At 69.3% G+C, this 111560-nt stretch carries 118 protein-coding genes, 3 tRNA genes and 1 pseudogene (1 of these 122 running past the window's edge); 57 read left to right on the top strand and 65 right to left on the bottom strand.

The window, feature by feature from the left end; genetic code table 11:
• Window positions 1-602, top strand: partial view of a TetR/AcrR family transcriptional regulator gene (locus tag QSK37_RS32840; RefSeq protein WP_285629094.1) — the 3' portion only. The gene continues 13 nt to the left of window position 1, outside the view; only the last 602 of its 615 coding nucleotides appear in the window; the start codon falls outside the window, past its left edge; its stop codon occupies window positions 600-602.
• Between the two features lie 40 nt (window positions 603-642).
• Here QSK37_RS32840 and QSK37_RS32835 read toward each other — a convergent pair whose 3' ends face one another.
• The 6 genes from QSK37_RS32835 to QSK37_RS32810 form a co-directional block, all read right to left on the bottom strand.
• Window positions 643-1218 carry a TetR/AcrR family transcriptional regulator gene (locus QSK37_RS32835; protein WP_285629092.1) on the bottom strand — a complete coding sequence of 192 codons (576 nt, stop codon included), beginning with the start codon at window positions 1216-1218 and terminating at the stop codon, window positions 643-645.
• Window positions 1211-1690: a MarR family winged helix-turn-helix transcriptional regulator gene (locus tag QSK37_RS32830; RefSeq protein WP_285629090.1), complete on the bottom strand. Its 480-nt coding sequence runs from the start codon at window positions 1688-1690 to the stop codon at window positions 1211-1213. Before QSK37_RS32830 ends, QSK37_RS32835 begins: the two co-directional genes overlap by 8 nt.
• Window positions 1687-1854: a hypothetical protein gene (locus tag QSK37_RS32825; protein WP_285629088.1), complete on the bottom strand. Its 168-nt coding sequence runs from the start codon at window positions 1852-1854 to the stop codon at window positions 1687-1689. The genes QSK37_RS32830 and QSK37_RS32825 overlap by 4 nt, the downstream gene beginning before the upstream one ends.
• Window positions 1855-1933: 79 nt before the next feature.
• Window positions 1934-2722, bottom strand: coding sequence for an alpha/beta fold hydrolase (locus QSK37_RS32820; RefSeq protein WP_285629086.1), 789 nt, complete (start codon window positions 2720-2722; stop codon window positions 1934-1936).
• An 82-nt stretch (window positions 2723-2804) separates the two neighbouring features.
• A complete protein-coding gene (locus QSK37_RS32815) occupies window positions 2805-4244 on the bottom strand; it encodes a dihydrolipoyl dehydrogenase family protein (RefSeq protein WP_285629085.1) in 1440 nt (479 codons plus the stop codon).
• 1 nt (window position 4245) lies between these two features.
• Complete coding sequence (locus QSK37_RS32810; protein ID WP_285629083.1) at window positions 4246-4803, bottom strand: hypothetical protein; 558 nt, start codon at window positions 4801-4803, stop codon at window positions 4246-4248.
• Between the two features lie 308 nt (window positions 4804-5111).
• On the opposite strand from QSK37_RS32810, the gene QSK37_RS32805 reads away from it, so the two are divergent.
• The 6 genes and pseudogenes from QSK37_RS32805 to QSK37_RS32780 all read left to right on the top strand — a co-directional run bounded on the left by QSK37_RS32805 (window position 5112) and on the right by QSK37_RS32780 (window position 9463).
• Window positions 5112-5669, top strand: coding sequence for a hypothetical protein (locus tag QSK37_RS32805; RefSeq protein WP_285629081.1), 558 nt, complete (start codon window positions 5112-5114; stop codon window positions 5667-5669).
• 21 nt (window positions 5670-5690) lie between these two features.
• Window positions 5691-6314: a chorismate mutase gene (locus tag QSK37_RS32800; protein ID WP_349498015.1), complete on the top strand. Its 624-nt coding sequence runs from the start codon at window positions 5691-5693 to the stop codon at window positions 6312-6314.
• 101 nt (window positions 6315-6415) lie between these two features.
• The gene (locus tag QSK37_RS32795) at window positions 6416-7828 is read left to right on the top strand and encodes an FAD-binding oxidoreductase (protein ID WP_285629079.1); all 1413 of its coding nucleotides are present in this window, start codon (window positions 6416-6418) and stop codon (window positions 7826-7828) included.
• Window positions 7829-7938: 110 nt separating this feature from the next.
• The gene (locus tag QSK37_RS32790; protein WP_285629077.1) at window positions 7939-8724 is read left to right on the top strand and encodes an SAM-dependent methyltransferase; all 786 of its coding nucleotides are present in this window, start codon (window positions 7939-7941) and stop codon (window positions 8722-8724) included.
• Between the two features lie 225 nt (window positions 8725-8949).
• A pseudogene (locus QSK37_RS32785) lies at window positions 8950-9066 on the top strand (TetR family transcriptional regulator); the annotation flags it as partial.
• Window positions 9065-9463, top strand: coding sequence for an SbtR family transcriptional regulator (locus tag QSK37_RS32780; RefSeq protein ID WP_349498008.1), 399 nt, complete (start codon window positions 9065-9067; stop codon window positions 9461-9463). The pseudogene QSK37_RS32785 and the gene QSK37_RS32780, both read left to right, overlap by 2 nt.
• 160 nt (window positions 9464-9623) lie before the next feature.
• Here QSK37_RS32780 and QSK37_RS32775 read toward each other — a convergent pair.
• Window positions 9624-9706 (bottom strand) — tRNA-Leu (locus tag QSK37_RS32775).
• Between the two features lie 107 nt (window positions 9707-9813).
• Here QSK37_RS32775 and QSK37_RS32770 point away from each other — a divergent pair.
• From QSK37_RS32770 to pknB, 7 genes are read left to right on the top strand one after another with little or no spacing between them, the layout of a single operon-like run.
• Entirely contained in the window at window positions 9814-10554 is a 741-nt protein-coding gene (locus QSK37_RS32770; protein WP_285629075.1) for an FHA domain-containing protein, read from the top strand.
• Between the two features lie 11 nt (window positions 10555-10565).
• Window positions 10566-11051, top strand: coding sequence for an FHA domain-containing protein FhaB/FipA (locus tag QSK37_RS32765; protein ID WP_432705624.1), 486 nt, complete (start codon window positions 10566-10568; stop codon window positions 11049-11051).
• On the top strand, window positions 11048-12616 hold the full coding sequence (locus QSK37_RS32760; RefSeq protein WP_285629074.1) for a PP2C family protein-serine/threonine phosphatase: 1569 nt from the start codon (window positions 11048-11050) through the stop codon (window positions 12614-12616). Before QSK37_RS32765 ends, QSK37_RS32760 begins: the two co-directional genes overlap by 4 nt.
• A complete protein-coding gene (locus QSK37_RS32755; protein ID WP_285629072.1) occupies window positions 12613-14109 on the top strand; it encodes an FtsW/RodA/SpoVE family cell cycle protein in 1497 nt (498 codons plus the stop codon). Before QSK37_RS32760 ends, QSK37_RS32755 begins: the two co-directional genes overlap by 4 nt.
• Entirely contained in the window at window positions 14106-15548 is a 1443-nt protein-coding gene (locus QSK37_RS32750; RefSeq protein ID WP_285629070.1) for a peptidoglycan D,D-transpeptidase FtsI family protein, read from the top strand. The genes QSK37_RS32755 and QSK37_RS32750 overlap by 4 nt, the downstream gene beginning before the upstream one ends.
• A gap of 2 nt (window positions 15549-15550) precedes the next feature.
• Window positions 15551-16900 carry a serine/threonine-protein kinase gene (locus QSK37_RS32745; RefSeq protein WP_285629068.1) on the top strand — a complete coding sequence of 450 codons (1350 nt, stop codon included), beginning with the start codon at window positions 15551-15553 and terminating at the stop codon, window positions 16898-16900.
• A gap of 22 nt (window positions 16901-16922) precedes the next feature.
• Window positions 16923-18719 carry a Stk1 family PASTA domain-containing Ser/Thr kinase gene (gene pknB / locus QSK37_RS32740; RefSeq protein ID WP_285629066.1) on the top strand — a complete coding sequence of 599 codons (1797 nt, stop codon included), beginning with the start codon at window positions 16923-16925 and terminating at the stop codon, window positions 18717-18719.
• Window positions 18720-18936: 217 nt separating this feature from the next.
• Here the strand turns inward: pknB and QSK37_RS32735 are convergent, their stop codons facing one another.
• The 4 genes from QSK37_RS32735 to QSK37_RS32720 are packed head-to-tail and all read right to left on the bottom strand — an operon-like array spanning window position 18937 to window position 21088.
• A complete protein-coding gene (locus QSK37_RS32735) occupies window positions 18937-19509 on the bottom strand; it encodes an anthranilate synthase component II (RefSeq protein ID WP_285629064.1) in 573 nt (190 codons plus the stop codon).
• Window positions 19509-19697: a hypothetical protein gene (locus QSK37_RS32730; RefSeq protein WP_285629062.1), complete on the bottom strand. Its 189-nt coding sequence runs from the start codon at window positions 19695-19697 to the stop codon at window positions 19509-19511. Before QSK37_RS32730 ends, QSK37_RS32735 begins: the two co-directional genes overlap by 1 nt.
• A gap of 1 nt (window position 19698) precedes the next feature.
• Window positions 19699-20349, bottom strand: coding sequence for a class E sortase (locus QSK37_RS32725; protein ID WP_285577423.1), 651 nt, complete (start codon window positions 20347-20349; stop codon window positions 19699-19701).
• On the bottom strand, window positions 20330-21088 hold the full coding sequence (locus tag QSK37_RS32720; RefSeq protein WP_285629060.1) for a DUF881 domain-containing protein: 759 nt from the start codon (window positions 21086-21088) through the stop codon (window positions 20330-20332). The genes QSK37_RS32725 and QSK37_RS32720 overlap by 20 nt, the downstream gene beginning before the upstream one ends.
• A gap of 133 nt (window positions 21089-21221) precedes the next feature.
• Here QSK37_RS32720 and QSK37_RS32715 point away from each other — a divergent pair, with 133 nt between their 5' ends.
• Window positions 21222-21479, top strand: a complete 258-nt coding sequence (locus QSK37_RS32715) for a cell division protein CrgA (RefSeq protein WP_285577417.1) — start codon at window positions 21222-21224, stop codon at window positions 21477-21479.
• A gap of 420 nt (window positions 21480-21899) precedes the next feature.
• On the opposite strand, the gene QSK37_RS32710 is transcribed toward QSK37_RS32715, so the two are convergent.
• Both QSK37_RS32710 and QSK37_RS32705 read right to left on the bottom strand, forming a co-directional pair.
• Window positions 21900-22793, bottom strand: a complete 894-nt coding sequence (locus QSK37_RS32710; protein WP_285629058.1) for a rhomboid family intramembrane serine protease — start codon at window positions 22791-22793, stop codon at window positions 21900-21902.
• Window positions 22794-22822: 29 nt separating this feature from the next.
• Window positions 22823-23341, bottom strand: a complete 519-nt coding sequence (locus QSK37_RS32705) for a peptidylprolyl isomerase (protein ID WP_285629057.1) — start codon at window positions 23339-23341, stop codon at window positions 22823-22825.
• A 181-nt stretch (window positions 23342-23522) separates the two neighbouring features.
• Between QSK37_RS32705 and QSK37_RS32700 the strand changes: the two genes are divergently transcribed.
• The 3 genes from QSK37_RS32700 (at window position 23523) to QSK37_RS32690 (ending at window position 25048) form a co-directional block, all read left to right on the top strand.
• The gene (locus QSK37_RS32700) at window positions 23523-23948 is read left to right on the top strand and encodes a hypothetical protein (RefSeq protein ID WP_285577410.1); all 426 of its coding nucleotides are present in this window, start codon (window positions 23523-23525) and stop codon (window positions 23946-23948) included.
• A gap of 107 nt (window positions 23949-24055) precedes the next feature.
• Window positions 24056-24802, top strand: coding sequence for an acyltransferase (locus tag QSK37_RS32695; protein ID WP_285629055.1), 747 nt, complete (start codon window positions 24056-24058; stop codon window positions 24800-24802).
• Between the two features lie 75 nt (window positions 24803-24877).
• Window positions 24878-25048 (top strand): hypothetical protein, encoded by a 171-nt coding sequence (locus tag QSK37_RS32690; protein WP_285629053.1) that lies wholly within the window; start codon window positions 24878-24880, stop codon window positions 25046-25048.
• 63 nt (window positions 25049-25111) lie between these two features.
• Here QSK37_RS32690 and QSK37_RS32685 read toward each other — a convergent pair whose 3' ends face one another.
• Both QSK37_RS32685 and QSK37_RS32680 read right to left on the bottom strand, forming a co-directional pair.
• Window positions 25112-25771: a response regulator gene (locus QSK37_RS32685; RefSeq protein WP_285629625.1), complete on the bottom strand. Its 660-nt coding sequence runs from the start codon at window positions 25769-25771 to the stop codon at window positions 25112-25114.
• Window positions 25768-26859 (bottom strand): sensor histidine kinase, encoded by a 1092-nt coding sequence (locus tag QSK37_RS32680; protein ID WP_285629051.1) that lies wholly within the window; start codon window positions 26857-26859, stop codon window positions 25768-25770. Before QSK37_RS32680 ends, QSK37_RS32685 begins: the two co-directional genes overlap by 4 nt.
• A 208-nt stretch (window positions 26860-27067) precedes the next feature.
• Here QSK37_RS32680 and QSK37_RS32675 point away from each other — a divergent pair, with 208 nt between their 5' ends.
• Window positions 27068-28024 carry an ATP-binding cassette domain-containing protein gene (locus tag QSK37_RS32675; RefSeq protein WP_285629049.1) on the top strand — a complete coding sequence of 319 codons (957 nt, stop codon included), beginning with the start codon at window positions 27068-27070 and terminating at the stop codon, window positions 28022-28024.
• A complete protein-coding gene (locus QSK37_RS32670; RefSeq protein ID WP_285629047.1) occupies window positions 28021-28827 on the top strand; it encodes an ABC transporter permease in 807 nt (268 codons plus the stop codon). Before QSK37_RS32675 ends, QSK37_RS32670 begins: the two co-directional genes overlap by 4 nt.
• Here the strand turns inward: QSK37_RS32670 and QSK37_RS32665 are convergent.
• On the bottom strand, window positions 28824-32000 hold the full coding sequence (locus tag QSK37_RS32665; protein WP_285629045.1) for an ATP-binding protein: 3177 nt from the start codon (window positions 31998-32000) through the stop codon (window positions 28824-28826). The two genes, QSK37_RS32670 and QSK37_RS32665, sit on opposite strands and share 4 nt — an antisense overlap.
• A 118-nt stretch (window positions 32001-32118) precedes the next feature.
• On the opposite strand from QSK37_RS32665, the gene QSK37_RS32660 reads away from it, so the two are divergent.
• Complete coding sequence (locus QSK37_RS32660; protein WP_285577402.1) at window positions 32119-32871, top strand: sulfite exporter TauE/SafE family protein; 753 nt, start codon at window positions 32119-32121, stop codon at window positions 32869-32871.
• On the opposite strand, the gene QSK37_RS32655 is transcribed toward QSK37_RS32660, so the two are convergent.
• Complete coding sequence (locus QSK37_RS32655; protein WP_285629043.1) at window positions 32872-33696, bottom strand: inositol monophosphatase family protein; 825 nt, start codon at window positions 33694-33696, stop codon at window positions 32872-32874. It lies immediately after the preceding gene.
• On the bottom strand, window positions 33693-34538 hold the full coding sequence (locus QSK37_RS32650) for a DUF5919 domain-containing protein (RefSeq protein WP_285629041.1): 846 nt from the start codon (window positions 34536-34538) through the stop codon (window positions 33693-33695). Before QSK37_RS32650 ends, QSK37_RS32655 begins: the two co-directional genes overlap by 4 nt.
• 542 nt (window positions 34539-35080) lie before the next feature.
• On the opposite strand from QSK37_RS32650, the gene QSK37_RS32645 reads away from it, so the two are divergent.
• The gene (locus QSK37_RS32645) at window positions 35081-35473 is read left to right on the top strand and encodes a hypothetical protein (protein ID WP_285629039.1); all 393 of its coding nucleotides are present in this window, start codon (window positions 35081-35083) and stop codon (window positions 35471-35473) included.
• Window positions 35474-35516: 43 nt separating this feature from the next.
• On the opposite strand, the gene QSK37_RS32640 is transcribed toward QSK37_RS32645, so the two are convergent.
• The 5 genes from QSK37_RS32640 to QSK37_RS32620 form a co-directional block, all read right to left on the bottom strand.
• Entirely contained in the window at window positions 35517-36416 is a 900-nt protein-coding gene (locus QSK37_RS32640) for a proteasome assembly chaperone family protein (RefSeq protein ID WP_285629037.1), read from the bottom strand.
• 65 nt (window positions 36417-36481) lie between these two features.
• On the bottom strand, window positions 36482-37060 hold the full coding sequence (locus tag QSK37_RS32635; protein ID WP_285629035.1) for a GNAT family N-acetyltransferase: 579 nt from the start codon (window positions 37058-37060) through the stop codon (window positions 36482-36484).
• A 369-nt stretch (window positions 37061-37429) separates the two neighbouring features.
• On the bottom strand, window positions 37430-38437 hold the full coding sequence (locus tag QSK37_RS32630; RefSeq protein ID WP_285629033.1) for a hypothetical protein: 1008 nt from the start codon (window positions 38435-38437) through the stop codon (window positions 37430-37432).
• Window positions 38434-38763 carry a hypothetical protein gene (locus QSK37_RS32625; protein WP_285629031.1) on the bottom strand — a complete coding sequence of 110 codons (330 nt, stop codon included), beginning with the start codon at window positions 38761-38763 and terminating at the stop codon, window positions 38434-38436. The genes QSK37_RS32630 and QSK37_RS32625 overlap by 4 nt, the downstream gene beginning before the upstream one ends.
• Window positions 38764-38788: 25 nt before the next feature.
• The gene (locus tag QSK37_RS32620; RefSeq protein ID WP_285629029.1) at window positions 38789-39202 is read right to left on the bottom strand and encodes a YbaB/EbfC family nucleoid-associated protein; all 414 of its coding nucleotides are present in this window, start codon (window positions 39200-39202) and stop codon (window positions 38789-38791) included.
• A 161-nt stretch (window positions 39203-39363) separates the two neighbouring features.
• Between QSK37_RS32620 and QSK37_RS32615 the strand changes: the two genes are divergently transcribed.
• The 5 genes from QSK37_RS32615 (at window position 39364) to QSK37_RS32595 (ending at window position 41914) form a co-directional block, all read left to right on the top strand.
• Window positions 39364-39864 (top strand): FBP domain-containing protein, encoded by a 501-nt coding sequence (locus QSK37_RS32615; protein WP_285629027.1) that lies wholly within the window; start codon window positions 39364-39366, stop codon window positions 39862-39864.
• A gap of 148 nt (window positions 39865-40012) precedes the next feature.
• On the top strand, window positions 40013-40444 hold the full coding sequence (locus tag QSK37_RS32610) for a YbaB/EbfC family nucleoid-associated protein (protein ID WP_349498007.1): 432 nt from the start codon (window positions 40013-40015) through the stop codon (window positions 40442-40444).
• A 34-nt stretch (window positions 40445-40478) separates the two neighbouring features.
• Window positions 40479-40904 (top strand): hypothetical protein, encoded by a 426-nt coding sequence (locus tag QSK37_RS32605; protein WP_285629024.1) that lies wholly within the window; start codon window positions 40479-40481, stop codon window positions 40902-40904.
• Window positions 40904-41521, top strand: a complete 618-nt coding sequence (locus tag QSK37_RS32600) for a hypothetical protein (protein ID WP_285629022.1) — start codon at window positions 40904-40906, stop codon at window positions 41519-41521. The genes QSK37_RS32605 and QSK37_RS32600 overlap by 1 nt, the downstream gene beginning before the upstream one ends.
• 9 nt (window positions 41522-41530) lie before the next feature.
• Complete coding sequence (locus tag QSK37_RS32595) at window positions 41531-41914, top strand: VOC family protein (RefSeq protein ID WP_285629020.1); 384 nt, start codon at window positions 41531-41533, stop codon at window positions 41912-41914.
• A gap of 39 nt (window positions 41915-41953) precedes the next feature.
• Here QSK37_RS32595 and QSK37_RS32590 read toward each other — a convergent pair whose 3' ends face one another.
• The 3 genes from QSK37_RS32590 to QSK37_RS32580 all read right to left on the bottom strand — a co-directional run bounded on the left by QSK37_RS32590 (window position 41954) and on the right by QSK37_RS32580 (window position 43320).
• On the bottom strand, window positions 41954-42334 hold the full coding sequence (locus tag QSK37_RS32590; protein WP_285629018.1) for a nuclear transport factor 2 family protein: 381 nt from the start codon (window positions 42332-42334) through the stop codon (window positions 41954-41956).
• Window positions 42335-42382: 48 nt separating this feature from the next.
• Window positions 42383-42988 (bottom strand): cadmium resistance transporter, encoded by a 606-nt coding sequence (locus QSK37_RS32585; RefSeq protein WP_285629016.1) that lies wholly within the window; start codon window positions 42986-42988, stop codon window positions 42383-42385.
• Window positions 42989-43077: 89 nt separating this feature from the next.
• Window positions 43078-43320, bottom strand: a complete 243-nt coding sequence (locus tag QSK37_RS32580; protein WP_285629012.1) for a S1 domain-containing protein — start codon at window positions 43318-43320, stop codon at window positions 43078-43080.
• Between the two features lie 79 nt (window positions 43321-43399).
• On the opposite strand from QSK37_RS32580, the gene QSK37_RS32575 reads away from it, so the two are divergent.
• Window positions 43400-43885 (top strand): cell division protein SepF, encoded by a 486-nt coding sequence (locus tag QSK37_RS32575; RefSeq protein ID WP_285629010.1) that lies wholly within the window; start codon window positions 43400-43402, stop codon window positions 43883-43885.
• Window positions 43886-43893: 8 nt separating this feature from the next.
• Here the strand turns inward: QSK37_RS32575 and QSK37_RS32570 are convergent, their stop codons facing one another.
• Genes QSK37_RS32570 through QSK37_RS32555 form a run of 4 tightly spaced genes read right to left on the bottom strand, consistent with a single transcriptional unit; the run spans window position 43894 to window position 46367 of the window.
• Window positions 43894-44034, bottom strand: coding sequence for a hypothetical protein (locus QSK37_RS32570; protein ID WP_285629008.1), 141 nt, complete (start codon window positions 44032-44034; stop codon window positions 43894-43896).
• On the bottom strand, window positions 44021-45070 hold the full coding sequence (locus QSK37_RS32565; protein ID WP_285629006.1) for a serine hydrolase domain-containing protein: 1050 nt from the start codon (window positions 45068-45070) through the stop codon (window positions 44021-44023). The genes QSK37_RS32570 and QSK37_RS32565 overlap by 14 nt, the downstream gene beginning before the upstream one ends.
• Before the next feature lie 38 nt (window positions 45071-45108).
• Entirely contained in the window at window positions 45109-45603 is a 495-nt protein-coding gene (locus QSK37_RS32560) for a hypothetical protein (RefSeq protein WP_285629004.1), read from the bottom strand.
• Complete coding sequence (locus QSK37_RS32555) at window positions 45594-46367, bottom strand: class I SAM-dependent methyltransferase (RefSeq protein ID WP_285629002.1); 774 nt, start codon at window positions 46365-46367, stop codon at window positions 45594-45596. Before QSK37_RS32555 ends, QSK37_RS32560 begins: the two co-directional genes overlap by 10 nt.
• 129 nt (window positions 46368-46496) lie before the next feature.
• Between QSK37_RS32555 and QSK37_RS32550 the strand changes: the two genes are divergently transcribed.
• A complete protein-coding gene (locus QSK37_RS32550; protein WP_285629000.1) occupies window positions 46497-46790 on the top strand; it encodes a DUF2283 domain-containing protein in 294 nt (97 codons plus the stop codon).
• 181 nt (window positions 46791-46971) lie between these two features.
• Here QSK37_RS32550 and QSK37_RS32545 read toward each other — a convergent pair.
• Window positions 46972-47047 (bottom strand) — tRNA-Ala (locus QSK37_RS32545).
• 220 nt (window positions 47048-47267) lie between these two features.
• Window positions 47268-47714 (bottom strand): helix-turn-helix domain-containing protein, encoded by a 447-nt coding sequence (locus QSK37_RS32540; protein WP_285628997.1) that lies wholly within the window; start codon window positions 47712-47714, stop codon window positions 47268-47270.
• Window positions 47715-47870: 156 nt separating this feature from the next.
• Here QSK37_RS32540 and QSK37_RS32535 point away from each other — a divergent pair, with 156 nt between their 5' ends.
• Window positions 47871-48254 (top strand): helix-turn-helix domain-containing protein, encoded by a 384-nt coding sequence (locus tag QSK37_RS32535; protein ID WP_285628995.1) that lies wholly within the window; start codon window positions 47871-47873, stop codon window positions 48252-48254.
• 448 nt (window positions 48255-48702) lie between these two features.
• Here the strand turns inward: QSK37_RS32535 and QSK37_RS32530 are convergent, their stop codons facing one another.
• Both QSK37_RS32530 and QSK37_RS32525 read right to left on the bottom strand, forming a co-directional pair.
• Window positions 48703-49416 carry an HAD family hydrolase gene (locus QSK37_RS32530; RefSeq protein ID WP_285577358.1) on the bottom strand — a complete coding sequence of 238 codons (714 nt, stop codon included), beginning with the start codon at window positions 49414-49416 and terminating at the stop codon, window positions 48703-48705.
• Between the two features lie 40 nt (window positions 49417-49456).
• Entirely contained in the window at window positions 49457-49576 is a 120-nt protein-coding gene (locus QSK37_RS32525) for a DLW-39 family protein (RefSeq protein ID WP_285577356.1), read from the bottom strand.
• Between the two features lie 296 nt (window positions 49577-49872).
• Here QSK37_RS32525 and QSK37_RS32520 point away from each other — a divergent pair, with 296 nt between their 5' ends.
• The 3 genes from QSK37_RS32520 to QSK37_RS32510 all read left to right on the top strand — a co-directional run bounded on the left by QSK37_RS32520 (window position 49873) and on the right by QSK37_RS32510 (window position 51105).
• On the top strand, window positions 49873-50397 hold the full coding sequence (locus QSK37_RS32520) for an XdhC family protein (RefSeq protein WP_285628992.1): 525 nt from the start codon (window positions 49873-49875) through the stop codon (window positions 50395-50397).
• 28 nt (window positions 50398-50425) lie between these two features.
• The gene (locus QSK37_RS32515; RefSeq protein ID WP_285628989.1) at window positions 50426-50836 is read left to right on the top strand and encodes a RidA family protein; all 411 of its coding nucleotides are present in this window, start codon (window positions 50426-50428) and stop codon (window positions 50834-50836) included.
• A 95-nt stretch (window positions 50837-50931) separates the two neighbouring features.
• Window positions 50932-51105 carry a hydrophobic protein gene (locus QSK37_RS32510; protein ID WP_285577350.1) on the top strand — a complete coding sequence of 58 codons (174 nt, stop codon included), beginning with the start codon at window positions 50932-50934 and terminating at the stop codon, window positions 51103-51105.
• Window positions 51106-51262: 157 nt separating this feature from the next.
• Here the strand turns inward: QSK37_RS32510 and QSK37_RS32505 are convergent, their stop codons facing one another.
• On the bottom strand, window positions 51263-51664 hold the full coding sequence (locus QSK37_RS32505) for a hypothetical protein (RefSeq protein WP_285628986.1): 402 nt from the start codon (window positions 51662-51664) through the stop codon (window positions 51263-51265).
• Window positions 51665-52405: 741 nt separating this feature from the next.
• The gene (locus QSK37_RS32500; RefSeq protein ID WP_285628983.1) at window positions 52406-53248 is read right to left on the bottom strand and encodes a hypothetical protein; all 843 of its coding nucleotides are present in this window, start codon (window positions 53246-53248) and stop codon (window positions 52406-52408) included.
• Between the two features lie 695 nt (window positions 53249-53943).
• On the opposite strand from QSK37_RS32500, the gene QSK37_RS51860 reads away from it, so the two are divergent.
• Window positions 53944-54195 carry a tyrosine-type recombinase/integrase gene (locus tag QSK37_RS51860; RefSeq protein WP_432705628.1) on the top strand — a complete coding sequence of 84 codons (252 nt, stop codon included), beginning with the start codon at window positions 53944-53946 and terminating at the stop codon, window positions 54193-54195.
• Here the strand turns inward: QSK37_RS51860 and QSK37_RS32495 are convergent.
• The 9 genes from QSK37_RS32495 to dnaA all read right to left on the bottom strand — a co-directional run bounded on the left by QSK37_RS32495 (window position 54174) and on the right by dnaA (window position 66412).
• Window positions 54174-54250: transfer RNA gene (locus QSK37_RS32495), tRNA-Ile, on the bottom strand. The two genes, QSK37_RS51860 and QSK37_RS32495, sit on opposite strands and share 22 nt — an antisense overlap.
• A gap of 109 nt (window positions 54251-54359) precedes the next feature.
• Window positions 54360-55436, bottom strand: a complete 1077-nt coding sequence (locus QSK37_RS32490; RefSeq protein ID WP_285628981.1) for a DUF3566 domain-containing protein — start codon at window positions 55434-55436, stop codon at window positions 54360-54362.
• A gap of 49 nt (window positions 55437-55485) precedes the next feature.
• On the bottom strand, window positions 55486-58002 hold the full coding sequence (gyrA, locus tag QSK37_RS32485; protein ID WP_285628978.1) for a DNA gyrase subunit A: 2517 nt from the start codon (window positions 58000-58002) through the stop codon (window positions 55486-55488).
• Between the two features lie 54 nt (window positions 58003-58056).
• A complete protein-coding gene (gyrB, locus tag QSK37_RS32480) occupies window positions 58057-59997 on the bottom strand; it encodes a DNA topoisomerase (ATP-hydrolyzing) subunit B (protein WP_285628975.1) in 1941 nt (646 codons plus the stop codon).
• A 349-nt stretch (window positions 59998-60346) separates the two neighbouring features.
• A complete protein-coding gene (locus tag QSK37_RS32475; protein ID WP_285628973.1) occupies window positions 60347-60826 on the bottom strand; it encodes a DciA family protein in 480 nt (159 codons plus the stop codon).
• A gap of 19 nt (window positions 60827-60845) precedes the next feature.
• Window positions 60846-61967, bottom strand: a complete 1122-nt coding sequence (gene recF, locus QSK37_RS32470) for a DNA replication/repair protein RecF (RefSeq protein WP_285577327.1) — start codon at window positions 61965-61967, stop codon at window positions 60846-60848.
• Between the two features lie 150 nt (window positions 61968-62117).
• Entirely contained in the window at window positions 62118-63035 is a 918-nt protein-coding gene (gene gnd / locus QSK37_RS32465; RefSeq protein ID WP_285628970.1) for a phosphogluconate dehydrogenase (NAD(+)-dependent, decarboxylating), read from the bottom strand.
• A gap of 56 nt (window positions 63036-63091) precedes the next feature.
• Window positions 63092-64213, bottom strand: a complete 1122-nt coding sequence (dnaN, locus tag QSK37_RS32460; protein ID WP_285628967.1) for a DNA polymerase III subunit beta — start codon at window positions 64211-64213, stop codon at window positions 63092-63094.
• Window positions 64214-64654: 441 nt separating this feature from the next.
• Entirely contained in the window at window positions 64655-66412 is a 1758-nt protein-coding gene (dnaA, locus tag QSK37_RS32455) for a chromosomal replication initiator protein DnaA (RefSeq protein ID WP_285628964.1), read from the bottom strand.
• Window positions 66413-66725: 313 nt separating this feature from the next.
• Between dnaA and rpmH the strand changes: the two genes are divergently transcribed.
• Genes rpmH through QSK37_RS32430 form a run of 5 tightly spaced genes read left to right on the top strand, consistent with a single transcriptional unit; the run spans window position 66726 to window position 69111 of the window.
• Complete coding sequence (rpmH, locus tag QSK37_RS32450) at window positions 66726-66863, top strand: 50S ribosomal protein L34 (protein WP_285577321.1); 138 nt, start codon at window positions 66726-66728, stop codon at window positions 66861-66863.
• 12 nt (window positions 66864-66875) lie between these two features.
• On the top strand, window positions 66876-67235 hold the full coding sequence (gene rnpA, locus QSK37_RS32445) for a ribonuclease P protein component (protein ID WP_285577320.1): 360 nt from the start codon (window positions 66876-66878) through the stop codon (window positions 67233-67235).
• The gene (gene yidD, locus QSK37_RS32440; protein ID WP_285577318.1) at window positions 67232-67525 is read left to right on the top strand and encodes a membrane protein insertion efficiency factor YidD; all 294 of its coding nucleotides are present in this window, start codon (window positions 67232-67234) and stop codon (window positions 67523-67525) included. The genes rnpA and yidD overlap by 4 nt, the downstream gene beginning before the upstream one ends.
• Window positions 67526-67535: 10 nt before the next feature.
• Entirely contained in the window at window positions 67536-68567 is a 1032-nt protein-coding gene (gene yidC, locus QSK37_RS32435; protein WP_285577317.1) for a membrane protein insertase YidC, read from the top strand.
• A gap of 43 nt (window positions 68568-68610) precedes the next feature.
• Entirely contained in the window at window positions 68611-69111 is a 501-nt protein-coding gene (locus QSK37_RS32430; RefSeq protein ID WP_285577315.1) for a Jag family protein, read from the top strand.
• Between the two features lie 67 nt (window positions 69112-69178).
• Here QSK37_RS32430 and QSK37_RS32425 read toward each other — a convergent pair whose 3' ends face one another.
• Entirely contained in the window at window positions 69179-69511 is a 333-nt protein-coding gene (locus tag QSK37_RS32425; protein ID WP_285628959.1) for a DUF6458 family protein, read from the bottom strand.
• A gap of 224 nt (window positions 69512-69735) precedes the next feature.
• On the opposite strand from QSK37_RS32425, the gene rsmG reads away from it, so the two are divergent.
• The 4 genes from rsmG to QSK37_RS32405 all read left to right on the top strand — a co-directional run bounded on the left by rsmG (window position 69736) and on the right by QSK37_RS32405 (window position 77007).
• Window positions 69736-70443: a 16S rRNA (guanine(527)-N(7))-methyltransferase RsmG gene (gene rsmG / locus QSK37_RS32420; protein WP_285628956.1), complete on the top strand. Its 708-nt coding sequence runs from the start codon at window positions 69736-69738 to the stop codon at window positions 70441-70443.
• A gap of 177 nt (window positions 70444-70620) precedes the next feature.
• Complete coding sequence (locus tag QSK37_RS32415; RefSeq protein WP_285628953.1) at window positions 70621-71529, top strand: ParA family protein; 909 nt, start codon at window positions 70621-70623, stop codon at window positions 71527-71529.
• Window positions 71530-71620: 91 nt separating this feature from the next.
• Entirely contained in the window at window positions 71621-72583 is a 963-nt protein-coding gene (locus QSK37_RS32410) for a ParB/RepB/Spo0J family partition protein (RefSeq protein ID WP_285628950.1), read from the top strand.
• A 3806-nt stretch (window positions 72584-76389) separates the two neighbouring features.
• Window positions 76390-77007: a GNAT family N-acetyltransferase gene (locus tag QSK37_RS32405; RefSeq protein ID WP_285628947.1), complete on the top strand. Its 618-nt coding sequence runs from the start codon at window positions 76390-76392 to the stop codon at window positions 77005-77007.
• A 290-nt stretch (window positions 77008-77297) separates the two neighbouring features.
• Here QSK37_RS32405 and trxA read toward each other — a convergent pair whose 3' ends face one another.
• The 8 genes from trxA to QSK37_RS32365 all read right to left on the bottom strand — a co-directional run bounded on the left by trxA (window position 77298) and on the right by QSK37_RS32365 (window position 86495).
• The gene (trxA, locus tag QSK37_RS32400; protein ID WP_285577306.1) at window positions 77298-77618 is read right to left on the bottom strand and encodes a thioredoxin; all 321 of its coding nucleotides are present in this window, start codon (window positions 77616-77618) and stop codon (window positions 77298-77300) included.
• Window positions 77619-77658: 40 nt separating this feature from the next.
• On the bottom strand, window positions 77659-78663 hold the full coding sequence (gene trxB / locus QSK37_RS32395; RefSeq protein WP_285628945.1) for a thioredoxin-disulfide reductase: 1005 nt from the start codon (window positions 78661-78663) through the stop codon (window positions 77659-77661).
• A gap of 173 nt (window positions 78664-78836) precedes the next feature.
• Window positions 78837-79580, bottom strand: a complete 744-nt coding sequence (locus QSK37_RS32390) for an anti-sigma factor family protein (protein ID WP_285628942.1) — start codon at window positions 79578-79580, stop codon at window positions 78837-78839.
• Window positions 79577-80197 (bottom strand): RNA polymerase sigma factor SigM, encoded by a 621-nt coding sequence (gene sigM / locus QSK37_RS32385; RefSeq protein ID WP_432705623.1) that lies wholly within the window; start codon window positions 80195-80197, stop codon window positions 79577-79579. The genes QSK37_RS32390 and sigM overlap by 4 nt, the downstream gene beginning before the upstream one ends.
• A gap of 183 nt (window positions 80198-80380) precedes the next feature.
• Window positions 80381-81958, bottom strand: a complete 1578-nt coding sequence (locus tag QSK37_RS32380; RefSeq protein ID WP_285628935.1) for a protein kinase family protein — start codon at window positions 81956-81958, stop codon at window positions 80381-80383.
• A 184-nt stretch (window positions 81959-82142) separates the two neighbouring features.
• Window positions 82143-83909 carry a murein biosynthesis integral membrane protein MurJ gene (gene murJ, locus QSK37_RS32375; protein WP_285628932.1) on the bottom strand — a complete coding sequence of 589 codons (1767 nt, stop codon included), beginning with the start codon at window positions 83907-83909 and terminating at the stop codon, window positions 82143-82145.
• Window positions 83902-85986, bottom strand: a complete 2085-nt coding sequence (locus QSK37_RS32370) for a DUF6049 family protein (RefSeq protein ID WP_285628929.1) — start codon at window positions 85984-85986, stop codon at window positions 83902-83904. The genes murJ and QSK37_RS32370 overlap by 8 nt, the downstream gene beginning before the upstream one ends.
• Window positions 85983-86495, bottom strand: a complete 513-nt coding sequence (locus tag QSK37_RS32365) for an NUDIX domain-containing protein (RefSeq protein WP_285628926.1) — start codon at window positions 86493-86495, stop codon at window positions 85983-85985. Before QSK37_RS32365 ends, QSK37_RS32370 begins: the two co-directional genes overlap by 4 nt.
• Before the next feature lie 280 nt (window positions 86496-86775).
• On the opposite strand from QSK37_RS32365, the gene QSK37_RS32360 reads away from it, so the two are divergent.
• Entirely contained in the window at window positions 86776-88200 is a 1425-nt protein-coding gene (locus tag QSK37_RS32360; protein ID WP_432705622.1) for a CCA tRNA nucleotidyltransferase, read from the top strand.
• Window positions 88201-88223: 23 nt separating this feature from the next.
• Complete coding sequence (locus QSK37_RS32355) at window positions 88224-89495, top strand: adenosylmethionine--8-amino-7-oxononanoate transaminase (RefSeq protein WP_285628923.1); 1272 nt, start codon at window positions 88224-88226, stop codon at window positions 89493-89495.
• A 33-nt stretch (window positions 89496-89528) separates the two neighbouring features.
• Here the strand turns inward: QSK37_RS32355 and QSK37_RS32350 are convergent, their stop codons facing one another.
• From QSK37_RS32350 to QSK37_RS32315, 8 genes are all read right to left on the bottom strand, one after another.
• Window positions 89529-90833 carry an MFS transporter gene (locus QSK37_RS32350; RefSeq protein ID WP_285628920.1) on the bottom strand — a complete coding sequence of 435 codons (1305 nt, stop codon included), beginning with the start codon at window positions 90831-90833 and terminating at the stop codon, window positions 89529-89531.
• 82 nt (window positions 90834-90915) lie between these two features.
• Window positions 90916-91860 (bottom strand): ABC transporter permease, encoded by a 945-nt coding sequence (locus tag QSK37_RS32345; protein ID WP_285577291.1) that lies wholly within the window; start codon window positions 91858-91860, stop codon window positions 90916-90918.
• Between the two features lie 12 nt (window positions 91861-91872).
• Window positions 91873-92859, bottom strand: a complete 987-nt coding sequence (locus QSK37_RS32340) for an ABC transporter permease (RefSeq protein WP_285577290.1) — start codon at window positions 92857-92859, stop codon at window positions 91873-91875.
• 9 nt (window positions 92860-92868) lie between these two features.
• Window positions 92869-93939, bottom strand: a complete 1071-nt coding sequence (locus QSK37_RS32335; RefSeq protein ID WP_285628917.1) for an ABC transporter ATP-binding protein — start codon at window positions 93937-93939, stop codon at window positions 92869-92871.
• Window positions 93936-95024, bottom strand: a complete 1089-nt coding sequence (locus QSK37_RS32330; protein ID WP_285628915.1) for an ABC transporter ATP-binding protein — start codon at window positions 95022-95024, stop codon at window positions 93936-93938. Before QSK37_RS32330 ends, QSK37_RS32335 begins: the two co-directional genes overlap by 4 nt.
• A gap of 182 nt (window positions 95025-95206) precedes the next feature.
• Entirely contained in the window at window positions 95207-97015 is a 1809-nt protein-coding gene (locus tag QSK37_RS32325) for an ABC transporter substrate-binding protein (RefSeq protein WP_285628912.1), read from the bottom strand.
• 595 nt (window positions 97016-97610) lie between these two features.
• Entirely contained in the window at window positions 97611-98690 is a 1080-nt protein-coding gene (locus tag QSK37_RS32320) for an inositol-3-phosphate synthase (RefSeq protein WP_285628909.1), read from the bottom strand.
• A 47-nt stretch (window positions 98691-98737) separates the two neighbouring features.
• Window positions 98738-99310: a PadR family transcriptional regulator gene (locus QSK37_RS32315; RefSeq protein WP_285577282.1), complete on the bottom strand. Its 573-nt coding sequence runs from the start codon at window positions 99308-99310 to the stop codon at window positions 98738-98740.
• A gap of 196 nt (window positions 99311-99506) precedes the next feature.
• On the opposite strand from QSK37_RS32315, the gene QSK37_RS32310 reads away from it, so the two are divergent.
• From QSK37_RS32310 to QSK37_RS32290, 5 genes are all read left to right on the top strand, one after another.
• Window positions 99507-99905 carry a DUF5318 family protein gene (locus QSK37_RS32310; RefSeq protein WP_285628907.1) on the top strand — a complete coding sequence of 133 codons (399 nt, stop codon included), beginning with the start codon at window positions 99507-99509 and terminating at the stop codon, window positions 99903-99905.
• Between the two features lie 395 nt (window positions 99906-100300).
• On the top strand, window positions 100301-102577 hold the full coding sequence (locus QSK37_RS32305) for a transglycosylase domain-containing protein (protein WP_285628904.1): 2277 nt from the start codon (window positions 100301-100303) through the stop codon (window positions 102575-102577).
• A gap of 11 nt (window positions 102578-102588) precedes the next feature.
• Window positions 102589-104010 carry a glycosyltransferase family 87 protein gene (locus QSK37_RS32300; RefSeq protein ID WP_285628902.1) on the top strand — a complete coding sequence of 474 codons (1422 nt, stop codon included), beginning with the start codon at window positions 102589-102591 and terminating at the stop codon, window positions 104008-104010.
• Complete coding sequence (locus tag QSK37_RS32295; RefSeq protein WP_285628899.1) at window positions 104011-105120, top strand: mannosyltransferase family protein; 1110 nt, start codon at window positions 104011-104013, stop codon at window positions 105118-105120.
• Window positions 105121-105171: 51 nt separating this feature from the next.
• Window positions 105172-105603: a barstar family protein gene (locus tag QSK37_RS32290; RefSeq protein ID WP_285628897.1), complete on the top strand. Its 432-nt coding sequence runs from the start codon at window positions 105172-105174 to the stop codon at window positions 105601-105603.
• Here the strand turns inward: QSK37_RS32290 and QSK37_RS32285 are convergent.
• Window positions 105600-106355: a deoxyribonuclease IV gene (locus QSK37_RS32285; protein WP_285628895.1), complete on the bottom strand. Its 756-nt coding sequence runs from the start codon at window positions 106353-106355 to the stop codon at window positions 105600-105602. The genes QSK37_RS32290 and QSK37_RS32285 overlap by 4 nt on opposite strands.
• A 69-nt stretch (window positions 106356-106424) precedes the next feature.
• The gene (locus QSK37_RS32280) at window positions 106425-106793 is read right to left on the bottom strand and encodes a hypothetical protein (protein WP_285628893.1); all 369 of its coding nucleotides are present in this window, start codon (window positions 106791-106793) and stop codon (window positions 106425-106427) included.
• A 139-nt stretch (window positions 106794-106932) separates the two neighbouring features.
• On the opposite strand from QSK37_RS32280, the gene QSK37_RS32275 reads away from it, so the two are divergent.
• The 7 genes from QSK37_RS32275 (at window position 106933) to QSK37_RS32245 (ending at window position 111485) form a co-directional block, all read left to right on the top strand.
• Window positions 106933-107067, top strand: a complete 135-nt coding sequence (locus QSK37_RS32275) for a hypothetical protein (RefSeq protein WP_285628891.1) — start codon at window positions 106933-106935, stop codon at window positions 107065-107067.
• A 139-nt stretch (window positions 107068-107206) separates the two neighbouring features.
• Complete coding sequence (rpsF, locus tag QSK37_RS32270) at window positions 107207-107497, top strand: 30S ribosomal protein S6 (protein WP_285577268.1); 291 nt, start codon at window positions 107207-107209, stop codon at window positions 107495-107497.
• Window positions 107498-107544: 47 nt separating this feature from the next.
• Complete coding sequence (locus QSK37_RS32265) at window positions 107545-108114, top strand: single-stranded DNA-binding protein (protein WP_285628889.1); 570 nt, start codon at window positions 107545-107547, stop codon at window positions 108112-108114.
• Window positions 108115-108186: 72 nt separating this feature from the next.
• Window positions 108187-108423 carry a 30S ribosomal protein S18 gene (rpsR, locus tag QSK37_RS32260; protein WP_252781265.1) on the top strand — a complete coding sequence of 79 codons (237 nt, stop codon included), beginning with the start codon at window positions 108187-108189 and terminating at the stop codon, window positions 108421-108423.
• A gap of 17 nt (window positions 108424-108440) precedes the next feature.
• Window positions 108441-108887: a 50S ribosomal protein L9 gene (gene rplI, locus QSK37_RS32255; protein ID WP_285577263.1), complete on the top strand. Its 447-nt coding sequence runs from the start codon at window positions 108441-108443 to the stop codon at window positions 108885-108887.
• A 1421-nt stretch (window positions 108888-110308) separates the two neighbouring features.
• On the top strand, window positions 110309-110953 hold the full coding sequence (locus QSK37_RS32250) for a peptidoglycan recognition protein family protein (RefSeq protein ID WP_285628883.1): 645 nt from the start codon (window positions 110309-110311) through the stop codon (window positions 110951-110953).
• A gap of 67 nt (window positions 110954-111020) precedes the next feature.
• The gene (locus QSK37_RS32245; RefSeq protein WP_285628880.1) at window positions 111021-111485 is read left to right on the top strand and encodes a GNAT family N-acetyltransferase; all 465 of its coding nucleotides are present in this window, start codon (window positions 111021-111023) and stop codon (window positions 111483-111485) included.
• Here the strand turns inward: QSK37_RS32245 and QSK37_RS32240 are convergent.
• The coding region (locus QSK37_RS32240; RefSeq protein WP_285629623.1) for an integrase core domain-containing protein at window positions 111429-111560 on the bottom strand (132 nt) is incomplete at its 5' end. The two genes, QSK37_RS32245 and QSK37_RS32240, sit on opposite strands and share 57 nt — an antisense overlap.

The raw sequence follows: 111560 nt of genomic DNA, 5'->3' as shown, positions 1-111560 counted from the left end.
CTCAAGGTCAGGTTTCCGAAGCACGATCGCGGCTGCTCGAGACCGCCACCCGGCTCTTCTACGCCGAGGGAATCCACTCCGTCGGGATCGATCGGATCGTCGCGGAGGCGAAGGTGACCCGCGCGACGCTGTACCGGCACTTTCCCGGCAAGGAAGAACTCGTCGTCGCGTACCTGCAGGCGGTCCACCAGGCCGATCGCGATCAGGTCGGCCAAGCCCTCGGCAGCGACCAACCGGCCGCCGACATCCTGCGAGCCATCGCCAAGTCGATCGCCAACGGTATCCAGTCAGCCGCCTTCCGTGGATGCGCCTTCCTCAACGCCGTCGCGGAGTATCCGGATCCCGAGCATCCCGTTCACAAGACCGTCCTCGCTCACCGCGAGTGGTTCCTGAACACCGTCACTGATCTGCTCGCGCAAGTCGGCGAGACGCCACCCGAGCTCGCGGCCCGGCATTTCGTCATGTTGCGGGACGGGGCGATGGCCGAGGGCTGCCTCTCCGACCCGGTGGAGGTCTGCGACACGTTCCTCCAGGGTGTCGACGGAATCCTGCAGCACCGCATCGGCTCCACGTCTGGCGGGTCCGGGGCGAAGACCGCCTGAGAGCCAAGGCTCCGACGATCAGACCGCGACCCGCCGCCTGCTAGACGACGCGGGCATCCTGGTACTTCAGCAGACCTTCGACCCCGCGGAGAAGCGTGCGGCAGATCGGCTCCGGGTCGGCGAGGGAGCCCGCCGCCATCGCCCCGTCCCGCAACATGACGAAGTGCCTCGCGGCGGGATCGGGTGCGGTGGCCCCGGCGTGCGTCATCAGATCGGTGATCGTGCGGAGGAACCACTCGCGGTGGACGAGAACGGTTCGGTGCACGGGGTGCGCGGGGTCAGGGTATTCGGCCGCGGCGTTGAGAAAGGCGCAGCCGCGGAACCCGGGAGCCCGGATATCGGCGGCGATCGACTCACCGACGGCTCGTACGACGTCGGCCGAGGACTCTTCCCGGGCGGCGGCCTCGGCCACTTTGGCGCGAATGGCCTTGTCGACCTCTCTCAAATAGGCGACGACAAGGTGGTCCTTGCTCGGGAAGTGCCGGTAGAGAGTCGCGCGAGTCACCTGCGCCTCGGCCACGATGCGGTCGATGCCGACGGAGTGAAGCCCCTCGGTGTAGAACAGGCGGCTCGCCGTGCCGAGCAGCCGCGACCGCGCCGGAGAACGGTCACCCACGGACGTCACCGCCCGTCGTCACGCGGTGCCGAGCCGGCCCGGCGGCACTGCCGTTGAACTTCGCGAGGAGTTCGGCGAAGGTGCGGACATCGCGTTCCGGCCACGACTCGAGAAGCTCACCCAGCCGCCTGCCGCGGACGTCCTGGACCTCGGCAACGCGGTGGCGGCCCTCGTCGGTGAGGCCCACCAGATAAGCCCGGCCGTCGTTCGGCACGGGAAACCGCTCTATGAGACCGAGCGTCTCCAGCAGCTGGAGCCGGCGCGAGACAACGGGAGACGCTATGCCCATGTGCTCGGCGATCTCAGTGGGCCGGCGCCGACCGCGGTCGGCCAGGTGAGCCAGCAGGCCGTAGGTGGCGGCCGTGAGATCCGGGTGCGTCTCACGGCCGAGCCGTCCTGACGCGGCGCCCTCTTGGCGCACGAAAACGGCGACCTCGCGTTCGAGGTTCGCGATCGTTTCGCCGGGGATCATCGCGGCCCGAGCCCGATGCCGAGCAGTCCCATGGCCAGTGCGAGCTGCCCGTACGCCGTGTCCTGCCGGGTGAGACCGAGCAGCGCGAGGCCGGCCTGCCCGATCTGCGCGCGAGTCATCGGCACGGTCCCGGCCTGTGCGGTGGTGTCGACTTCGACGGTCATGGGTCCCCTTGCCCGGTCGCATTCTGGTTCGAGATGTCCCGCGGACGTCCGGCGGGGCGGCGGCCGCCGGACGCAGAGGTCACCGCGCGGCTTGCTCGATGATCTTGGTGACGGCGTCGGGACGGCTGAGCATGACCGCGTGGGAGGCGTCCACCTCAGTGGTGCGCGAGTGGGCCCGGGCGGTCATGAAGCGCTGCACGTCGGGGCTGATGGCGTGGTCCTGGCGGGTGATGAGGGCCCAGGAGGGAATGCTGCGAAAGCCCTCATCGACGCTCGAATCGGTGACGGCTCTGGTGTTGGCGGGCCGCTGGGTGACGGCGAGGTCCGTGGCGGTGGCCTTGTCGAGGTCACCGGCGAAGGCGGTGCGGAACCGCGCCGGGTCGATGGTGACCTCCGTGCCGCCGGGAACCTCAGTGGAGACCAGCGGCAGCGCCGGGGTCGACTTGGCGGCGAGCTCACCGATGGTCTCGCCCTTGGCGGGGATGAACGCGGCGATGTAGACCAGGGACTTGACGTCGGGGACGGAGGTCGCGGCGTTGGTGATGACGGCGCCACCGTAGGAATGGCCGACCAGCACCTTGGGGCCGTCGATCGTGGACAGGTAGCTGCTGACGTAGGCGGTGTCACTGGTCAGGCCCTGCAGCGGATCGGCGATGGCCCGCACGGGATAACCGTCGCGGGTCAGCCGCTCGATGACCGGGTCCCAGCTCGAGGAGTCCGCCCACGCTCCGTGAACGAGTACGACGGTCGGCTTCGGGCCGTCATCCGGCTTGCCGGGAGTCGCCGCCACGGCCGACAAGGTCGCCGTGAGCAGGCCGAGTGCGGTAACGCCGACGATCGCGGCACCGCGGAACAAGCGCAAACGCATGGCAGATCGAACCTTTCGGGAAGTTGTAGTGCTGTCGTCTCGTCCCGCCGTCATCGCGACGGGGCGGATCTCTGCCGAGCGGTCAGCGGCCGTAGGCTTCCAGCAGCCGGAGCCACACCTCGCTGACGGTGGGGAACGCCGGAACCGCATGCCAGAGCCGGTCCAGCGGAACCTCCCCGACGACCGCGATCGTCGCCGCGTGCAGCAGTTCCGCGACGTCGGGACCGGCGAGCGTGAACCCGACGATCACCTTCCGGTCCTCGTCGACGACCATGCGCGCGTGCCCCCGGTACCCGTCGGCGTGCAGGGCGGATCCGGCGACGGCGCCCAGGTCGTGGTCGACGACCCGGATCCGCAGTCCGGCGGCCGCGGCCGCGGCCGCGGTCAGTCCCACCGACGCGATCTCCGGTTCGGTGAAGACCACCTGTGGCACCGCACGTTCGTCGGCCGTTGCCGCGTGCCGGCCCCATCGGCCGTCCTCGACCGCTTCGCCCTTCGCGCGTGCCACGATGACGTCGCCCGCGGCGCGGGCCTGGTACTTGCCCTGGTGCGTCAGCAGCACGCGCCGGTTGACGTCACCGGCGGCATACAGCCAACCGTCACCGATCGGCGCCCCGTCGTCCCCGAGGACGCGCAACGTGTCGTCGACCGTGAGCCAGGCGCCCGGCGTCAGACCGATGTGGTCAAGACCGATGTCCTGGGTGTTCGGCGTACGGCCGATCGCGACGAGGAGTTCGTCGGCTTCGATCTGCTCACCGTCGGTGAGAGCGACGGACACGGTTCCGTCGTCGTCGCGCTTCACGGATCCGGCCTCAGCACCGAGGCGTACCGACACACCGGCGTCCCGCAACGACTCGACGACCCGCTCGCCGGCGAACGGCTCCGCGAGCGGCAGCACACCGTCGCGGGCCAGCATCGTCACCGAAGCCCCGAGACCGGCGAACGCGGTCGCCATCTCCGACGCCACCACGCCACCGCCGATGATGGCGAGCCGGCCGGGGACCGCGCTCGCGGCGGCCGCCTCCCGGCTGGTCCACGGTGCCGCCTCGCGCAGACCGGCGATGTCCGGGACCAGCGCGCCGCTTCCAGTCGCGATCACGACCGCGTGCCGTGCGGTCAGCGAGGTGGTCGCGCCGTCCTCGCCGGTCACCTCGACGACCCGGGTGGAGCTGATCCGCCCCTGCCCGCGGTACAGCGAGATCCCCGCCTGGCTGAGCCAGGACACCTGCCCGTCGTCCTTCCAGTTCGAGGCGAAGGAGTCGCGACGACGGAGCACGGCCGCCGTGTCCAGGTCACCCGTCACCGCCTCACGGGCGCCGGGCACGTGCCGGGCCGCCCGGAGCGCGGCCGCGCTCCGCAGCAGCGCCTTGGTCGGCATGCAGGCCCAGTAGGAGCATTCGCCGCCGACCAGTTCCCGCTCGACGATCGCGGCTCTGAGGCCGCCCTGCGCCACCCGATCGGCGATGTTCTCCCCGACCGGACCCGCGCCGATGACGATGACGTCGTACGTCGTGGTGTCCATGTCAGCGCTCCTTGGCGGCGCGGCCGAGGCGCAGCGCCGAGATGAGGAAGAAGATGCCCCCCAGCACCGCGTAGCCGGCGATGTTGGCCAGCGACGGGTTCGCCGCGGAGGCCGACGTGACGAACGAAGCGCCGGCGAGCACGGAGATGCCACCGCTGAGGATCATCGGCCACTGGCCGCCCATCGTGCGGCGCGCGGCGCCCACGATCAGCTGCACGAGCCCGGAGACGATCGCCCAGGCGCCCCACACGCGCAGGACGGCCGGCACACCGGACGCGCAGGCGACGGCCACCCCGATGGCGGCGAGCAGGCTGATCGCGATGTTCACGTACAGTCCGCGCGCCGGCCCGGTGGTGCGGGACGAACGAGTGTCCACGACTGCCGCGGCCACGTCGAACAGGGGATACACGACGAGCAGGGTGGCGCCGACCGGCCCGAGGTCCGACTTGGTGGCGAACAGCAGGAGGGCCCAGACGATGGCGAACCCGAACCGAACGAGATACAGGCGGCGTAGAGCCGGCGCGATCCCGCGGGGGATGGATGAGGCAACGGCGGTCACGACGATCCTTTCGAACAATCAGCGGACAAGGGCTATGCGGGTCAGCGAACGCCCGCCGCCGGCCTCCTCGACCAGATGCTTGAACCACCGGATCCGAGATTGACGAGACCGAACGTTCTATCGCGGCCAACGATGGCACGGCTCCTCTGAGACGTCAAGACAGAACGTTCTACCTTCTACGTTTATTGGAGTAGAACGTTCTGTCTTGACAGTGCATGGCAGAGTTGCCATGCTCATCCAGACAGAACGTTCGTTCTTTACCCGCTGAACGTGCTTCCCTGCGCCACACCACCGTTGAAAGGGCCACTGTGACCACAATCGCTTCGAGCAGCATCGCCGGGACGGCTTACACCCTGCGGCGGCTGTACTTCGTCCGCTTCGGATTCGCCATCCTCTGGGCCCTCGTGATGTTCACGACCGCCTCGAAACTGGGTCCGCTCGCGGTCACTCTGCTCGTGCTGTACCCGCTGTTCGACGTGGCCGCCGCCATCGTCGACGCCCGCGCGTCGCGTACCACCGGATCGCCCGTGCTGCTGTATGTGAACATCGTGGTCAGCCTGCTCACCGCCGTCGGCGTGGCCATCGCCTGCGCGTCCGGTATTCCGGCGGTCCTGAGAGTGTGGGGCGCCTGGGCGGTCGTCGCCGGGCTGGTCCAACTGATCGTGGGCGTCACCCGTCGCACCATGGGCGGCCAGTGGCCGATGATCATCAGCGGAGCGATCTCCGTGCTCGCCGGTAGCTCGTTCATCATCGGCGCCTCCGCGGAGAACCCGACGCTGACCAACGCGGCCGGCTACGCCATCCCCGGAGGCGTCTTCTTCCTGATCTCGGCCATCCGCCTCAGCCGCGCCGCGAAGGAGGGCTGACAGTTGAAGTCGAGCAGGACCGTGGCACGCGGCCTCGCGGTCACCGCGCTGGTGGTCGGCGTGACCAGAGTGAGCGTTCCCCAAGCCGACGCCGCAGGTGCACCGGCGAACGCCGATTCTTCGACCGACGCCCTCCAGCCGGGCAGGTCGCTCGGCAGGCTCGGCCCATTGACCGACCTCATCATCCAGCGGCTCCGCGTGAGCGATGACGTGGCAGCGTCCAAGTTCGGCACCGGCTCACCGATCGACGACCCCGCGCGCGAGCAGCAGGTTCTGGAGCAGGTGCGAAACCAGGCCGGCGACCTCGGGCTCGATCCGGTTTCGGCAACGGCCTTCTTCCAGGACCAGATCACCGCGAGCAAGGTCGTACAAAAAGGATTGTTCACACGCTGGGCCGCACACCCCGAAGAAGCCCCGACGACCCGTCCCGACCTAGGACAGATCCGCACGCGGCTCGACCAGTTGACCGCGGACCTGCTCCGCGAGTTGAAGGCCACGGTCCGATTGCGCGCCGAGCCGACGGCATGCACGGTGCAACTCGCCGTGGCCGCCGGTTCGGGCGCGGCACTGGAACGGCTGGACGCCCTTCACCGCCAGGCGCTCACGGGGGCGGTGCACTCCGTATGCGCCGCCCACGTGAACTGAGTTATGTGTAGTGAGCGATACATACACGCGAAATATGACACGACGCCTCGCCGCGTTGTCGTTCGTTCGAACAACCCCCTTGACCTGTGACAGGAGTGTCCATGCCGTCTCGTCCCGACGTCGATCGCAGTGATGAAGTGAACGCCGCGCTGTTGGCAGACCTGCGGTCCACGATCAGCTCAAGCCGCGTGCTCACCGGCGGCCCGGAGTATGAGAGGTCCGTGACGCTGTTCAACGGGGCAGCCGACATCCGTCCCGCCGTGGTCGTGCGGTGTGCGACCGCGGCCGACGTGCAGGCCGCTGTACGGGCGGCCGGCGAGCACGGCGTGCCGGTGTCGGTACGCGGTGGCGGACACGATTTCTGGGGGCGGGCGCTTCGCCCCGGGGGACTGGCCATCGATCTGACCGACATGCGCGGAGTCCGTGTCGACGCCGACCGGCGAGTCGCGACGGTGGAAGGTGGCGCGCTCTCGTCCGACGTCGTGGCCGCCGCCGAGCGGGTGGGCCTGACCGCCGTCACCGGGACGGCTGGCGCCGTGGGCATGGTCGGGATCACGCTGGGCGGCGGATACGGCCCGCTGACCGGGCGGTTCGGGCTCGCGGCCGACAATCTGCTCGGCGCCGAGGTCGTCCTCGCCGACGGCTCCCGAGTGGACACTGACGCCGAACACGAGCCTGACCTGTTCTGGGCGTTGCGTGGCGGCGGCGGCAATTTTGGTGTCGTGACGTCGGCGCGGATTCGTCTGCACCCCGTGCCGACCGTCGTGACCGGAACCATCTTCTACCCGATTTCGCAGACTTCTCGCGTTCTTGGCGATCTCAGTGAGATCCTCCAAGGCGGTCCGGACGAGTTGACGGTGGACGTGGGTCTTCTTCCCAGCGCGGACGGAGCCCCTGCGGTCTACGTCGCGCCCACATGGTCGGGAGACCTGGACGAGGGAGCTACCGAGAACGGGCCGGTGCACGCGCTGACCCGGCTGGGCATGCCATTGCTGGTCGACATCGGGCGGACTACTCGTTCCGCCGGGCTGGCTGCGACGGATGCCATGTTCCCGGTCGGGCGGATGGGCGCAATTCGTTCCCGCAACATATCCGGCATTTCTGCCTCCATTACCGATGTTCTGGTGCAGGGCGCCCATGCGTTCACCTCACCGTTCTCCGCGATCCTGCTGCACCAGTTCCATGGGGCCGCCGCCCGGGTACCGCTCGACTCGACGGCCTTCGGCCGACGCGAGCCCCACCAGATGGCGGAGCTGATCTCGTTGTGGGAGAAGGACGACGACAGCGCCGGTGAGGGCGGGGCCCGGCATCTACGCTGGGTCGAGCAGTTGCATGCGGCGCTCGAGCCGTTCTCGCTGCCGGGCGGATACGTGAACTTCCTCGGCCCAGAGACCCCGGATCAGGTCGCCCACTCCTACGGGCCGAACACCGAACGCCTGCTCGCCATCAAGTCCGCGGTGGACCCGGACTCCATGTTCGTCGGCACACCGCTTCCCTGCACGCCTGCCCTATGACCAAGACGGTGAAGGCAACAAGCCGATCCGGTCAACCCGTGCAGGCGATCCTCAGCCACAGTGCACGCGTGGGACTCGCGCCCGAGGTTCCGCGTAGGAAGGAATGTCCAATGACCGCCGGCGTATCCCGCCCCGGCATCGACACCGGCAAGCCCCACCCCGCACGTGTCTACGACTGGTTGCTGGGCGGCAAGGACAACTACCCCGTCGACCAGAAGGTCGGCCAGGCGCTGCCCGAGGAAACGCGCGGCAACGCGACACGGAACCGGGCGTTCATGCACCGCGCCGCCGCCTGGCTGGCGAAGAACGGCGTCGACCAATTCCTCGACATCGGCTCCGGCATCCCCACCGAGCCCAACATGCACCAGATCGTGCAGGCGATCGCGCCCGACGCCCGGATCCTCTACGCGGACAACGACCCGAGCGTCCTGCCTCACGCGGAAGCGCTGCTGACCAGCACCCCGGAGGGTGTCACCGACTTCCTCCACGCGGATGTGCGGCAGCCCGCGGCCATCCTGGAACTCGCCGGTGCACAGCTCGACTTCGAACGCCCCGTCGCCCTGTCCCTGGTCGCCCTCCTGCACTTCCTGACCGACGACGAGGACCCGTACGGCATCGTGCGCACCCTCGTGGAAGCACTTTCTCCGGGCAGCTTCCTGCTCCTCTCGCACGGGACGGCCGACCAGCACCCGGAGTGGAAGGGGAAGATCGAGGCCGCATACGAGAAGGGCGCGATCCCGCTGCGGTTGCGTAGCCGCAGCGAGGTCGAACCCTTCTTCGAGGGACTGGAACTCGTCGCACCGGGGCTGGTGTTCGCCACCGAGTGGTACCGGGAGGACCCGGCGCCGGCACCCGAGCGCAGCGGCTTCCACGTCGGCGTCGCCCGGGTCCCCTGAGCGGTCACGGCCCACCGCGGCCCCCTGGTTCGCTGCGCCAAGCCGCGGCGGCTGCGGGGGACCACGGCGAGGCCGGCGGCTGGCATGCCATACCAACGGCGGCAACGCCTACGACGCGGACCGGATGACAAAGACTCTCACCGCGTACGGCCTGCGGGACGAACGGCGATTCCCCACGGTGCCGGGCGGGCCCGTGCTGGTCGCGGCGCGACGCGTCTGAAGGCGATGCCGCCGGCCGCCGCACGAGAAGCGCTCCTGGCCGAGGATGACGTTCACGTGGACGAGATCGCTCGGCGGGCCGGCGTGGCGATCGGCACCCTCTACCGCCGCTTCGACACCCGTGAAGCCCTGGCAACCTCCCGAGGAGGCACTGCGCACCTTCTTGCTGCTGCTCGTGGAACACGCGGCGGTCGGCAGAGGCATGGGCGAGGCACTGGAGAGCATCATGGCGACCGACTCGCCCGTCTTCGGCGAGGCCCGCGAAAGGATGGCGACGGCACTGGACGAACTTCTCCTCGCAGCCGCCGCAGCAGGCGTCATCCGCACCGATATCACCGGCCGCCTGGTTCTACGCGCCCTCGGCGGAATCTGCGGCATCCGCACCACCGGCTGGAAAGACGACGCGGCAACCATCACCACGATCCTCTACGACGGCCTACGCCATAAAAACAGCGAGCCACCCGTAGCCGCACAAGCCGACACCCAAAAGATCTACGGACGGCCCCGCAACCAGAGGTAGCCAGACCGACCCGCAATCACAGACAACAACCCACGGGGGGCGTGGGGGGCGAAAGCCCCCCACCGCGGGGGGCTCCGGGGGGTCGTCCCCCCGGGAAAAATGACGCGGACCACCGGGGAAGCCCCCAGAAGGGGGGCGACCACGATGGCCCAGTCTCGCGTGGGCGAGGAGGGATTTGAACCCTCACATCCTCTCGGACACACGGACCTGAACCGTGCGCGTCTGCCGTTCCGCCACTCGCCCGTGGCGCCTCAGAGATTAGCACCCTTGCCGGACTGGTCGAAACTTGGTTGCTCCATGCGAACCAAGGCACGGATACGATCGTCTAGCAGTGGAGAAGGGAGGTGCACGTGGGTGTCCTACAGCGCTTCGAGCGCCGGCTCGAAGGCATGGTGGAGGGTGCCTTCGCTCGGGCTTTCAAGTCGGAGCTGCAGCCAGTGGAGGTCGCCAGCGCCATCCAGCGTGAGATGGACGAGCGCGCCGCCATCGTCGCGCAGGGTCGCACGCTGGTGCCGAACGACTTCGTCGTCGAGATCTCGCATCCCGACGGTGAGCGGCTCGCGGTGTACGCCGACAGTCTGAGCCAGGAACTCTCCAATCTCGCTCGTGAGCACGCGAAGGAGCAGGGTTATTCCTTCGTGGGGCCGGTACGGGTGCGGTTCGAGAACGCCGATGATCTACGCACCGGCATGTTCCGCATCCGGTCCGGTGTCATCCGCGGTTCGACGGTGGAGGGTGGTGAGATCCGCCAGCCGATGAGCGACATGCCGCCGCCGGCGCGCGGGTTCTCCGGCGGACGGCCGCGGCTTCTCGTCAGTACCGAGGGGCAGGAAAGCCACACGTACGACCTCACCACACCGGTGACTTTGCTGGGTCGCGGCACCGATTGTGATCTTCGGCTTGTCGACCCGGGAGTTTCCCGGCACCATGCCGAGATCAGAGTCGAGGGTCCGGAGGTGGTCGCGGTCGATCTAGGGTCGACCAACGGCACTTTCGTCAACGGCCAGCCGATCCGGCGCGTGACGCTGCGTGATGGCGCGCGTGTCACCCTGGGCCGTACAACCCTCGTGTTCCGTCGCGACAGGGAGTAGCTCCGACTCCGATGAACCAACTGACTTTGACCCTCATGAAGGTGGCGTTCCTGGCCGTTCTATGGCTGTTCGTCATTGCGGCCGTGGGCGTGATCCGGGCCGACTTGTGGGGGTCCAAGGCCGCCGCGAAGGCGCTGCGGTCCTCCAAGCCGGCCCAGCCCGCCCGGCAGCCGAAGGCCGCGGCGCCGCGTTCGAGGCGCTCGGAGCCGACGAAGCTCGTCATCACTCAGGGCGCTCGCGCGGGTACGACCCTCGATCTCGCCGGTACAGAGATCGTCATGGGTCGTGGTGGCAATGACGTCACGCTGCCTCTCGGGGACGACTACTCTTCGGGACGGCACGCCCGGCTCTTCTCACAGAACGGTCAGTGGTTCGTGGAGGATCTCGGTTCCACCAACGGCACCTTCCTCGGGCGTGCCAAGGTGAGCCGGCCGGAGCCCGTTCCCGTCGGCGTACCGATCCGTATCGGGAAAACCGTCATAGAGCTGCGCAAATGACAATCGGAATACGCTTCGCCGCACGATCGGACGTCGGCCTCCTCCGGGAGGGCAACGAAGACTCCGCGTACGCCGGTACGCGGCTTTTGGCCGTTGCCGACGGGATGGGGGGTCACGTCGGCGGCGAGATCGCGAGTGCCGCGGCGATCGAGACCCTGAAGCCACTCGACGTGGACATCCCGGCGAACGAGATCGTCGGCGTGCTCGAACAGGCCGTCCACCGCGCGAACGAGACGCTGCACAGCATCGTGGAGGGCGACCCGTCCCTGCAGGGCATGGGCACGACGCTCACCGCGATGCTCTGGCACGGCCGGCAGCTGGCCCTCGTCCACATCGGCGACTCGCGGGCGTATCTCCTCCGCAACGGCGAGCTGTTCCAGATCACGCACGACCACACGCTCGTGCAGTCGCTGGTCGACGAGGGCCGGATCAGCCTCGACGAGGCGGCCTCCCACCCTCAGCGCTCCCTCCTGCTGCGCGCGCTCGACGGCCGCGGCGAGGTCGAGCCCGACGTGTCTCTGCGTGAGGCGCAGCTCGGCGACCGCTACCTCCTGTGCTCCGACGGGCTGTGCTCGGTGGTGACCGCCGAGACGATCCACCACGCGCTGAGCTCCGTCGCCGAGCCGGAGCAGGCGGTGCGCCAGCTCATCGACCTGGCCAACCGCGGCGGCGGGCCGGACAACATCACCTGTGTCGTCGCCGACGTCGTGGAGCTGGAGCAGCAGCCTCCCGGGCCACCGCCGAAGCCCATCGTGGCCGGCGCGGCGCACAACTCCACCCGCACCCGCGGCGAGGCCGACAACCCGGGCGGCGGCGCCCCCGGGGGCGCGATGGCCGGCGAGTCCCCGGCCCACCGCGCCGCGGCACTACGGGGGGAGCCGCAGCAGTCCGGCGCGGCGGTGACCGTCGCCGACATGCATGCGGTGCCGCCGCAGGCCGACGACGCCCTCCAGCTGACGCAGATGCGCCCGCGCCGCCGGTGGCCCTGGCTGGTCGGCATCGCGGTCGTGCTGGTCCTGCTGGTGGCGGGCGGATCGTACGTCGCCTGGAGCAGCGTGCAGGGGCAGTACTACGTCGCCGCCGACAACGGCCAAGTGGTGATCTTCCAGGGCATTAACGACAAGGTCCTCGGGCAGAAGCTGTCCCACCTGAAGGAACGTTCGGACCTCAAGGTCGACGACCTGACCCCCGACGCCCAGTCCTCGGTGCGCAGGACCATCGACAACCTCAGCAGCCTGGCGAGCGCCCGCCACACCATCGACAACCTGCGCGGCAGGATCTGCCGCACCTCGGTCGCCGAGGACGGCAAGGGCGTGGTCGCCATCTGGAAGGGCCACGGGCAGCAGAGCGAGGGCTGCGCCAACAAGGTGATCGAGACCTCCGACCCCAAGATCCACACGAACTCCCTGACCTCCAAGTCCAAGCAGGACGTCCACAAGGGGATCACGCTGCCCGACCTGGCGCACGCGCAGGACAAGGTCCAGCAGCTGCGTGTCGAGGCGTCCCAGTGCGCCAGCCACCCCACGACGCTGCAGGGCTGCCCGCAGTCGGGTAAACACTCATGAGCGCCATATCGACCAACGAGGCAGGCATACCGGTCGCGACGCGCCCGCGGCGCAGCGCCCAGCTCGGGATGCTCATCTTCGCGATGATCATCACGGTTGCCGGGTTCGCGCAGGTCGGGCTGGCGCGCGACGGATCGCTGCCGGCCGGCATGTACGGCTACGGCATCGGCCTGGGCATCCTGGCGGCCGGCGCCTACATCGTGGTGGCCCGCTTCGCGCCGTACGCCGACCCGCTGCTGCTGCCGCTCGCGGTGTTCCTCAACGGCATCGGCCTGGCCATGATCTACCGGCTGGACCTCAACACCAGCGCCGACGCCAAGGCCACCATCGCGGCCGGCAAGAGCTACTCCTACATCGGGCCCTCGACCACCAACCAGCTCGAGTGGACCGCGCTCGGCATCATCTTCTTCGCCGTCACGCTGCTGGTGCTGCGCGACATCAAGATCGTGCAGCGCTACATCTACACGATCGGCGCGCTGGGCCTGTTCTTCCTGGCGTTGCCGGGCTTCCTGCCCTCCTCGATCAGTGGCGCGATGGGCGCGAAGATCTGGATCCGGATCGGCTCGATGTCGATCCAGCCGGGTGAGTTCTCCAAGCTCGCGCTGGTCGCGTTCTTCGCCGGCTACCTGGTCAACAAGCGTCAGGCGATGTCGACCGTGGGCAAGGAGTTCGGGCCGATCAAGTTGCCGCGCGCCCGTGACCTCGGCCCGATCCTGGTCATCTGGGCGATCTGTCTCGGTGTGCTGGCGCTGGAGAACGACTTCGGCAGCGCGATCCTGTTCTTCGGCCTGTTCGTGAGCATGCTGTACATCGCCACCGAGCGCTTCGAGTGGGTGGCGATCGGCCTGCTGCTCCTCGCCGGCGCCTGCCTGGTGGCACCGATGATTCCGCACGTGGCCCAGCGGATCGACACCTGGCTGGACCCCAAGCCGTACTTCGACGGCGGCTGCAAGATCAACGGCGTCATCCACAACCAGATGGCCCAGACCTGCTCGGCCCACGGCGGTCAGTACATCGCCGACAGCGGCCAGCTCATGCGGGGCCTGTTCTCGATGGGCCAGGGCGGCGTGCTCGGCACGGGCATGGGCCAGGGCGAGCCGTGGCGCACGCCGCTGTCCTACAGCGACTTCATCTTCACGTCCTTCGGTGAGGAGCTCGGGCTCACCGGCCTCATGGTGATCCTCCTGGCGTACGCGCTGATCGTGCAGCGCGGCATGAAGGCGGCGATCGCCACCAAGGACAACTTCTCCAAGCTGTTCGCCGGCGGTGTGTCGTTCGTGTTCGCCCTGCAGGTCTTCGTGATCGTCGGCGGCGTCACGCGGCTCATCCCGCTGACCGGTCTGACCACGCCGTTCCTCGCCCAGGGAGGGTCGTCGCTCCTCGCCAACTGGATCCTCATCGCCATCTTGATCCGCATCAGTGACGCGGCCCGGCGCCCGGCGCCGCAGCCCATCCAGGACGAGGGAATGACCCAGGTGGTGAACACCGCGTGAACAAGCCTCTTCGCCGGGTGGCGATCGCAGCGCTGACGTTGCTCGTCATCCTGATGATCAACGTGAACTACATCCAGGGCTCGCAGGCGGACAAGCTCAAGACCGACCCGCTGAACGCCCGGCAGTTCACCGCGCAGTGGCAGCACAACCGCGGCCCGATCACGGCGGGCGGCGTGACGCTGGCCTCCTCGAAAAAGATCAACAAGAAGGAGTACCAGCGCCTCTACAAGCAGGGTGAGCTGTACTCCCCGATCACCGGCTTCCTGAGCCCGTTCAACCGCACCGGCCTGGAGGGCGGCTACAACGGCCTGCTCGACGGCACCGACAAGCGGCTGACGGTGCGCAACTGGTTCGACATGCTGGTCGGCAAGAAGGCCGCCGGCGCGACCGTGCAGACCTCGATCAACCCGAAGGCACAGCAGGCGGCCTACGACGGCATCCGGCAGGCCACCCTCAGCGGCAGGCGCGGCGCCGCGGTCGCCGTCGACGTCAAGACCGGGGCCATCCTCGCGATGGCCTCCTTCCCGTCGTACGACACCAACGACCTGGCCACCCACGACAGCGCCAAGGCGGCCAAGGCGTCCACCCGCCTGCAGGGGCAAAAGGGCAACCCGATGCTCAACAAGGCGATGAACGAGGTGTTCCCTCCGGGCTCCTCATTTAAGATCATCGACTCGGCGACCGCCCTGGAGAGCGGCGGGATGACCAAGGACTCCCCGTTCGACGCCAGCGAGCTCCGGCTGCCCGAGTCGGGCACGACGCTGCACAACTCCGACGGCGACGAGGCCAAGTGCAACGGCTCCCCGCCGCTGATCCAGTCCTTCGCGGCGTCCTGCAACTCCACGTTCGGCCGCCTGGCCGGCACGCTCGGCCAGAGCAAGCTCCTGGAGCAGGCCCAGAAGTTCGGCTTCAACAAGCCGTTCCAGGTCGAGCCGGACATGAGCAGCGCGAGCGCGAACTACCCGGCCAAGAAGATCGGCGGTGACGACCTGGCCCGCTCCGGCATCGGCCAGGGCGACGTGACCGCCACGCCGCTGCAGATGGCCATGGTGGCGCAGGCGATCGCCAACAACGGCAAGGAGATGAAGCCGTACCTGGTCAAGCGGGTCACGGCGCCGGACCAGTCCGAGCTGGCCACCGCGCAGGAGCAGGTGCTGGGCCAGCCGATCAGCGCGAACACCGCGAGCCAGTTGCAGGAGATGATGCGGCAGGTGGTTCTGACCGGCACCGCGTCGTCCGTGGTCGGCGGCCAGGACATCGCCGGTAAGACCGGCACCGCCGAAACGGGCAACGGCTACTACGACGACTGGTTCGTCGGCTTCGCTCCGCAGCACAACCCGAAGGTCGCCTTCGCGGTCGTCACCGAAGGCAGCGAGCAGTCCAGCGGTGCGCAGAACTCCGCGCCGACCGCGTTGAGAATCGTCCAGGCGGTGCTCTAGTAATGACCACCCCCCTCGTCCTCAATCACCGGTACCGCCTCGATGAGCGCCTTGCCGCCGGCGGCATGGGCGAGGTCTGGAAGGCCACCGACGAGCTGCTCGGCCGCCCCGTCGCGGTCAAGCTCCTCAAGGAGATGTACTTCTCCGACGAGAGCTTCCGTGACCGGTTCCGCGCCGAGGCGCGCTTCGCCGCGTCGCTGCAGCACAGCGGCATCGCTCAGGTCTACGACTACGGCGAGCAGGACGAGCTGGCCTATCTGGTGATGGAGCTGGTGAACGGCGAGACGCTGTCGCGGATCGTGTCCGTCGAGGGACGGCTCAGCCCGGACACCACGCTCGACATCATCGGCCAGGCGGCCCGCGCGCTGCACGTCGCGCACACCGCCGGCATCATCCACCGCGACATCAAGCCCGCGAACCTCATGGTCACCGGCGACGGCGTCGTGAAGATCACCGACTTCGGCATCGCCCGGGGCGGCGGGTCGGCCACGATGACACAGACCGGCCAGGTGATGGGGACCGCGCAGTACGTCTCGCCCGAGCAGGCGACGGGGCGCCGGATCACGCCGTCCTCCGACCTGTACTCCCTGGGCGTCGTGGCGTACGAGTGCCTGGCGGGCGTGCCGCCGTTCGCCGCCGACACCCCGATCGCGCTGGCCCTCATGCACGTCCGTGAGGACCCGCCGCCGCTGCCCGCCGACGTGCCACCGGCCGTACGCGGCCTGGTCAGCGCGATGCTGGCCAAGGAGCCCGAGGACCGTCCGGCCGGCGCGCACGAGGTGGCCGAGCAGGCGCGCCGGCTGCGGCTGTCGGGTGGCGGCGCCGCCGGTGAGGACGCGGGAGCCGCGACCGAGGTCGTGTCGGCCGGTGACATGCGCACCCGCGTGCAGGACGACGTCGCGTTCGGCGAGACGCGGGCCGTGCCGAGTGCGGCCGCCAGGCGCCGCCGTACGCACCGGATCGTCGCGGCGATCGCGTGCGCGGTGGTCCTCGTGGGCACGGCGGTGTTCGCGACGAGCGCCCTGTGGAAGAGTTCCGGTCACACTAAGCTCGTGGACGGCAACCGGGTCGCGCCGGTCGACTCCCCCTCGCCCACCGGGCGGTTCAGCAGTGAGCCGGACACCGGCGCGCCGTCCCAGCAGCCTCAGCCATCCGAGCCCGCCCCCACGGACTCGTACCCCTTCCCCTCGCCGAGTTCCACGGCCTCGGCACCGTCCACCAACCCGACTCCGACACCTAAGCCCCCAAAGCGGACGCCCACAACGCCAGCGACACCATCGTCGCCGAGTTCTCCGGACCCGACGCCGTCAAGCAGTGCCGACGGCGCGCTAGGTTCTGAGGGCAGGGCGTAGACGACTAGGGAAAGTGCCAGATATGACTCAGCCTCGGCTACTCGGTGGCCGCTACGAACTCGATGGCGTCATCGGGCGTGGCGGCATGGCCGAGGTCTACCGAGCTCGCGACCTTCGCCTCGACCGCGTGGTCGCGATCAAGACACTTCGGTCTGACCTAGCCCGCGACCCGACGTTCCAGGCACGGTTCCGCCGCGAGGCCCAGTCGGCGGCCTCGCTGAACCACCCCTCCGTCATCGCCGTGTACGACACCGGCGAGGACACGCTCGACGGCAATCCGGTGCCGTACATCGTGATGGAGTACGTCGAGGGCCGCACCCTCCGTGACGTTCTCCAGGAGGAGCACCGCATCGCGCCGGAGCGCGCCCTGCAGATGACCGACGGCATCCTGCGCGCCCTCGACTACTCCCACCGCGGCGGCATCGTGCACCGGGACATCAAGCCCGCGAACGTCATGCTGACCGCCAGCGGCGAGGTCAAGGTCATGGACTTCGGCATCGCGCGTGCGCTCGCCGACTCCGCGGCCACGATGACCGCCACCGCGCAGGTCATCGGCACCGCCCAGTACCTCTCGCCCGAGCAGGCCCGCGGTGAGCGGGTCGACGCCCGCAGCGACATCTACTCCACGGGCTGTGTGCTGTACGAGCTGATGACCGGCCGTCCGCCGTTCCAGGGCGACTCGCCGGTGGCCATCGCCTACCAGCACGTACGGGAAGAGCCGATCCCGCCGTCGCAGCTCGACCCGTCGATCCCGCAGTACGCCGAAGCGATCGTCTTGAAGGCGCTCACGAAGGACGCGAACTACCGCTACCAGAGCGCGGCGGAGATGCGGGCCGACATCCAGCGGGCGTCGCAGGGCATGCCCGTCTCCGCGCCGACGATGGCGATGAACGCCGGCACGCAGGTCATGCAGGGCGGCCCGCGCACGCAGGCGATGCGCCCCTCGTCGACGATGGGCTACGACCTGCCGCCGGCGCAGTACGCCGAGCCGGAGCGCGACGCGGGCAACGGCAAGAAGGTCGCGCTGTGGGCCCTCGTGGGCGTGCTCGCCGTCGGCGCGATCGTCGCGCTCGTCATGATCTTCAGTAACAGCGGCGGCTCGGACAACGGCAACCAGGTCACCATGCCGAGTGACATCGTCGGCAGCGACCAGGCGACGGCCAAGCAGGAGCTGGTCAGCCTGGGCTTCGTCGACAGCAACATCCAGATCAAGCACAAGACCGACGACAGCGCCGACAAGGGTCAGGTGCTCGACGTCGACCCGGCGCCGCAGACCAAGATCGACAAGACCAAGCTGGCGACCACGCAGGTCGTCCTCACGGTCTCGACGGGCAAGCCCAAGGTCACGGTGCCCCCGGTGAAGAGCATGAGCGAGGACGACGCCAAGTCCGCGCTTGAGAGCGCCGGGCTCAAGGCCGGTCCGACCCAGACGATCTCCTCCACCACGGTGCCCAAGGGCAGCGTCGTGAAGTCGGACCCGGTGTCCGGCTCCAAGGTGGAGAAGGGCACCGAGGTGACGCTGTACATCTCCAGCGGCCCCGGTAAGACGCTGGTGCCCAACGAGGTCGGCAAGTCGGCCGATGACGCCAAGTCCGATCTGCGCAGCCACGGCTTCCGGGTCTCCATCAACTACGTCGACGTTCCGGCGGGCCAGGCCGACGGCCGGGTCATGCAGCAGACGCCGAGCGAGGGCGAGACGGCCAACCGCGGCAGCACGGTCACGCTGACCGTCAGCCGGGCGCAGCAGGACCAGCCGACGCCTCCGGGGAGCGGGGTGCCGACCCCGCCGTGGGGTGGCGGCGGCAACAACGACAACTAGGTCGACATGACGAGACCCCCACACGCGACGCGTGTGGGGGTCTCGTCATGTCGGGGGATGCCCGGACCGGGCCCGGACATGAAAGGAGGGCCTCCGCCGCTCGGGGGCAACGGCGGAAGCCCTCAATGGTGGAATCAGACTCACCATCCTTGGTGTTACACCCGGGAGAAGCATTCTTTTACCGCTCTTTTCGCTGCGGACCGGCGACCTGCGGTTCTCACAGAGCGTGCACGAGCCAATTCGCAAAAAGATCGTGACCGGCCGCGCTGAGCACCGACTCGGGGTGAAACTGGACCCCCTCGACCGGCGCCCTCCGGTGGCGGATCCCCATGATCACGCCGTCGAGTGTGCGGGCGCTGACGACGAGGTCGGCCGGCACGGTCGCGGGGTCCAGCGCCAGGGAGTGGTAACGCGTCACGGTCAGCGGGTCCGGCAGTCCGCGGAACACGCCGGCGCCGTCGTGGTGGATCTCGCTGGTGTAGCCGTGCACGAGTTCCGGCGCGCGACGCACCGTGCCGCCGAGGACGGTGGCGATCACCTGGTGGCCGAGGCAGACGCCGAGCACGGGCCGCCGGGCCTGCTCCGCGATGTCCAGGCAGACCCCGGTGTCCTCGGGGCGCCCGGGGCCGGGGCTGAGCAGCACGCCGTCGAAGGCCTCGACGTCGCCGGGTGCCACCTCGGACCGGTCGCGTACGACGCATTCGGCGCCCAGCTCGCGCAGGTAGGACACGATCGTGTGGACGAAGCTGTCCTGGTTGTCCACGACGAGCACCCGGCGCGCGGCGGACATCACGGACCCGGGCTCGCCGGAGCCGAGGCGCCACCCCCGACCGTGCCGTGGTCGAAGTGGAGCTTCGGCTCGACCCAGGGGAAGACGAAGTACCAGAGCAGGACGCCAACGACGACCAGCGCGGCCAGGACGAGGCCGGTCCGCTGGAGCCGGTCGCCGGGCAGGTGCCGCCAGAGCCAGGCGTACATCTCAGGAACTCGCCTCCTTCACCCGCGGCGCCGACGAGACCAGCTGGCCGAAGACGATGAGCCGCTGGGCCGCGGAGTACTTCGGGTTGCAGGTGGTCAGCGTGATGAGCCGTTTGGTCGGGTTGGCCTTCGGGTGTTCGGGCACCGGCGCGGCCACGGAGACGTCGCTGGGCTGTACGACCTTGGTCGAGGTGACCTTGTAGACGTACTGCCTGGCGCGGGTGTCGATGAGGATCTTGTCGCCGGCGTGCAGCTCACCGAGCTTGTTGAAGGGCGCGAGGTAGGTCGTGCGGTGGCCGGAGACGACGAAGTTGCCGATCTGGCCGGGCATCGCGGTGCCGGGGTAGTGGCCGGGGCCCTTGCGCAGGTCGGCGACTGACACGCCCTCGATGATGACGTAGTGGAAGCTCTTGCCGAGCCGCGGGATGCGGATGAGCGCGAGGCCGTGCCCGAGGCGTACGCGCTCGGTGGTGACCTTGCCGGGGCCGGCCGGCGGCCCGGCGTTCCACGAGCGGGTGAGCTCGTCGTCCAGCTTGTGCTGCGCCGCCTGGGTGTAGGCGCCGGTGCCCCACAGTTCGTACGCGACGAAGAGCAGCACCACCAGACCGGCCGTGATGCACAGCTCGCCGACGCTACGGATGAGTATCCGCACCGTCGGCCTCCGTGGCGTACTTTGGCGTCGCGTTGCCGGTGTAGGCGGGCAACGTCGTCTTCTGGAGGGTCTTCACCGTATACCCGAGTCCGTATTCGTCGACGTACTGTCGGTAGATCTGAATCTCCGGCGAGGCGTCGAGCGCCGCCCGCAACCGCCCGGGCACGCCGGTGGCGGTGATGCGGAACGGCGGTGAGTAGACGACTCCCTGCAGGATGAGCGTATTGCCTACGCAGCGGACCGCGCTGGTGGAGATCAGCCGTTGGTCCATTATTTGCATGCCTGTGGCGCCGCCGGCCCACAGCGCGTTGACCACGGCCTGCACGTCCTGCTGGTGGACGACGAGATCGTCGGGGCTGGGGTCGCCCGGCACCCGGCGGTCGTGCGGCGCGTCGTTCAGCGACACGCGGACGCCCCGCCCGCTCACGGGAGTGAACCCGGACAGCGCGGCGAGCCGATCGGCCTCCTGCTGCGCGGAGCGCACGCCCGCGTCGCGCCGGCCGGCCTGCCGGCCGAGCTCGTCGACCTGCCGGTGGAGGCTGCGATAGGTGCCCTGAGCGTGCTGGTAGCCGCGCTGCTCCTGGGCGATCAGCTCGGTGACGCGCGTACGGTCGCCGCCGCGAAGGTCGGTGCCGTGGGCGGTGCTGGCGCTGGCGGCGAAGAGAGTGCCGGCGAAAAGCGTGAGGGCCGGAATGGCATGACGCCAGGTCAGGGCCCTAGGCCGGGGTTTTACCCCCATCGTCACCCCCCACTGCCACTGTTATGGTCGTACGCTGCTCACCAGCGACTACGCTAACCGACAAACTGACCCATGCGCGGGTCGGCGTCAGGCCATGCCCGCCGCCAGAGCCCGCCCTGAGGAGAGACCCACCGTGCCCAAGTCGAAGGTACGCAAGAAGGCCGTCTACACTCCGCCGCAGCGCTCCCAGAAGGTCGCGGTCAGCCCGCGGTGGCTGGTGCCGACCATGGTGGGCTGCTGGCTGCTGGGCCTGGCCTGGATCGCCGTCTACTACATCACGGCGAGCGTCAGCGCGACTGTCCCGGTCATCACCTCGCTCAGCAACTGGAACCTGCTGATCGGCTTCGGGGTGATCGTCGTCGGCGTGATCCTTTCAACACGCTGGCGTTGACGGGCTTTCCACCGCGTCATCCACAACGTTGTCCACAGGCCGCTGAGACGGAGCGGGGCGGTGGCCGGCGTACGGGCCGCTGCCCCCGGGGGCACATCCGGATCGGGCCGGGATATCTCGCCGATCTCCCGGCGGCCGGGACAAAGCATCGCTATGCTCGACAACACACACGCGCCGATTCCCATATCCGGCGCGGCGACGGCGCACGGCGCGACGAAGCGCCCACGATCATGACGACGCCGGAGCGAAAGCCCGAAGTTCCACGACGGCACCGCCGTTGGCCGACAGAGTTTTCCACATGCTGTGGATGACCCTGTGGATTTCGTCTGCCTGCCCTCCTTCGGCGCCTCGCCGGCCCCACGACGTGAGAAGGCCCCGACCGGGCGCACCGGCGGGGCCTTCTGCTTTGGCTTTGGTCCGTCAGGCGGTCAACGCGGCGGTCTGGACGACGGTCAGGACGACGAGGACCGCCGCGACGATCGCCGACGCCGCCACCTGGACCGCCTGCTGCCGCCCCCGCGGGGCGTACGCGAACGCCACGGCCAGGACCGCGCCGGTGATCAGCCCTCCCACGTGCCCTTCCCAGGAGATGCCGGAGAAGGTGAACGTGAACATCAGGTTGATCACGATGAGGAACGCGATGCCCCGGGTGTCCACCCCCAGGCGGCGTCCGACCACGAAGAACGCGGCGAACAGGCCGAAGATGGCGCCCGAGGCGCCCAGCGCGGGCTGACCCGGGTCGACCAGGAAGAGCAGGACGTTGCCGCCCAGCGCCGACAGCAGATAGAGCACTGTGAAGCGCAGCCGGCCGAGCACCTGCTCCAGCTGCGGTCCCAGCACCCACAGCGCCCACATGTTGAACAGGATGTGGGTGATGCCGAAAGTGCCCTGATTGAGCGGGACGTGCAGAAACGCCGCGGTGATCAGGCGGTACCACTCGCCATCGGCGACGCCGTAGCCCGGGATGACCTGGCCGAACTGCGTCTTCAGCACGCCCAGCATCTCGAACCGGTCGACGAAACTCGGTGAGGCCAGCTCACCGATGTAGGCGACGACGTTGATCGCGATCAACGTCAGGGTCACCGCCGGCCGGGTGGCGACACGTCCGCCGAAGACCGTACGCGCCTGGCGCACCGTACGGTTGCCGTCCCGCACGCATTCCGGGCACTGGTGGCCTACAGCGGCGTCGCACATGCAGTCCGGGCAGATCGGGCGTTCGCAGCGCGTGCAGCTGACGTACGTCTCACGGCCCGGGTGCCGATAGCACGTCGGCACCTGTGGAGCCTGAGGAGCGTGCGGCGTGTCGCTGCTCATCGTGGTCTTCCTCTGCTGTCGGTACCTGTCTAACGACGATCGATGGTCACCGATTCCACGACGACGTCCTTGACGGGCCGGTCGCCTCGGTCGGTGTCGGTCTTGGCGATCGCGTCGACGACGTCGGCGCCCTCGATCACCTCGCCGAAGATCGTGTGCCGGCCGTTGAGGTGCGGCGTGGGCACGACGGTGATGAAGAACTGCGAGCCGTTGGTGCCCGGCCCCGCGTTGGCCATCGCCAGCAGGTGCGGACGGTCGAAGCGCAGGTCCGGGTGGAACTCGTCCTCGAACTCATAGCCGGGGCCGCCCCGGCCGTTGCCCAGCGGGTCGCCGCCCTGGAGCATGAACTTGTCGATCACCCGGTGGAAGACCGTGCCGTTGTACAGCGGGTCGGTCGTCCGCTGGCCCGTGCGCGGGTCGGTCCACTCGATCGTGCCCTCGGCGAGACCGACGAAGTTCTGCACCGTCTTCGGCGCGTGGTCGGGGAAAAGACGCAGCACGATGGTGCCCATCGTCGTACGCAGCGTCGCGGTGAGGTCTTCGGCCACGAAGACTCCTCCTCGTATCGAATCCGATGTTCACAAGGGACACAGGTGCGTGTACCCCCACGTGAACGCATCCTGTCAGATCGGCGATTGACATCGCTTGTCGTGGGAACAGAGTCCGACGAGACCGCACATGACGGAGGGCAGTATGTCCCTACGAAACAAGAGTCGGAAGATGCCGCAGGTGAACATCGACAGCGCGCGTCTGCAGGACGTTCAGGAGAGGGTTGCCGAGGGTGCCCGTCAGGCGGCGCAGCGGGTGGGCCCCACCACTCGTCAGGCGCAGAAGATGGCCGCGAAACAGATGAAGAACGCGCGTCATTGGAGTGCGCCACGAATCGACCAGGCCGGACACTACATCGAGGAGGAGGTCGGGCCGCGTGTCGGCGCGCTCCTCCACCGTACGGCCGGCCGGGTCGAGCCGGGCAGCCCGAAGCGTCGTCGCGGCTTCGCCGCGGCCCTCCTCGTCGTCGGGGGTGCCGTGGGCGCCGTCGGCGCGATCGCGACACGCCGTAGCGCGTCGCGGCCGAGCGAGGAGGTGAGCTCCCCCGAGCACCTGTCGTCGACGTCGGAGAACTCCGACGCCGACCGTGCCCGCAGCAACCACTGATCGGCCGTCGACCGGGCCCGGCCAGCGACACTGGCCGGGCCCGTCGTCGTTCCGGAACCGGTCAACAGGGGGCGAATGGCATTCGGGTTCCCTGTACCGTCTGTCCCATGTCGCTTAGATCCTCGCTCAGTGCCGCGAGCCGCAGGGCTCTCGCGGTGGTGCTGCACCGGGTCTGGGAATGGCTGCGCGCCCACGCCGAGATCTCACCGAGCACCCCGGCCGGCCGGCGGTTCGGCTACCTCGGTGAAGGCGCGTGCATCGGCTTCCCCACCGGCGCGATCTACGGCGAGCCGTGGATCCGCATCGGCGACCACACCCTCATCGGCGTGCACGTCACGCTCTCGGCCGGGTTCGTACCCGGCCTCGACCTCGGACCGGACCCGATCGTGACGATCGGGAAGGCCTGCTCCATCGGCCGGGGCAGCCACATCGTCGGGCACCAGTCGATCGAGATCGGCGACGACGTCTTCACCGGACCGTACGTCTACATCACCGACCAGAACCACGGCTACACCGACCCCGACACCCCCGTCGGACGGCAGTGGCCGGTCAACGACGCCGTCGTCATCGGTTCCGGCTGCTGGCTCGGCGCCGGAGCGATCATCCTGCCGGGCACCCGCCTGGGCCGGAACGTCGTGGTGGCCGGAGGCGCCGTCGTCCGCGGCGAGTTCCCCGACCACAGCGTGATCGCCGGTGTGCCGGCGAAGGTCGTCCGCAGCTACGACCCGGAGAGCGGCTGGCTCCCCCCGCAGCCGGAGGTGCCGCTGGACGAGGAGACCCTCGCCCAGATCGCCGAGCTGACCGGAGACCGCAAGCCGGCCCAGGTCCCCGAGCCCGGCGAACGCGCGAGCTGAGCGACGCGTCCTTCCCCGGTACTCGAACGCCCGTCGTCGTTCCGGTGGCGTGAAAGATTCGGGGCCGGTGCGGACATGGGGTGGTGTCCATCGACCCCGAACGCCAAGCAGGACGCCTTCGGAGGCGTCCAGGTGAGGACACTGCGCGCCGACCAGGTACCCGGATCATGGCACGTCGTCAATGTCGGCGCCCTCTCGGAGAACTCGGTGATCGTGATGGTCGATCCCAAGCAGTGGTCTCGCTGACCACCGCGCCCGCGGACCGCCGCCTCGGGTGAACCGGCGACCTCCCCCCGTACGAGGGGGAGGTCACTCCGCGCCCGCGACGACCAGGCCGGACTCGTAGGCGAAGACCACGGCCTGCGCCCGGTCGCGCAGGTGCAGCTTGGTCAGCACATTGCTCACATGCGTCTTCACGGTGTGCTCGCTGACGACGAGCTCGGCGGCGATCTCGCTGTTGGACAGGCCGCGGGCGAGGCCCCGCAGTGTGTCGACCTCGCGGTCGGTCAGCTCGGCCAGGCGCCTCCTGAGGGAGGGGCGCGGGCTGCCCCGGCGGACGACGTCCTCGATCAGCCGCCGGGTGACCGACGGCGCGAGCAGCGACTCGCCCGCGGCGACGAGCCGGACCGCGCGCACGAGGTCGTCGCGCCGGACGTCCTTGAGCAGGAAGCCGCTGGCGCCGGCCCGCAGCGCGTCATAGACGTAGTCGTCGACGTCGTACATGGTCAGGACCAGGACCTTCGCCGACGTACGCCGGCAGATCTCGGCCGTGGCCGCCACCCCGTCGACGTTCGGCATCCGGATGTCCATGAGGACGAGGTCGGGCGCCAGCTCCACCGTCTTGGCGATCGCCTCGGCGCCGTCGGAGGCCTCGCCGACCACCGAGATGTCCTCGTGGGCGCCCAAGATCATGGCGAAACCGCCGCGGAACAGGTCCTGGTCGTCGGCGACGAGCACACGCATGGCTATCCGATCGGCAGTGTGGCGGTGACGGTGAAACCGCGCGGGTCGATGACGAGTGTGCCTCCGCAGGCGCCCGCGCGTTCGCGCATGCCGACGATGCCGTGGCCCTCGCGCACGTCGGGCGCGCCGCCACCGTCGTCGGCGACCTCGATCGTCAGGGCCCGGTCCGACCAGCCGAGGCACAGCCGCACCGAGCGGGCGGCCGCGTGGCGCAGCGTGTTGGTCAGGCACTCCTGGATGATCCGGTACGCCGCGACCTCCACGGCCGCGGGAACCGGCCGCCGGGGGCCGCGCTCTTCGAGGTGGACCGTGAGCCCGGCCTGACGGGCGCGTTCCACCAATCCGGGCGTCGCCCCGAGGCCCGGATGCGGCTCGCGCTCGACGGTGCCTCGTAGCGCGCCGAGCATCTGGCGGAGCTGGCCGATCGCCTCGCGCCCGGTGTCGGCGATCGCCTCGAACGCCGCTTCGGCGCGGGCAGGCTCGGACCGCACGACCAGCGGGCCCGCCTCGGCCTGCACGACCATGAGCCCGACCGAGTGGGTGACGATGTCGTGCATGTCGCGGGCGATCCGCGTGCGTTCCTCGGCGACCGCGACGGCGCGTTCCTCCTCCAGCCGCCGCGCGCGCTCCTCCACGGCCTCGCGCTGCGCGCGGCGGGCCCGGGCGCCCATTCCCAGGGCGTACGCGGCGACGTAGGAGGTGATGACGTAGCCGGAGGTGTCGAAGCTCTCGTGCGGCAGGACCAGCGAGAGGACCACTCCGGCGATCAGGACCACGCTGCCGGCCTCACGCCAGACCGGCTTGGCGAGCTCGGCGAACGTGTAGGTCCACAGCAGCGGTCCGTACGGCATCAACCACGGCAGCTGGTGCGTCAGGCTCTGGTGCGCGAGCGCGAGCACGGTGACCGCGCCGCCCGCGACCAGTCCGACGGGGATGAGGAGCGTCCGCCGCCAGATCACCGGCAGCGAGCTCAGGACGGACAGCCCCACCACCCACCACGGCTGTACGTGCGGGACGAACGCGGGCAGGACCATCGCGACGGTGACGACGGCACCGATCGCGAGGTCCACGCGCGGCACTCGCAGAGCCTTCACGTCCGCCCTTCCGGCTGGGGGAAGGTCCAGCGTACGGCCGGGTTCCGGCCGCCGCCTCCCTCGCGCGGCCCAGCGACGACTCACTCTCCAGGCTGAGGCGTACCAGGGCGTGTCAGCGGCGTGTCAGCGCGCGTACCCGCGATGTGCGCGCCGCGTCAGCCGGTCGCCGCACAGTGGTCCGGCACGAGACCAACAGGGGAGAGCCGGAATGGAACACGTGATACGGGCCGAGGGCCTGAAGAAACGCTTCGGAGATACCCAGGCGCTCGCGGGCGTCGACATCCTCGCGCGCCGCGGGACCGTGCTCGGCGTGCTCGGACCGAACGGCGCCGGCAAGACGACGGCCGTGCGGACGCTGGCCACTCTGATCAAGCCGGACGAGGGCCGTGCCGAGGTCTGCGGCTTCGACGTGGTCAAGGACGCCGCGCAGGTTCGGCGAGTGATCAGCCTGACCGGCCAGTACGCCTCGGTCGACGAGGAGCTGACCGGCGTGGAGAACCTCATCATGATCGCCCGGTTGGTCGGCCACCCCCGCCGTGAGGCGCGGCGGCGGGCGCAGGAGCTGATCGACCGGTTCGGCCTGTCCGCGGCGGGCGGCCGGGCCGCCAAGACCTACTCCGGTGGCATGCGCCGCCGGCTCGACCTCGCGGCCGGGCTGGTCAACGACCCTCAGGTGATCTACCTGGACGAACCGACCACCGGCCTGGACCCGCGGGCCCGCAACGCCGTCTGGGACACCGTGCGGGAGCTGGTACGCGACGGTGCGACCGTGCTGCTCACCACGCAGCAGCTGGACGAGGCCGAGGCGCTCGCCGACCGGATCCTGGTCTTCGACCACGGCCGCGTGGTCGCCGACGGCACCTCCGAAGAGCTGAAGGAGAAGGTCGGCGGCCAGACGCTCGCGGTACGCGCGCTGGACCGGGACCGCGTGCCGGAGGTCGTCGGCGTCGTCGCCCGGATCACCGGTGCGCGGCCCGAGACCGATGAGGACACCGGCCTGGTCACCGCGCCGCTGGACGATCCGGCGGCGCTGAGCGCGGTGGTGCGCGGCCTGGACGAGGCCGGCGTCGTCGCATCCGACCTGGCGTTGCGCCGGCCCAGCCTGGATGAGGTCTTCCTCAGCCTGACCGGCCACCACGCCGAGACCGAGGGAGAGAAGGAATGACCGCGATCACCGTCGACCAGGCGCCCGCGCCGAGGATCGGACCGGCACGGACGCTGGGCAACGGGCTGACGCTCGCCTGGCGCAACGTCATGCAGCTGAAGCATTCACCGGAGAAGCTGATCGACGTCCTGATGATGCCGGTGGTGTTCCTCCTGCTGTTCCTGTACGTCTTCGGCGGTGTGGTCGCGGGCAGCACCCACGCGTACCTGCAGCAGCTGCTGCCCGGCCTGGTCGCGCAGATGGGCATGTTCGCCTCGATGGGCCTGGGCACGTCGTTGTGCGAGGACATCCGCAAGGGCGTGTTCGACCGGTTCCGCAGCCTGCCGATCGCCCGGTCCGCGCCGCTCATCGGCGCGGTGATCGGCGACGCGGTCCGCTTCTGCGTGTCGATGGTGACGCTGGTGGCGTTCGGGTCGCTGCTCGGGTTCCGCTTCCACACGAACCCGCTGTCGGTGCTGGCGGCGTTCGGCCTGGCGTACGCCCTGTACTTCGCGGTCTGCTGGGTCTCGGTGCTGGTCGGGCTGGTGGCGCCGTCGCCGGAAACGGTGCAGGGGCTCGGGTTCATCTGGGCGATGCCGCTGACCTTCGGCAGCAGCGTCCTGCTGGCCAACACCGGGACGATGCCCGGCTGGCTCCAGGCGTGGGTGAAGGTCAACCCGGTGACGCACCTGGCGGACGCGACGCGGGCGCTGATGGTCGGCGGGCCGATCGGCGACCACGCCTGGTACACGCTCGCGTGGGCGGTCGGGATCGTGGTCGTGACCTTCCCCGTCGCCGTGTGGATGTACGGGCGCAAGGTCTAGTACAGCGAAAGGACCTGGTCGCCGGGGGTGCGGCGGCCGCGGGCGTACGCCTCGTCGAAGGCCGCCTGGCCCAGTGCGGCGAGAGCGGCCGCCGTGGCGCGTTCGATCTCCAGGTTCCACGGGTCGGGTTCGCCCTGCAGTGTGTGCGCGCCGCCGAGCAGTTCGGCGGCGCGTACGTGCTCTCCCCGCGACGCGGCCAGCGCCGCCAGCCCTTGGACGAGAGTGCCGATGAGCCGGTCGATCGGCATCCGGGCCAGCTCGGTGATCGCCCGTATCGCCCGGTCGTGCCACCTCGCCGCGGCGTCGAGGTCGCCCAGCTGCTCCGCGAGGCTGCCCCGCTTGCTGAACACCACCGCCGCCGTGGTGCCGAAGTCGATCCGCGCCGCTTTGGGCTCGACGAAGGCGACCGCGCGGTCGACGAACTCGCGCGCCTGTTCGAGATCGTTCTCCCATCGGGCGAGCTCACCGATCTCCAGCCATCCCCGGGCCGCGACAGAGTGCTCGGCGATCCGCTCGGCGATCCGCGCGCCGTGCTCCAGGTCCACGCGCGCCCCGGCGAAGTCGCCCGCCATGGCGCGTGCCCGGCCGAGCAGGATCCGCAGACCCGCGGCCTGGTCGGGGCTGACGCCGGAGACGGTGTATTCGTACGCCTCCTCCGTCGCGCGGATCGCCTCCTCGGGCTGGCCGCGCGCGAGATGCACCTCCGCGACGCCCGTCAGGGCGCTGACGAGCCCCCAGCGGTCACCGATCTCCCGGAATCCCGCATGTGCCTCGGTCACGGCGCGGGCCGCCCGGTCGAAGTCACCCCCGTTGATGGCCAGGAACCCGACGAAGACGTGACGAGCCGCCCTCGTCCACGGATCGGGATGGTCGCCGACGAGGTCGAGTTCCCGCAGCGCCGCGTCGGCGTCGCCGGAGAAGATCGCGGCGATGGGACGGAACAGGGCCAGGGCCGGATGCGTGGAGGCCTCCGTCCGCATCGCGAGCATCTTCTCGAACCGCGCGTGCAGGGTACGCGGATCCGGCCCACCGTCACGGGACATCTCCTGAACCATGGCTGCCACGAGGCCGCAGATGACGTACGCGTCCTCGGCTCCCGGAGGTGGGCGGTCGTCGACGAGGCTCCAGACCTCGACCGCCCACTGCCCGGCCTCGGCCTCGTAGTCGCACAGGATCCAGAACCAGGCCAGTGCCCCGACGAGGCGTACGGCGGTCTGCACGTCGCGGGTGTCGATCGCGTGCCGCAGCGCGTTGTTGCAGTTGTCACGCTCGGCGTTCAGACGGTCCAGCCAGTGCATCTGGTCACGGCCGCGCAGCTCGGGTTCGGCACGCTCGGCGAGCCGCAGGAAGTACGCGGCGTGGGCGTCGCGGAGGCGCTCATCCTCCCCGGCCGCGGTCAGCCTCTCCGCGGCGTACGCACGCACGGTCTCCAGCAGGCGGTAGCGCACCTCGGCCTCACCCGTGGCCATGACCAGCGACTTGTCGACCAGCGAGGCGATCAGGTCGATGACGTCCTCACCGAGCACCTCCTCGGCGCTCTGCGGGGTCGCACCGCCGTTGAAGACCGAGAGCCGGCGCAGCACCCGGCGCTCAGGGTCGTCGAGCAGGTCCCAGCTCCAGTCGACCACCGCGCGCAGCGTCTGGTGGCGCGGCAGGGCGGTGCGGCTGCCGACGTTGAGCAGCCGGAACCGGTCGTCGAGCCGGTCGGCGACCTGCGCGGGCGTGAGCGCACGCAGCCGGGCTGCGGCCAGCTCGATCGCGAGCGGCGCGCCGTCCAGGGCCCGGCAGATGCGCACGACCGGCCCGACCGTGTCCGCGTCCAGCGCGAACCCCGCGCGCACCGCGGTGGCCCGGTCGACGAACAGCCGTACCGCGTCGTACGCCCGGGCACCGTCGGCGTCGGCGTCCTCGGGCGGAAGGGCGAGCGAGGGCACCGGGCACAGCGCCTCACCGGTGATACCGAGCGGCTCGCGGCTGGTGGCGAGGATCCGTACGCCCGGTGCGGCGGACAGCAGCCGATCGGCCAGCGTCGCGACCGCGTCGAGCAGGTGCTCGCAGTTGTCCAGCACCAGGATCAGCCGCTTGGTGGCCAGCGCGTCGGCGAGCCGGTCGAGCGGGCGGGCGATCTCGCGGGCCTCCAGCAGGCGGATCGTCTCGGGGATGCCGATCGCGACGAGCACCGCCTGCGGCACGTCGAGCGCGCCGCGTACTGGGGCCAGCGGCACGAACCACACGCCGTCGGGCGACGCGGCGGCCATGCGGCTCGCCGTCTCGCCCGCGAGCCGGGTCTTGCCGGTGCCGCCCGGGCCGGTGAGCGTGACGAGCCGGTGGGTGGTGAGCAGCTCGCCGACCCGCTCGATCTCCTCGGCACGCCCGACGAAGCTGGTGAGCTGGGCGGGCAGGTTACTCCGCCGCTCCGGCTCGCGCACGGGCGTAGGCGGACGCTCGGCCGGCGCGCCGCGCAGGATCGACAGGTGCACCGCGGCCAGCTCCGGCGAGGGGTCGACGCCGAGACCCTCGGCGAGGGTACGGCGCGCGTCCTCGTAGACGGTGAGGGCGTCGGCCTGGCGGCCCGCGGCGTACAGGGCCCGCATGAGCTGCCCGCGCAGCCGCTCGCGCAGCGGGTGGAGCGTGGTGAGCTCCTCCAGCTCGGGAACGAGGCGCGCGGCGTGGCCGAGCGCGATGTCGGCCTCGAACCGCTCCTCGGCGGCCTCGACGCGCAGTTCTTCGAGCCGGGCGATCGGCGCGGCGGCGAAGGCCGCGCCGGCCACGTCGGCGAGCGCGGGCCCGCGCCACAGGGCGAGTGCGCGGCGCAGTTCGTCGGCTCGTGCGGCCGGATCGTCCGTCGCGCGGGCGGTGGCCACCAGGCGTTCGAACGCGACCGCGTCCACCTGGTCCGGAGCGACGCCGAGCCGGTAGCCGCCCGGACGTGACTCGACGGCGTCGTGGCCGCTCACGCCGCGCAGGCGGGAGACCAGCGCCTGGAGCGCGTTGGCGGCGGCGGCCGGGGGCGCGTCGCCCCACAGGTCGTCGATCAGCCGGTCGGCCGGCACGGTACGCCCGGCGTCGACGGCCAGCCGGATCAGCAGGGCGCGCAGCCGCGGACCGCTGACCTCCACGGGCCGCGCGGCCTCGTCCCGCACGTCCAGCGGACCCAGGATGCCGATGCGCACGCCGCCCATTGTGGCAACCAATCAGGCGATCGCGGGTGACACCGCCCATACCGGCCCGGCGCGGGGTGAAGCGCCCCCACCGGCCGGAGCCGGATGTCCCCTGTGCTTGGGTTACGGGGTGATCGTCACCGATGTCCTGATCCTGCTCGGCGTGGGGATCGTCGCCGGAGTCGTCAGCACGGTGGTCAGCCTCGCGTCGATCGTCTCCTATCCGGCGCTGCTGGCCCTGGGCATCCCGCCGCTCAGCGCGAACGTGACGAACACCGTGGCCCTGCTCTTCACCGCGGTCGGGGCCGCGGCCGGTTCGCAGCGGGAACTGGCCGGGCAGTCCGGCCGGGTGGTGCGCATCGGTGCGTTGACCGGGCTCGGCGGCGCCACCGGGGCGGCGCTGCTGCTGCTCACCCCGGCCGGCTCCTTCGAGTACGTGGCGCCGATCCTGGTCGCCGGCGCCTCGCTCGTGCTGCTCGCGCAGCGGCGCCTCATCGCCGCGGCGGCCGGCATGGGCGGCGAGCACAGCACACCGCTGCGGTTCGCGGTGTTCGCCGTGGCGATCTACTCCGGCTACTTCGGCGCGGCCGGCGGCATCCTGATGCTCGCGGTGCTCGGCGCGATGCTCGAGCTCCCGCTGATCCGGGTCAACGCGGTCAAGAACGTCGTGGCCGGGCTGAGCAACGGGGTCGCCGCGCTGGGGTTCGCCGCCTTCGGACCGGTGCGGTGGGCCGCGGTGCTGCCACTGGCGGCCGGCTTCCTGGCCGGCGGCTGGCTCGGGCCCGCCCTCGTACGCCGCCTTCCGGGCGAGGCGCTGCGGGTCGTCGTGGTGGTCTGCGGCCTGGCGGTGGCGGTCAAGCTGGGCTACGACGCCTATCGCTGATCAGGCGCCGCGGGCGTGCGGTGGGGCGACCTGCCGCCAGGACCGGACGAGGTCGAGGAGCTCGCCGGCCACGCGTGGCGCGACGGCGATCGTGGCCGCCGAGGTGGACGTGTGGTCGGAGCCGTCCAGGTCGATCACGACGGCGCCGGCCTCACGGGCGATGACGACACCGGCCGCGGTGTCCCAGGGGTTGTTCGACAGCGCGACGCACGCGTCGAGCTTGCCCTCGGCGACCCACGCGAGGTCGATGGCGGCCGAGCCGAGCATGCGCACGCGCTGGACGCGGCCCGCCAGCCGCTCGGTGAGCGCGAGACGCAGGACGTTCTTCTCCTCCGCGCCCACGCCGACGGCGTAGTCGCCGATGGCCACGATCGCCTCACGGAGACCGCCCGTACGGCTCGCGGAGATCCGCCGGTCGCCCTCGTGGGCGCCGCCGTGCTCCACCGCCCAGTAGCGCGCGCCGAGGAACGGCAGGTCGATCACGCCCAGCACCGGGCGGTCACCGCGCAGCAGACCCAGGGAGACCCCGGTCAGCGGCATGCCGTGCACGAAGTTGGCGGTGCCGTCGATCGGGTCGAGCGCCCACAGCAGATCGCCGTCGTGGCGTCCGGTGACTCCCTCCTCCTCGCCGAGGACGGCCACGTCGGGCGTACGGCGCCGCAGGTGGGCCCGGACGGCGCGTTCGACCGTGAAGTCGAGTTCGCTCGCCATGTCGCGGTCGCCCTTGGCGGTGAGCGTGCCGGGCCGCCGGGACCTGATGAGGTCGCCGGCGAGGGCGACCGCCTCCAGCGCGACGGGGACCAGCGCACCCGGGGACGCCGTCATACCGGCCGACTCCGTTCCCATAACTCCGTATAAATCCGCGCAAAAGTGTTGTAAAGACCCGGCTGCTCGGCAGATCGGCGCAGCAGGAGGGTCGGTGAGTCGACGCCGCGGGCCTGCGGCAGGTAGGGCTGCACGACGCACGTGGTGTCGTCGACCAGGACGATGCCGAACCGTACGGTCTCGTCGTAGACGGCGATGGACAGCCGGTCGCGCGCGGTGTCCGGCAGGCGGGCGCGCAGCCGGGAGAGCACCTCGATGTTGAGCCGGGTGAGCATGATCAGGTGATGGTCGGTGTAGCCCTCTTCGCGCTCGCGCGCCCGGATGGCGTCCCCGTCGGGGTCGAGGAAGAGACAGCGCAGCGTGGTGCCCTTCTCGATGAGGCCATGCAGGCGCTGGTCGGGGTACTGCTGGCAGATCAGGTTGAGCGACAGGCCGACGGCCCTGATGTCGGCGGCGGTGTCGAACAGGTCGTACGGCGGGACCGCGCCGGTGAAGTCGGCGCGGGTGGGGAAGACGGCCACGACGTCGGCCATCGGCCCGTCGGACCGGCGGGCGTCCGCGGGCGCCGGCGGGGTCAGGACGTCGTCGGGGCACGGCCCGAACAGCTGGTCGGCCGTCCAGCCGGGGAACATGTGCTCGAGCACCCGGCAGTGGTCGGTGTAGGGGAGGCGTTTCAGCTCGCCGGAGGTCCAGCGGTGCAGCTGCGCCCGGCTCGGTGCCGTGCCCACGAGGTCACGGTCGACCCGGCGCGCGGCGTCGTCGTAGGCGGCGCGGAAGAGCCCATAGCGATGCCACTGCCGCTGCCGCAGCAGGATTTGGAGCAGGATCGGCCGACCTGACACCGTCCGCCCCTTTCTCGTCGTGTCCGGGCACAGGATAACGGCATTCCGTTACCTAGGGAGACGAAGTAGAGACGGAGAGTAGACATTGACGTCGAAGACGCCTCCGCGACACGCTCGCCACGCGACGCCCGGCGGCGCGATGCTGGTGGCCCGGCGAGCGCACGGGGGCGATCAGCATCGAGCACAGCGACGAACTCCGGCTGCTCGCGGCACTGTGCCGGGAGCTGGCGCTTCTGGGGCTCGACGTGGGCATGAGCGACGCCAAACCGGCGGTGTCGGTGCGCCGGAGCCGCCGGAATCCCCGCCTGTGGATCTCGATCGACGTGCGGGACGGCTCCTTCGCGTGGTGCCGGCGCGACGGCGGCCGGCACGCGGTGGACGACCCGGCGGGGGCGGCGCGGCGGATCGCGACCGACGTCCGGCGTTCTTCGACAGACGGCGGTGAAAGAACGGAACCGTTGTGACTCCCGAGGTGTCGAAGGAAGATCCGGCCGAGCGCCCCGTACGGCCGGCCTCACCCCGACAGCGAGGAGTCGATTTCAGTGCGCATCTCACGCATGCGGATCACCGTGGTCAGCGCCGTCACCGCCGCCCTGGCGCTTTCCGCGACCGCGTGCGGCGGCAGCGAGCAGAAGAACTCCGCCTGCGACAAGCTCCAGCAGACCATCGCGAACGTCACCAAGACGGGCATGACCCAGGTCGGCGACCCGAACGCCCTTTCCGGGACGTACGCCAACGGCGCCAAACAGATGCGCGAGCAGGGCAAGGACTCCGGCGACGACGACGTCGAGAAGGCGGCCAACGAGGCCGCGTCCGCGATGGACAGCCTCGGTCGGCAGATGAAGACGCTGGGCAGCGGAGGAACGCCGCAGATGCCCGACGCGACGCCGCTGAACACCGCCGGCCGCCACCTCAAGACGGCCTGCGACGGCTGACCGGCTCACCCGACGGGGGTCCGGCGCCGTGGGCGCCGGGCCCTTATTCTTCCTGCTCGGCCAGGAACCGCTCGAACTCGGCCGCGATCTCTTCGGCGTCCGGCATCCGCGCGTCCGGACCGGCCATCGGGAGGCTGTTGCCGCTCGCCGCCGCGACGGCGTCGAACCTCGCCTCCAGGCCGCGGACCGCCTCGGCGATCTCCTCGGAGGCGGCGACCTGGTCGTCGATCTGCTTCCTGGCCCGCACGGCGGCCTCCTCCAGCTCGCCTGTGCGGAAGGCCAGACCGGTGGCGGCGGTGACGCCGTTCAGCAGGGCGATCGCGGCGGCCGGGTACTCCGCCTGCGAGAGGTAGTGCGGCACGTGGGCGGTGAAGCCGATCGCGTCGTGTCCGGCCTCGTCGAGCCGGTACTCGATCAGCGCGCCGGCACTGCCCGGCACCTCGACCCGCGAGATCCACGACGTGCTCTCGCCGAGCAGGTCGGGCCGGTTGCCATGCGGCGTCAGCCCGGTCTCCCGGGTGTGCGGCACCGCCATCGGGATGCCGTGCACGCCGACCGACAGGCTCACGTCGAGCCGCCGGACCAGCTCGACCACGGCCGCGGCGAACGCCTCCCACGACCGGTCGGGCTCGGGGCCGGACAGCACGAGGAACGGCACGCCGACCGCGTCCTCGCAGACACGCAGGCTCAGTTCGGGCGCCTTGTAGTCCACCCAGTGATTCGTGTCGAAGACCATCGGCGGTCGCCGGGAGCGGTAGTCCAGCAACGAGTCGATGTCGAAGGTGGCCACGGTCCGGGGATTCATCGAGCTCAGCAGGTGGTCGGTCGCGAGACGGCCCGCGGCGCCCGCGTCCATGAAACCGTCCAGGAAGTAGAGCAGCACCGGCCGTTCCAGCTCGGGAATCTCCTCGTCCAGCGTGTACAGCCGTGTCTGGTCTGTCACGAGTCCTCCCTAGCCCGGTTATGCCAGTACGAACGCCTGACGACCAAGGCGAATTCCACTGACGCTCAGAGCGTCTTCACCAGAACGTCGAAGACCGGCGCGCCGGGCAGCGGGTTGCGCTTCTGACCGACCTTCTCCCAGCCCCACTTGAGGACGGCGGCCTGCGCGGCCGTGGCGGCGGGCAGCACGGTCGCGGTGGCCCGTTCTTCCGTGCGGCCGCCGAGCAGACGGTCGTGGATGGCCTCGGCCAGGTGCAGTCGCCGCCACCGCTCACCGACCATGAGCTCGGTCAGCGCCCAGGTGCGGCCGGGCGGCTCGTCGGTGATCTCGGGCGGGATGGGAGTGATGAGGTTCTGCCACCACGGGATCGCGGGTGACAGGGAGAGGCCGTAGCCGAGCCCGATGAGGGTGCCCGTGGTCCTGGCCTCCACCAGCGCGAAGCCCGGCTGCTGCCGGTGGGTCTCGAAACGCCGTTGGAAAAGCTCGGCGTACTCCGGCCCCCAGGAGTACGGCTGCCCGGCGAAGCTCTCGGCGTACAGGTCGCGGTACTCGTCAATGCGCCGTGCGGCCTCGTCGCCGTCGGCGTCGTGCAGTTCAATGGCGATGCTCGCCAGCGGTCTCTCCTCCTCGATATGGACCCTCACCGGTCCCGTCCCGGGCGAAACGCTCGTACCGGCTTGTACTCAGGATCCAACGAGCCGCAGCCGACGAGGACGCTGGGGGACATCGTCGCCTAATTCTCCTCTCCATGCTCGCGGCTTCGCACGCCTTGACGGACCTCGCCCCGTCCCGGCCGGGCTGATCACCCGCAGCCGCCTCCCATCTGCGCTATCGGGTAGAGCGCTGAAATGGGCACGTAACGGATAAGGGGGCAAGCCGAGCCTCAGGTAAGAGCGGGCGTACGAGCCAGCGGGCCGCGCAACCGACTGGCTGAGCGGGTTTCGCAGCAGAGGGGGGCTGGACCCACCCGCCGCTTCGCCCTCTTACGGCTCCCGGGTCATGCCCGGTGAGACTCAGGGGGTGCCGGGGCCGGCGGTCTGGCCGCTGATGTTCGGCCAGTTCTTCCACCGCAGCGGATACTTCACGTAGATCCGCGGCACGTGGATGAACAGCTTGGCGGCCTCCTGCTGGAGCGTGGGCGGCTTGGTCCACCCGTCGCCGTCGCCCTCGAGGTAGGAGTCGGTGACGTTGCTCGCGTACGTGTAGGCGTTCGAGGCCGCCATGCGGGTCGTCAGGCCGCCGAGCGCTCCCGTGACGCCCGGCCGGCGCAGGAAGTACCTGCCGAACACCTGCCGGTACCTCGACGTGGGGTTCAGCCCGGGCAGGGCGTCGGCGACGCCGTCGTAGGCCATGTTGCCGACGAACCCGTCGGCGAGCTGAACGGCGTTCGCCCGGACCGACAGAGGGTCGTAGCCGGCCACCTTCGTGAGCGTGTCGCGGTCGACACCGGCGGCCAGGCTGGTGCCGTAGATGCCGAGTTGGAGGGCCTGCTGCCCGCCCGCGTACGCGACACTGTCGGCCAGGGCGTAGATCACCCGCTTGACGAGCAGCTGGACGAGACTGTTGCGGATCCTGCCGTACCAGCGGGCCTGCCCGATCAGCGTCAGCAGCCGGGCCTCCAGAACGCCGGTCAGCCAGCCGTAGCAGATGGTGAAGACGATGTTGGCGTACAGCTGGATCGCCAGCACCCACAGCGCCGCGCGTATCTCGTCGTTGACCTTGGCGAACTGCTCGAGCGAATCGGCGACCCTTCGGGCGTACGCCGAGACGTCGGCCGGATAGGCGGACGGAGCGACCGCTCCGGTGGCCGCCGACCCGCCCCAGTACCGCTCGAACGCGGCGGGCCCGTCACCGTCGTTGTGGCTCTTGACCTGGCCGACGACCTTCTCCATCGCCGTGCCGCTCCGGTCGACGGCGTCCGCGATGTCCCGGTAGTAGCCGGCCATCGTCCGGGCGCCGTCGCTGTCCGCCTTGGGCAGCTGTACACCCGCGACCCAGAGCAGGACCTGCTCCGGCGTCACGAGCCGAACCGGGGCACGCTCGCCAGGTCGACCGCCGGCAGGGCCGCGATGCCGTTCCAGTCCGCCGCGCGGACGTCACCGCTCATGAGGGCGAGGTTGACGCCGACCGTCCCGTACGCGCCGCACAGGGCGCCGGAGTACTCGGCGAGGTGCCGGCGCGCCCTGGCGAACCCCTGCCGGGCCTCCCGACCCGCGTCGTCGTCGCCGTAGACGTCGCCCAGGTCGTCGATCTTCCCGAAGAGGTAGTTGATCGCAGACGCGAGGTCACCGTCCTCATCCACGAACCTTCGCGACGCGTCTTCGAGTTCGGCGTGATCGATGTGCATCGGCTCTCCGTTCGGGTGTCGGGGGTCACATGCGCAGGTCGTGCCGGATGTCGCGTAGCGCGGCGAGCACGTCGTCGAGGTCCTGCCCACCGAGGTCGACACCGGCCATGGCCTGCGCGTTCGCGGCCGCCAGCTCGGCGATGAGGGGGCGCATCACCTCGTCGGCCCGCGCCCGTACGTCCCGTAGGCCCTGCTCGGCGGCGCCGAGGATCGCCTCGGCGAGCGCCTCGGACCCCAGCCGCATCGCCCGGGGGTCGATCCGCAGTCCCGTGAGCGCGCCGAACCGATCGACCTCGACCGTCACCCGCTCGGCGGCGGCCCGCCCCACGCCGCGCAGTTCGCTCATGCGCGCCTGCGCCTCCCGCAGGGCGGCGTTCCGCCGGGTGATCGTCGTGACCAGGTCCTCGATCCGGGACTCACCTCCCGTCGTGTCGTCCATGCGCCCTCCTGTGATCACTGGCCGCACGCTATTCACGGTCCGTTCCCCGAGAGGAACCGACGCGTTAAGTTCCCGTTACGGCCCTTCGTGTGCCGAGACGGCGGTGACCAGGAGATATTCGGACGACGTACGCCCCCACCCGCTGTTACCTTGCGGTCATCATGGAAACTCTGGAAGAGAAGGACATCCGCGCCTCCTTCGTCAACTGCTCCAAGAGCGAGACGAAGCGCATCAACCTGCCCAAGCCGCTGTCCGATCAGCCCTGGGCCGACCTGGACTTCCTGGGCTGGCGCGACCCCGGTGCGCCCGACCGCGGGTACATCGTGGTCGAGCACGGCGGCCGGCTGGTCGGCGTCACCCTGCGTGCACCGCAGGGGGTGCACCGAAGCTTCACCAAGACCACCGTGTGCTCGTTCTGTGTCACCGCCCACCCGGGCACGGGCGTGTGCCTGCTGGCCGCGCCCCGGGCCGGTGCGGCCGGGCGGCAGGGCAACACGGTCGGCGCCTACATGTGCGCCGACCTGGCCTGCTCGCTGTACGTCCGCGGCAAGAAGGACACGGGCCTCGGCGCGCGGTACGAGGAGGACCTTTCCCTGGAGGCCAAGGTCGCCCGCACCATGGGCAACCTCGCCTCGTTCGTCGACCGGGTGCTCGGCTCCTGAGCTCTCGCTCGCCGGCCTCGGAGAACTCCGTAATGCGTGCTCTCCCCGGCCAATCATCGCCGCGCTGACTTATCACAAGAAGCGGCGCGTTTCCCGCCATTCCTGTTAGTCTCGAAGCGTTTTTTCGGTCGTGACTAATCGGGCGCTCATGCCCCCTCGTACGAGGAGAATGGTGCTGTTCATGGATGTCACTCGCAGTCGTCCCCGGGGACGGGGTGTCACGTCGGAATCGGGCGATACGGCATGGCCGGGCGGGCCGGCCGCCGCTGATTCCCCCCACACCGGGCGCGGGTCTTCCAAGGACGAGAGTGTGACGGTCACGATCGGCACCGACGGCCTCGTCGACGCCGTGGCGATCAATCCGCGAGCGCTGCGAAAGGGCGCGCAGGCGATCGAGGAACTGACCCGGGAGGCGGTACGCGAGGCGCAGCGCGACTGGTTCGGCCGCCTCGCCGCGCAGGACCCGGCGCCGGCCTCGAAAGAGCGGCTGCGCGCCAGGCTGGAAGAGATCCAGGCGGAGTACTCCCTTCGCATGGAGGAGATCAATCGCCTGATGGCCGGCCTGCTGAGCACCCGATAAGTCGACCGCCCCGGCGAGAGAGGTCGGTATTCACATGCCGAAGTACGACCAGAAGTCATTGACGGACGCGGCGGAGAACATAAGCTACGCGACCAACGAGGCGCAGGCGCAATATCACGAGGCGGGCGGGAGCCAATACGGTTCGTGGCCTGCATCGACGACCCTGCCCCCACACGAGACCATGTCGTTGCTGATGATGAAGAACCCGGACACGATGGAGTACCAGACCCTCGACGACTTCAAGCCGGAGTCGTGGGAGGTCTTCCTGACGAAGGACTTCTTCACCACTTTCCAGACGGTGTACGACTCATCCCAGAAGGCCGTGCGCGCCACCGTCCAGCAGGCAGGCTATGGGGGCTACGGCCTGGACCGGATGGCGTGGAGCGCCAAGCACGTCGAGGACGACAATGTCACCGCCGTCTTCAAGACGTTGGACAAGACCCAGAATCGAGACGGCTGATGGCGGACGAGATCACCCTGCCGGGTGACCTGGCGGGCCTGGTGAAGCGCTGGACCTCGGACGGCACGATGAAGTTCCGCTGGCCGACCGACGACGAGCGGAACTACAAGGTCAGCGGCGACCACTGGGGCGGTGAAGAGGTCGCGAATGAGCTGAACGGGCTCAACCCGGAACCGGCGATCAAGGCGGCGCTCCAGAACAACGAGGGACCCGCGATCGACGCGTTCGCGGATTACTGGCGCGATGTCCCCGTCCGCAACGTCCAGGACCTCACCATGTCGTTCAAGCGGGTGTCGGCGGCACTCCTCGCCATGAACGCGGCCCTCATCGCGTACAAGAACGCCGCGATCGAGAGCCTGTCGGATCTGAAGAAGGAACTCGACGACAACGAGAAATGGGCGTGGCTGCCCTGGTCCGACGACGGCGCGATCCACAAACGCGCGGTGGCGCTGATCGAAAATTTCGACCTGTACGACCAGCTCAATGTTGACCAATTCCACGGGACCATGGCCAACAGCGTGGCGATCATGAAGCAGGAGGCCAAGCTCTACGACGACATCGCCAAGCGCTTCACCTCGGACACGGAGAAGACGGGCGACAAGCTGAACGACGGGTAGCCTCCTCGGATGGGCATCGTTCCGCGCCTGTTCGCCGTCACCGTCGACTGCCCGGACCCGATGGGTCTCGCGCGGTTCTACCGGTCCTTTCTGGGCGGCGAACTGCACTCCACCAATGACGACTTCGTGGTGCTCGTCCGCGACGGCGAAGTACGCCTCGACTTCCAGCGGGTCGCGAACCCCGAAGCCGCCCCGTGGCCCGACCCGCGGGCGGCCCGCCGGCTGCACCTGGACTTCGCGGTCGACGACCTGGCCGAGGCCGAGGAGCGTCTCCTCGGCCTCGGCGCCGCTCTGGCCGACGTACAGCCGGGCGGCGAGAGGTTCCGGGTGCTGCTCGACCCGGCGGGACATCCGTTCTGCGTCGTCACCGCCTCAGCCGCGTCCGTCGGCTGACGCCAACGCCCTTGCGGCCGGCTTCGGCGGGCGTGCCGGTCAGCGCGTCGCGCCGGCGGGGTTCTCGTCGTCGCCGAGGTAGGCGCCGTACCCGTCGACCACCAGCGGGCCGGCGAAGATCAGCACCTCGTTGACCAGGCCGCCCTTCTGGTTGCGGTAGTTGATGACCAGGCAGTCGACACCGACATAGGTGCCCACGACCTCGAACCGCAGGTCGGGGATGCGCCGCAGGCCCTCCGACCAGTAGGCGCGCAGCGCCTCCTTGCCCCGGATGACCCCGTCGCCGCCGAGAAGCTGCGCCGCGACCGGCGAACGGAACGTCACGTCGTCCGCGAAGTGGGCCAGGAGGGCGTCCAGGTCATGCGCGTTCCACGCCGCCAGCCAGCCGTCCACGAACTTCCGCGCCTCGACAGGATCCATGACCGCGATTATGTCCGGTCCGCCGGTGTCACGCGGAACGGGCTTCGCTCACCAGAGCTCGGTGAGGACGCCGGACGCGACGACGATGACCGTGCCGATGACGATGAACACGGCCGGGACGATCCACTGCCCGTACCGCCTGACGACATCCACGATCTTCTTGTGGGAGCCGAGCCAGGAGCCGGCCAGGCACCACACGGCGACACCGACGGCGAAGACCACGACGGTCACGATGGTCGAGCCGGCGTCGATGCTCCGGAACACGGGGGTGTAGACGGAGACGTTGTCCGCGCCGTTGGCGATCGTCACCCAGGCCACCGGCATCAGCCCGGTGACGACGGGAGGTGCGCGTTCCTCTCCGCGGTTCCCGGCTCTGACGGTCATCACGAGGCCCCGGACGCCGAGGACGAACGGGACCAGGCCGAGCAGCCCACCCCAGTTGTCCGGAATGAACGTTAGCCCCAGCGCCGCCGCGAGCGAGACCAGCACCAGCACCGCGATTCCGAGGTACTGCCCGGCCCAGATCTGCCACGCCCTGGGTCCGCGACCGGCCCGTGAGGTCAGGAAGAAGACGGTGAGGACGATGATGTCGTCAACGTTGGTCCCCGCGAACATCCCCGCGGCGCGAGCGATGGTTCCCCCGATCCCTGCCATGGCCGGACCAATCTATCCGTCGGCGGCCCAGCGGAAGGTCAGCGTCTGCGCAGGTCAGCGTGCCGAATCAGCCGCGGTCGCGCGGCCCCTCAGCGCCGGGGGACGACGAGGACGGCGCGGAAGTCATAGCCGTCCTGTCCCGGTGACTCCCATTCGAGGCGGACACGCTGCCCGGCGTGCAGCTCGCGGTAGCCGTCCGCGGCGATGTGGCTGAAGTGCGCCCAGCAGCCGCCCGGGGTCTCGGCGGAGTCCAGCACGCCCCAACCGTCTTCGGCCCGCCATTCACGGACGACCGCGTCCGTCTCACCGGTGCGATGCTCAGCGGAGGCCACAGCCGCAGGATAGCCTCGCTTCGGCTCCCGTACGCGCGAGTCTCTTTGCCGCCCCGGTCGGCTGAGGGAGACTGGCGGTGTGATCGTCGAGAGACTGCGCCCCCGCGGCTACAACGACGTCCGGCAAGTGGGGCACTACTTCTGCAAGGGCGTACTGGTCGTGATGGACCTGACGGCCATGACGGACGAGGAGGCCCGGCAGCTCGTGGACTTCGCCGCAGGCCTCATCTGCGCCCGCGGCGGGGACATGCAGCGCCTCAGCCCCAAGGTGTTCATGCTGGTCCCCGCGGAGCCGGCCACGCCGAGCAGTACGACGGGCATCGTGAAGAAGCTGCGGCCGCGCGACTACAACGAGGTGTTGTACGTCGGGCACTACTTCCGCCAGGGCATTCCGGTCGTGATGGACCTGACGGCCATGACGGACGACGAGGGCAGGCAACTCGTGGACTTCGCCGCAGGCCTCATCTGCGCCCGCGGCGGAGACATGGAACGCCTCAGCCCCAAGGTCTTCATGCTGGTCCCCGCCGGTCTGGCCACCGGGGAGGGCGACACGGAGTCCGCCTGAAGGCTCGCTCAGTTCCAGGGCTCCGCGTTGGGGTCCTCGCCCAGAGCGAGGGCGGCCGCGCGGCACAGCTCCTCGCCGACGCGCTGGTTGCCGCCGTGATCGGAACCCCAGGCGTCGGCCGCGGCCCGCGCCACCTCACGCCAGGTCATCTCCTGGTCCACACGCCAGACCCGGATCTGCGCGACCTGCGTCGACGTCAGTTTCACCGGCCACCTGCCAGCACCACGTCGTCCATGACGATCGACGGTGTGGCCGCCTGGTCGGCGGAGTCGTAGTCTCGCCCGCGGTGATGGCGACGACGACTCCCAGGTCCGGCAGCACGTAGAGGCGCTGTCCGCCGTTCCCCATGCCACCGGCCCAGCGGACGCCCGTCGACGGGAACGTGCCCAGGTACCACTGATAGCCGTAGTCGAAGTCTTCCGCGATCCGCACGTGCGGGCGCAGCGCCGCGCGCAGCCAGGCGGCCGGGATGACGCGGCCGTCGTCGTCGAGCACCGCCTGGCCGATCCGGGCCAGGTCGCGAGGTGTCAGCCGCAGGCCCGATGCCGCGGACGCCACACCATCGGCGCCGGTCATCCACGCGAACGTGGATATCCCGAGCGGCCCGAAGAGCGCCTCACGCGCGAAGTCCGGCAGTGGCACACCCGTCCCCTTGACGACCAGCCGGCCGATGAGAGCCGAGGCGCCGCCGTTGTACCGCCAGCGCTTTCCCGGCTCCTTGACGATCGGCCGGTCGAGCGCGAACCGGTGCCGGTCCGGGGCCGACTCCATCGCGATCTCGCTGTTGGCCTCGCTGGTGTAGGGCACGTTCTCGTTCCACTCGAGGCCGAGGGTCATCGTCAGCGCGTGCTCGACGGTGATGGAGGCACGCCGGCCGTCCTCGGCGAGGTCGGCGTACTCGGGGAACCGGCTCAGCAGCGGCTCGGCCGGCTCTGGCACCAGGCCGTCGGCGAGGGCGATCCCGTACAGCAGAGCGACGATGCTCTTGGTGACCGAACGGATGTCGTGCAGCACGTCGGGCCCGAACGTGACCCGCCCCAGCGGTTCGTTCCACGAGAAGTCCTCGCCCGCCCCGTAGCGTTCGAGGACCGGGCGGCCGTCGCGCAGGACCACGAGACCGTGCAGCCCCGCCGCGCGACCGGCGGAGAGCACCTCGTCCAGACGATCGCCAAGGCCGGTCTCCACATCCGCCTCCCGCCGCTCGCCAACACCTTACGACGGCGCTATACGGATTTGAGGCCGCGTCTCAGGGGATCGCCGGTGACGCCCAGCTCCGTACGGGCTGCCTCCATGAGTGCGTATCTCAGCTCCCGCTTCACGGCGGGCTGTTCGGTGGGGTTCCGATCGCGAAGCAGGTCATGCAGGGAGACGGTGTAGTCGTGTGCGGCCTGGGCGAGTTGCGGCGAGCACACGAGTTCGCAGGCCTTCTTGGCCAGCCAGAGGCCATGAAGCCGGTCCCAGATCTCGGCGTCATCAGGCGAACGGTGATCGGAACGTCGGTCCAGAAGTAGCTCCACGCTTTGAGCGGCGGAGAGGAAAGCCAGGATCGCTTCTTTTCTCTCGGTCCGCTCGGCGGTCGACTGCTCGCGTTCCTCCCGGCGCGCGGCGACCCTGGTGGTGAGGTACTGACCGGTGAGAGTGCTGGCGGCTCCGACGGCAACGCCGACCAGGGGCAAGATCGTCGCGGACCAACTCATGGCAGCCATACTCAGGCACATGCGCTAGGGATCGGCCGTTCAGCGGCTATCAGAAATCGGTGAGCGTGAACGTTGATGCGGCCTTCGGCACTGATCCGCTGGTGGAGGCGGCGCAGTGAGGCGTCGTAGCGCTCGACGCTGAAGTCGGGGATTTGCCAGGCCACCATACGCAGGTGATAGATGACGGCGCCGATGTCGTAAAAGGTGAGCACGGGATGCTCCTCGCGCATCAGTGTCAGCCGAAGTCCGGCCGCGGACAGCTCCTTACTCGCCGTACGGAGCGTCCAGCTATCGGGGGCATGCGCGGGTGATGCCCCCAGGGCCTCGTTGAGATCCGCGCAGTCCTCGCTACCGACTTGCTGCGTCAGCAGAACTCCACCAGGGCGCAGCACTCGCCTGACCTCGTGCGCCGCCAGGCTTCCGTGGCGATTCAAGACCAAACCGACCGACGCATCCGGTAATGGCAGCCGGTCCTTGTCGGGTACCGGAACGACGGTGACGCCCAGGGGTTCCAGGCGACGGCGAGCCACGGAAATGTTGGGTGGCCAGCCTTCTGTGGCCCACGTGCGAGGAGGCAATGGCCCGAGCGAAGCCAGCAGTTCACCACCGCCGGTATCCATGTCCAGCAACCGATCGGTGCCGGCGACGTGTGCGCGAGCGAGATCGCGGTACGACCATGACGGCTCCGAGCCCTCGCAGCGCCCGGCCACCCATTCGAAGTCCCATCCCTCGCTCGGAGCGGCCATAGCGGCAACGACCAGTTCGTCGTATCCGGGAACCGTCATGTTCGGAGACTAGAAACAGTCGTCAGACGGAGCAACAACTCAAGTCGGTTCGATGCGGGCAGTTGCGGCGCCGCTACTCGGGCGCGCTCGGCCGATCCGTCACGCCTGGCGCGTCTGCACGGTCCGCGGATGGCTTCGGTGCTGTGCCAGTCTGATGGCGTGTACAAGGAAGCACGCGTTCCGCTGGTGGTCACCTACGACAGCGATGCCGATGCGGCGTACATCTACCTCCAACATCCCGGCACGTCCGACGCTTCGGAACGGATCGTGCCGTTCGATCCCCGCGAGGGCATGTTCAACCTGGACATCGATCACGACGCGCACGTTCTTGGCTTGGAGATCCTCGGTGCCCGCCGGCATCTACCGTCAGCGCTGTTGGAGGCGATACTCCGTCAGGATCAAGCCGAGACCGAAGACCAGTAGGAAGAATCCAGCCTGGCATTCCTTCCTCAACCGGTCCCAGTGTGTTGCGACGGGAATCGAGCCCGCGCTTAGAGCGGCCGGACAGCGACGACGACGGTGCCGCGAGTGCTCTCGTCCCGGTCTAATGGCCCGTTAGTGGCCCGCACGCCCCCGTCCATGATCAGGGCGGGGGCGTCTTGGCTGGTGGAGCCTAGGGGATTTGAACCCCTGACTTCCTGCTTGCAAAGCAGGCGCTCTGCCAACTGAGCTAAGGCCCCTCGTGAAACGTGCTACAGCCTACCGGGAACTCGCCGTGCCGTGGCGACCCCGGGTGGCAGGCAATCTCGGTGCCTGGGGCGATGGCCGTGGTCTGGTCGGAGAGTCGACGCGGTCTGGTCGGCTTCCTACAGGCAGTGCCACTCGCTGTCGGCGCGCCGTCCCCCGTCGTTACGACGGCGGTTTCGGGCCGCCTTGTGGCAGGCCCCTTGGACTCGGATCTCATCCGGCACGGGGGGTGAACGGGTCCTTGCCGGTGATCTCTGTCAGTCGTCGGCGCAGTTCGGCGGTCTCCTCGACGAGCTGGGCCGTGATCTTCTCCTGTCGGGCGAGCCGTTGCGCCAGCTCCGCGACGGTGGTGCCGGCCGCGTCCGTCTCTTCGAGCGGGCCCAGTCTCCGTAGCTCCTCGGCGGCGTCCTCACGGCCGGCCTGGTCGAGCTGTTCGGCCGTGACGCCGACGGCGCGCGCCATTCGGGCGACGGTGTCGGGCGGGCCCGTGACCGGGGCGTAGACGCCTGCGCTGACGGTCTGGTAGCCGCTGACGATGTTGCGCCACCGGTTCTCGCTGATGCCGGCGCGAGGTGCCGCCTTGCGCTGGGAGAGCCCAGAGAGTTTCTGAGCGCGCTCGATCAGCTCGCCCTCAGGGCGTTGCGGCGGTCGCTCACTCATGCCGCACATGGTCGCACACGGTCGCACTAACCGGTCCACTGTCCATCGAGTACCTGCGCGTTCACGTATCCCGAGCCCCCGCAGTGCGACACTCGCCCGCAGCGATCTAGTGCGACCTGTTGACCCGTCGCAACACGTCGCACTACTGTCACCTCCATGCGACACACCCGTAAGCCGCCTAAGCAGCCGCTGGACCACGAGCCGGCCGCTGTGAAGTACGCGCGGGACAACGCGGGGTTGACCCAGGAGCAGGTGGCGAGGCTGTGCGGCGTGTCCCGCACGCTCATCACCGAGATCGAGAACGGCACCCGCAACGCGACCCCACGCATGATCGGCAAGCTCGCCGCCGCCCTGAACTGCCCGCGCGTCGTCCTGGAGCGCAAGCGGCAGCCTGAGCCGGCCGAAGAGGGATACCGCTCACGGAGGATGGCGCCGGTCGGCGCCCAAGCGGCAGGTCGGCCGCTCCCGCCTCCGCCCGCTCCTTCGCGCGGTACGGTTTGGTCAGTGCCCAATCGGCGCGAACGCGACTTGACCCAATAGGTCGTTAACGTCCGGCTCACTGATTGGGGAGGCCCCCGCGCCACCTTTCCAGGGCGCGACGCGAGGGCCCCGCTAGCGGTCCTGGTCTCTGCTTCCCGTCAGAAGCGGGGGCCAGGGCCGTCGCCGAGCAGCCATTCGAGCAGCAGCTTCACGATGAGCCACCACTCGCTGTTCGGCTCCGATCGCCGATGTCTTCCGGCCATCGGCATCACCTTCCTATGGCCACCCGCACGGCGGGGGCCGATCGGACGGCCGATCCTTCACGAGGATCGACTGGCCGACCATCCTTTTCGGTCGGCCAGGCCCGATCCGACCGGAGGACAAGCGGTGGTGATGCGGGATGACCGTACCGAAAAACCCCGCCTGGTCATTGCCGCTCGCGAACATCGGAACATCTCCGGACACAGGCGCGTCCGTGGACGGATGAGCCGCGGCCCGTTCGTCGGGCCTATCTCGGTGCCGGGATCGCGGCGGTCGTACGGAAGATGACGTCCGGGAGGTCGGTGACGTTCTCCAGGACATGCGTCGCGCCCGCCTGCTCCAGCCGGGTGCGGTCATGGGCACCGGTGAGAACGCCGGCGACGATCGACGCGCCGGCGCGGTGGCCGCTCAGGATGTCGTTCGCCGTGTCGCCGCAGACCGCGATGTGACGGACGTCCTCGACCTGGAGGCGCAGCGCCGCGGTGAGGATCATGTCCGGGTACGGACGGCCGCGGCCGCCGGCGTCGTCCGGGCAGATCAGCAGGTCGGCGCGTTTCCACCAACCCAGAGTGTCGATGACGCGGCCCAAGGTGGCGCGGCCGAAGCCCGTCATCAGGCACACGCGGACACCCGCGTCGGCGAGCTTGTCCATGGCGGCCTCGGCACCGGGGATCGGCGTCAGGCCGACCCGGTCGATGACGGAGTCGTACGCGCACTCGAACGCGTGGTTGGCGGCCCGAGCGCGGTCGTCGTCGGAGAAGATCTGCCGGAAGACGGCAAGCTTCGACTGCCCCCGTGCCTCGCGCACGCGGGTCATCGATCCGGTATATGCCCCGGTGCCGGGGACGACTCCTTGCGTGGCCAGCGCCTCGGCGAAGGCCTTCTCGACCACGCCGCCGTCGGCCACGCTCGTACCGGCGAGGTCAAGGCAGGCGAGCGTGATCCGCGCTCTGTCGTCCACGCACGCCCTCCATGCTCCCCGCCGGTATCAAAGTCGTGTCTCAGTTGTCCGCCGACGTCGCCTCGGTCCACAGGTCGAGCTCGGCCCGGTCCTGCTGCAGCCGGCGCCAAACCGCGAAACCACCGAGGGCGACCAGCGCGAGAACGATGAGTTTCTTCACGGTGGGACCCCTTCAAACTGACTGACAGTGCGTCTCGCAGCCTAGCAACCGTTGGCGTGTGCCGGGTGGCTTCCCCCCGCACGCTATCGATCATGAGATTGTCGGCGTTGTCCAACGTAGGGCGGCACATGAGTCGCGGCGGCGAGGACGGCACGAACACTCGTTCGTCCACACCTGTGGATAACTCCCGGCTCTCCGACCACGGCCGTGTCGGGCCTCCCGCCCCTCCCCACACGGTTGTCCACAGACCTGTGGACAACCGTTCGCCCGGACGAAGGCGATGACAGACTGGCGACATGGCGCAGATCCATGAGCATGACCCATCGTGCGCGGTCGCCCACGGCGAGGCACCGAGCGAGACCGCCGATCGTACGCTCGTCGCGGTGTTCGGCTCTCCGGTCGCCGAGTTCCTTCTGAGGTACGGCGCCGACCTGGGATATCGCGGTGTCCTCCTGGAGCCCGACGCGGACCGCGCGGCCGGAGCCGCACCGGACGTCCCGGTCGTCACCACGCCGCCGGACGGGCTCGACGGCACCGCCGATGTCGTGGTCACCGACCACCACCGCCCCGAGCTCGGCCCCGTGCTCCGCGACCTGCTCGCTCACCCGGTCCGCTGGATCGGCGTGATGGGCAACCCCCGCCACCAGGGCCCGCACGTCCAGGCGCTCACCGATCTCGGCGTGTCCGGGGAGGAGATCGCCCGCGTGCACCGGCCGGTGGGTCTGAACATCGGCTCGCGTACGCCGCCGGAGATCGCCCTCGCGACGCTCGCCGGCCTGATCGCGGACCGCAACGGACGCCCCGGCGGCTTCGAGTTCTGACCGCGGCGCCGCCCGTACGCTGCAGGACATGACCGTCCAGCTCATCCGTTCCGCCGATCTGTACGGCGGAGTCGAGTACGCCTACGCCGCCGTCGCCCCACCGGGAGCTCTGATCTTCACCGCGGGCGCATGCCCGCTGGATGAGAGCGGGGCGACGATCGGCCCCGGCGACGTACGGGCCCAGGCGCGCGCGTGCGTCGCGAACCTCACGACCGCTCTGGCCGCCGCGGGCGCCGACCTGGGTGACGTGCTCAAGACGACCGTGTACGTGGCCTCGGCGCGCCGTACGGACCTGACCACCGCCTGGGAGGAGATCCGCACGGCCTTCGGCGAGCACGACGTGCCCAGCACCCTGCTGGGCGTGACCGTCCTCGGGTACACCGATCAGCTCGTCGAACTGGAAGCGGTGGCCCTGCGCCCTGATTCGGCCGTACGGTAATCAACCGGCGAGCGGAAAGGATCACCCCATTCGGCGACGCACAGGTTCATTTCTCTGACCGGCGGGGATGAATTAGTGCGGAAGGGAGACGTCAAATGGGTATTGTTATTGCGGTTCTCCTGCTCGCCCTCATCCTCGGCGGCGTGGGTTTCGCGGTACACGTCCTGTGGTGGATCGCCCTCGCCGTACTGGTGCTCTGGCTGCTCGGCTTCGTCTTCCGCGGACCGGGGACGGCCGGCGGCCCGCGCAGCCGCTGGTATCGCTGGTAGCCCGGCGCGACGCACCAAGAACACAAGAACGCGTCGTCGCCGCGGCCATGCGACGGCGGCGCGTTCATCCGTTTCCCGGAGTAAATGCGACACCCTCCGGTATGCGAATTAACGCCCCCGTATCGGTTAGGGCGACCGCCCCGGGCGCCACATGAAACTATCCGTTCGGCATTTCTCTGGAAATCATCGCCGCGAGCTCGCCCCGCAGATGCCCGGTGTACCAGCCGACCTGAGCGACGCTCGCCGCGTACGCGATCCACAGGACGAACAGGGCCGCCCCGAACTCGACCAGGAGACCCGCGAGGAGGAAGGCGGCCAGGACGGCCGCGTACAGGAGCCGTACGACGCTCTCAGGGGGTCTGCCGCCCGGGAGTGCCCGGTAGGCCAGGTACCAGGCCGCGGCGGCGCCACAGAGCACCAGAACGAAGACGACGACGGTCAGCCACGCGTGCGTGCCCACGTTCCCGCGTGACCCGACGAAGACCAGTGCCACGACGAGCATCGCCGCCCACGCCACGACCGACACCACACCCGGCCACCGCACCACGAGCGAGTACATATCGATGGAGACCCTCCAACCGCTCCGAGAGTTCACCACGCCACGGCCCTGGACGTCGAGAGAAATCCACAGCCTGTGGACAACTCCCGAGGTCCGTCCACGACGCTTACCGCGCGGGAGCCGTTCGGCGGTCCTGGAAGGTAGCAGCCACGGCCGAGAGGCCGCATCAGACGGTCCTGCGGTAGACCTGGCGCGAGCCGCCCTCAGGGCCCGGGTCCGCGGGCTCCGCCGGGGTGAAGCCGAGTCGTTCGTAGAAGGCACGAGCGCCGCCGACGACCGCTCCGGGATGGTCGGGGCCGAAGGTGACGACTTCGACCGTGGCGGGGCTGTGGACGAATCGGCGGAACGCGTCCGCGAGCAGAGCCCGGCCGATGCCCTGGCGCGTGCGTGTTCGGAGACGACGAGCCAGTGCACGTGGTACTTCGGGGGCTTGGCGCCCATGAGCAGCCCGCCCAGGAGTTCGGTCCGGTTGGAGGACACCGCGACGAGGGCCGTCTCCCGGCGGACGTGCTTGTGGACGGCGGCGTGGAAACCAGGATCACCGATCATGGGACCGAACCAGTGCTCGACCTGTGCCGCCAGCCCCACGAAGCCCGGCGCGTCTCGCTCAAGGGCGAGCCTGACGATCACGCGAGCAGTATCGCAGGGACGGGTCCTGCGGGCGTACGCATGGGCGATGCCGGCATCGGGGGCGGTCGCGGCCGGCGGACTTGATCGGAGGTCGTCTCGCTCGGGTGCTGCTCAAGGTGCCCAGGGCAGCCGTACCGCCTCGATCTCGGTGTCGGTCACGAGGGCCTCGACGAGCGGCCCGGGGCCCGCGACTTTGGTGGCCCACAGGTCGTAGTCGGTACAGAGGACCCATGAATGGTCTTCCGCCCAGAGGTTGGACGGGCTGAAGTCGGTGTCGGGGTTGTCATAGAGGATCTCGGCGTCGCCGAGTCGGCCGGCACGTATGTGCAGGTTCTCGAAGTCGATGGCTCCGAGCATGAGCGGGTTGTAGTAAGCCAGACATCGGGTGTCCGCGCCGGCCGGCGCGTGCGCGGTGAGAAGTGCGATCAGTCGATTCCAGGTCTCGCGGTCCAGGCTGCCCTCCGTCGGCGGATGGATGCCGATCGGCCAGCTGCCGTCCTTGCGGGCAGAGGGGAAGCAGCGGTAGGAGGGCAGCGACCCGTCGGGCACCACCGGGTCGCCGCTGCGCTGCGCGAGTTCCGTCCAGCGCAGCCGACGCCAACCGGGACCGGGGTGCTCATTACGGCCCAAGCCCCCTCCGGTGATGATCCCCATGGAATCGAGATCGATGTTCCCGGCGATGTGAGGCTCGGTGCGCCCGGCGTCCAGGCCGTCCCGGTGGTACTCGTCGTAGGACACATCGGTCGGGCCGTTCTCGTGTTCGTACATGGCATTGAGCACCCATGCCGCGTCGGGTAGCGGCGGCGGCATGAATCCGGTGAGACCATCACCGGCGAGGTCCACCAGCCAGTCGGCGGCACCGGCGGACACAAGCGGCCACCGCGTGAACACCAGCGCGGGTATCTCAGACATCCCGCCATGCTTCCACCAGGCGGTCCTGAGCCCCAGGAGCAAGCTGTGTCAGCGAGGACGGGACGGCCGAGCCTTGGACCAGCCGGGCGAAGCCCGGCATCGGGGGTTCCAGGGGGTCGCCCCCTGGGCCAACACAGAAGGCCCCGGCGAAGCCGACCCAAAGGGTCGGCGAGTAGCCGAGGCCAGCACGTGGGCCTGGGTGGACCTGAACCACCGGCCTCATCCTCATCAGTTCGATCATGATCCGAGTGATCAGGCTATGGCCGAGGCCGCTCCGTCCGTCGGCAGCCGTGGTGATCCGAGGATGTCTGCCTCTGTTGCTGTCACCATTGCTGTCATATGGCCGTGCGCTGCACCTGCGTCCGCATGGGGGCTTTGCGCGGGCAGCAGCTGACGCACAATGCAGCCGGCCTTTGGTAGCGGCGGGCACCTACAAACCGTCCTGGAACGGCGGCTTCGTTCTGCACCCCAGGGACGTAACGGGTTCAGTGCGCCATCCTGACGCAAAGCGGCTGACCGGTTGCTGCGGGCCTTCGGGGCTCGACGGACCGAACCGCATCTGTTCTGAGTGTGGAGCCGAGCTCGGTATCGAGGAGTCTGACTGCTGGAAGCCGCAGTTCATCGTGACCCTCCCCGGCGCGGTCAAGATGAGCACGGCTGGCCCCAACTCGGAGCGGGCCGGGTAGGCCCGGAGTGCTACCCGAAGTACCACCCCCGCCGGGCTTCCACCCCAACCACTGACCCTGCCGGAGGCAGGACTGCATGACCTCCGGCATGCGACGGCGTCACTGCTCAAGAGGCTCGGTGTTCCGCCGAGTGATGCGAAAGAGATCCTCGGCCACACGCGCATCTCCGTGACGCTGGAGATCTATACGCACGGCGACAACGCCGGTCACCGCGAGGGACTCGGAAAGCCAGCCGTTGCCGTCAAAAGCCCCCACCGGATATCCGATGGGGGCTTTGACCATGGTGGGCCTAGGTGGACTTGAACCACCGGCCTCATCCTTATCAGGGATGCGCTCTAACCGACTGAGCTATAGGCCCGTGCAGCTGCTCCCGGTCGGGAAGACCAAGAGGCGACGTCGAGAAACAGTACCCGATCGGCACCCCAAACCGGTAATCGTTTGGTCCTCCCGGCGGTGCGCAGTCGCGACTACTGATCGGCCTCCTTGAGGGTGACCTCGACGCCGCCGACCAGATCGGCGGCCATGTTGTAGATCACCGACCAAACCGTGGCCAGGGCCGTGATGAGGAGGACGTTCAGCGTGCCGATCAGGGCGGTGTAGCCGAGGATTCGTGCCGCCGAGAACCAGCTCGCCGGGTTGAGGCTACCGCTCTTGCCCTGGTCGTTGGAGGTCAGGTCGCGGATCGTGCCGGACAGCGCGTCGAAGACGCCCAGCCACGACAGGATCACGTACAGGACCGCGACGGCGACGAACAGCACCAGGAAGCACACCAGCGACATGATGAAGCTGAACTTCATCACTGACCACGGCTCGAACCGGGCCACCTGGAGGTGCGCCTTCCGCGGTGCCTTGCGGCCGGGCTTGTCCGATTTGCGCAGCGCTCCGGTCAGCTTGCCGGTCCGTGAACCGGCCTCGATCGCCGCGGCGCCGGCGTCAGAGCCGGTGCCCGGACCGCCGCCCGGCATGGCCGCGGACGACAGAGAGCCGCTCGACGAGTACGACGGCGTACCGGCCCCCCTGTCGCTGCCATAACTTCGGGGCGTCGTTGATCCCATGCCCGCGCCCCTACCCGAAGTCGGCAAGGACTCCCCACTTTCCTGCGGTTTCTTCCCGGCGTCGTCCCGACTCGACGGCTCGATCGCCCGCTTGCTCGTGCCCGAACCGTCCTTCTTCGCCCGGTCCGACGCGCCGTCTTTCGGCAGCCCGAACGTCGCCGTCCGGTTGCTCTCATCCTCAGACGCAGAGGAAGACGAGGAGGGGAGGGCGTCGATCACCGTCGCGTCGTTGTCGGTCTCCGGCTCGGGCGGAGTGACGTCGCGTACGGTCTCCTCGTTGTTCTTGCCCGCCTTGTCGATGACCGTCTTCTCCGCCTCGTCCGACGCGGAGCCGTCGGTGTCGTCCTTGGCATCCGTCCGAACGGTCACCTCGTCGCTCGGCTGCTTGGCGGCGCTCGCCTTCTTACGCGTGCGGCCGCCCTTGGCATCCGACCCCGTCGAGCGCTGGCCGGGCTTGCCGTCTGCGCCCTTGCCGGCGTTGGCCGTCATATGACCTCCCCGGGAAAGCGACGCATCGCCTGGTGCACGCCCAGGTCACTCACGCGTCGCTCCCTTCCCCGGACCCTGTGTCCGGCTCTGCGTCCGCGTCCTCGATGGACTCTACGTTCCTCGCGATGGCTACGACGCTGTCACCATCGGCGAGGTTCATTAGACGTACCCCCATGGTCGAGCGTCCAGACTGTTTGACACCGGAGGCTCGCGTACGGATTACGCCGCCACTCGCGGTGATGGCATAGACCTCATCGTCAGGCCTGACCATGAGAGCGCCCACCAACCGGCCGCGGGTTTCAACGATCTTAGCGGTCAGAACGCCCTTACCCCCACGACCATGGAGGGGGTACTGGTCCGCGGGGGTGCGCTTGGCGTACCCGCCCTCCGTCGCGACCAGCACATCCTCGCCCTCGCGGACGACGTGCATGTCGAGAACTTCCTGGCCGTCGTCGAAACGCATGCCGATCACACCCGCGGTGGCCCGGCCCATGGGCCGCAGCACGTCGTCGCGGGCGGGGAAGCGGATGGCCTGGGCGCCGCTGCTGACCATGAGCAGGTCTTCCTCGGGGAAGACCAGCCGCGCGGCGATCACCTCGTCGCCCTCTTCTAGGTTGATCGCGATCAGACCGGCCGAACGCGGCGAGTCGTACGCCGACAGGGAGGTCTTCTTGACCCGGCCCTGCTTGGTGCCCAGGACGAGGTACGGCGCGACGCCGTAGTCGCGCAGGTCCATGACCTCGGCGATCTGCTCGTCCGGCTGGAACGCCAGGAGGTTCGCGACGTGCTGGCCGCGCCCGTCGCGGCCGGCCTCGGGCAGTTCGTACGCCTTCGCCCGGTAGACGCGGCCCTTGTTCGTGAAGAACAGGATCCAGTGGTGCGTCGTGGTGACGAAGAAGTGGTCGACGATGTCGTCCTGCTTGAGCTGCGCCCCGCGTACACCCTTGCCGCCGCGCTTCTGCTCCCGGTAAAGGTCGGTCTTGGTGCGCTTGGCGTATCCGCCGCGGGTGATCGTGACGACGACGTCCTCTTCGGCGATGAGGTCCTCCATGGACACGTCGCCGTCGAAGGGGATGATCTGCGTACGGCGCTCGTCGCCGAACTTGTCCACGATCGCGCCGAGCTCCTCGCCGACGATCGTGCGCTGCCGCTCGGGCGAGGCGAGGATGTCGTTGTAGTCCGCGATCTCCGCCATGAGCTTGTCGTACTCGTCGGTGATCTGCTGACGCTCCAGGGCGGCCAGCTTGCGGAGCTGCATGTCGAGGATGGCCTGCGCCTGGATCTCGTCGATCTCCAGGAGCTGCATCAGGCCGGTCTGGGCCTCGGCCGCCGACGGCGACCGGCGGATCAACGCGATGACCTCGTCGATGCGATCGAGCGCCTTGAGCAGCCCGCGCAGGATGTGGGCGCGTTCTTCGGCCTTGCGCAGCAGGAACCGGGTGCGCCGGACGATGACGTCGATCTGGTGGGCGACCCAGTAGCGGACGAACTGGTCGAGGCGCAGCGTGCGCGGCACTCCGTCGACCAGCGCGAGCATGTTCGCGCCGAAGGTCTCCTGGAGCTGCGTGTGCTTGTAGAGGTTGTTGAGGACGACCTTGGCGACCGCGTCGCGCTTGAGCACGATCACGAGCCGCTGGCCCGTACGGCCCGAGGTCTCGTCGCGGACGTCGGCGACCCCGGTGATCTTGCCTTCCTTGACCTGCTCGGCGATCTTGAGGGCGAGGTTGTCCGGGTTGACCTGGTAGGGGAGTTCGCTGACGACCAGGCAGGTGCGGCCCTGGATCTCCTCCACCTCGACGACGGCCCGCATGGTGATCAGGCCGCGGCCCGTGCGGTAGGCCTCCTCGATGCCCCGACGGCCGACGATCAGGCCGTAGGTGGGGAAGTCGGGGCCCTTGATGCGCTCGATCAGCGCGTCGAGCAGCTCCTCGTCGGAGGACTCGTAGTTCTCCAGGTACCACTGGACGCCGGCGGCCACCTCGCGCAGGTTGTGCGGCGGGATGTTGGTCGCCATGCCGACCGCGATGCCGGCCGAGCCGTTGACCAGCAGGTTGGGGAAGCGACTCGGCAGGACCTCGGGCTCCTGCGAGCGACCGTCGTAGTTCGGCGAGAAGTCGACGGTCTCCTTCTCGATGTCGCGCAGCATCTCCATGGCCAGCGGCGCCATGCGGCACTCGGTGTACCGCATGGCCGCGGCCGGGTCGTTGCCCGGAGAGCCGAAGTTGCCGTTGCCGTCGACCAGCGGGTAGCGCAGCGCCCAGGGCTGGGCCAGCCGCACGAGCGCGTCGTAGATCGCGCTGTCGCCGTGCGGGTGGTAGTTACCCATGACGTCACCGACGACGCGGGCGCACTTGAAGTAGCCGCGGTCGGGGCGGTAGCCGCCGTCGTACATGGCGTACAGCACGCGGCGGTGCACCGGCTTGAGGCCGTCGCGGACCTCGGGCAGCGCGCGGGACACGATGACCGACATCGCGTAGTCGAGGTAGCTGCGCTGCATCTCGACCTGGATGTCGACCGGTTCTACCCGATCCTGTGGACCGTCGGGCGGCAGCGTAACGTCCGTCACGAAAGACCTCTTCCAGCTTGTGGCGTACGGGGCGCGGGCGAACCCGCGCCGCCGTCAGATGTCGAGGAAGCGCACGTCCTTGGCGTTGCGCTGGATGAACGAGCGCCGGGCCTCGACGTCTTCACCCATGAGCACGGTGAAGAGCTCGTCGGCCTGGGCGGCGTCGTCGAGGGTGACCTGCAGCAGGATGCGGTTCTCCGGGTCCATGGTGGTGTCCCACAGCTCCGTGGCGTTCATCTCGCCGAGACCCTTGAAGCGCTGGACGCCGTCGCGAGGGCGCGGGTCGCGCTTGCCCGCCGCGATGCCCTGCTCGATCACTGCGTCGCGCTCGCGGTCGGAGTAGGCGTAGTCGGAGTCCTGACCGCGGGCGTCCCACTTGATCTTGTAGAGCGGCGGCTGGGCGAGGTAGACGTGGCCGGCCTCGACCAGGGGCTTCATGAAGCGGAACAGCAGGGTCAGCAGCAGCGTGCGGATGTGCTGGCCGTCGACGTCGGCGTCGGCCATCAGGATGATCTTGTGATACCGCAGCTTCTCGATGTCGAACTCGTCGTGGATGCCGGTGCCCAGGGCGGTGATCATCGCCTGGACCTCGTTGTTCTTCAGGACCCGGTCGATGCGGGCCTTCTCCACGTTGAGGATCTTGCCGCGGATCGGGAGGATCGCCTGGTACTGCGGGTTGCGGCCGCCCTTGGCCGAGCCGCCCGCCGAGTCGCCCTCCACGACGTAGATCTCGCACTTGCCCGGGTCGGTCGACTGGCAGTCCGACAGCTTGCCGGGCAGCGAGGTCGACTCCAGCAGGCTCTTGCGGCGGGTCAGGTCGCGGGCCTGACGGGCGGCGATGCGCGCGCGTGCCGCCTGCGTGGCCTTGTTGATGACCTCTTTGGCCTCGCCGGGGTTGGCGTCGAGCCAGCCGCGCAGGTTCTCGTACATCGCGCGCTGGACGAACGACTTGGCCTCGGTGTTGCCGAGCTTGGTCTTGGTCTGGCCCTCGAACTGCGGGTCGGCCAGCTTGATCGAGATGATCGCGGTCAGACCCTCGCGTACGTCCTCACCGGCGAGGTTGTCGTCCTTGCCCTCACGCAGGAGCTTCTGCTCGCGCGCGTACTTGTTGACGACAGTTGTCAGCGCGGCGCGGAAGCCCTCTTCGTGGGTGCCGCCCTCCGCCGTGTTGATCGTGTTGGCGAAGGTGTGGACGGACTCGGAGTAGGACCCGCTCCACTGCATGGCGACCTCGACCGACATGCCGTCGGTCTCGTCGCTGAAGGCGATCACCGACTGGTGGACGGCTTCCTTCTTGGCGTTGAGGTAGCGGACGAAGTCCTCGATGCCGCCCTCGTAGTGATACGTGACGGTCTTGGGCTCGCCGTTGATGTGCTCGGGCCGCTCGTCGGTCAGCGTGATCGACAGCCCCCGGTTGAGGAAGGCCATCTCCTGCATGCGCCGGCTGAGGGTCTCGAAGTTCCATTCGAGCGTCTCGAAGATCGACCCGTCGGGCCAGAAGGTGATGATGGTGCCGGTCTCGTCGGTCGCCTCGCCCTTGGCCAGCGGACCCTCGGCACCCTGCCAGGTGTAGGACTGACGCCACACGTGGCCGTCGACCCGCACCTCGGCCTCCAGCCGGGTGGACAGTGCGTTCACCACCGCGGAGCCGACACCGTGCAGGCCGCCGGAGACGGCGTAGGACTTGCTGTCGAACTTGCCGCCCGCGTGCAGTGTCGTGAGGACGAGTTCGATCGCCGGCCGCTTCTCGACGGGATGCTCGCCCACGGGGATGCCACGGCCGTTGTCCGTCACGCGGACACCACCGTCGGCGAGCAGTGTCACCGTGATCGCGTCGGCGTATCCGGCGAGAGCCTCGTCGACCGAATTGTCAACGATCTCGTAGACGAGGTGGTGCAGACCACGTTCGCCTGTGGAACCGATGTACATCCCGGGGCGCTTACGGACCGCCTCCAGGCCTTCTAGGACAGTGATCGAGCTAGCGTCGTACGCCAAGTGGAGATCCTCCTGCCGGAGGACACTCGCCGCGCAGCTCCCCGTACAACAAGCGGGGCGCCCGATCCACGGGCGGCCCGCAACGGCGATCGTGTCCTGTATCCGCTCCTATTCTATCCAGACCAGCCCCCTGTCTGGGCCATGAAGAGCGTTGTAAGCGCGTGTGAGCCTCGAAACCGGCCCCTAGGGAATCCCCCTATTGGGTCTGGGGGGTCGCGCGGCGTACGGACGGCGAAATCGTGTCGAGCTTCCGGCTTCCGCGCCGCTGTCAAGTGGTACGCACAAGCTGTGGACAACTCGTCAAGGAACGGTGCTCCGGGCACTCGGGCCCGACCGGCCCAAGGCCCGTTCAGGGGCGCGGGCGGCGTCCGCCGGTCACGCGCAGTCGCCCTCCGCCGCGCTGCCCGCCCGACGGGCCCACGACCTTGACCCGCTGAACGGTGCCGTGGCCCAGGTCCTCGTTGAGGCGCTTGACGAGGTTGGCCGCGAGGAGCCGCACCTGGGTGGCCCAGTTGGCCGAGTCGGCGGCGATCACCAGGACGCCGTCCTCGAACGTCTCAGGCTTGGTGTGTTCGGCCAGCTCGGGACCGACGATCTGCGGCCAGCGGCCGAAGACGCCGCCGACGGCCGCGCGCTCCTGCCAGCCGCGGGCGGCCAGGAGTTCGCGGATCGCGGGCCCGAACGCCGTCGGGTCGCCGCCGCGGCCGGGCTCACGCACCGGCCGGCGCCGCTTCTTCCGCGTCTGCCCCGGCAACGCCCCGCGCTCGCGGGCGTCCGCCTTGGCCTGGGCCAAGGCTTCACGGGCAAGCTCGATACCCGACTTTTCCACAGGCTGTGGATCGCTCGGCTCATCGGACACGGGTGACCTCCCCCTCGGCGACGTCGTAGGCCGCGCCGGTCAGCCGCTCGGGCACGTCGGCGGGCACGGCCGCGGTGATCAGCACCTGCTCGGCGGGCGCGACCAGCTCCGCCAGGCGCTCACGGCGCCCGGTGTCCAGCTCGGCGAACACGTCGTCGAGGATCAGCACCGGGTCGTCGCCGTCCGCGCGGAGCAGCTCGAACGCGGCCAGCCGCAGCGCCAGCGCGAACGACCAGGACTCCCCGTGGCTCGCGTATCCACGGGCCGGCAGGTCACCGAGCTTCAGCAGCAGCTCGTCGCGGTGCGGGCCGACGAGGCTCACCCCGCGCTCCAGCTCGTTGCGCCGCGCCTCCGCCATCGCGGCCAGCAGCTTTTCCCCCAGCTCGGCGCGGTCTGTGGACAACTCCTCGCCGGCCGAGGCGCGGTACTCCAGGTCCGCGACGCCGCCCGGGGCGAGCGCGCCGTACGCCTTGGCCACCAGCGGGCGCAGGGCGGCCACCAGGTCCAGGCGTGCGCCGAGCAGCTCCGCGCCCGTACGCGCCAGATGGGTGTCCCACACGTCCAGCGTGCTGATGACCTCCGGGCCGGGTGCCCGCCGGTGCTGGGCGGCCGACTTCAACAGGGCGTTGCGCTGCTTGAGGACACGGTCGTAGTCGGAGCGCACGCCGGCGAACCTGGGCGCGCGCACGGTCAGCAGCTCGTCCATGAACCGGCGCCGGTCGCCCGGGTCGCCCTTGACCAGCACGAGGTCCTCGGGGGCGAACAGCACGGTCCGCAGCATCCCCAGCACCTCGCGGGGCCGCTGCACCGGCGAGCGGTTCAGCCGGGCGCGGTTCGCGCGGCCCGGGTTGATCTCCAGCTCGATCAGCGCGCGTCGCTCGTCGCGGACCACCCCGGCCCGTACGATCGCCCGTGGCGCGCCCTGCCGGACCAGCGGCGCATCGGTGGACACCCGGTGGCTGCCGTGCAACGCGACATAGCCGACGGCCTCGACGAGGTTGGTCTTGCCGTGGCCGTTCGGCCCGATGAACGCGCTGATCCCCGGATCCAGGGCGATCTCGGCGGACTCATAGGACCGGAAGTCCCGCAGCGTCAGATGGGCGACGTACACCCAGACGAGAGTAGGGCCTGCGCGCCGCGCTCGCCGCACCGACGCGTTGTCCCCAGGCTGTGCACAACCCCGGCCGGTCTGTGGAAACGACGACGCGGGCGGCCGCCCGCTGTGGGGGACCGCCCGCGTCGTGTGTGAATCATGTGTGGATCAGGCCGGCGGGTCGACGTCGGCGCCGGGCGAATCGGCGCCCTTGGCCGTCTCCACCGCATGGCCGCCGAACTGGTTGCGCAGCGCCGCGACCATCTTCATGGCCGGCGACTCGTCCTGCCGGGAGGCGAAGCGCGCGAAGAGCGCGGCCGTGATCACCGGCAGCGGCACGGCGTGATCGATCGCCGCCTGCACCGTCCACCGGCCCTCGCCGGAGTCCTGTGCATAACCCTTGAGCTTGTGCAGTTCCGGGTCGTCCGCCAGCGCCCGGTCGGCCAGGTCGAGCAGCCACGAGCGGATGACGGTGCCCTCACGCCAGCTGTTGAAGGTCGCGGGCACGTTCTTGACCAGGTCGGTGGCCTCGAGCAGCTCCCAGCCCTCGGCGTAGGCCTGCATCATGCCGTACTCGATGCCGTTGTGGACCATCTTGGCGAAGTGGCCGGCGCCGACCTCGCCGGCGTGCACGAAGCCGAAGTCGCCTTCGGGCTTGAGCGCCTCGAAGACCGGCATGAGGCGCTTCACGTTCTCCTCGGAGCCGCCGACCATCAGCGCGTAGCCGTTCTTCAGGCCCCAGACGCCACCGCTGACGCCGACGTCCACGAAGCCGATGCCCTTCTGGTCGAGCAGCTTCGCGTGCTCCTGGTCGTCGACGTAGTGGGAGTTGCCCCCGTCGACGACCAGGTCACCGGGCTCGAGGACATCCGCGAGGCTCTCCACGGTCGCCCGGGTGGCCTCACCGGCCGGGACCATCACCCACACCGCACGTGGCGCGCTGAGCCGGTCGGCGAGCTCCTGGAGCGAGCCGACGTCACTGACCTTCGGATCGCGGTCGTAACCGACGACCGTGTGGCCGGCCCGACGCAGGCGCTCGGCCATGTTGCCGCCCATGCGGCCAAGGCCGATCATCCCCAGTTCCATGTGAGTTCTCCTCAGAAGGGATCCCCTGTCCCCTATGAGCGTAGTGAACCTGTGGATCAGCTCGACAGGCGGATCGGCATGATCAGGTAACGGTAGTCCGGATCGGCGTCGTCGGTCGGTTTGCCGGTCATGACGGCCGGCTTGGTCGACGTGGTCATGGACAGGCGCGCGACGTCGGAGCCGATCGCGCTGAGCCCGTCGAGCAGGAAGTGCGGGTTGAAGGCGACGTCGATGTCCTGGCCCTCCAGCGAGGCACCGAGAACTTCCACAGCCTGTGCATCGTCGCCGCTGCCCGCCTCCAGCACCACCTCGCCCTGCCGGAACGACAGGCGCACGGGGGTGTTCTTCTCGGCGACGAGACCGACGCGCTTGACCGCCTCGGCGAACGGGCCGGTCTCCACCTCCGCGACCGAAGAGGTCTCCTTCGGCCACAGCGACTGGTACTTGACGAACTCCGCGTCGAGGAGCCGCGTGGTCGTACGGCGGCCGCCGCCGTCGAAGCCGATCATGCCTTCGCCGCTGCCGCCGGAGGCGAGGGCGATCGACACCTCGGCGCCGGAGGTCAGGGACTTGGCGGTGTCCGACAGCGTCTTGGCGGGCACCAGGGCGACGGCGGAGATGTCGGGCTGCTCGGGCTTCCACCGGAACTGGCGGACCGCGAGCCGGTAGCGGTCGGTGGAGGCGAGCGTGACGGTCTCACCCTCGATCTCCACCCGCACGCCGGTGAGCATCGGCAGCGTGTCGTCGCGGCCCGCGGCGATGGCCACCTGGGACACCGCGGCGGCGAACTCGTCGCTGCCGACCGTGCCGGCCGCGGGCGGCATCGCCGGGAGGCTCGGGTAGTCCTCCACAGGCATGGTCAGCAGTGTGAACTTCGCCGTGCCGCACTTGAGCGTCACCTTGGCCCCGTCGGTGGTGATCTCGACCGGGTGCGCGGGCAGGCTGCGGGAGATCTCGGCGAGGAGCCGGCCCGACACCAGGGCGGTGCCCGGCTCGTCCGCGTCGATGTCCATCGTCATCTGGGCGGAGACCTCGTAGTCGAACGAGGACAGCTTGAGCGTCTCCCCGGCCTCGATGAGCATGCCGGCGAGCACCGGGACGGGGGGGCGGACCGGCAGTGTGCGCGCGGTCCAGGCAACGGCGTCGGCGAGGACGTCCCTGTCGATGCGGAATTTCACTTTGGACCGTCTCCTGAGGTTTTGATCACCTGGGGTCGTGGGAACAGATGAGACCGTACGGGGCTCACCCAATCGTGGCCCCGAGCGAGCCCCTAGTTCTTGTCTTTCTCTTCAGTAGATAGAACAACAGTCACAGTCTTAGGGGCCGTGGATACTGGGGAAAACCCTCGTCTTCGCAGGTCATCCCCCAAGTTTCTATCCACCGGCGCTGTGCATCGAGCCTGTGTACTCCGTGGATGCCTGAGGACAGTCGCGAAGCGTCCCCATCTCATCCACGGACGGTCCACCGTTCATCCCCATCTCATCCACCGGATCGGCCCCGCCGTCCACATGGTTGTCCACCGGATTGATCCACAGAGTTTTCCCCACCCTGTGTAATCCACCGTCTCTGGATAACCGGTGTGGAGACCCTGTGGACGTCTGTGGACCGCTGGGGACAACTCACGCCCCGCCGTTGCGCGCCTGCTGCTTGATGCGGTTCGTCAGCTCGGTGACCTGGTTGTAGATCGGACGCTTCTCCGCCATCAGCTTGCGGATCTTCTTCTCCGCGTGCATGACGGTCGTGTGGTCGCGTCCCCCGAACTGCTGGCCGATCTTGGGCAGCGACAGCTCGGTCAGCTCACGGCACAGGTACATCGCGATCTGCCGGGCGGTCACCAGCACGCGCGAGCGCGACGGGCCGCACAGTTGCTCCATGTCGATGCCGAAGTACGTCGCGGTCTGCGCCATGATCGTCGCCGCGGTGATCTCCGGGCCGGTGTCGTTGGGGATGAGGTCCTTCAGCACGATCTCGGCGAGCTGGAGGTCCACCGACTGCCGGTTGAGGCTCGCGAACGCGCTGACCCGGATCAGCGCCCCCTCCAGCTCACGGATGTTGGTGGAGATCTTCGAGGCGATGTACTCCAGCACCTCGGGCGGCGCGACCAGGCCCTCCTGCACGGCCTTCTTGCGCAGGATCGCGATGCGCGTCTCCAGCTCCGGCGGCTGCACGTCGGTGATCAGACCCCACTCGAACCGGTTACGCAGCCGGTCCTCCAGCGTCACGAGCTGCTTGGGCGCGCGGTCGCTGGAGATCACGATCTGCTTGTTGGCGTTGTGAAGGGTGTTGAAGGTGTGGAAGAACTCCTCCTGCGTCTGCTCCTTGTTCTCCAGGAACTGGATGTCGTCGACCAGGAGGATGTCCATGTCGCGGTAGCGCCGGCGGAAGTTGTCGGCCTTGCCGTCGCGGATCGCGTTGATGAAGTCGTTGGTGAACTCCTCCGAGCTCACGTAACGCACCCGCGCGCCGTTGAACAGGCTCTGCGCGTAGTGGCCGATGGCGTGCAGCATGTGCGTCTTGCCCAGGCCGGAGTCGCCGTAGATGAACAGCGGGTTGTACGCCTTGGCCGGAGCCTCGGCCACCGCGACGGCGGCCGCGTGCGCGAACCGGTTGGACGAGCCGATCACGAACGTGTCGAAGGTGTACTTGGGGTTGAGCCGCGCGTGCTCGCCGGTGCCCTTGCTCTCCGCCGGCGCCGCGGAGGGGCGCGGCTGCCAGCCGCCGCCGGGAGCCGACCCGGGGGTGGGGACGAACGGGTCGCGCTGCGGGCCCTTCGGCTCGGCGGGATTCTGCGCCGGGGGCTGCTGGTCCTGGCGGTAGGGGGCGCCGTAGTCCTGGCCGTTCCTGGGGGAACTCCCGCCGTAGTCCTGTCCGTACTCCTGCCCGTATTCCTGGGCGTTTCCGGAGCCGCCCGTGTAGTCCCGGCCGCCCTCGGGGCCTCCGCCGTAACGGCCCAGGTAGCGGTCGGCGTACTCGCCGTAGTGCTCCGGGGTGTACGGGCGCGGGTCGGCGGCGGGGCCGCGCAGCGTCTGGCCGGAGTACCCCGGCGACTCGGGGGCGTACGGCCGCGGCTGCTCGTGGTCGGACTCGGGCTCGGCGGGCAGCGGCCGGTCGACCGGCGGCGGTTGGTCGGGCTGCACCGTGACGGCGACCCGGATGTCGCGGCCGAGCTGGTTCGACAGCACCTGGGTGATCAGTGGCCGCAGGCGGTTCTCCAGCACGTCCTTGGCGAAGTCATTGGGGGTCGCCAGCAGAGCGGTGTCCTCGACCAGGGCAAGCGGCCGCGTCATGGCCAGCCACGCCCGGTGCTGAGGCGGGAGATCACCCGGAAGGGCCTCGAGCGCCCTGGTCCACACCAGGGCAAGATCCAGACCGTCCATCCTTTGTTCTCCCCTCCCTTGTCAGGTGTGCGGCGACACGTCATTTCCCCGGCGTACCGCGAGCACCTGCAGTGGACCACTCTCTCATGCGTCATCCACAGGGTTGTCCACAAGTTGTGCACGGGGCAGGGGAACGCGGTGGATAACTCTCGCCGGTTTGACCGGGAGGCAGGCCAGACCGTAACGTACGACGGTCGAGTCGCATCGACGGCGGTGCTGCACGCCCGCAGGTCGCCGACTCCCGCAGGCGGGGTCTATGCGCCCGTGATGCGACCTAACCAACGTTGACCGCAGCACCCCTCTGGAGTCTCGAGTGAGCAAGCGTACTTACCAGCCGAACAACCGTCGCCGGCACAAGAAGCACGGCTTCCGGCTCCGCATGCGCACCAGGGCGGGGCGCGCGATCCTTTCCTCGCGCCGTCGCAAGGGGCGCGCCCGCGTCGCGGTCTGACCAGCGGTAGTCATGCTGCCGTCCGGAAACCGGATGCGGCGGCGAGAAGAGTTCACTTTGGCCGTCCGGCGCGGTGATCGTGCCGGGCGGCCGCGTCTGGTCCTGCATCTGCGACACCGTGATGACGTCGACGAGCCGGTACGGGTCGGTTTCACCGTCGGCCGGCCGGTCGGCGACGCGGTGACCCGCAACAAGGTGCGCCGCAGGCTCCGGCATATCGTGCGGGAGCGCCTCTACCGGCTGCCAGCGGGTAGCCTGCTTGTGGTGCGCGCCAATCCGAAGGCGGCGACCGCACGAAACGACGAACTCGCCGCGGATGTCGACGCGGCACTCGACCGGCTCCTTCGGCGAGAGGTCAAGAGGCGGAGATGACAGCGAAGCCGACGCCCGTCGCCCGGGCATTGATGCTGCCGATCGTCTTCTACCGTCGATTCATAAGCCCCCTCTTCGGGCCCGTCTGCCGCTTCCAACCCAGCTGCAGCACATACGCACTCGTCGCGTTGCGACGGCACGGCGCGCTGCGCGGTGGGTGGCTGGCCGTACGCCGCCTCGCCCGCTGCCACCCGTTCAACCCCGGCGGATACGACCCCGTGCCGCCGCGCAAGGGCGAGGTACCCCCTGACCTCACGCCGCAGAGCGGCACCGTAATCGGAGAGCACTAGGAGCCAGTCGGTGAGTTTCAGCTTCCTCGATCCGCTGTTCGAGGCGGTCGCGTGGGTCATCATCCAGATCCACGCCGGCCTCAGCTTGATCTTCCCCGCGGACAGCGGCTGGGCGTGGGGTCTGTCGATTTTCCTCCTGACGGTCCTCATGCGGCTCATCATCTTCCCGCTGTTCGTGAAGCAGATTCACGCGTCGCGGAAGATGCAGGAGCTGAACCCCCAGGTTCAGGCGCTGCGCAAGAAGTACAAGAAGGACAAGCAGCGCCTCAACCAGGAGATGATGAAGCTCTACCAGGAGGCGGGCGCCAACCCGCTCTCCGGGTGCCTGCCGCTGGTCGTGCAGTTCCCCATCTTCATCTCGCTGTACAACGTGCTGCGGGCCATCTCGACCACCAAGCCGGGCCAGTCCAAGTACGGCATGTCGGCGGACCTGATCCAGAGCGCCCAGCACGCGCACATCTTCAGCGCCTCCATCCCCACGACGTTCGTCGAGTCGTTCCACGACAAGCACGTCGGCGCGATGATCGTGACGCTGCTGGCGGTCGTGATCAGCTCCACCACGACGTTCTTCACGATGAGGTCGAGCGTCGGCCGTTCGATGCAGTCGATGACGGCCGACAACCCGATGATGCAGTCCCAGAAGTTCCTGGTGTACCTCTCGCCGCTGTTCGGCCTCTTCGGCCTGACGCTGCCGCTCGGTGTGCTGATCTACTGGGTGACCACCAACTCCTGGACGCTGGCCCAGTCGCACTACGTCTACAAGAAGTACCCGATGGCCACGGCCGAGGGACAGGCCGGAGCCGACGCCAAGACCGGCACGGCCAAGACGGGTACCACCAAGACGGGCGCGCGTACCGGCACCGCCAAGGCGGGTGCGGCCAAGACCGGCGCGAAGGCGGGTGTGCGGGCCGGCACCTCCGTGGCCGGTGGCAAGACCAGGAAGAAGGCGGATGCCGAACCGGAGCCGGAGGACACGCCTCCGGGTCCGAAGGTCGTGCGACAACAGCCGACACGGCAGACCCGCAGCAAGAGGAAGCGATAGCGTGACTTCTCAGTCCAGTCCGAGTACCCACGAGGAGCCCGGTGTGAGCCAAGCCGAAGCCGAGACCGCCGAGGCCGAGACGGTCGACGTCCAGGCGCTTGAGCAGGAAGGCGAGATCGCGGCCGACTACATCGAGGGCCTCCTGGACATCGCGGACCTCGACGGCGACATCGACATGGACGTCGAGGGCGAGCGCGCGATGGTGTCCGTCGTCGGCGCCACCCTCGATGAGCTCGTCGGCAAGAACGGCGAGGTGCTGGAGGCGCTGCAGGAGCTCACCCGCCTGGCGGTCCACCGCCGTACGGGCGAGCGCAGCCGGCTGATGCTCGACGTGGGCGGCTTCCGCGAGCGGCGCCGCGCCGAGCTGACCAAGCTGGGCCGTGAGACGGCCGATGAGGTCAAGCGCACCGGCGAGCCCAAGCCGCTGGCGCCGATGACCCCGTTCGAGCGCAAGGTCGTGCACGACGCCGTCGCCGCGGCCGGGCTGCGCAGCGAGTCAGAGGGTGAGGAGCCCAACCGCTACGTCGTGGTCCACGTGGAGTAGCCGGGCACCAACGAACAACGACGGTCCCGTCACAGTCGACTGTGACGGGACCGTCTTTTTGTGGTCGTCACCGGATGTCCCGGCGCTCGTGGACGGTCCGGCGTACCTGAGCGTGGCCCGCACCGTCGACCGGCTCGACCACGGTCGGCTCCTCCTCGGGGCCCCTCATGTACGCCCCGGGCTGGGGCTCGCCGTCGATGACGTCGACGTCCCGCACCACCGCGGCGCGGCGCCGGGCGCGCGGCCGCGTGTAGGCGAGCGTGATGACCAGCATCGCGATGCCCACGAAAATGAGGATCCAGCCGATCATCTGGACGTCGATTCCGCTGACGTGGAAGTGGGTGGCGAACGCGAGGATCGCACCAAGTGCGATCAGCACCAACGCCGAACCGATACCCATGGTCGCTACCTCTCCTTCGACGGAACATCCACCGAAGGGGTACCCACCGCTCGTGGGATATGCGTGTCGCGGCGTTTTTTCCCACACGTACGTCCACGCTGGTCGGAGGCGTCGAATCCGGGGCGTTGCCGGGTCGGCGTTCGCGAGGCCGCTCAGGTGTGGAAGCATTCGAGGGTCGGTGGGAATCCCCAACCGTTCCCGAGTCGCCTTCAGAGCCTGCCACTATGCCATCACTTCCTGCGCCGCCGGCCGCCCGCGAGATCTTCGGGGACGCGCTTCCCCTCGCCGAGCGGTACACCGCGTTCCTGGCCGGTCCCGGCGTCGAGCGCGGTCTCATCGGACCTCGCGAGGTCGAGCGCCTCTGGGACCGGCACGTGCTCAACTGTGCCGTTCTGACCGAGTTGGTCCCCGACTCGGCGAACGTCATCGACGTGGGTTCGGGCGCCGGCCTGCCGGGTGTCGTTCTCGCGATCATGCGACCGGATCTGTCGGTAACACTCCTGGAGCCGCTTTTGCGGCGTACTGTCTTTCTTCAGGAATGCGTTGATCTCCTGTCGCTCTCTCACGTCACCGTACGCCGGGCACGTGCCGAGGAGGTCGCCGGTGAGTACGCCGTTGACGTCGTCACCGCCCGAGCCGTCGCTCCCCTTGAGCGACTCGCCGGGTGGGCCCTGCCGTTGCTGAGGCCGGAAGGTGAGCTTCTCGCGTTGAAAGGCGAGCGCGCGGCGGCGGAACTCGAGGAAGCACGACCCGTTCTGGAGAAATTCGGGGTCCGCGTGGCAGAGGTACTCCACGTCGGTCACGGTAAGGTCGAGCCGCCGACGACGGTAGTTCGCGCGGTCGCGGGGAGGGCCCCGCAGCCGCCGAAGGAGCGGTCTGCTTCCCGTCGAGGCGGGCGTCGGCGCGGTGGAGCGCATGGACGGAAGAGGTGACGGTCCTTGACCACGGCAGAGGGACTGGGCTGGCCGGACCGAGCCACGCGGGCGCCTTCGGACGATACGACGGGGCTCGGCTGGCCGTCGCAGGTTCCGGTGGCGAGTCCGCCGCCGCCCGCTCCTGATCCTGTTAAAGAGACGTCGCAGCGTGATCCGGCACACGGGGAGTCGAAGTTGGTAAGCGAGGCACTCAAGGCGGCCGAAGTTTCACGTGAAACGAGCCAGCCGATCGCTCAGGCGGCCGCCGCGGCACTACGGGTGCAGGCGAAGCGCGGTGAGAAGGAGTGGCCCCGTCCCCCGCGGTGCCGCGTCATCACGATCGCCAACCAGAAGGGCGGCGTCGGAAAGACGACGAGCGCCGTCAACCTGGCCGCGGCGCTCGCGATGCACAACAACCGCGTGCTCGTGGTCGACCTGGACCCGCAGGGGAACGCCTCCACCGCACTCGGTGTCGAGCACCACAGCGACATTCCGTCGGTCTACCACGTGATCCTCGAGGGCGGATCGTTCAGCGACATCGTCGTGCCGGCGGAGGGTCTGGCCAACCTCTTCTGCGCTCCGGCGACCCTGCACCTGGCGGGTGCCGAGGTCGACCTGGTCCCGATGGTGGCCCGCGAGTCGCGGCTGCGGCGAGCCCTCGAAGCGTACGACCTGGACAACTTCGACTACGTGCTCATCGACTGCCCGCCCTCGCTCGGCCTGCTCACGGTCAACGCGCTGACGGGCGCGGACGAACTGCTGATCCCGATCCAGACGGAGTACTACGCGCTGGAGGGTCTGAGTCAGCTGCTGCACACCGTCGATCTGGTCAAGCAGCACCTGAACCCGAACCTCGCGGTCACCACGATCCTGCTCACCATGTACGACGCGCGTACGCGGCTGGCGGCCCAGGTGGCGGACGAGGTGCGCAGCCACTTCGGCGAACTCGTGCTCGGCACGGTGATCCCCCGCAGCGTCCGTGTGTCGGAGGCGCCCAGCTACGGCGAGTCGGTCCTGACATACGACCCGGGCTCCAGCGGCGCGCTCGCCTACACGGAGGCGGCGCGGGAGATGGCCTACCGCGGGGCGGAAGAGCGCAAATGAGGACGCCGCGCCGGTCCGCCCGTACGCTTGACCTTCGCGGTGTGAGTGAGCCAGGGCGGTCGCCCGGCGCTGGGGGCATGGAGGGATCGAAGTGAGTCAGCAACGACGCGGGCTGGGAAAGGGCCTTGGCGCACTGATCCCCACGGCACCGGTGCCGTCGGCGGACCAGGCGGCCACGCAGCCGGCACCGCCGTCCCCCGACGGCGAGACGCAGGAGCCGGTCCTCGTCGCGGGCGCACACTTCGCCGAACTCCCGATCGAAAAGATCACCCCGAACCCGCGCCAGCCGCGGACGACGTTCGACGAGGAGGCGCTGGAGGAGCTCGCAGCGTCGATCCGCATCGTGGGCCTGCTGCAGCCGATCGTGGTCCGCGAGCTGCGCTCGGGCGACTACGAGCTCATCATGGGCGAGCGGCGCCTGCGCGCGTCGAAGCTCGCCGGCATCGAGAGCATCCCGGCGATCGTCCGGGACACGACCGATGACGACCTGCTGCGCGACGCGCTCATGGAGAACCTCCACCGGCAGCAGCTGAACCCCCTTGAGGAGGCGGCGGCGTACCAGCAGCTGCTGGACGACTTCGGCGCGACGCACGAAGAACTGGCGACCCGCATCGGCCGCTCCCGGCCCCACATCACCAACACCCTCCGCCTGCTGAACCTGCCGTCGGCGGTGCAGCTCCGGGTCGCCGCCGGGGTACTGAGCGCCGGCCACGCCCGGGCGCTGCTGGGCCTGGACAGCCACGAGATGCAGGACCGCCTGGCGACCCGCATCGTGGCGGAAGGCCTCTCGGTGCGTGCGGTCGAGGAGATCATCGCCCTGGGGGAGGCGGGTGACACGAAGCAGGCGGTTCGCCGGAAGACGGGGAACAAGCCGATGAACCCGCGCATCCAGGAACTGGCCGCGGAGCTCTCGGAACTCTACGAGACGAAGGTCCGAGTCGACCTGGGCACCCGCAAGGGGAAGATCGTCGTCGAGTTCGGGTCGCTCGAGGACCTGGAACGCATCATCGACGCGATGGCCCCGGGCTCGCGTCCGGGCACCGGCCCGCAGTAGGCCGATCGGGACCGGTCGTCGTCTCTCGTACGTCCGGTCCCCTGCCGGCTCCGAATACTCCGCTCGACCGAACGAGGTTGGCGACGTACGGCGCTCCCGTTCTTCTACCGGGCGGCGGTGCCGGGGGCCGCAACGGCCTAAGCCGAAGATCTGCCCGGGCGTCGGCCCGCAGCAGGAACCCTGTGGGCGGTCCGCCGTTCGATGCGGACATGGTCCGGCCACGCCGCTAGCCGCGAACGTCGGTCGGGGCGCACATCAGGCTGCGCCTCGCAACGGCCGATGGCGAAGGTCCATTCGCGGTGTACGGGGAGTGGTGTGCGGTCGGCGGTTCGGGGTCGCGGCGAACGGGCGCTGGATGGTGGCCGCGCGATCAGCTTCCGATGGTGACCGTCGGCGGCGCCTACGGTGCACTTTCAGGCATGCGCCGCTCGTGCCCCGCTCGTGCCCTTGAGGGGTGAGGCGGCGCCGCTCCTCGTAGGTGGTCGGTGACGTCGGTCTGGCGCAGGCTGTATCGCCCAGCGGCCCGAGATGTGGATCGGCGACGCCATCGTCCGGCGCGGCGCCCTGCGTGTCGACAGCCGGCCGTGGCACAGATTGCATTCGGTGGGGACGCTTCAGCGGCAGGCGAGGCAGGCGCGTCCAGTGTCCGCTGAGAGCGCGCCTCGACGCGCCTAACTCATCCACGTTCTGTTGCCAGGCATCCGGGTGACTTCCTGGCTCAGCCGACCCTCTCGTGGAGGTGTCCGGTGCGGGCCTAGAGGTGGAGGAGCGGCTCGCGTGTTCCGTGGCTGAGCTGTTGGACGCGAGACGCGTAGTCAGGGCTCACGGTGACGGGCGGAGGTTGCCGGTACGGCTACCTACTCACGCGCAGGCTCAGAGGGGTCGTCGTTTCACGTGAAACAGCCGACTGGCGGGCCATCGCCCAACGCTGCGGAGGCTGTCTTGAGCCCGTGCAAGAACAGGGCGTCAGACGCGAGCCGTCACGCTGAGGCGGCCCCCCGGCCATCGTCTTGACCGCGTCGCTCGACCCGAGTGCTGCCGATCTCTCGTGCGTCCTGTCGACTGCTGCACCGAAAGCGCATAGGCGGGGGAGTGACAAGATGCGAACGCAGGCAGCGTTCGCCCCTCCTTGTCGGCACGGTGACGACCGAGTCGGCCACCGGAGGTCGGAACGCCAAGTTCTTCCGGCGATCTGAGGGAGACGCTCTCCGCTCGGCGGTTTCACGTGAAACGTGGCCCGGCGCACTGCTCCGCCAGAAGCTTCGGCGCGAGCGGTTCGCTGAGCCAGGAGGCCGTCCGGGTTGGGCGGACGATTGGAGCGTCAGTCGCGCGACCACCTTCCGCCGGCAGTCGGTGAATGCACAGCGGTGCGTTGCTCGACCACGCACGTGTGAAAGAGATGCAGCCACCTCCCTGGCCCGCTCGATCCGTTCGTCCACGGAGAGGTCGACCCATTAGCGACCCCTTGCCCCGTCGGACGCGGACGCCGGGGTGGCAGGCGACGAGCACGGCTGCGACTGAAGTGTCCTCTCCGAGGGCGCTATCGGCCGACGGACAGAGCGTCCTGGTGTCCGGAGCGTGTTTCACGTGAAACTCAAAGGGGCGATCGTCGTCGATAAAGGCTCGCCGGCGGGTGGCGGTCCGTGGCTCACCATCGATCAGCGTGAGTCGCGCCTGGGTGACGTTCTGACTGGGCGTCCGAAGCGGATGCTCGTCCGCGAAGCGGCTCGTACACCTACACAGGGACGTCGAAACGCGATCCCGAGCCGGACGGTGCCGACCGGCACGTACGGCGGACACGGCCAGCTAGGTGATCGCCAACCAGTGATCCAGAGACTGGCCTTGTCGCAATCAGCCGGGCGCGCGGAACCACGGTACGGTCCGGTGAGGCGCTCGAGCACGTATCCGCCTCCCTGTCGCCCCCTCGACGTCGAGAGCGGACGGCTAGATCTTCAACGGCGGTCCCTGCGGGACGCCCATGCGTACCGCTCACCAACGCGGCACCCGCAGGGCGAGATGGCGGACAAGAAACAACCGGCGGTCGTGTAACCCCGCGAACCGCTGTGGAGGTGGCTGTACCTCTCCCGCGCCCTTCTCGCCGGGTCGAGCCACACCGTGTGCGGTGGCTCGTCGCCGGCTCCGGATCGAATGGCGTGTTTCAGTGGACGAGCCCGACGGTCGGCGTGTCAGTCGCTCACATCGTCGGCGCTCTTGGCGATGCGGAGATCCCGTCACCTTCCACACCGCCTACGGCGCCGAGGAACGTTGGGCGAGGGCAGTCGATCGCCGCGCGGCGACCAACCGCTCCGTACCGCCCCCCGGGATGCGGACCACCGGCACGGAGCGGCCGACCAAGAAGGTCGCCGGACGGGCGCTGGCCAATGCCTGTGTCGGTCATCGATGTCCGCGCTTGGCAGGTGGCTTAGCACTCGGCAGGCGGCAGAGCGACGGGTGGGAGGGCGGCAGGCGGCAGAGCGACGGGTGGGAGGGCGACGGGTGGGAGGGCGACGGGTGGGAGACGGTCGGCGGGGGAAAGGAGGGTGCGGGAGGCGGGAGACGCTCGGTAGGCATGAGGCGGGAAGCAGGCGGCAGACGCTCGGCACGCCGGACGATGGCGTCGCCAATCCACATCTCGGGCCGCTGGGCGATACAGCCTGCGCCAGACCGACGTCACCGACCACCGACGAGGAGCGGCGCCGCATCACCCCCTCGAGGGCACGAGCGGCGCATGCCTGAAAGTGCACCGTAGGCAGGCGAGAGGCGAGAGGTGTCCGGCAGGGAGGTGTCCGGCAGGGAGGTGTCCGGCAGGGAGGTGTCCGGCAGGGAGGCGTCCGGCGGGGAGGCGCCGGCAGGCGCCAGGCGCGCGAGAACCGCGCGAGAGGCGAGAAGGCTGGATGCGGACGGCGGCCGCGAGGCGGCAGGCGGGAGGCAGGTGGACGAGAGGCGGAGGTGGACGGCTGCTGGCTGGCGGGCGGCGGTGTGCAGTGCATGGATTTCCCCCAGCAGGCCCATGCGCTCGGTGACGTTGAGCGCCGTGCCCCGGATCTCGACCGTGTAGCTACCCGCGCGGAGGGCGGGGGCGCATTCCACGACGTTCGGCGTGAAGGCGTGCCGCCGTGAGACGCCTGACTGGCGGGGAGTGGCTGGCTGGTGGGCGGCTGGCCGGTGGTCGGGAGGCAGCTGATGGGCGGGCGAGCACTGGAGGCGGCCGGGTGTCGGTCAGCGGGTGGGCGGCTGGCTGGTGGTCGGGAGGCGGCCAGCGGGCGGGCGAGCGCCAGAGGCGTGCGGCAGGAGCGCAGCCGGAGGGGAGCAGCCGGAGGGGAGGTAGCGGGGGCAGCGAGGGCAGCGGGCCGACGTTCGGTGGGGAGGCGGCCGGCGGGAGGCCGGGAGGCAGCCAGGAGGGCGGCCGGAAGGGCGCGGCCGGAAGGGCGGCCGGAAGGGCGCGGCCGGAAGGGCAGTCGGGAGGGCAGTCGGGAGGGCAGTCGGGAGGCGACAGGGAGGCGGCCCGTCCCTGGATCGGTGAGTGGGGCAGCGGGCCAGACCGCATCGTCGTTGCCTCGCAGAGGCTGGGCTGCGGAGCGGTATGTGGCGGAGCGGTTTGTCATTCGGAATGGCGTCCGCCGGAGCTGCGGTGGTGCTTCGCGGGCTAATCTCGGAGGCAACAGCCTGGGACCGTTCCGCGGACGTGTGGACAGAGGGGCATGCGTCCGGTGATAACAGAGTTCGAGAACTAGCTCTAAGATCTTCCTGGAGCGGGAATAGGTCCTGGTGATGAAGGCGCTCCGCCCAAGAAGGGGGCCTGGCCGGTGTCGCGTCGTCTGGTGAACATCACGCTCGACAACGTCGAGGATTTGCCGATCCGCTGTCGTAAGTGCGTGTTCTGGGAGCTCGACCCGGTCAGCATGCAGCGTGCCGAGGACGCCGGGGATCCCGCGCTGGAGAAGGAGGCCTGGATCTCCTCCACGCTCCTCGAGTGGGGCAGTTGCGGCAAGCTCGTCTACGTCGACAGTGTGCCGGCCGGGTTCGTCATGTACGCGCCGCCGCTCTACGTTCCGCGGTCGGTCGCGTTTCCGACGAGTCCCGTCAGTGCCGACGCGGCGCTTCTGATGACCGCTCACATCCTTCCCGAGTTTCAGGGTGGTGGGCTCGGGCGCATGCTCGTCCAGGGCGTCGCCAAGGATCTGACTCGCCGGGGCCTGCGGGCGATCGAGGCGTTCGGTGATCTCAAGTGGGAGAAGCCCGGCTGCGTCCTGCCCGCGGAGTACATGCTCGCCGTCGGGTTCAAGACCGTACGGCCACACCACCGCTACCCCCGCCTCCGCCTCGAGCTCAAGTCGGCCGTCTCCTGGCGTGAGGACGTCGAGGTCGCCCTCGAACGCCTCCTCGGGTCGATGTCACCCGAAGGCGCCCTCCGCCCCGTCTGAACCCCTCTGACAGCCCCACACGAGGCAGCGAATCAAGGCGACACGCCGCCCACAACCAAGGTCAACGAGCGACGAGACATCACGGCGCCCCCTCCACCCCGTACACACGCCGTTTTGCCCACTCAGAGCCACCACAGGCCTCTCAGGCCCCATCTCTAACCGATCACACCAGGACACCGGCGTTCTCCAGCCAGCGAGCCTCTCGTGAGTTTTGCCTGGTCGGAGGCGTAAAAACAGCTCCGGCCTCACGTCAGAGACGTGAGACCGGAGCTGATGAGGCCGCGGAAGGCTCAGATGAAGTCGGCGAGGTCCTTCAGGAGTGCGGCCTTCGGCTTCGCGCCGATGATCTGCTTGACGACCTCGCCGCCCTGGAAGACGTTGAGCGTCGGGATCTGCATGATGCCGTAGGTCGCCGGCACCTTCGGGTTCTCGTCGATGTTGATCTTCACGACGGACAGCTTGTCGGCGTGCTCGGTGGCGATCTCATCGAGGATCGGGCTCACCTGGCGGCACGGGCCGCACCACTCAGCCCAGAAGTCAACCACCACCGGCTTGTCGCTCTTGAGGACCTCGACGTCGAAGTCGGCGTCGGTGACAGCCTTGGTTGCCACGGGATCTCCTAACTCGTGCTGAGGTATGACTGGGCGGAACTCACGCGCGCTGGGGCTTGACCTCGGCCGGCGGCCGTTCAGGGAGCTCGTCCTGCGGCTGCTCGGTCAGCTCGGCCGTGCCCTGCTCCTGCAGCCAGCGCTCGGCGTCGAGCGCGGCCGCCGAGCCGGTGCCGGCGGCGGTGATGGCTTGACGGTACCGATGGTCGACCACATCACCCGCCCCGAACACGCCGGGCAGCTTGGTCTCGGTCGTCGGCGCGTTGACGCGGAGGTAACCCTCCTCATCGAGGTCGAGCTGGTCCGCGAACAGCTCCGTGCGCGGGTCGTGCCCGATGGCGATGAACACACCCGAGACCTCGAGCGTGCTCTCCTCGCCGGTCTTGACGTTGCGGGTCCGCACGGCCGTGACTCGGTCGTCGCCGAGGATGTCCACGACCTCGGAGTCCCACAGGAAGTTGATCTTCTCGTTCGCGAAGGCGCGGTCCTGCATGATCTTGCTGGCGCGCAGCTGGTCGCGACGGTGGATCACGGTGACCGAGCGGCCGAAGCGGCTCAGGAAAATGGCCTCTTCGAGGGCGGAGTCGCCACCGCCGACCACGGCGATCTCCTTCTCGCGGAAGAAGAACCCGTCACAGGTCGCGCACCAGGACACGCCGTGCCCGGCCAGCCGCTTCTCGTTCGGCAGCCCGAGCTCGCGGTACCGCGAACCGGTCGCGATGATGACCGCACGGGCCCGGTAGGTCTCGTCGCCCACCTTGACGACCTTCGGGTTCGCCGCCAGATCGACCTCGGTCACGTCGTCGGTCACCAGCTCGGCCCCGAAGCGCTCGGCCTGCTTGCGCAGGTTGTCCATGAGCTCCGGGCCCTGGATGCCGTCCGGGAAACCGGGGAAGTTCTCGACCTCGGTGGTATTCATCAGCGCCCCGCCGGCGGTGACGGCACCTTCGAAGACCAGTGGCTTGAGGTCACCACGCGCGGCGTAGATCGCGGCCGTATAGCCCGCGGGCCCCGACCCGATGATGATCACATTACGCACGTCGCTCACAGTCGCGCCTCTTTCCGATCCTGTCGGCGAAGCCCGTGTCGATCACTTTGCTTCGCAGTACGAGTAAACCGATCCTAGGCCGCCCGGATTCCCACACCGGCCACCGGCACCAAGGAGCACAAGAAAGGGCCGGCCCGTCCCCCGGAGGGGAAGAGCCGGCCCGCAGTGATCGGTCAGCGGCTGACCGACTGGTGCGCCAGCACGTCCGTGCTCGACGCCGAACAGCGGTCACCCACCACCCACACGTCCGCCTGACCGGCGTCCTTGCCGGGCAGCGCGATGACGGTGGCCGGCCGGCCCTCGTACGTCGCCGAGTCGACCAGCAGCGGAACCTTTCCGCCGTCCACCCGGGCCACGCAGGCGCCGAGTGCCTCGGGTGCGCTCAACGCGTGGTTGCCGCCCGTGGTGGGCTTCGCGAGAACGCGGGTGATCTGCGACCGCAGACCCTTCGAGGTGTACTTCGTGCCGGAATGGACGACGGTGAACGGAGCCGCCGGTGCGAGCGCCGGCCCTGGTGCCGAGTGCGGATGGTCCGCGATCGGCGGCTGGGTGCCCGGCGCGCTGCTGGAGCTTCCGTCGTCCATGACGGTACGGACGGCGGCGGCTCCCCCGCCTACCAGAACGACCGCCGCGGCGGCCGCGGCGAGGTACTGAAATCGGCGGTGCGGCCGGTGCACGGGTGCGTGCGAGGCCGCTTCGGCGGCGAGCGCCGCATCGAGCCGGTCGACGAGATGCGCGGGCATCGGTGGTACGGGCGCCCGCGCGAGAACGCGGGAGACCTCCGCCACCTCCGCAGCGCGTCGGCGGCAGTCGTCACAGTCCGCCAGGTGGGCCTCAGTGGACATGGCCGTGGCGTCGTCGAGAACTCCCTCGGCGAAGTCGGCCAGCGCTTCATAGTCAAGGTGTGCGGCAGTCACGCGGGTTTGCCACCTCCTTCCTCCGCAGATCTGACGTCGGAGCCGCCGTCCTGGTTCCGGAGGTGACCAAGAAGGGGTGCGAGTCGCGCACGCCCCCGCGCGCACCGGCTCTTGATCGTGCCGGGTGGTACTTCCAGGACCTTGGCCGCGTCATCGACGGCGTACCCCATCATGTCGACGAGGACGAGCGCCGCCCGCTGTTCGAAGGGTATGCGCTGCAGCGCCTGGCTGACGTCGAGCGACAGCTCGTGCGCCGACGTCGGGTCGGGACCCTTGGGGGCGACCGAGTCGAGGGTGGCGTCGTCGCCCATGGGCACGACCGGGCGGATCGAACGCCGGCGCAGCCGGTCGAGGCAGGCGTTGACCACGATGCGGTGCAGCCAGGTCGTCACCGCCGCGTCGCCGCGGAAGCGGCCCGCCGCGCGGTAGGCGGACAGGAACGCCTCCTGTAGCGCGTCCGCGGCCTCTTCCTGGTCGCCGAGAGTGCGCAGCGCCACGGCCCACATCCGGTCGCGGTGCCGCTGTACGAGTTCTGAGAAAGCGTCCGGATCGCCCTCGGCGTGACGTCGCAGCAGCTCCTTGTCCGGAGCGGCCTCGACCGAGCGTCCCCCACGCATGATCGCCATAGTCCGTCAGCCCGTTCCGTCGAGGGCATCGTCGCTGAGCGTGTGCCGGACCTGTCCGGGCCGTCCCGTACCGGCGTGAGAACCGTCGCAAAGACGGGTATCGGCTACTCGGGGGGTCATCAGCACGCACACGATGGTAGTCGTCTGCGCTCGATCATGCCCGATGTGACGGAATCAACCGGTTCCGTACACCGCGACGTCGCGGACGCGCGCCTTGTACTCGCCGATGTTGGGCAGCTTGGTGAACCAGAGCGTGACATACCGACCCTTGGCCTGCTTGCCGTTCAGCGTGAACGACCCGACCGCGTTACCGGTGTCGGTCTGCTGCGTGCTGGAACTCGGGGAGTCGCCGATGTGCAGCTCCACGTTGCCCGGTGTGCCGGGGGGCATCATCACCTTGACGTTGGAGACGGTGACGGTCTTGCCCATGTCGAGGACCAGGCCGATGCCGGACCGCAACCTGCCGAAGTCGGCCCCGTTGTAGTGCTGGGTGGTCCAGTAACTCGACTTGTTGTCGTCCGTGGCCTTGCCGAGGTCGCCGTTGGCCGCGCTGTCGACATGCGGCGCGTCGTTGTCGGCCAGAACCTTGGCGATGGAGAGCTTCTCGGTCGTCGGCTTGGCGGCCTGGCTGGTCTTCGTGCCGGCCTTCGGATTGGTGCCGCCGTCGTCGCCACCGCCGCCGAGCTTGGACAGGCCCCAGCCGCCGAGGGCGACGAGGACCAGGACGCCGACCACGATCGCGGCGAGCACGGGTCTGCTGATCGAGCCGCCACCGCCGGAGGAGGAGTGCCGGACCGGCGCCTGGCGCTGGGGCCGAGCGGACCGCTGCGGCTGGTTGACGGTCCGCGTACGGGCCTGCGGCGCGTCGGGCACCGTGCGCGAGAGCGGGTCGACCGGGGACGTCGTCGTGCTCGTCGAGCGCGGCTGGTCGGGCCGGTTGATCACACCGGGGGGCGTGGACCCCGCCAGCGGCACGAAGGGCAGCGGGGAGCGCGGCACCCGGCCCAGGGCGGAGACGAACTCCGACGGCGAGCTCAGCGGCTCCTGACCGGCGCGTGCGGGAATGTGCAGCGCCCGGCAGACGATGTCGTCGAGGTCGGGCGGCACGCCGGGCCGGACCTGGGAGGGCGGGACCGGGCGTCCGTCCGCGCCGCTCGGCGCCGACGGCAGCTGGGTGCCCTCCGCGCCGCACCAGTGCCCGGTGAGCGAGGCGTACAGCAGCTCTCCGAGCCCCTGGGTGTCTTCGGCGGCCGGCGTGTCGGAGGCGGCGCCGGCGAGCACGGCCTCGACGCCGAGGCCGGTGACCTTGACGGTGCCGCCGCTGGTCCACACGAGGTTGTGCGGCGTGATGCACAGGTGGGCCAGGCCCGAGCTGTGCGCCGACGCGAGCGCCTCGGCGGCCTCCATGAGGAACGCGGCCGCGCGGCCGGGCTCCATCGGGCCCTCGGCGAGCAGGTCCTCCAGCGTCTCACCGGTGACCCACTCGCTGACGACGTAGGCGTTCTCGCCGCTGTCGTCCGCGTCGAACACCTGAGTGAGGCGGGGGTCGGTGAGCCGGCTGGCGGCGCGGGCGGCGGTGACCACATCGTGCACCCGGGGGAAACCGGGAGCGAAGGTGAGCACCGCGACGGGGCGGGCGAGGATCTCGTCCGTCGCCTTCCAGAACGTGGAACCACCCGCTTCGCTGACGCGGTCGTCCAGACGAAAACGACCAGCGAGGCGGGTGCCGGGTTCGATGACGGACGTGCTCAACGCGGCGTCCGGCGCAGGTAATCGCGTCCCATATGTGCCGTGGCTCCCTTACGCCTTCGACCCTCCCTCGATACCTCGTGGGCGGTGTTGTGCGTGCACCCGCCCGTAGGTAGGACGCTCGAGGAGCGTCTTCGGATTACTACCCGTAGACGGCTGCGCTCTCCCACCATACGGGCACCCTCTCCTAACTCGAGACACGTCCGGGCAACCTGCGCATCACGGTTCCCGTGAGCGTTTCCACCTCGGAGACCCGCAGTCGGCGCGCAACCAGCACATACAGCACGGCGGCCCCAGCGCCTCCGATGGCCAGCGCCGCCACCGACGTGATCAGCCGATAATAGAAAAGTTTGAAGAACAGTTCGTGGACTCCGAGGGCGAACACGAACGCCGGCACGGTCGCCACCGCGATCTTGACGTGGGTTCGCACCATCACCCGCGCGCCGAGCCCGTCGAGCCGGCGGCGCAGGATCAACGCGGCGATCACGCAGCCGACCGTCCAGGAGATGCCGAGGGAGATCGCGATGCCCTCGACGATCATGTTGGTGGGCAGGACCGCGTAGCCGACGAGCCCCAGCGTGATGCTGATCACGATGGTGCCCATCGCCATCAGCGCCGGCGTGCGCGTGTCGGCCAGGGAGTAGAAGACCCGCAGCAGCAGCTGCTGCACGGCGAACGGCACCAGGGTCAGCGCGAACGCCTGCACGACGTTGGCGATCATCAGGCCGTCGGCCAGGCCGGTCGCGCCGTGCGAGAAGAACGCGGTGACCAGCTCCGGGCTGAGCGCGAACAGCAGCGCCGCCGACGGGATGATGATCACTGAGGTCAGGTTGAGCCCCGAGGCCAGGTCGTCGCGGACCAGGTCCTTGCGGTTCTCGGCGGCGTGCCGGCTCATCCGCGGCAGCAGCGCGGTCATCACCGACACGCCGACGATCGCGTACGGGAGCTGGAACAGCAGGTAGGCGTTGTTCCACGGCGTGAGCCCGACGCCGTAGCCGAGGTGCTCGTGCTCCCCCCGCACTCCGGCGCGCACGGCGATGTTGGTGTTCACCACGAAACCGACCTGCATGATCGCCACGTACAGCAGCGTCCACAGGGCCATGCCGCCGACCGGGGCGAGCTCGTCGCGGCGGAAGTCGAAGCGCGGCCGGAACCGGAAGCCGACCTTGCGCAGGGAGGGCCACATCGCGATGGTCTGCACGACGATGCCCAGCGTGGTGCCGCCCGCGAGGAGGATGACCTCGTTGTTGGTGATGTTGGACGGCGTGACGCCGGGGCCCGCGACGAGCAGGAACGCGCCGCCGATGACGATCACGACGACGCTGTTGAGGACCGGTGTCCACATCGGCGCGGCGAAGCTGCCGCGGGCGTTCAGCGAGGCGCCGGCCAGTGCCCCGACGCCGTAGAAGAAGATCTGCGGCAGGAAGAACAGCGCGAAGATCACGGCCAGCTTGTGCTGCGCGGACGTGAAGCCGCTGGCGTACAGGTCGACGAGCAGCGGCGCGCAGACCATCGCGACCGCGGTCAGGGCCAGCAGGCCGCCGAGCACGATCGTCAGCAGCCGCGCCTCGTACTCCTCGCCGTACGCGCGGTCCTTCTCCAGCGCGCGGACCAGCATCGGGACGTGCACCGCGGTGAGGATGCCGCCCAGCAGCAGGTCGTAGACGACGTTGGGGAAAGTGTTCGCGACGTTGTAGACGTCGCCGAGCGGCCCGGTGCCAAGCGCGATCACGATGACGGCGTTGCGGACGAAGCCGAGCGCGCGTGACGCCACGGTGCCCACGGCCATGACGGCGCTGGACTTCAGCAGCCCGCCGACGCGGGAGCCCGAGGACTCGGCCTGCGCCGCGTGGACGTCCTCGGCGGTCTCCATGATCTGTGTGCTCGGGTCGACGACCGGGATGTCGGGCAGCGTGCTCGCCGCCTCCGATCGGCCCGGCTCCAGGTCACTCAACGGACTCCTCCGCTCGCTCGGCTCTGCGGCGCACGACGCGTATGGCGACGCCGACGAAGAGTACGGCAAGTGAGACGCCGGTGATGAGCAACGCGGTTCGGCCGTACGCGGTCGTCCGGACGTGCAGCACGTGCGGACCGGTGCCGAAGGGGCGGCCGTCCGGGGTCAGCAGCTCGAGGTTGATGTAGGCGATGCCGTTCGCGGACGCCTTCATGTCGAGGGTGACCTGGTCCTTGTGCCCGGGTTCGAGCTGGAGGGTGCGGTCGACGGAGTCCACCCGCAGACGTGTCTTGTTCTGCGAGTAGGCGCGCAGCCGGACGACCACGGTGCCGTGGTCGAGCCCGTTGGAGATGGTGATCGCGGTACGGCCCGACTTGCCCGCCATCGTGATGCCGTCGTTCAGCACCTTGATCTTTCCGATGTCGCGGTCGAGCTCGTCGGTGAGCGTGTCGCGCAGTCTCGCGCCCCTCCGCGACTGACCGTTCCACGCCGAGGACTCGGTGCGGGCGACGCCGAGGGTGAAGCCGCTGGTGGCCGGGGTGAAGATCGAGGTGAACAGCCGGATCCTGTTGCGGAGGTCCCGGACCTGGCGCAGGTAGTTCTTGCTCAGCACGGAGCCCTTCTGCGCCTGGAATGCTCGGCCGGCGGGCGGGGTGTTCTCCGCCGCCCCGAGCGGCACGGCCTGCATCCAGGGCGCCTTGGCGGTGTAGTTCAGCACCGCCTTGGCAAAGGCCGGGCTGGGGTTCCAGCGCCGGGGCGGAGTGATCACGATGGTGCGGGGCTTCTGGGGCGCCTCATTGGTGATCATGGCGGTCTCGGCCAGGAACCGCTGCTCGGCGATGACCGTGCCGCCGGGCTCCGTCGTGGACGTGCCCAGGATCTTGCGCAGCGTGTCGTCGTAGGCGAGGAGCTTGACGTTCGTGCCCGAGACGGTCTTGTGCGCGACCGGGTCCACGGTGTAGGTCGCGCCGCGGGAGTCCGGCAGCACCGAGCTGCTGAGCAGGACCGTACGGGAGCCGCCGGCGACGAGCGCGGAGAGCGTGGGCTGGTCGGCGAGGCCGTCCGGAGGCATCGCCACGACCGGCGTCGCGCCGCCGAGGTTGGCCGCCGCGAGCGTGCGCGTGCCCTCCTGGGCGGCGAGCTTGACGTCGTCACCCATGCCGCGCTGCGCGAGGGCCATCACGTCGGGGTCGGCGTACGGCGTGGCGATGAGGTGGTCACCGGCGCCGGTGACCGCCGAGTGCAGCGACCGCAGCCAGTCGTTCGCCGCCACGCTCTGGGGCCGGGCCGTGCCCTTGATCCGGTAGCCGTCGGTGTCGCCCATGCGGGTCGCGTCGTCGACCAGGCTCGGGTCGATGAGCCAGCTCACCGGGGTGGTCGTCCGCGCCGCGGCGGTGACCAGGTTCGACAGGCGGCCGCCGGAGCCGAGCTGGCGTTCGAGGCCGTCGTCGACGAACGTCGAGTCGTCGGCGCGGTGCGGCTGGTCGATGACCGGCCAGACCCAGGCGACCTTGGTCCTCTGCGGGGCGATGCCGACGGGGTAGTAGGTGACGAACGTGCGCACGTGGCCGAGCACGGTGCCCGCGGCGCTGAGCGTCTCCACCGAGATCGGGTAGACGCCGAACGTGCCCAGACCCATCTGCCGTACCGGCAGCGACACCGACCAGGACTGCTGGCCTCCGACCGGCAGGCTCGCCGTGACGAGCCGCGGCTGCCCGGCCCGTGCCGGGTCCGGGCCCTTCCCGTCGGCGTACGCCTCCAGCTCGCCGCGGCTCGTCATCGGCTGGGAGCTGAACCGCAGCCGTACCGAGACCCGCTGGTATCCGCTCTCGGACTGGTTGACCATCCGGCCCGTGACGCGCAGCGTGGAGTTCGCCCGGAGGTACCCGCCGGGGCGGATCGAGGCCAGCTTCACGTCCACCGGAGACTTGGGCGTGGGCGCGCGGTCGCGGGAGGCCCGCGAGGCGTGGGACGAGGCGCGAGCGTGGGAGGACGACGGCGCAGGCGTCGGTGTCGCGGCGAACGCCGGTGCTCCGCTGAGCAGCAGAGGCACGACCAGGGCGATGAGTCGTCTCACGTGACGGCCGCGAGGAGCTCGGGTACGTGGGCGACGAGCCGGCGCTCGTCGGCGTGGGCGAGACGGCCGGCCACCTCGGCGAGCGGCACCCAGGCGACCTCGGCGACCTCCGGGTCGGCGTCGGACAGGACCCCGCCGGTCGCCAGCAGGAGGTGGTGGTGCACGGTCTTGTGAACCCGCCTGGGAGGCCCGGGCGGCCGGGGATGAGCGCGAGCTCGGGCATGACTCGCGGAGAACCAGTAGTCGATGGCGCCCAGGGGAGCGACGATCCGGCCGCGGATGCCGGTCTCCTCCTCCACCTCGCGCACCGCCGCCTCCTCGATCGTCTCCGCGCCTTCGATGTGTCCTTTGGGCAGTGACCACCGCAGCCGACCATCACGGTCGTACCGGGCGATCAGTGCAGCTCGCGCGGCGCCCGCGATGTCGACGACCAGGCCGCCGGCCGACGTCTCCTCGCGATGAGGACCGGGCGGACCGGCGAGCCGTCGACGATTACGCGGGCGGGGCACGGCGTTATGGTAGTAGCCAGGCATGCGTAATCGGTCATTGCTCGGGGGGATTTCGCCGGGCTCGACGCCGAGTCCGCGCCCCGGGAGGTCGGTCGGGGTCGGTTGGTTGGGAAAGGCGCGAGGTCGGTCGGGGTCGGTTGGTCTGGGCAGATCCGGCGGTAGGCCGGTCGCATCGCCTGACATCTCCTTGTCCAGACTCCCCTTATCGGAACAAATGAGGATCGGCAGGTAGGCGATTCCTGTTTTGCCTGCCACCTGCGAGGATCTACGCTCGATTGCCGTGTCGAACGAACTGACCTCCAAGCCGGCCGCCGCGATCAGTGAACTGCTGACCCGTGCGGCCCCGCTCGCCAACGATCTCGGCCGGGTCTTCGCCGCGGCCGGCCACGAGTTGGCGCTGGTCGGCGGCCCCGTACGCGACGCGCTGCTCGGGCGGCCGGTCAGCGACCTCGACTTCACCACCGACGCGCACCCACAGCGCATCCTGGAGATCGTCGACGGCTGGGCCGACGCGGTGTGGACGATCGGCATCGAGTTCGGCACCATCGGCCTGCGCAAGGGCGACCACCAGATCGAGATCACGACGTACCGCAGCGAGTCCTACGACCCGAAGTCGCGCAAGCCGGAGGTCGCGTACGGCACGTCGCTCACCGAGGACCTCCAGCGCCGCGACTTCGCGGTGAACGCCATGGCCACGCGGCTGCCCGGGCACGAGTTCGTCGACCCGTACGGCGGGCTGGCGGACCTGCGGAACAAGACGATCCGCACGCCGGGCCGTCCGGAGGACTCCTTCGGCGACGACCCGCTGCGCATGCTGCGCGCGGCGCGGTTCGCCTCGCAGCTCGGCTTCACCATCGATCCGGCGGTCACGGCCGCCATGACGGAGATGGCCGGCCGGATCGAGATCGTCTCGGCCGAGCGGGTCCGTGACGAGCTGTCCAAGCTGCTGTCCGGCGCGTACCCGCGCCAGGGCCTGGCGCTGCTCGTCGACACGGGACTGGCCGCGCAGGTGCTGCCGGAACTGCCCAAGCTCCGACTGGAGATCGACGAGCACCACCGGCACAAGGACGTCTACGAGCACTCGCTGATCGTCCTCGAACAGGCGATCGCGCAGGAGGAGGACGGCCCGGACCTGATCCTGCGGCTGGCCGCGCTGCTGCACGACATCGGCAAGCCGAAGACCCGTTCGTTCGTCGACGGCGGCCGGGTCACCTTCCACCACCACGAGGTGGTCGGCGCCTCGATGAGCAAGGCGCGGCTCACCGCGCTGCGCTATCCCAAGGACGTCGTCGCGGACGTGTCCCGGCTGGTCGAGCTGCACCTGCGGTTCCACGGGTACGGCACGGGCGAGTGGACCGACGCGGCGGTGCGGCGCTACGTACGCGACGCGGGCCCCCTGCTGCCGCGGCTGCACAAGCTGACCCGCGCCGACTGCACGACGCGCAACAAGCGCAAGGCGGCGGCGCTGGCCCGCACCTACGACGACCTCGAACGGCGGATCGCGCGGCTGGAGCAGGAAGAGGAGCTGGCCAAGATCCGTCCCGAGCTCGACGGGCACGAGATCCAGCAGATCCTCGAGCTTGCGCCGGGGCCGGCCGTCGGCCGGGCCTACAAGTTCCTGCTCGACCTGCGCCTGGACCAGGGGCCGATCGGCAAGGAGGCGGCCACGAAGGCGCTGCGCGAATGGTGGCGTGACCAGGGCTGACCGCCCTGCCATCATGGGGACGCATGTCCGCCGACGAGCTTCTCGCCTTCGACCGTGAGCACATCTGGCACCCGTACTCCCCCATGCCGGCCACCACGCCGGTCCATCCGGTGGTCGCGGCCCGGGGTGTACGCCTGACGCTGGCCGACGGCCGTGAGCTGGTGGACGGGATGGCATCGTGGTGGGCGGCGATCCACGGCTATCGGCATCCCGTCCTCGACGCGGCGGTGACCGGGCAGCTGCGGGACATGGCGCACGTGATGTTCGGCGGGCTGACGCATCCGGCCGCGGTACGCCTGGCGCGGCTGCTGGTCTCGCTCACCCCGGAGCCGCTCACGAAGGTGTTCTTCGCCGACTCCGGATCCGTGGCGGTGGAAGTCGCGATCAAGATGGCGTTGCAGTACCAGCGTTCGCGCGGCCGCGCGTCGAAGTCGCGCCTGATGACGGTGCGCGGCGGCTATCACGGCGACACGTTCGGGGCGATGGCGGTGTGCGACCCGGTCGGCGGAATGCACCACCTGTTCGCGGACCTGCTGCCGCGGCACGTGTTCGCGCCGCCGCCGCCCGGCGCGTACGAGCCGGAGTACGCCGCTGAGCTGACGCGCCTGGTGGCGACGCACGCGGACGAGCTGGCCGCGATCATCGTGGAGCCGGTCGTGCAGGGCGCCGGAGGGATGCGGTTCTACGACCCGGCGTGGCTGGGGCTGCTGCGCTCGCTCGCGGACGAGCACGACGTGCTGCTGATCTTCGACGAGATCGCCACCGGCTTCGGCCGTACGGGGACGTTCTTCGCTTGCGAGCACGCGGGCGTGTCGCCCGACATCATGTGCGTGGGCAAGGCCCTGACCGGCGGATACCTCACCCTGGCGGCGGCCCTGTGCACCGACCGGGTGGCGCGGGGGATCAGCGAGGGCGAGGCGGGCGTCCTCATGCACGGACCGACCTACATGGCCAACCCGCTCGCGTGCGCGGTCGCGGTGGCGTCGATCGAACTCCTGCGGGAGCGCGACTGGCGGGCCGAGGTCGCCACGGTCGAGAAGGGCCTCACCGAGGGCCTCGAACCGGCCCGTGCCCTGCCGGGCGTGCGCGACGTACGGGTGCTGGGCGCGATCGGGGTGATCGAGATGGAGGAGGAGGTGGACGTGGCGGCCGTCCAGGAGGCGGTGATGCGCGAGGGCGTGTGGCTCCGCCCGTTCCGCAACCTGATCTACACGATGCCCCCGTACGTCACCGACCCCGACGACGTGAACCGCATCACCACCGCCATGCTCGCCGCCGCCCGCACCTCTGGGTGAGGGCGGTCGCGGCTGGGGCCGAGGGCCTCTCGCTCATGGGGCCAGGTTGCTACCGGCGGTGGCAACACTCCTCTGGTTTTTCGCTCCCAGCCAGTACACCGCCGCGGCCACGGCGTAGCCGCAGCCGATCAGCAGCAGGGCCCCGTAGGACTTGCCGCTCGGCGGGAGGGTGAGCGCGGCGATGGCGAAGCCCGCGACGTACAGGCCGTTGAAGATCATGTCGTAGAACGAGAACACGCGGCCCCGGTAAGCGTCCGAGATGATCGTCTGGACGATCGTGTCCACGCACAGCTTCACGCCCTGGGCGGCCAGGCCCAGCAGGAAGCCGCCGGCGATGAACGGGAACGCCGCGAACGGCGCGCCGAGCACCACCTCGGCGACGGCCGCGAACCCCAGCTGCACGGCGATCCACACTTCCTTGCTGATCCGCTCGGTGACCAGCGGCGTGACCACGGCGGCGAGGAAGTAGCCGGCGCCGGAGACGACGAGAGCGAGCGCGAAGCCGCCCATGCCCGCCTCGGCGCTGCCGGTGAAGTAGTTGCGGAACAACAGCACCGTCATGATCGTCGTGATGCCGTACAGGAAGCGGTGCGCCCCGATCGCGCCGAGGGCGAACGCGGCGGGACGGCGTTCGCGTACGTGCCGCGCGCCGTCGAGCAGGCCGCGCAGCACCTGGCGCACCGCCTCGCGGGCCTCCGGGCGCGCGGTCCGCAGCTCCGGGCCGAGCAGGTCGCGGCCGAGCGTCGTGGCGATGGCCGACGTCCCGACGTACGCCGCGGCGGCGCACATCAGGATCAGCGCCGTGCCGTGCCGGTCGGCGCCGAACACCAGCCGCAGCAGATAGGCCGCACCCGCGCCGGCGAACGAGGCCATCGTTCCGGAGGTGACCGACACGGCGTTCGCGGTGATCAGCTCCTGCCGGCCCACGACGTGCGGCAGCGCGGCCGAGAGCGCGGACAGGAAGAACCGGTTGACCCCGAGTACCAGGAGCGCGGCGAACAGGAACGGCGCGTCGCCGTGCCCGTACACCAGCAGGGCCGCGGTGGCGGCCAGCAGGAGTGCCCGGATCAGCGGCGCGTGGACGAGGATCTGCCGGCGCCGCCAGCGGTCGATGAACACACCGGCGAACGGCCCGAGCACGGAGTAGGGCAGCAGCAGCACGGCCGCCGTGGCGGCCGCCTCCGCCGCCGTCGCCTCCTGCTCCGGGGAGAACAGGACGTATCCAGCGACGCCCACCTGGAACACGCCGTCGGACACCGCGGAGACGATCCGCGTCGCGAAGAGTCGGCGAAAGTCCCGGCCTTTGAGGACCAGCCGCAGGTCCGACGCGTACGACACCAGCACAGCCTAGGCCCTGGCGGAACGCCAAGCGGCCGGTCGCCCCTGGACGGGGACGACCGGCCGCTGGCAGGACCCGGTGTCAGGAGAGCCGGACGCGCGGGTCGAGGAAGGAGTAGACGACGTCGACGACCAGGTTGCCGAGCACCACGAAGAACGCGGCGATCAACACGACGCCCATGATGACCGGCAGGTCGCCGATGGTCAGCGACTGGACGGTCAGCTGGCCGATGCCCTGGAGACCGAACACCGACTCGGTGACGAGCGTGCCGCCGATCAGCACGCCGATGTCGACACCCGCCTGGGTGACGACCGGCGTCAGCGCCGACCGCAGGCCGTGCCGGTAGATGACCCGCCGCTCGGGCAGGCCCTTGGCGCGGGCCGTGCGGATGTAGTCCTCACCGAGCACGTCCAGCAGCGAGCCGCGGGTCAGCCGGGTGTAGATGGCCGACTGCAGCAGCGCCAGCGTGATCCAGGGCAGGACCATGTGCTCGAACCACTGCAACGGGTTGTTCTGGATCGGGACGTACTGGGTCTGCGGGAAGATCTGCAGCTTGACCGCGAAGACGTACGACAGCGTCAGACCGACGATGAACGCCGGCATCGAGATGCCGAGCAGCACCGCCAGGGTGATGCCGCGGTCGAGCAGCGTGCGCGCCCGCGTGGCGCTGATGACACCGGCGACGATGCCGGCCGCCAGCCACAGCACGGCCGCACCCAGGATCAGCGACAGGCTGGCCGGAAGCGCCTGCTTGATCATGTCGGTGACCGGGCTCTGCGTGGCGAAGGAGTAGCCCAGGTCGCCGCGGAGCAGACGCGTCAGGAAGTGCCAGTACTGCACTGGCAGCGGGTCGTCGAGGCCGAGCCGGTGGCGGACCAGGGCGAGCGTGGCCGGAGTCGCGGACTTGCCGGCGAACCTGGCCGCCGGGTCATCGGACGTCGCGAAGAACAGGAGGAAGACGCCCAGGGTGACGATCCACAGGACCAGGATTCCGAAGAGGATCCGCCGGATCAGGAAGCGAAGCATATCGGTGTTCCCCTACTTCCTCTTCTTCTTCCGATTGGCCTTCTGGGCCGCGAACAGCCGCTCGGACCGCGGGTCGAGCGCGTCCCGGACGGCGTCCCCGAGGATGTTGAACGCCAGCGTGGTGATCAACAGGAACGCGGCCGGCACGAACAGCGTCCACCACGCGACCGTGTAGCTCTGGGTCGCGTCGGAGAGCATGTTGCCCCAGGTCGGCGTGCGGGGGTCGGTACCCGCGCCGAGGAAGGACAGCGTCGACTCGAAGATGATCGCGGTGGGGATCGTCATCGACCCGAGCACGGTCACCGGCGCGATCAGGTTCGGGATCACGTCGATGAACATCGTGCGGATGCTGCCGGCGCCGAGTGACCGGGCCGCCTCGATGAACTCGCGCTCCTTGATCTGCAGGACCTGTCCTCGGACGATCCGGCCGATCGAGGCGAACGAGAAGAACGTGATGACGAAGATCGTCAACGGGACGCTGGCGCCGAATCCCGCCGCGAGCGCGAGGGCGAACAGCAGGTACGGGAAGGACAACGTCACGTCCATGGCGCGGGCCAGGATCGTGTCGATCGCCCCGCCGTAGAACCCCGCGGACGCGCCGATGATGACGCCGAGGACCACCGCGAGCACGGTCGAGACCAGGCCGACCAGCAGTGACACGCGCGCGCCGTAGACGCTGCGGACGAGGATGTCGCGGCCGAAGCGGTCGGTGCCGAGCACGTGGTGGCCGTTCGGTCCGACCGGCAGGCCGTCGACGGTCTGGCCCAGCTTCCGGTCGCCGAAGTCGGGGGCGTAGCCCACCCACTTGGCGATGAGCGGTGCCAGCAACGCCATGACGATGAGCAGGACGATGACCACGACGGAGATCATCGCGGCCTTGTCCTTACGGAGGCGGGCCCAGGCGAGCTGCCATGGGCTGCGACCTTCGATCTTGCGCCCGTCGGGCTCCTCGCTCGCGGGCGGGACCGAGGCCTCGGCTTCGAGATCAGTGAGGCTCATGATCGATACCTATGCACTCGGGAGCGTGGGCTCGGTGGACAACTGCTCGATCGCCGCGTGCTCGGTGGCGAGGCTCTCGGCGGGATCGACGGGGTAGTGACAGGCAGTCTCGTGCCCGGCCGCGTCGCCGTCCCGAACGATGAGCTCGGGTTCGAGCTCGATGCAGTTCTCCTGCGCCTTCGGGCAGCGCGGGTGGAACCGGCAGCCGGACGGCGGCCGGATCGGCGACGGCACGTCGCCGGTCAGGACGATGCGCTCCCGGCGCTCGGCGGCGTCGGGGTCGGCGATCGAGGCGGCGGACAGCAGGGCGTTGGTGTACGGGTGCCGCGGCTTCTCGTACAGGTCCTCGCCCTCGGCGTACTCAGCGATCTTGCCGAGGTACATCACCGCGACCCGGTCGCTGACGTAACGCACGACCGACAGGTCGTGGGCGATGAAGACGTACGTCAGGCCGAGCTCTTCCTGCAGGTCCTTCAGCAGGTTGATGACCTGTGCCTGGATCGACACGTCGAGCGCGGAGACCGGCTCGTCGCAGACGATCAGCTTCGGCTTGAGGGCCAGCGCCCGCGCGATGCCGATGCGCTGCCGCTGCCCGCCGGAGAACTCCGCCGGGAACCGGTTGTAGTGCTCGGGGTTCAGGCCGACGAGCTCCATCAGCTCCTGGACGCGCTTCTTGCGGTCGGCGCCCGACGCGATGCCGTGGATGTCGAACGGGTCACCGATGATCGCGCCCACCCGGCGGCGCGGGTTCAGCGAGCCGTACGGGTCCTGGAAGATCATCTGCACGTCGCGGCGGAACGGCTTGAGCTGCTTTCCGCGCATCCGGGAGATGTCCTGGCCGTCGAAGACGATCCGGCCCCCGGTGATGGGATGCAGGCCGGTGATGCAACGGGCGAGAGTCGACTTGCCGCAGCCGCTCTCGCCCACGATGCCGACCGTCTCGCCGCGCCGGATCTGCAGGCTGACGCCGTCGACCGCGTGTACGCGGGCGACCTCGCGCTTGAAGATGATCCCCTGCTTGATCGGAAAGTGCTTGTAGACGTCGTCGATCTCGACGAGGACGTCCGCGTCCTGTGTCACTGGGCCTCCCCGGCGTCCACGACGGTAGCTGCGGGCGAATCTGCCGAACGGCCGAGCGCGACGGCCTCCTGCCGCAGGTTCTCGGCCTCCGCGTCGAGACCGGCGGCCTCCTTGGGCAGCCAGCACGCGGAGGTGTGGCCGAGATCCGGGAAGCCGTCCTTGTCACCCACGGCCGCCAGGAGCGGCTCCTCCGTGACGCAACGGTCCATGACGTATTCGCACCTGGGGTGGAACGCGCATCCGGTCGGGAGGTTGATGAGCGAGGGCGGCTGCCCGCCGATGGGCTTGAGCCGCGTCTTGGCGCCGGTCGACCCGGGGATCGACTCCAGCAGGCCCTTGGTGTACGGGTGGTGGGGGCGGTAGTAGAGCGACCGCCGGTCCGCGTGCTCGACCGGTTTGCCGCCGTACATCACCAGCACGTCGTCGGCGAGGTCGGCGATCACACCGAGGTCGTGCGTGATCATGATGAGCGCGGTGTCGAACTCGCGCTGCAGCCGCAGCATGAGGTCGAGGATCTGGGCCTGCACGGTGGCGTCGAGCGCGGTGGTCGGCTCGTCCGCGACGATGAGCTTCGGGTTGAGCGCGAGAGACATCGCGATCATCGCGCGCTGACGCATGCCGCCGGAGAACTGGTGCGGGTAGTCGTCGACGCGCTGGCCGGGCTCGGGAATGCCGACCATGCCGAGCAGCTCGATCGCCCGCTTGCGGGCCTGCGCCTTGTTGACGTCCGGTTCGTGCTGCCGGATCATCTCGGCGATCTGCTTGCCCACTTTGTAGAGCGGGTGCAGGCTCGACAGGGGATCCTGGAAGATCATCGCGATCTCCTTGCCACGGACGCGACGAAGCTGCTCGTCGGTCATGGCCAGAAGGTCCTGGCCCTCGAAGAGGGCCTCCCCATCGATCAGAGCGCCTGCCGTCAGGCCGAGGAGCGTCTGGGTAGAGACGCTTTTCCCGGATCCGGACTCACCGACGATCCCAAGTGTCTTTCCTCGCTCGACGGTGAACGACACTCCGCGGACGGCCTGGACCAATCCGTCAGATGTGTCGAAAGAGACCTTTAGGTCTCGAACCTCGAGAAGGCTCATGTCCTCCCCTTCGAAAAACTAGCGCCTCATCTAAGAGCCACAGCATGTCTACCTGATAACGGCTCTGCCTGCGACATCACCGTCTGGCGAGTACGAGACCCCACATCGTTGGAGCCGTCGTACAGCACTGCGGCCGGGCTCGCCGTCACCGACGCGCCCGGCCGCCATCTCGCTGTGGTGCGTCAGCTACCGCTACCGCTGAGCCACAGGTTGGTGTAGTCGAACTGCTGAGCGATCGGCAGCCACGTGGCGCCCTTGACCCGCGAGGAGTGGTACCACGGGGTCTTCTGCGCCATGAAGGGCACGATGGCCGCGTCCTTCATGATCTGCTGGTCGGCCTGGTGCCAGTAGTTCGAGGCCTCGTCCACCGTCTTGGCCGTGAGGGCCTTGTCGATGAGACCGTTGGTGATGGGGCTGTCGTAGTCACCGTAGTTCGAGGTGCCGTCGGCCCAGTTGCGGCCGTCGAACAGCGGGGAGACGACCGCGCGGCCGTTGTTGCCGAACCAGTCGGGCACCCAGCCCGGGGCGGCGACGTCCCACTTGCCGGCGGTCGTGTTGTCCGTCTTCTGCAGGAACTGCGTGTAGAAGTCGGCCTGCGGAACCGGCACGCCCTCGACGGTGATGCCACACGCCTTCATGTCCTGCGCGTAGCTCTGGAAGATCGCCGGGTGGTTGCCCGCCTGGCGGTAGGCGGCCTTGATCTTGAAGCCGTTCGGGTAGCCGGCCTCGGCGAGCATCGACTTGCACTTGGCCGGGTCACCCTGGCTGCCGTTCGTCGGGTACAGGTTGTAGTCCTGGTAGCCGACGCTGTCCGGCGGGATGACGGTGTTCAGCGGCGTGTTGTACTTCGGGCCGCCGTAGATGCGGGCCAGCGCCACCTTGTTGATGGCGTACTCGATCGCCTGCCGCACCTTGAGCTTCGACATCGCCTTGTTGGCGTTCGGGCTCTTGAAGTTGAACACCAGGTACGGGTTGGAGATCGGCGGGCCGTTGACCGTCAGGTTCGGGTCGTTGCTCTTCGCGAGGCGACCGAGCGCCGACGCCGGCACCGGCTGGTCGAGGGAGATGTCGGCGTTGCCGCCCTCGAGCTGCTGCTGGACGGTCTCGGGCGACTCCTGGCCCTCGGTGACCTCGATGCGGTCCACGTACTGGTGGCGCAGCGGGTCGCTGTCCTGCTTCCAGTTCGTGTTCTTCTCCAGCACGATCTGCTTGCCGGGGTTGAACACCGTGATCTTGTACGGGCCGGCCGACACCAGGTGCCGGAACTCATCCGGGGTGTTCGGCACGTACTTGTAGTACTCGACCGGCACGGCCGAGGCGAAGGTCATGCCCAGCAGGCTGATGAAGTCCGAGGCGGGCTTGGTCAGCGTGAACTGGATGGTGTAGTCGTCGAGCGCCTTGACACCGGAGATGTCGTGGCTGTTCTCGTAGTCCTCCATCCCCTTCGTGTCCTGCTGGAGCTTCTTGTTCTTCAGGTACGGGTCGCAGTACGCCTGCATGCCCTTGATGTTGGGCACGTAGTAGTTCGGCGCACCGACCGGGGAGGCCGGGTTGCACATGTGCTTGAAGGCCCGCACGAAGTCACCGGCGACCATCGGCCGCGCCGGCTGCGTGTCCCACATGATGCCCTGACGGACCTTGATCTTGTAGGTCAGCCCGTCCTTGCTGATGCCGCCGTTGTCCATGGTCGGCATCTCGGCCGCGGCGTCCGGCACCGGGGTGCTGGCGGCCTTGGGGTCCTTCGATGCCGGGTAGGCGAACAGCTGGCGCGCGTAAGTCCGCTGGAGGGCGCTCGACGTCGTGCTGTAGGCACTGGTCGGGTCCAGGTTGTCCTGACCGCCGGCACCGACGAGCTTCAGCGTGCCGCCCTTCTTGGGCTTGCCGTCATCCGAGCCGCCGCTGCCGCCGCTCCCACCGCCGCAGGCGGCAAGGCCGACAGCGAGCACGCCGATGGCGGCTGCTGCCTTTAGCCCCGTCGTTCTACCAGTCATGTACGCCCTCCTCCGGCCTTGCGGCCGTCTTACGCTATGGGGTCAAAGCATGCCGGGGCAGGCACGCCTCAAGGTGCGAGAACACCCTGAGCCGGAGTCACTGTCCAGCTCAGATTGGTAAAGAGTGGGACTGGTTACTCAACCGTTCAGATCGCGAGACAAGCCCGTGACAACGTGACGACACACCGTTAATGGGGCATCGCGCTACGTGTCGCAAAATGTTGGGGGAGTCTTGGTCGGCGTATCCGCTCCGGTCGAGGCCTTTCCTCTCTCGCATTCCCGTCGCGACAGGCGGCCGATGCTGTGAGCGCCCGGAATACGCCCTGGCGTTCTAGCAGGTCACGGCCGTCCATCAAGGGGATTGTAGGCCGGTCGTCCCAGAACGCGGACATCAGGAGGCCCGTACGCGGATCGCGTACGGGCCTCCTCGTGTGTCGCGCGGCGCCACCCACTCACATCCTCGGCGGTGGTGACGCTCCGCTCGCCCTCGTGGCTACCGCCAGTTAGCGTTACCGCTCGTGCCGCCGGTCGCGGTAGCTCCTCACTCGCTTCGCGGGCGGCTCGTACCTCACCACCCACTCCGCTCGCTCGTTCGCTACCGCTCCACCTTGCCGGAGATGAAGTCCTCGACGGCCTTGTGGGCCTCGTCGTCGTTGTACTGGACGGGCGGCGACTTCATGAAGTAGGAGCTCGCCGACAGGATCGGGCCGCCGATGCCGCGGTCCATGGCGATCTTCGCGGCGCGCACGGCGTCGATGATGACGCCGGCGGAGTTCGGGGAGTCCCAGACCTCGAGCTTGTACTCCAGGTTCAGCGGCGTGTCACCGAAGGACTTGCCCTCCAGGCGGACGTAGGCCCACTTGCGGTCGTCGAGCCACGGCACGTGGTCGGACGGGCCGATGTGCACGTCGGCCTTTGCCATCTCGTGCGGGATCTGCGACGTGACCGACTGGGTCTTGGAGATCTTCTTGGACTGGAGGCGCTTGCGCTCCAGCATGTTCATGAAGTCCATGTTGCCGCCGAAGTTGAGCTGGTACGTGCGCAGCAGCTCGACCCCGCGCTCCTCGAACAGGCGGGCCATCACGCGGTGCGTGATGGTGGCGCCCACCTGGGACTTGATGTCGTCGCCCACGATCGGGACGCCGGCGTCGGTGAACTTCTGGGCCCAGGCGGGGTCGCTGGCGATGAACACCGGCAGCGCGTTGACGAACGCGACCTTGGCGTCGATGGCGGCCTGCGCGTAGAAGCGGTCGGCCTCTTCGGAGCCCACCGGCAGGTACGACACGAGCACGTCGGCCCGGGTGTCCTTGAGCACCTGCACGACGTCCACCGGCGTCTCGTCGGACTCCTGGATGATCTCGCGGTAGTACTCGCCGAGACCGTCGAAGGTGTGGCCGCGCTGCACGGTCACGCCGGACGGCGGGACGTCGCAGATCTTGATCGTGTTGTTCTCGCTGGCCACGATCGCCTCGGACAGGTCACGGCCGACCTTCTTGGCGTCCACGTCGAACGCGGCGACGAACTCCACGTCACCGACGTGGTAGTCGCCGAACTGGACGTGCATCAGGCCGGGGACGCGGATGTCGGGCGAGGCGTCCTTGTAGTACTCGACTCCCTGGACGAGCGAGCTCGCGCAGTTGCCGACACCGACAATGGCGACGCGCACTGAACCCATGCGGGATGCTCCTTTTTTCTCTTGATGCCGGGACGCGCTCGCGTCTCTCAGCGGTTCTCTTCTTCTTGTTGCTGTGCGCGCTCGCGCCCGATCAGCTCGTTGAGCCACCGGACCTCGCGCTCGACCGACTCCAGCCCGTGCTGTTGCAGCTCGAGCGTGTAGTTGTCGACTCGCTCCCGAGTCCGGGCCAGCGCCGCGCGTACGCCCTCCAGCCGCTCCTCGAGGCGGCTGCGCCGGCCTTCGAGAATCCGCAGCCGTACGTCGGCGCGGGTGTGAGCGAAGAAGGCGAAATGCACTCCGAAGCCCTCGTCTTCCCAGGAGGCGGGGCCCGCCTCGGAGAGGAGCTCCTGCAGGCGCTCCTTTCCTTCAGCGGTGAGCTTGTACACGATCTTCGAGCGGCGGGTCGCGGCCGGCCGGACCGCCGCGGGCTCCTGGTCGTCCTCGATGATCAACCTCTGCGCGAGCAACTGCTTCAGGCAGGGGTAGAGCGAGCCGTAGGAGAAGGCACGGAACATGCCGAGCAGGGCGTTGAGCCGCTTGCGCAGCTCGTAGCCGTGCATCGGAGACTCGTGGAGCAGCCCGAGCACGGCGAGCTCGAGCTCGCCACCCTTGCCTCTCATGCGCCCCTCCGTTCGGCCACTTCCGTCCGACCACTCGCCTCGATGTATCGCTCGAATGTATCGAACCGATACATCAGAACGATACGGCGGCGGATGGACGGTCGCAAGCGCCCGCGTGCCGGGGCTTCCGGTGAAACCGGTGAGGGCGCGGGCCAGAGGCTGGGGCGACCCTTGCGGGACGTCGTACTCTGCTGGCATGTGGTCGCAGCGAATGGTCGTCGACTACGGGCTCGCCCGGCGGGCCACTCTGTCCGACCTGTTCTCCGGCGGGCTGACCGTCGACGACGCCTGCGACGCGCACCCGTACCTGCTGAGGGCCGCCAAGTACCACGGGGAGCCGACCGACAAGGAGTGTCCCGTCTGCCAGAAGGAGCGGCTCACCCATGTGACGTACGTCTATGGTGACCAGCTGGGCCGCTACGCCGGCCGGGTCAAGGCCACTCCGGAGCTCCAGCAGATGGCCCGCGAATTCGGAGAGTTCCGGGCGTATGTGGTCGAAGTATGCCAAAGTTGTGGCTGGAACCACTTGACTCTTTCGTACGTACTTGGACATGGGGAGACCAGCTCGGGCGAAGGTAGGACCGCACGCACGTAGCCGCGTTCCGGCGCGGAAACCCCACAGGCGGTCTCGTATGCCTGCCCGCCCCAGTACTGTCGGACGGATGTACGCCGTACCCCAGTGAACGAGGTCGCGTGAGTTACGGAAGCGATTACGGGCCAGAGTACGGGCAACGGGGAAACCAGAGGCCCACCCCGCCGACCCGGCCGCAGACGCCGGTCGGACGGTCGGATCGACCGTCGCTGCCCAGCGGCTCGCCGCAGGGCGGCGTCGAACGCTACGGGGGCCAGCAGCGCCGCCCCGGTGGCCCTCCGCGCCGTCCAGGCGGTCCCGGAGGCCCGGGCGGAGGCTCGGGCGGCCCGGGTGGTCCCGGTCGCCGGCGCGCCGGCGGTGGTGGCGGCGACGGAGGCCGTCGCGGGCCCCGCGGCAGGGTGCCGGAGAAAGAGGGCTGGCGGCGGTTCATGCCGTCGTGGAAGGTCGTCCTCGGCGTCATGGGCATCGGCACGCTCGCCTCGATCTGCATGGTCGGGGTCGCGTACGCGATGGTCAAGGTGCCCAAGGTGAACTCCGACGCGACGATCCAGGGCTCGACGATCTACTACAGCGACGGCAAGACCGTGCTGGGTAAGATCGGGTCTTCGCGGACGATCGTCCAGTTCGACCAGATCTCGCCGGCCATGCAGAACGCCGCGCTGGCCGCGGAGGACCGCAAGTTCTACTCCGAGTCGGCGATCTCCCCGACCGGCATCGCCCGTGCCATGGTCAACAACCTGTCCGGCGGTGACACGCAGGGTGGCTCGACCATCACTCAGCAGTACGTCAAGAACGCCTACTTGAACCAGCAGCGCACGATCACGCGTAAGTTCAAGGAGTTGTTCATCGCCGTCAAGGTCGGCAAGCAGCAGGACAAGAAGACGATCCTGCAGAACTACCTCAACACGATTTACTTCGGCCGCGGCGCGAACGGCATCGAGGCCGCGGCCCAGGCGTACTACGGCGTGCCCGCCAAAAACCTGACGATCCAGCAGGCGGCCGTCCTCGCGGCAGCGATCAAAGAACCGGACGACGGCTCGGGGACCTCGTACTACGACCCGCGCAGCACGGGCAAGAAGCGCGCCGACGCCGTCGGTCGCTACAACTTCGTTCTCAACGGCATGGTCAAGATGGGCCAGCTGTCCCCGCAGGACTACGCCAAGTACAAAGACCGTCCGGCGATGACGATCAAGTACAAGGAGGCCCAGACCTACGCCGGCCAGAGGGGTTACCTGATCCAGCGCACGAAGAACGTCATGCGCAACATGGGTATCTCCGAGGCGGATCTGCAGACCAAGGGCCTGAAGATCTACACCACGTGGGACCAGGGCATGCAGGCGAAGGCCAAGACGGTCGTGGAGCGCACCCTCACCGCCAACCACCTGCCCAGCGACACCCGTGTCGGTCTTGTCACGATCGATCCCAAGAACGGGGAGATCAAGGCGGCGTACGGCGGCAAGGACTACCTCAAGCGCTACTTCGACGACGCCTTCCAGTCGACGGCCCAGGTCGGTTCGGGCTTCAAGCCGTACGTGCTCGCCACCGCGCTGAGCCAGGGCATCGGGCTCAAGAGCCGGTTCGACGCGAGCGCGCCCGCGTGGATCGACACCAAGGGAGACCGCGTGTCGCAGGGCGGCGACGCGTTCCAGGTGCACAACGACGAGGGCAACCCCACGAACCCGATCGTCGACCTCGTCACGGCGACCCAGATGTCCTACAACACGGTCTACGTACCACTCGGCTTCAAGGCCGGCTCCGACAACGTCGAGAGCCTCGCGGAGAAGGCCGGGCTGCCCGACGAAGCCATGAAGCCGCACGTCGGCCAGGCCGGTTTCTTCCTGGGCCAGTCCTCGATGACCGTGCTGGACCAGGCGACCGGGTACGCCACGATGGCCAACGACGGCGAGTACATCCGCCCGCACACCATCCGCCGGGTTCTGGACTCCCAGAGTCACCCGTACATGCAGTCGAAGTGGAAGAACGTCGAGCACAGGCGGGCGTTCGACGCCGACGTCGCGCACGACACTCAGTACGCCATGCAGTCCGTGGTCAAGACGGGCGGCACCGGCTTCCGGGCCGCGCTGCCCGGCCGGCAGGTCGCCGGCAAGACCGGTACCACGAACGAGAACAAGGCCGCCTGGTTCAACGGCTTCACCCCGAAGCAACTGGTGACCTCGGTCGGGATGTGGCGATACGACGATGCGATCACCAAGGGCAAGCACAAGCGCGCCGGCCGCTACCTGCCGATGGTGGGCATCGGCGGTATCCCGAGGGTCAACGGTGGTGACTTCCCGGCGCGGATCTGGCACGACTACATGAGCGCCGTGCTGCAGGGCAAGGAGGCCACGACGTTCCCGCCGCCGGCGTACGTCGGCGACGACCAGGCCTTCGCCACGCCGAAGCCGAGCCCGGACCCGACCCCGTCGGACACCCCGACGCCGACCTGCCTGCCGAACCAGAACCCGATGAGGGACCACTGCAAGCCCGATGACGGCGGCGGCCAGAACCCGGACTGCACCATGCACCCGAACCGGCCGCAGTGTCCGGACAGCACGCCTCCGACGACGCCGACCTGTAACCCGCTCACGGGCTGCCACACGCCACCGGGCAAGGGCGGGGGCGGAGACGGGCAGGACACGAACGGCCGCGCCGCGCGGCCGATCGACGACGAATAGTCTGACGGTTCATGCAGGAGCCCCAGGTCACCGACGGGGCCGGAGGAGTCGCGCGCTCCTCCGGCCCCGCCGCCGTACGCACCGGACCATGGCACGCGGTGCCCGCGCTGTTCGCCACGACCGTCGTCGTCTCGGTCCTGGGGTACCTGCAGAAGATGCCCTGCCGTGGCGTCGGCTTCGACTTCGTGCCGACGGTGCGCAACGCCTGTTACACCGACATCTATCCGCTCTACTTCGGGCGCGGCCTCGCCGACGGCAAGATCCCCTATCTCGACAAGATCCCTGAGCCGGTCGAGTACCCCGTGCTCACCGGCGGGTTCATGCACGTCATGGCCGTGATCTCCCGCTGGTTCGGCGGCCCGGACGCCGTCTCGCGCGGCATGTGGTTCTACGACCTGACGGCCGTGGCGCTCATCCTCTGCGCCGTCGTCACCGTCATCGCCACCGCGTACGCCGCGGGGCGGCACGGCCTGCGCGCCGGCCTGCTCGTCGCCGCCTCGCCCGCGCTGCTGCTGTCGGCGTACATCAACTGGGACCTGCTCGCCGTCGCGCTGTCCGCGCTGGCGGTCACGGCCTGGGCGCGGCGGCACCACGCCACCGCGGGCGTGCTGCTCGGCCTCGGTGTGGCCGCCAAGTTCTATCCGCTGCTGTTCCTCGGCCCGCTGTTCCTGCTGTGCCTGCGCGCCGGCCGGTGGCGGGAGTTCGGCCGCATGCTCGCGGGGGCGGTCATCGCCTGGCTCGTCGTGAACGTGCCGATCATGCTCGCGGCCTTCGACAGCTGGAGCCGCTTCTACACCTTCAACCAGGAGCGCCCGGTCGACTGGGGATCGATCTTCTTCATGGCCGGGCGCAAGGGCATGTCCTCCGTCGACAACGTGCCGACGCTGAACCTCATGGGCGAGGCCGGGTTCGCGGTGCTGGCGCTGCTCATCGCCCTGCTCGTGCTGCTCGCGCCGCGACGGCCCCGGCTGCCGCAGGTGCTGTTCCTCGTGCTGGCGGCGTTCCTGCTCACCAACAAGGTGTGGTCGCCGCAGTACGTCCTCTGGCTGCTGCCCGTCATCGCGCTGGCCCGGCCCAAGCTGCCCGCCTACCTGCTGTGGCAGGCCGGAGAGATCGTCTACTTCTTCGGCATCTGGTGGTACCTGATGGCCGGATCGCTGGAGCAGCCGGGAATGGGCCTGTCCGACACGCTGTCGGCGGTGCTGTCCGGGCACGCGCCCGCCGGCGGCATCAACGACAACGTGTACTACATCGCCCTGCTCGCGCGGTTCCTCACCGTCCTGCTGCTCGCCGCGCTCGTCGTCGTCGACATCCTGGTCCCGCGGCTCGACGTCGTACGCCGCGACGGCGTCGACGACCCGGCCGGCGGTGTCCTCGACGGTGCGGAGGACCGGTTCGTGCTGCTCCGGCGTCCGGCACCCCGGGCAGCATGAGTGGCCGTTCGCACGGGTAAGGGCGCCGGCCTCGTCTCCGCCGTCGGTACCGACCGCGCCGCGCTGGGCGCGTGGGCCGGCACCCGCCTGGGCGTGCTCGTCCTCTCCGTCGCGGTCGCGGCCTACTGGTCGTACGGGGACCTGAAGGACTCCTTCCTCGACCGGTGGACGCAGTGGGACGTCGACCTGTTCATCGAGATCGCCAAGTACGGCTACCGGGGCGATCCGAGCCAGCCGCAGGACGCGGGTCTGCCGGCGTTCTTCCCCGGCCTTCCGATCCTGATCCGCGCCGTCCACTATGTGGTCCCGAGCTGGGAGCTGTCGGCGCTGCTGATCAGCCTCGTGGCCGGGGCGGTGGCGATGGTCGCCCTCGCCCGTCTCGCCCGCCTCACGGGCGGGGACGCGAAGGCCGTGGTGGCGTTGCTGCTCAGCCCGTACGCGGTGTTCCTGTTCGCGGGGTACTCCGAGGCGCTGTTCCTGGCCTTCGCGGTGCCCGCCTGGCTGCTGGCCCGGCAGCGCCGCTGGGAGCCGGCCGTCCTGTGCGCGATGGGGGCGACGTGCGTACGCGTCACCGGGATCTTCCTCGCGGCGGCGCTGATCGTGGAGTTCCTCGTGGCGGACCGGCGATGGCGGCTGACACCGTGGCTCGTGCTGCCGTTCACACCCGTGGCCGCCTACGCGCTCTACCAGTGGCGGCGTACGGGTGACTGGCTGGCGTGGCAGCACGCCCAGCAGGAGGGCTGGGGCCGGTCGATGGCCTGGCCATGGGACGCGTTCCGTACGACGTGGCAGGCGGCGTTCGGGGACCACAACGAGTTCACCGGGGCCTTCCGGGTGGAGATCGTCGCGGCGATCGTGGGCGTCGCCCTGACCTGCTGGCTGCTGGCCCGGCGCCGCTGGTCGGAGGCCGTCTATGTCGGGCTCCCGCTCGCCTCGCTCCTGACCTCGGCCTTCTACCTGTCGATCGGACGGGCGGCGCTGCTGTGGTGGCCGCTGTGGCTGGGCATCGGCAGGCTGCGGTGGCCGGCGTACCTGGTGGTGATCGTGGTGTTCGTGCCGCTGCTCACCGAGGAGGTCATTCTGTTCACCTCCGGGCACTGGGCCGGCTGAGGCTTCCGCACCGGGCGTCCGCGGGCGCATGATCGGGGTAGGGAGCTGCGAATGATCGAGGAACTGCTGACCGGGCGCCGGAAACCGGGCGTGCACTCGTGGGCCGCCGACCGGCGTGAGGCGGCCCGCGGCGTCACCGAGGCCGAGCGCGCGGGCTGGCGGGTGTTCTGGCTCGACGGCGCCGGCGTGCGCGACAAGCGGACGCTGCTGACGCGGTGTGCCGAGGAGTTCGCGCTGCCGTCGTACTTCGGGCACAACTGGGACGCGCTGCAGGACTCCCTACGCGACCTGTCCTGGACGCCGGCGAACTGCGGATACCTCGTGGTGTACGACCACTGGGGCGAGCTCGCGGACGCCGACCCGGCCGCGCACCGTACGCTCGTGGACGTCTTCGAGACCGCCGTCGCCCACTGGCGGGACACCGCCACGCCGATGGCCGTGCTGCTGCTGTCGCCCGCCGAGCCCGGGGCCGGCGATCTCTAGAGGTTGTCGCGGAGCCAGGCGATGTCGGCGGCCTGCCCGTCGCCGGGCGTCTCGACGATGACCGGCGCGCCGGCCTCGCGCACGACCTTCAGGATCAGGTCGGGGTCGATCTTGCCGTCGCCGAGGTTCGCGTGCCGGTCGGCGCCGGAGCCGAAGGCGTCACGGCTGTCGTTGCAGTGCACCAGGTCGATCCGGCCGGTGATCGCGCGGACCCGGTCGACGATGTCCGCCAGATCCTCGCCCGCCGCGTGCGCGTGGCAGGTGTCCAGGCAGAAGCCCACGTCGAAGCCGTCGAGGGCGTCCCACAGCCGCGCGATGCGTTCGAGCATGCGCGCCATGGCGTTGTCGCCGCCCGCGGTGTTCTCGATGAGCACCGGAATGGGGCACTCCATGCGCTCGAAGACCTTGCGCCAGTTGTCGAACCCGACCTGTGGATCGTCCTTCTTCAGCACGTGGCCGCCGTGCACGATCAGGCCCTTGGCGCCGATCTTCGCCGCGCCGTCGAGCTGCTGGGCGAGGATCTTGCGGCTCGGGATCCGGATGCGGTTGTTCGAGGTCGCGACGTTGACGACGTACGGAGCGTGGACGTAGACGTCCACGTCGGAGTCGCGGATCGCCTCGTGACTCTCCGGCAGCACGGGGGCCTTCCACCCCTGCGGGTCGCCGAGGAAGAACTGCACGGCCTCCGCCTTCTTGGCGGCGGCGGAGGCGAGAGGGTCGGTCTGGTCCACGTGGGCTCCGATACGCACCATGGCGACGAGCCTACGCGCAAGAGACCGCCCGGAGCCCCATGCTTGCCGCGAGGAGCGCCGGACGGTCGCTCAGATCATGAACCCGCCGTGCCGGAGCCCGAGTCCGAGGCCCAGGAACGCCAGCCCGAGGCCGATGACGTTGACCCAGCGTTCGGCTGTCGTCGCCGAGACCAGCTGGGAGTACAGGCCGAAGACCACGGTCACGATGCCGACGCAGACCGCGATGAAGTGCGTGGGATGCACGGCGCCGCACACGAACGCGATCACCCCGCCGACGATCGTGACGAACGCGAGCGACGCCTCGCGCTGGTACTCGTGCGGGTGGGCCCGGTGGTGCACCGGCCGCTGGTGGGGGGTGTGGACGTCGGTGGCGCCGTTGTCCGCGGCGGTGTGGTCGCGGGGTCGCCGATGTTGATGCCTGGACAGAACGTTCCGCATGGTTTTCTTTCCCCCCGTGATTCGTCCGTTTTCGGGGTGATTCCCGCGGTGGCCTGGGCCCATGTCGGTGTGGGCGGGCCCGATTCTGTCCGACCCACCCGATACCCTCGAACGTGGTTTCGAACGGAGGCCTGAGATGATGACCCGCGACCTGACGGCCGTCGACGACGTCGAGCTGATCGAGGAGCTGTCCCTGCTGACCACCCAGACCGCGCGCATGCGGTCACGGATGGCCGACATCATGTCCGAGCTCGACCGGCGCAGGGCGAGCTAGTCCTCGCGTCCCGGACGATTGAGCTGCTCGTTGTTGGTAGCCTGTGTCGATCGCGCGGAGCCGATCCGCGACGAGACGCAAGGCCCTCCTGTCACGGAGAGACCGTGACCGCACCAGTCCAAAGGAGGTTGGGACTCGCATGCGTCGTTATGAGCTCATGGTCATCCTCGACCCCAACACCGAAGAGCGCACTGTCGCTCCGTCGCTCGACCAGTTCCTCACCGTCGTGAAGAGCGACGGCGGCAGCGTCGAGAAGGTCGACGTCTGGGGCCGCCGGCGCCTTTCGTACGACATCGACAAGAAGTCCGAGGGCGTCTACGCGGTGATCGACCTGACGGCCACCCCCGCCACGGTCAAAGAACTCGACCGGCAGCTGAACCTTCAGGACACCGTCCTGCGTACGAAGGTCATCCGGCCCGAGGCTCACTGAGTCTTCCGGCCGCCCACGTAATCCGAATCTGTTAGCTGGAGAGCCGCATGGCAGCAGGCGACACCCAGATCACGATCGTCGGCAACCTCGTCGACGATCCGGAACTGCGCTTCACCCCCAACGGCCAGGCGGTCGCGCGCTTCCGCGTGGCCTCCACCCCACGTTTCCGCGACCAGCAGTCCGGTGAGTGGAAGGACGGCGAGAGCCTCTTCCTCACCTGCAACGTCTGGCGGCAGGCGGCCGAGAACGTCGCCGAGAGCCTCCAGCGGGGCATGCGGGTGATCGTGCAGGGCCGGCTCCGGCAGCGGTCGTACGAGACCCGCGAGGGTGAGAAGCGCACCGTGTACGAGGTCGAGGCCGACGAGGTCGGTCCGTCCCTGAAGAGCGCCACCGCGAAGGTCAACAAGACCCAGCGGCAGGGCGGCGGGGGCGGCGGCTTCGGTGGCGGCGGCGGTGGCGGCCAGGGCGGCGGCGGCTTCGGCGGCGGCAACCAGGGCGGCGGCTTCGGCGGCGGCCAGGGTGGCGGCGGCGGTTTCGGCGGGGGCAACCAGCCCGCCGACGACCCGTGGGCCACCGGAGGCGGCGGCGGAGGATTCTCCGACGACCCGCCGTTCTAGCCCCTGCGACACCTCTCATCATCCAACCGACCATTCCCGCGCGAGCGGGGCTCTCCTAGGAGGAGCACCACGATGGCGAAACCGGCACCACGCAAGCCGAAGAAGAAGGTTTGCCTGTTCTGCCAGGAGAAACTCTCCTACGTCGACTACAAGGACACGGCGCTGCTGCGCAAGTTCATCTCCGACCGCGGCAAGATCCGCGCTCGCCGGGTGACGGGCAACTGCACCCAGCACCAGCGCGACGTCGCCACCGCGATCAAGAACGCCCGCGAGATGGCGCTGCTGCCGTACACCAGCACGGCTCGCTGAGAAGGGAGACACTGATCATGAAGCTCATCCTGACTCAGCAGGTCTCCGGGCTCGGTGCCCCGGGCGAGGTCGTCGAGGTCAAGGACGGCTACGGCCGTAACTACCTGATCCCGCGCGGCTTCGCCATGCAGTGGACCCGTGGCGCGGAGAAGCAGATCGCCTCGATCCGCAAGGCGCGCGCCGCCCGCGAGATCGCCAGCATCGAGCAGGCGGAGTCCATCCGCGGCGAGCTCGAGCGCCTCAAGGTCCGCCTGCGCACCCGCGCCGGTGAGAGCGGCCGCCTGTTCGGCGCCGTGACTCCGGCCGACATCGCGGGCGCGGTGAAGGCGGCGGGCGGCCCGGAGCTGGACAAGCGCCGCATCGAGGTCGCCAACCCCATCAAGACGGTCGGCGCCCACTCGGTCGCCGTCCGCCTGCACTCCGAGGTCAGCGCCAAAATCAACATCGAGGTCCTCGCCGGCTGACAGCCGACAGCACCTCATCGAAGGGCCGGGTCCCCGAACGGACCCGGCCTTTCGCCTGCCCCCACCCAGCGAACGCCACGGCCACCGCAGTGCGGCCACCGCCGTCCAGGACATGCTCCGCGGCGCTGTGCCGATCGGCACGGAACCGTGCCCGGTGGTCATGGACCTGTCCACGGCACCGCCCCGGTTCGGGCGGTGGCTGTGGGCGGAGGTGCTGATGGGCGGGGCTTGTCGTTCGGTGGTGGACGTCACGGTCGCCGGCAGTGCGGTCGGCGCCGTCCGGAGCGTGCTGCGCGGCGCTGTGCCGATCGGCACGGAACCGTGCCGGTGGTCATCGACCTGTCCACGACACCGCCCCGGTTCGGCGGCGGCTGTGGGCGGAGGTGCTGATGGGCGGGGCTTGTCGTTCGGTGGTGGACGTCACGGTCGCCGGTAGTACGGTCGGCGCCGCCCGGAGCGTGCTGCGCGGCGCTGTGTCGATCGGCCCCGGGCCGTGCCTGGTGGTCATCGACCTGCCCACGACGCGGTCCGGTTCCGCGTCGGTTGCTGGTGCAGGTGGTGCCGGGCGGGGGGTTTCGGTTCGGCGGAGTCTTCGCCACGTACCGGTCGAGGCACCGCATCGTTGGGTGACCTTGGATCCGCGGCGTTCGACGAGAGCACGGAGCCCCGCGAGCCGCCCGGCACCTTCCGCGTGCCCGGAAGGTTGTTCTCCACAGCCTGTGGAAAACCTGTCGGGAGTGGCGGCCTGAGACGGGTGGAACGCCGCGAGGCCGTGGCGTGACATTCCCGCTGTCCGCAGCGGGGAAACGATGCCGCAGACCAGCCGGAGCCCTGGGCCGAGACGTGTTCGGCAGATCGATCGCTCCGCAGGACGTAGGTCGTGCACTCTGCGGAACATCCCGCTTTCAGCCGACTTGATGCTCGCCTACGACCCCTGCGGCAAGGTACGCCTCCGCGCGCCGGTGTATCGCAGGTCGCGATGAAGGTGGAGAAGGCGACCGCAGGGTGATTCTTCCGGGTTGGGTGGCTCCTCGGCCCAGGGACGCACAGCCTACGGAAGGGCTGTGGGTAACTCTGCCGTGGGTTGTGGATAACTCCGCGTCGCTCCCTGCGAAGCGTGCCAACACGCCGGTCGTCGCCGCCCCGTCAACCCGCGTTACCAGGGCGGTGCCGTATTCCCCGCGAATGGGGTTCCGGTGGGGCCGTTTTCGGGTTTATCCGTCGTTCCACGTGAAACGCCCTCGCTGGATGTGCTCGCATTTTGTGATCACGCGGTTACGCTGGCGGTCAGTCGCGGACCGGGGGTGATCGCGATCGGCGCCGAGGGGATACTCCGCCGGCATCTGCTGCGTACGGCTATCGGAGTCGCCGCTGCGGATGTGATGCTTGCCGGGGGTTCCCTGCGAGCGAATGCGGACGGTATGCCGAAGGTCTACACGCGGAAGGACTGGGGTGCGGTCGCGCCGAAGCGGCCGCCTCGTGTGCTGGATCGGCCGCCGGACCACATCATCGTCCATCACACCGCCTCGCCGAACGTGAGTGACACCTCGCGGGCGCACGCGTTCGCGTTGTCGCGGCAGATCCAGCGGTTTCACATGGAGTCGCGGCACTGGGACGACATCGGAGAACAGCTGACGATCAGCCGTGGCGGCTACGTCATGGAGGGCCGGGCGGGCGCCCTGGCGGCCATCGGACGGAACGAGCTCGTCGTCGGCGCGCAGTCGCTGCACCACAACCAGCACACCCTCGGCATCGAGAACGAAGGCACGTACCTCAAGGACGACGTGCCCGTGAAGCTGTGGCGGTCACTGGTCGAGGTCTGCGCCTGGCTGTGCACGGCCCACAACCTCGATCCCGCCACCGCGATCGTCGGTCACCGCGACTACAACGACACCGACTGCCCCGGTGACGTGCTCTATCGCCGGCTGCCCCGCCTCCGCAAGGAGGTCGCCCGCAAGCTCGGCTCCGACGCCGGCCCTCCGGAGGACGACGACGCCGACTCGGAGGCCAGCCGGCGCGCCTTCCTGGCGCAGCACCGGCATCGAGGCGGCAAGCACCGGCACTAGGGTCTGCCCGGTGGACCGACACCGGCACGGTTCGAAACTCGGTTGCGGTCTCTGACCGAGTCGACCCATGCTGGCGGCCATGCTGATCCGAGAGGCGTTGCCGCACGACTGGCCCACGATGTGGGCGTTCATGGAGGGCATCGTCCGGGCCGGTGAGACGTTCTCATGGGATCGGGACACCACCGAATCCCAGGCCAGGCAGATGTGGTTCCCCGAGCCTCCGGGGCGCACCTTCGTCGCGGTGGACGCGGCCGGGACCGTTCTGGGTACGGCCAACAGCGTTCGCAACCACCGTGGCGGCGCAGCCCACATCTCCAGCGCGAGCTTCATGGTCGATCCGCGCCACTCCGGCCAGGGCGTCGGACGGGCGCTCGGCGAGCATGTCCTGGCGCAGGCGCGCAAGGACGGCTTTCGAGCGATGCAGTTCAACGCCGTGGTGGAGACCAACACCCGGGCGGTGGCGCTGTGGAGGTCACTAGGTGTTCTGTCCCGTGAGGTTGGGGATGCGGCTGGCGGGTGGTCGGCCTCCTAGCGCGGTGTGTGCGCGGTGGTGATTGTAGGTGTGCAGCCACTCGGGGAAGGCTTGGCGTCGTTCGGTCTCTGACCG

The sequence above is a fragment of the Actinoallomurus iriomotensis genome (genome assembly GCF_030269445.1).
Classification (GTDB): Bacteria; Actinomycetota; Actinomycetes; order Streptosporangiales; family Streptosporangiaceae; genus Actinoallomurus; species Actinoallomurus iriomotensis.
This window is presented reverse-complemented; position numbering and strand designations above follow the sequence as displayed.

What these genes read in the sequence shown, in the direction of transcription:
- QSK37_RS32710 (WP_285629058.1), bottom strand. Translation starts at nt 22,793, where the DNA reads ATGAGCAGCGACACGCCGCACGCTCCTCAGGCTCCACAGGTGCCGACG.
- QSK37_RS32605 (WP_285629024.1), top strand. Translation starts at nt 40,479, where the DNA reads ATGCCGAAGTACGACCAGAAGTCATTGACGGACGCGGCGGAGAACATA.
- QSK37_RS32330 (WP_285628915.1), bottom strand. Translation starts at nt 95,024, where the DNA reads ATGAGCCTTCTCGAGGTTCGAGACCTAAAGGTCTCTTTCGACACATCT.
- rpsF (WP_285577268.1), top strand. Translation starts at nt 107,207, where the DNA reads ATGCGTCGTTATGAGCTCATGGTCATCCTCGACCCCAACACCGAAGAG.
- QSK37_RS32585 (WP_285629016.1), bottom strand. Translation starts at nt 42,988, where the DNA reads ATGGCAGGGATCGGGGGAACCATCGCTCGCGCCGCGGGGATGTTCGCG.
- QSK37_RS32690 (WP_285629053.1), top strand. Translation starts at nt 24,878, where the DNA reads ATGGGGTGGTGTCCATCGACCCCGAACGCCAAGCAGGACGCCTTCGGA.
- QSK37_RS32790 (WP_285629077.1), top strand. Translation starts at nt 7,939, where the DNA reads ATGACCGCCGGCGTATCCCGCCCCGGCATCGACACCGGCAAGCCCCAC.
- QSK37_RS32300 (WP_285628902.1), top strand. Translation starts at nt 102,589, where the DNA reads ATGCAGGAGCCCCAGGTCACCGACGGGGCCGGAGGAGTCGCGCGCTCC.
- QSK37_RS32250 (WP_285628883.1), top strand. Translation starts at nt 110,309, where the DNA reads ATGCCGAAGGTCTACACGCGGAAGGACTGGGGTGCGGTCGCGCCGAAG.
- rnpA (WP_285577320.1), top strand. Translation starts at nt 66,876, where the DNA reads ATGCTGCCGTCCGGAAACCGGATGCGGCGGCGAGAAGAGTTCACTTTG.
- rpsR (WP_252781265.1), top strand. Translation starts at nt 108,187, where the DNA reads ATGGCGAAACCGGCACCACGCAAGCCGAAGAAGAAGGTTTGCCTGTTC.
- QSK37_RS32615 (WP_285629027.1), top strand. Translation starts at nt 39,364, where the DNA reads ATGGAAACTCTGGAAGAGAAGGACATCCGCGCCTCCTTCGTCAACTGC.
- gnd (WP_285628970.1), bottom strand. Translation starts at nt 63,035, where the DNA reads ATGGAACTGGGGATGATCGGCCTTGGCCGCATGGGCGGCAACATGGCC.
- QSK37_RS32490 (WP_285628981.1), bottom strand. Translation starts at nt 55,436, where the DNA reads ATGACGGCCAACGCCGGCAAGGGCGCAGACGGCAAGCCCGGCCAGCGC.
- QSK37_RS32535 (WP_285628995.1), top strand. Translation starts at nt 47,871, where the DNA reads ATGCGACACACCCGTAAGCCGCCTAAGCAGCCGCTGGACCACGAGCCG.
- QSK37_RS32515 (WP_285628989.1), top strand. Translation starts at nt 50,426, where the DNA reads ATGACCGTCCAGCTCATCCGTTCCGCCGATCTGTACGGCGGAGTCGAG.
- pknB (WP_285629066.1), top strand. Translation starts at nt 16,923, where the DNA reads ATGACTCAGCCTCGGCTACTCGGTGGCCGCTACGAACTCGATGGCGTC.
- QSK37_RS32245 (WP_285628880.1), top strand. Translation starts at nt 111,021, where the DNA reads ATGCTGGCGGCCATGCTGATCCGAGAGGCGTTGCCGCACGACTGGCCC.
- sigM (WP_432705623.1), bottom strand. Translation starts at nt 80,197, where the DNA reads ATGCGTGGGGGACGCTCGGTCGAGGCCGCTCCGGACAAGGAGCTGCTG.
- QSK37_RS32675 (WP_285629049.1), top strand. Translation starts at nt 27,068, where the DNA reads ATGGAACACGTGATACGGGCCGAGGGCCTGAAGAAACGCTTCGGAGAT.
- QSK37_RS32505 (WP_285628986.1), bottom strand. Translation starts at nt 51,664, where the DNA reads ATGTACTCGCTCGTGGTGCGGTGGCCGGGTGTGGTGTCGGTCGTGGCG.
- QSK37_RS32625 (WP_285629031.1), bottom strand. Translation starts at nt 38,763, where the DNA reads ATGCACATCGATCACGCCGAACTCGAAGACGCGTCGCGAAGGTTCGTG.
- QSK37_RS32695 (WP_285629055.1), top strand. Translation starts at nt 24,056, where the DNA reads ATGTCGCTTAGATCCTCGCTCAGTGCCGCGAGCCGCAGGGCTCTCGCG.
- QSK37_RS32570 (WP_285629008.1), bottom strand. Translation starts at nt 44,034, where the DNA reads ATGACCTGGCGTGAGGTGGCGCGGGCCGCGGCCGACGCCTGGGGTTCC.
- QSK37_RS32735 (WP_285629064.1), bottom strand. Translation starts at nt 19,509, where the DNA reads ATGTCCGCCGCGCGCCGGGTGCTCGTCGTGGACAACCAGGACAGCTTC.
- QSK37_RS32425 (WP_285628959.1), bottom strand. Translation starts at nt 69,511, where the DNA reads ATGGGTATCGGTTCGGCGTTGGTGCTGATCGCACTTGGTGCGATCCTC.
- QSK37_RS32595 (WP_285629020.1), top strand. Translation starts at nt 41,531, where the DNA reads ATGGGCATCGTTCCGCGCCTGTTCGCCGTCACCGTCGACTGCCCGGAC.
- QSK37_RS32760 (WP_285629074.1), top strand. Translation starts at nt 11,048, where the DNA reads ATGACAATCGGAATACGCTTCGCCGCACGATCGGACGTCGGCCTCCTC.
- QSK37_RS32340 (WP_285577290.1), bottom strand. Translation starts at nt 92,859, where the DNA reads ATGAGCCTCACTGATCTCGAAGCCGAGGCCTCGGTCCCGCCCGCGAGC.
- yidD (WP_285577318.1), top strand. Translation starts at nt 67,232, where the DNA reads ATGACAGCGAAGCCGACGCCCGTCGCCCGGGCATTGATGCTGCCGATC.
- QSK37_RS32830 (WP_285629090.1), bottom strand. Translation starts at nt 1,690, where the DNA reads ATGATCCCCGGCGAAACGATCGCGAACCTCGAACGCGAGGTCGCCGTT.
- rplI (WP_285577263.1), top strand. Translation starts at nt 108,441, where the DNA reads ATGAAGCTCATCCTGACTCAGCAGGTCTCCGGGCTCGGTGCCCCGGGC.
- QSK37_RS32765 (WP_432705624.1), top strand. Translation starts at nt 10,566, where the DNA reads ATGAACCAACTGACTTTGACCCTCATGAAGGTGGCGTTCCTGGCCGTT.
- QSK37_RS32280 (WP_285628893.1), bottom strand. Translation starts at nt 106,793, where the DNA reads ATGCGGAACGTTCTGTCCAGGCATCAACATCGGCGACCCCGCGACCAC.
- QSK37_RS32345 (WP_285577291.1), bottom strand. Translation starts at nt 91,860, where the DNA reads ATGCTTCGCTTCCTGATCCGGCGGATCCTCTTCGGAATCCTGGTCCTG.
- QSK37_RS32540 (WP_285628997.1), bottom strand. Translation starts at nt 47,714, where the DNA reads ATGAGTGAGCGACCGCCGCAACGCCCTGAGGGCGAGCTGATCGAGCGC.
- QSK37_RS32275 (WP_285628891.1), top strand. Translation starts at nt 106,933, where the DNA reads ATGACCCGCGACCTGACGGCCGTCGACGACGTCGAGCTGATCGAGGAG.
- QSK37_RS32820 (WP_285629086.1), bottom strand. Translation starts at nt 2,722, where the DNA reads ATGCGTTTGCGCTTGTTCCGCGGTGCCGCGATCGTCGGCGTTACCGCA.
- QSK37_RS32320 (WP_285628909.1), bottom strand. Translation starts at nt 98,690, where the DNA reads ATGGGTTCAGTGCGCGTCGCCATTGTCGGTGTCGGCAACTGCGCGAGC.
- rsmG (WP_285628956.1), top strand. Translation starts at nt 69,736, where the DNA reads ATGCCATCACTTCCTGCGCCGCCGGCCGCCCGCGAGATCTTCGGGGAC.
- QSK37_RS32825 (WP_285629088.1), bottom strand. Translation starts at nt 1,854, where the DNA reads ATGACCGTCGAAGTCGACACCACCGCACAGGCCGGGACCGTGCCGATG.
- QSK37_RS32610 (WP_349498007.1), top strand. Translation starts at nt 40,013, where the DNA reads ATGCCCCCTCGTACGAGGAGAATGGTGCTGTTCATGGATGTCACTCGC.
- QSK37_RS32755 (WP_285629072.1), top strand. Translation starts at nt 12,613, where the DNA reads ATGAGCGCCATATCGACCAACGAGGCAGGCATACCGGTCGCGACGCGC.
- QSK37_RS32555 (WP_285629002.1), bottom strand. Translation starts at nt 46,367, where the DNA reads ATGACGGTTCCCGGATACGACGAACTGGTCGTTGCCGCTATGGCCGCT.
- QSK37_RS32655 (WP_285629043.1), bottom strand. Translation starts at nt 33,696, where the DNA reads ATGACGGCGTCCCCGGGTGCGCTGGTCCCCGTCGCGCTGGAGGCGGTC.
- QSK37_RS32520 (WP_285628992.1), top strand. Translation starts at nt 49,873, where the DNA reads ATGGCGCAGATCCATGAGCATGACCCATCGTGCGCGGTCGCCCACGGC.
- QSK37_RS32620 (WP_285629029.1), bottom strand. Translation starts at nt 39,202, where the DNA reads ATGGACGACACGACGGGAGGTGAGTCCCGGATCGAGGACCTGGTCACG.
- QSK37_RS32600 (WP_285629022.1), top strand. Translation starts at nt 40,904, where the DNA reads ATGGCGGACGAGATCACCCTGCCGGGTGACCTGGCGGGCCTGGTGAAG.
- QSK37_RS32290 (WP_285628897.1), top strand. Translation starts at nt 105,172, where the DNA reads ATGATCGAGGAACTGCTGACCGGGCGCCGGAAACCGGGCGTGCACTCG.
- QSK37_RS32795 (WP_285629079.1), top strand. Translation starts at nt 6,416, where the DNA reads ATGCCGTCTCGTCCCGACGTCGATCGCAGTGATGAAGTGAACGCCGCG.
- dnaA (WP_285628964.1), bottom strand. Translation starts at nt 66,412, where the DNA reads ATGGACGGTCTGGATCTTGCCCTGGTGTGGACCAGGGCGCTCGAGGCC.
- QSK37_RS32730 (WP_285629062.1), bottom strand. Translation starts at nt 19,697, where the DNA reads ATGTACGCCTGGCTCTGGCGGCACCTGCCCGGCGACCGGCTCCAGCGG.
- QSK37_RS32310 (WP_285628907.1), top strand. Translation starts at nt 99,507, where the DNA reads ATGTGGTCGCAGCGAATGGTCGTCGACTACGGGCTCGCCCGGCGGGCC.
- QSK37_RS32510 (WP_285577350.1), top strand. Translation starts at nt 50,932, where the DNA reads ATGGGTATTGTTATTGCGGTTCTCCTGCTCGCCCTCATCCTCGGCGGC.
- QSK37_RS32590 (WP_285629018.1), bottom strand. Translation starts at nt 42,334, where the DNA reads ATGGATCCTGTCGAGGCGCGGAAGTTCGTGGACGGCTGGCTGGCGGCG.
- QSK37_RS32550 (WP_285629000.1), top strand. Translation starts at nt 46,497, where the DNA reads ATGGCTTCGGTGCTGTGCCAGTCTGATGGCGTGTACAAGGAAGCACGC.
- QSK37_RS32670 (WP_285629047.1), top strand. Translation starts at nt 28,021, where the DNA reads ATGACCGCGATCACCGTCGACCAGGCGCCCGCGCCGAGGATCGGACCG.
- QSK37_RS32745 (WP_285629068.1), top strand. Translation starts at nt 15,551, where the DNA reads ATGACCACCCCCCTCGTCCTCAATCACCGGTACCGCCTCGATGAGCGC.
- QSK37_RS32325 (WP_285628912.1), bottom strand. Translation starts at nt 97,015, where the DNA reads ATGACTGGTAGAACGACGGGGCTAAAGGCAGCAGCCGCCATCGGCGTG.
- QSK37_RS32720 (WP_285629060.1), bottom strand. Translation starts at nt 21,088, where the DNA reads ATGGGGGTAAAACCCCGGCCTAGGGCCCTGACCTGGCGTCATGCCATT.
- QSK37_RS32315 (WP_285577282.1), bottom strand. Translation starts at nt 99,310, where the DNA reads ATGAGAGGCAAGGGTGGCGAGCTCGAGCTCGCCGTGCTCGGGCTGCTC.
- QSK37_RS32815 (WP_285629085.1), bottom strand. Translation starts at nt 4,244, where the DNA reads ATGGACACCACGACGTACGACGTCATCGTCATCGGCGCGGGTCCGGTC.
- QSK37_RS32355 (WP_285628923.1), top strand. Translation starts at nt 88,224, where the DNA reads ATGTCCGCCGACGAGCTTCTCGCCTTCGACCGTGAGCACATCTGGCAC.
- QSK37_RS32265 (WP_285628889.1), top strand. Translation starts at nt 107,545, where the DNA reads ATGGCAGCAGGCGACACCCAGATCACGATCGTCGGCAACCTCGTCGAC.
- QSK37_RS32560 (WP_285629004.1), bottom strand. Translation starts at nt 45,603, where the DNA reads ATGTGCCTGAGTATGGCTGCCATGAGTTGGTCCGCGACGATCTTGCCC.
- QSK37_RS32285 (WP_285628895.1), bottom strand. Translation starts at nt 106,355, where the DNA reads ATGGTGCGTATCGGAGCCCACGTGGACCAGACCGACCCTCTCGCCTCC.